Raw genomic sequence first — 115,343 nt, forward strand, 5'->3', positions numbered from 1 at the left:
ACGAAGAAACGATCGTGCAAAAAAATCCGGACGTCATTTTGTTCACGCTCGGCGTGACCGACAGCGAGTCGGGCAAGACGCTGGAGGAGATGATCAAGGGCCGCAGCGGCTGGGATCAAATAACGGCGATCGCCGAAAATCGCGTCGTCGGCCTCGACCAGGACGTGCTGTCGCGCCCGGGGCCGCGCATCACGCAAGGGCTCGTTGAAGTCGCCAAAGCGGTATATCCCGATCTGGTGAAGGAATGAAGCGAAAAAGCGCGATTGGAGGAGGAGCTGCGCTGGCGCTCCTTCTCTTTACGGTCGTTTTCAGCCTTTCCATGGGATCGGCGCGTCTGCCCCTGGCGGACGTATGGGGCATTTTGCTGCACAGTCTGCCCGGCGGAGACTCGCTCGTCGCGCCCCACTGGGAGTCTTCGACCGAGCAGATCGTTCTGAAAATCCGCTTGCCCCGCATTGCGCTGGCGATTTTGATCGGCGCCATGCTGTCGGTAGCGGGGGCTGGTTTTCAGGGCGTACTGCGCAATCCGCTCGCCGACCCGTACACGCTCGGAGTCGCGTCCGGCTCGGCGGTAGGCGCGGCGTTTCTTATCCTGATGGGGTACAGCTACAGCTTGTTCGCGCAATGGACGATTCCGGTCGTCGCGTTTGCGACCGGATTGATCAGCCTGGCGCTCGTGCTTCGGCTCGCCCGCGACCAGGGGAAAATCCGGATGGAGACGCTGCTGCTGTCGGGCGTCGTTTTGCAGGCGTTTTTCGGCTCGCTCGTCTCGTTCATGGTTTCGAGATCGGATAAGGTCATCAACGAAATCGTCTTCTGGATGCTCGGCAGCCTGTCATTGCGCGGCTGGTCGTACTCGGCCGTGCTGCTGCCCTATTTGGCGGCGGGGCTCGTCATCATGATCGGCTACAGCCGGACGATGAATTTGTTCGCCTTGGGGGAAAGGCAGGCCGCGCATCTGGGCGTCAACGTCGAGCGGACGAAGGTGACGATTCTCGTCGTGTGCACGCTGATGACGGCGGCGGCCGTTTCCGTGGCCGGGGTTATCGGCTTCGTCGGCATGGTGGTGCCGCATTTGATCCGCCTGCTGACCGGTCCCGATTACCGGCTCCTCGTGCCGCTGTCGGCGGTCGGCGGCGCCATCTACATGCTGCTGGCGGACACGGCCGCGCGAACGCTGCTGTCGCCGACGGAAATTCCGATCGGCGTCGTGACGGCTTTTATCGGGGCGCCGTTTTTCGCCTATTTGCTCCGGCGCAACCGGAGCCGGGCCAGGGGGTAGAAGCATGATTCTAGCGAACCGTCTTGGGAAAACGTATGACGGACGCCGGGTGCTGTCGGATATCGGCTTCTCCGTTTACGAAGGGGAAATTTTCGGCATCATCGGCCCGAACGGCAGCGGCAAATCGACGCTGCTCAAGCTCCTGTCCGGCGTGGAAAAGGCGGACGAAGGCGAGGTTGCGCTCGGAGGCGCTACGGAATCCGCGCCCGGCGGCCTGCGCGAGGTTCGCGGCGGCCGGACGGTCGGAAGCTTCACCCGCAAGGAGCTGGCCCGTTTCGTCGCCGTGCTGGAACAGGAGGCGCTGCCGAAGGTCGGGTTCACGGTGCGGGAAGTGACCGAAATGGGGAGGTTTCCCTATCAGAACTGGCTGGGCGAAGAGCCGGAAAGCGCGGACGAGAGGATCGACGCGATTCTTGCGGATTTGGGGCTGACCGAGCTTGCGGAGCGGACGCTGGAGTTTCTGAGCGGGGGCGAACGGCAGCGCGTCGCCCTGGCGAAGGTCATGGCGCAGGAGCCGCGCCTGCTGATGCTGGACGAGCCGACGACGTATCTGGACATCGGCCGGCAAATTCAGCTGATGGACAGCATTCGCTTGTGGCAGCGGAGGGCCGCGGGGCTGACGGTCGTCGCGGTGCTGCACGATCTGAATCTGGCGGCGCTTTATTGCGACCGGCTGCTCCTGATCGACAAAGGGAAGGCGGTCGGCATCGGAACGCCGGAGGAGCTGCTGACCGAGGAGCGAATTCGCTCCGTTTACGGCGTCGGAACGGTCGTCACGAAGCATCCGGCAACCGGAGCGCCGCAAATTTTGCTGCAGCCGGAGGCTGCAGGGCATAGAAGGGACGGATAAAACCGATGTCAACGGAAGCGACAGATATGGCATTTATACGCTCGGCGGCCGAAAAAATCGTTCCCGCAGCCAAAGCGGCGCAGATGGCCGCAGAAGACCGGCTGAACCAGCTGACGAAGCCGCCGGGAAGCCTCGGCAGGCTGGAGGCGGTGGCCGTGCAGCTGGCGGGCGCGATGGGCACGCCCGAGCTGCCGGGGCGGCTGCGCAAGGCGGTCGTCGTGATGGCGGCGGATCATGGCGTATGCGAGGAAGGCGTCAGCGCTTTTCCCCAGGAAGTGACGCGCCAGATGGTGGCGAATTTCCTGAACGGGGGAGCGGCGATCAACGTGCTGGCGCGCCAAGCCGGCGCGGACGTCGTTTGCGTCGATATGGGGGTCAAAGGGCCTGAAATCGTCCATGAAAAGCTGCTCTCGCGCAGGGTGAGAGAGGGCGGCACCGCAAATCTGGCGCGCGGGCCGGCGATGACCCGCGAGGAAGCGGTGCGGGCGATTCGCGCCGGAATGGACGTGGCTAACGATTTGTCGATGAAGGGCTATAACGTGCTGGCCACCGGCGAAATGGGGATCGGCAATACGACGGCCAGTTCGGCGCTCCTTGCCGCCCTGACCGGGCTTGACGCGGAGGAGGTCGTCGGACGCGGCACCGGCATCGGCGACGAAGGGCTGCGCCTGAAGAGGGAGACGGTGGCACGGGCGCTCGAGCTGAACCGTCCCGATCCGCAGGACCCGGTGGACGCCTTGGCCAAGGTCGGGGGGCTGGAGATCGCGGGACTGGCCGGCCTCGTTGTCGGTGCGGCTTCCATGGGCATTCCGGTCGTCATCGACGGCTTTATCTCGTCGGTCGCCGCGCTCGCGGCTTGCCGGATCGCCGAAGGGGTCAAACCCTATCTGATTCCTTCCCATCTGTCGAGCGAGCGGGGTCACAAGCGAACGCTTGAGGAGCTGGGACTTGCGCCCATGCTTCAATTGGAAATGCGGCTTGGCGAAGGTACGGGAGCTGCGCTCGCCTTTCCGCTGATCGACGCGGCCTGCGGCATTTTGCGGGAAATGGCGACGTTCGACAGCGCCGGCGTTTCCAAAGGCTAGGGGGCAGGGGCATGGTAGTGCTTGTCACGGGCGGAGCGAGAAGCGGCAAAAGCTCGTTCGCCGAAAAGTACGCGGCCCGCTTGGCCGAACGCGGCGTATATGTGGCCACCTCGCAGATTTTGGACGACGAGATGGGACAACGCATCGCGCTTCACCGCGAGCGGCGGGAGCGGACCGGGTTCGCCTGGGAGACGGTCGAGGAGCCTTACGAGCTGTGCCGGGTGCTGCGGGAGCGCGAGGACGCGCCGGTCGTGCTGGTCGACTGCCTGACGCTGTGGCTGACGAATTGGCTGCTCGCGGAAGAAGAGGCGGAGGACGCCGAGCGGAGGGTGCTCGCGCGGGTCGACGAGCTGGCGCGGGTGCTCGAATCTTATTCGGGACGCGTCGTGTTGGTGACGAACGAGGTCGGCGACGGCATCGTGCCGGAATACCGGCTCGGGAGGTCGTTCCGGGATTTGGCCGGCGTCATGAACCAGCGCATCGCGGCGGCGAGCGACAGCGTGTTTCTGGTGACGGCGGGCATTCCGGTCGAGCTGAAAAGCCTTGCGTTCCGCTGGCGTGACGAGGGGACGGAAAGCGGAGCATGATGTTTTATTCGCTGCCGGAAACGCTCGGGATGCTTGTCGCGGCTATCGCGGCCGATTGGCTGATCGGCGACCCGCGCCGTCTGCCGCACCCCGTCGTCGGCATCGGCCGCTTGATCGGCCTGCTGGAGCGGCGGCTGCTTCGCGGGCCGTCCGGAAACGTTTTGCGGCTGAAAGGCTGCGTCCTGACGGTTGCTGTCGTTGCGGCCTCTTTTTTGCTCATGTGGGGCGTTTGGCTGGTTGCAGACCGGATTCACCCCTGGCTCGGCTATGCGGTCAATGTCTGGTTTATTTCGACGACGCTGGCGGTCAAAGGGCTGAAGGACGCGGCTATGCTCGTCTACCGGCCGCTGCGGCGGGGCGATCTGGCCGAGGCCCGGATCAAAGCTGGCTGGATCGTCGGGCGGGACACGGACGGCCTGGCGGAAAAGGATGTCGCGCGGGCGGCGGTGGAAACGGTGGCGGAAAATACGGTGGATGCCTTCGTTTCGCCGCTTTTTTTCGCTTTTATCGGGGGCGCGCCGCTTGCGATGCTGTACCGGGCGGCCAATACGCTCGATTCGATGGTCGGCTATAAAAACGAAAAATACCGGGATTTCGGCTGGGCGTCCGCGCGGCTGGACGACGTGCTGAACTGGCTTCCGGCGCGGGCGGCGGGAGCGCTGCTGGCGCTGACGGCAGCCTGCTCCCGCTTGGCCTCCGGGAGGAGGGCCTGGCGCTCGATCCGGGCGTTCGCGCATCTGCATCCGAGCCCGAACAGCGGCATCCCCGAAGCGGCGGTGGCCGGGGCGCTCGGGTTCGAGCTCGGCGGCACGAACCGGTACGGGGGCGTCGCGAGCGAGCGGGCCCGTCTCGGCTGGCCGCTGCGGCCGTTGGAGGCCGAAGACATCGTCCGGACGATCCGGCTTCTGTACGGAGTCAGTTTCTGGTTGGCGGGAGGGTTGTTGTGCGCATGGCTAAGTCTCGTTTGGTAAGCGCGGTCGAGCCGTTCGTCGTCGCGATGCAGTTTTTGACGCGGGTGCCGGTGCCGGTCGAGGCGGAATTCACGGAGCGAAGCTGCCGGCGCAGCGTCGCGTTTTACCCGGCCGCGGGCCTGGTCATCGGTCTGCTGCTCGCCGGAGCCGCGTGGGGGCTGGCTCGCATACTTCCGCCTCTCCCGGGGGCCGTGCTGCTGACGGCGCTCTGGATCGGTTTGTCCGGCGCGCTGCATCTCGACGGCTTGATGGACACGGCCGACGGCTTGCTCAGCCATCGCTCCCGCGAGCGAATGCTGGAGATCATGAAGGACAGCCGCGTCGGCGCGATGGGCGTCGCCGTGGGCACGCTTTCGCTGCTGCTGCGGGTTTCGCTGCTGTCCGTGCTGCTCGGGGAGGGCGAAGGGGCGTCGGCCTTTGCCTTGGCCGCGCTTGCTTTGATCCCCGTCTGGAGCCGGGCCTTCATGTCGACGGCGATCGCCGGCTGGCCGTATGCGCGATTGCCCGGCGAAGGGCTCGGCGGGCTGTTCCGCACCGTTCGGCCGCGGCATGCGGTTTATGCGTTCGCGGCCGCCTGCGCGATCGGCGCCGTCGTCCTGGCCGCGGCCGGCCGGTGGAACTGGCGGGAAGGGGCGGTCATGCTTGCGGTCATGGCGATTTTTACTTACGTTCCCGGCGCGCTGCTGGCCGCTTCCGCTTCGCGCAAGCTGGGCGGGCTGACCGGCGACGTGTACGGGGCGCTGAACGAATGCGCGGAAATCGGACTGCTGCTGTTGGCGGCGGTTTTTATCTATAACGCTTAAAAAGAAGGGAGACGGCGTCATGCTGGAACGATTCGGACACGGCGGCGACTGGGCGACGGCGGAGGAGAGCTTCGGCAAGCCGGAAGCGGGGTGGCTCGACTACAGCGCCAATATGAACCCGGCCGGGCCCCCGGCGTGCGTCGAGGCGATTTTTCGGGAGCGGTGGCGGGACATCGCGCGCTACCCCGATCCGGCGGTTCGCGGCCTGCGGCGCAAATTGGCCGAGACGCACGGGATTTCGGAGGAGAGCATCCTCGTCGGCAACGGAGCCGCGGAGCTGATCGATTTGGCCGTTCGGGGCGTTTCGCCGCGGGAAGCGGCGCTGGCCCAGCCTTCGTTCGCCGAGTACGGCGACGCCTTGCGGAAGGCGGGCGTTCGGACGAAGGAGCTGCCGCTCGCCGCCGGGAACGGCTTCGAGCTGACGGCGGAAATGCTGGCCGGTCTGAAGCTTTCGGAAGGCAGCTGCGTTTTTATCGGGCATCCCAACAATCCGACGGGCAGGCTCGTTCCGGCCGATGCGCTTGCAGCGCTTCGGACGTCCCGAGCGACGCTGCTGATCGACGAGGCGTTTATCGACTTCGTTCCGGGAGGGGAGGAGGCGTCGCTGCTGCGCGAGGCCGCAAGCTCGGAGCGGATCGTTGTTTTTCGCTCGATGACGAAATTTTACGCGATTCCGGGCATCCGGCTCGGTTTTGTCGTCGCGCATCCGAAGCTGATCGCCCGTCTCCGGGAGCTTCAGCCGCCTTGGAGCGTTAATTTTCTCGCCCAGCATATCGGCGAGGCGCTGCTCGGGGAAACGGATTATGCGGCGAAAACGATGGCCTGGCTGGCCGAAGAGCGGCCGCGGCTCGTCGCCGGGCTCGAATCGCTCGGCCTTGCCGTCGTGCCAAGCGAGGTCAACTATTTGCTCGTTTCGCTGCCGGAAGACAGCCCCTGGAACGCGAAGAAGCTTCAGCGCCGCATGGCGGGGCGCGGAATTCTGATTCGGGACGCGTCGTTGTTTGCGGGGCTCGACGGGCGTTATTTTCGCCTTGCGGTTCGGCTGCGGCACGAGAACGAGCGGCTGCTTGCCGAGCTGGCTGCGGCGCTGAAGGAAGGGGCGGGTTGCGATGGCGAGGCATGACGGCGGGAATGAGGTTGCGGGCGCGATGAGGAGCGTTCATGGGGAGGATGAGGCAGCGGGCGCGGTGCGGAACGCGGAAGGCGGGCATCGGCCGATGCCGGATTCGGCTGGCGAGATTAACGCCGCCGCGCAAACGTCGTCGGATACGGACCGCGAATTGAAATCCGCAAAAACGATCATGCTGCAGGGCACCGCTTCCGACGTCGGCAAAAGTCTGCTGACGGCCGCCCTCTGCCGGATTTTCAAGCAGGACGGCTATCGCGTCGCCCCTTTCAAATCGCAGAACATGTCCAACAATTCCTACGTGACGCCGGACGGCAAGGAGATCGGGCGGGCTCAAGGGATGCAAGCCGACGCGTGCGGGATCGCCGCCACGACGGACATGAACCCGATTTTGCTGAAGCCGAGCCGGGAAATGTCGGCGCAGGTGGTCGTTCACGGCAAGCCTTTCCGGGACCTCGGAGCAAGGGAGTATCGGGAAAGCTATTTGCCGCATGCGGAAGGGATCGTCAAGGAAGCGCTCGGACGGCTCCGGGCGGCCTATGACATCGTCGTGATCGAAGGGGCGGGCAGCCCTGCGGAAGTGAATCTGAAGGACCGGGATATCGTCAATATGCGCCTTGCCGGCTGGGCCGATGCGCCGGTGCTGCTGGTCGCGGACATCGACCGGGGGGGCGTGTTCGCCTCCGTCGTCGGCACGCTGGAGCTGCTGGAGCCGCATGAGCGGGAGCGGGTTCGGGGCGTGATCATCAACAAGTTCCGGGGCGATGCGTCCCTGCTCCGGCCGGGAATCGACTGGCTGGAGCGGCGCATCGGCAAGCCGGTCGTCGGCGTCGTCCCGTATTTGCCGGACCTGGCGCTTGAAGACGAGGATTCGGCTTCGCTCGACGGCAAGCGGCGTCTCGCCGGGGGAGCCCCTTCCGCGGATCGTAGGCTCGATATCGCGGTGCTCCGTCTGCCGCGGATTTCGAATTTTACCGATGTCGATCCTCTTTTATCGGAGCCGGATACGGTCGTGCGTTACGTGGCCTCGGTTGCCGATTGGGGCGAGCCGGACGCCGTCATTCTTCCGGGCAGCAAAAATACGGCGGAGGATTTGCGGTTTTTGCGCGCGGCCGGGCTGGAAGCGAAGCTGCTGGCGTTCGCGGAGCGCGGCGGCCGGGTCGTCGGCATTTGCGGCGGCTACCAGATGATGGGGCGGCGGCTGCTCGATCCGGAAGGCGTGGAATCCGCCGCGGCGGAAACGGCCGGTATCGGCTTGCTGCCGTTGGAAACGGTGTTCGCGGCGGACAAGCGGACCGAACGAGTGACGGGAAAGGCGGCCATGAAGTTCGGCGCGGGCGGGAAGTGAATGTCGAAGGCTACGAGATTCATATGGGCCGGACGGTCGCGCTCGAGCCGGCGGACGCGCCGTTTCGGCTGCGACCGCTTCGGCTGCCGGAAGAGCCCGGGTCCTGGCATCGGGATGGGGCGATGTCCGCGGACGGCAAGGTTTGGGGAACCTACTTGCACGACGTTTTTCATAACGATGCGCTGCGCCGGGAATGGCTGAACGAGCTGCGCGCGGACAAGGGGCTTGCGCCGCTTTTGGAAGCAACCCGGTTCGGAGAGCTGCGGAAGCAAGCGTTCGACCGGCTGGCGGAGCATGTCCGCAAGCACCTGGATGTGGGGAACATTTATCGGATGATGGAGGGATGAGAAGGTGAGCGGGACGAAACGAACGGATGGACCGGATGCGATAGAGGGAACGAGCGAGGCTGTGGGTTCGGATGTGTCGGACCGAATGGATGGAACGGGTGCGGGTGCGATAGCAGGAAAGATCGAGGCTGAAGGACCGGACGTGTTGAACCGAGCGGGTGGAACCAGTGGGATAACGGGAAAGAGCGAGACAGAGGGATCGGACGTGTTGAATCGAGCGGGTGGAACCAGTGGGATAACGGGAAAGAGAGAAATTGAGGGTACTGCCGGATTGGTCGTCGGGAACGAGGAAGAAGCGCCCGGTATGGCTGGCTCCGATGGATTGTCCGCTAAGGAAAAGCCGAGCAAGGAACGGGGACTGGTGCTTGTATATACCGGGGACGGCAAGGGGAAGACAACCGCGGCGATGGGGTTGGCCGCGAGAGCGACGGGACGCGGTCACCGCGTGCTGGCGATTCAATTCATCAAGTCCCCCCAGCGCAGCTATGGGGAACAGCTTGCCCTTCAGAAACTCGGCGTCGAAATCGTCCAGACGGGCATCGGGTTCACCTGGACCAAGACGCCGGAGGAGCATCGGGAAGCTCTGCGAAGCGGCTGGGAGTTGGCCAAGCGGCGGATTTTGCACGGCGAGGAGCGCCTGATCATTTTGGACGAGATCAACAACGCGCTGGCGATCGACCGTTTTCCGGTCGACGACGTGCTGTCGCTGCAGGAAGTGTTGGACGTCATTCGCCGCCGCCCGCAGGGCATGCATCTGGTGCTCACCGGCCGCGACGCGCATCCGGACATCATCGCCGCCGCCGATCTCGTCACCGAGATGAAGGCGATCAAGCATTATTACGACGAGGGCGTACCGGCCGTCTTGGGGATCGAGATGTGACGAAAGCGGACGATTCGTGAAAACCAACCGGATAAATGAAAGTAACCGGCCCTATAAAAATATTTTATTTTTGTGTTGACAAATGGTTATTTTCGCCATTATGATAAGCAATAACTTGAAGCGAAAGGAGGTCGACGGACGTGACCCGCATTCAACTTACGCTGTCGTTGAAGCCGCAACTGAATAATCGGGACAAAGTCCATCGGCCTCGGCGGGCGCAATTTGGCGTTACGGCAGGATAACCGGCATCGGGATTCTGCGTGCGTTTTTATCGGCATACGCAACAGCCGCGAGCGATTGGGCTCGCGGTTTTTTTTGTCGTTCGCGAAAGCGGAATGGGCGATAGAGGAGCACCCGGTGCGCTACATCGCGGCCGCGGGCCGGGAATGGGCCCGAAGAAGTGCACCCGGTGCGCTACATCGCGGCCGCGGGCCGGGAATGGGCCCGAAGAAGTGCACCCGGTGCGCTACATCGCGGCCGCGGGCCGGGAATGGGCCCGAAGAAGTGCACCCGGTGCGCTACATCGCGTCCGCGGGCCGGGGATGGGCCCGAAGAGGAGCACCCGGTGCATTACATCGCGTTCGCGGGCCGGGGATGGGCCCGAAGAGGAGCACCCGGTGCGCTACATCGCGGCCGCGGGCCGGGATGGGCCCGAAGAGGAGCACCCGGTGCGCTACATCGCGGCCGCGGGCCGGGATGGGCCCGAAGAGGAGCACCCGGTGCGCTACATCGCGGCCGCGGGCCGGGAATGGGCCCGAAGAAGTGCACCCGGTGCGCTACATCGCGGCCGCGGGCCGGGAATGGGCCCGAAGAAGTGCACCCGGTGCGCTACATCGCGGCCGCGGGTCGGGGATGGGCCCGAAGAGGAGCACCCGGTGCGCTACATCGCGGCCGCGGGCCGGGAATGGGCCGCCAATCGCTGCAAAATCACAATCCAAATAAGAACAAAAGGAGTTAAAATTTTTATATGTTCAGAGCACCAAAATTATCTTCCTACTATCGGCCCGTCCGTCTCCCGGCGGGGGACGTGCACGTATATGCCGGCGAGGAGCTGTACGGCGCCATGGGAGCCAAAGTGTTCGAAATGGCGAACAACAATTTGCAAATTCCGGCGATCCGCTATATGAGCTACACGCCGGACGTCCACGTGGGCGTCGGAACCTGCATCGGGACGACGGCGATTTGGGAGGCGGGCGAGGCGTACGTTTCCCCGTCCATCGTGGGCAGCGACATCGGCTGCGGCATGCGGGTTCACTTGACGAACCTGCACGCGGCGGAGATCAAGGAGGTCAAGCTTCGGCGGAAGCTCGTGAAAGAGATCGAGAAGCGGATGCCGGTCGAGCAGCATGCGCGCGGACATTTTTCCGATCTTCGCGTCGAGGACGTTCTGCGAAACGGTTTGCACGGACTCCCGAAAAAATACGTCCCCGACGCCTACGCGCCGCGAAAGGCGACTTCGCTCACGCATGTGGAAAACAGCCGGTTCCGTTTCGACGAAAACGCGCTGAACCGCCTCCCGGAGCCGGTCTGGCACCGTGCGCACCGTCAGCTCGGGACGCTGGGCAACGGCAATCATTTCGTGGAGCTTCAGGCGGTCGAAATCGACGAGGCGAATCGGGGAACGGCCGAAAAATGGGGACTGTTCGACGGCCAGGTCGTCGTCATGATCCATTCCGGTTCCCGCGCCTGGGGCGGTGCGGTCAACCAGTATTGCGGCACGGAAGTCGCGAAGACGATGCGCAGGCTCGGGCTTGGCACCGCCGATCCGAAGCTCGTTTTCGCGCCGACGGACAGCGAGGCGGGCCGGACGTACGTCGATCTGATGTATTCGGCTCTCAACTTCGCGACGGCGAACCGCCATCTGATCGCGTACGCCGTGCGGGAAGCGTGCCGGGACACGCTCGGCTCCGTTCGAAATGCGGACGCTGTACGATTTGATGCACAACTACGCTTGCGAAGAGGAACGCGACGGACGCGCGTGGTTCGTGCACCGCAAAGGCGCGACGCTGGCGCTGCCTCCGGGCCATCCGGCCAACCCGGAGCCGTACGCCGAAACGGGACACCCGGCGCTCATTCCGGGTTCGATGGGGACGGCTTCGTATTTGATGGTCGGCAGGCCGGAGGGGGCGCGCAACGCTTACTCCATCTGTCACGGAGCCGGGCGCATCCGGTCGCGCAGCGCCACCAAAAAGCTGGTTACCGTCGACGAATTCGCCTCCTCGCTTCTCGTCGGCCAAGAGGACGAGATCGTCGTCATTCACCGGGCCCTGGAAGCGATCGTGGACGAATCGCCGCAAGCCTACAAAAACGTAGACCAAATTATCGAAAGCGTCGTTGGCGCGGAGCTTGCCTCCGTCGCGGCCAAATGCCGCCCGCTCGCGACCGTAAAAGGAGTATAAAAGCTTATGACAAGTAACATCCAGAACCTCAAACGCGAGGGGGCCGTTTCGGATCGTTTCGTGGCCAGATGGAATCCGGAAGACTCCCCTCGCACGAAGGCCTATTTTGACTATGTTTCCGTGTTGAACCGCATCTCCGGGCTGCTGAAGGAACGGTACGGGTGCGAGCTGCAGCTCTATTACGAAAGCGACGCAAACGATGCCTGGGACGGCCTGGAGGAGGACGTTCGCGGAGGCTTCCCGGGCATGGAGCACGTCGCGAGCATTTACGACCTCGTCGAGACGAGGGAATTCAAATTCGACCAGGAACCGTACGAAAAGAAAATCGGCATCCGGCCGGCGATTCGAAACAACGTTTTCGGCTATCCCGGCCACTCCGTCGCGTTCGCCCGCATTCCGAAGCTGAACGAGTACGGTCTCGGCTACGAGGATATCCTTTTCGCCAAAGATGACGATTCCCTGCGCGCTTTTCTGGAAGATATGAAGGCAAGGCAGCTGCGGGAGCGGAAAATCGCGCTGTTCGTCGATACGCGGGACGGACTCGAGCGCAAGCACGAGCCGCTTAGCCGAGCGGTCTCCCGGGAAGATGTCGTGATGGAGGAAGCGTTGAAACGGCAAATTTTCCGTTATATCGATGAGTTTTTTTCCGAGGACAAAACGTTTTTCCAGACGTACGACATTCCGTACAAACGCGGCATTCTGCTGTACGGCAAGCCGGGCAACGGCAAGACGACGCTCGTCAAGTCGATCGCGGGCAGCGTGGAGGCCCCCGTCGCCTATTGGCAAATTACCGAGTATACGACGAGCGAATCGATACAAGAGGTGTTCGCCTCCGCGATCAAGCTGTCGCCGATGGTGCTCGTCATTGAGGATATCGATTCGATGCCGGAAGCTTGCCGCTCTTTTTTCCTGAATACGCTCGACGGCGTCGCGTCCAAAGAAGGCATTTTCCTGATCGGCACGACGAACTACCCGGAAAAAATCGACCCCGCCCTGATGAACCGGGCCGGACGCTTCGACCGGGCTCACGAGGTGAAGCTGCCGGATGAGGCGCTGCGGCTGCTTTATTTGAAAAAGCGCGGCTTCGCGCGGCTTGCGGGGGCGGATGCGGCCGTCGAGGCGGCCCGTCGCACCGAAGGCTTCTCGCTCGCCCAGCTCGGGGAGCTGTACGTGTCGGCGGCGCTGCAGAAGCATTACGACGGCGACGTCAAGCTGGACAAGCTGATCGGCGAGCTCAAAAGCGATCTGCACAAAGACCGGAAGGGCGAATGGATGAGCCGCGGCGGGGCGGATCGTCCGGCCGGTTTTTTGGGATAAGGGAGATGCGGATGGAATAAAAAGGCTGCCATCGTCCCATATTAACCGAAGCTCGATTCATTTTAGGGGAGGTTTGTGCCGTGGCGCTTACGCCTTACGAACCGTTTCAAAGCCTGGAGCATTGGAAAAGGGATCTGGACCGGTTTTTTAACGATTTTCCGGCGAGCTTGAGGCCCGGGAGCAGTTTTCCGCGAATGGACGTGTTCGAGACGGACAGGGAAGTCGTCGTGCATTGCGAAATCCCCGGCGTGGAGAAAAAAGAAGACATCCACATCGACGCGGAGGGGGACCGGCTGACCGTCGGAGGAGTCTATCATTCCGCAAACGAGTGGAAGGAAGCCCAGGCGCATCGCCGCGAGCGGTTCGAGGGGCGGTTTCAGCGTTCGGTGACGCTGCCCGCGAAAGTTAGGGAAGAGGGCATTTCCGCAAGCTATAAAAACGGCGTTCTCGAAATCCGTTTGCCGAAGCAGGAGCCCCGTTCCGGCCGAAAGATCGATATCGAGTTTCAATAAATCGAAGCGAATCGAAAAAAAAGGATCCGGCTTTTCGGCCGGATCCTTTTTTGAATTCGATTTACCCGCGAACGCGTCTAGCCCGCCAAGCAAGTCCAAGCAGGATCAAGGCGATCCCGGCGACTTGGTAAGGCAAAGGACTATTTTCTCCCGTCTTGGGCAATTCCTTCACGTCTGGGGAAGCGTTATGGTCATCGTTGCCGTCGACGCCGCCTTGCGACAGCGCTTCGACATTGATTTCAAACCAAACTTCCTCAACCGTTCCGTTTGCGCTCAGGATGGCGATGGAGAACACGTCTTTGCCGACATAGCCCGGGTTCGGCGTGTACGTCCATTTTCCGTTTGCGCTTAGCGTAACCGTTCCATGCTCCGGCTGTTGGCCGATGCTCGGAACGCTTCCTTCGGCGAGCTCGACGCTTCCGGTGATCGGAGTGTCTTGTCTGGTTGTCTCTTTCTCCGTCACAGGCTGTTGTACAGGCCCGGAAGGCGTTTCCGGAGTCGTTGGCGTCTCCGGAGCCGTCGGCGTCTCTGGGTCCGTAGGCGTTCCCGGCGTTTCCGGCGTTCCCGGCGTTTCCGGAGTCGTCGGCGTTTCAGGCGTCTCCGGTGTTCCCGGAGTTCCTGGAGTTCCCGGCGTCGGAATCGGCGGAATCACGAACTTTTTGTTGAACACGATCGTCTCCAACGGTTCGCTTCCGGTTTCCGAAATCGTAATCGAACGCTCGGTCATATCCAGTACATAGCCGTTCGGAGCGGCCAGCTCCGTCAAAACGTAATTGCCGGCAAGCAGATTGTCGAACAGCAGAACGCCGTTCGCGTCGGTCGTGCCGGTGGCAATTTGTGCACGGGTGCCGTCGGCTTCAAGGCGCTCAAGTTTAAACGTCGCTCCCGCCAGCGGGGCGTTGGAATCCTGGTCGACCTTAGAAACCTTCAAGGATTTCAAAACAGGTTCAACCCGTTCCTTGACGTTTTCCACCGTGACAACGATCGTTTCCGTCGAGTTTACCGTGAAACGACGTTCCTGTGCATCCAAAACGTATCCTGTCGGCGCTTCGATCTCCGTCAAAATGTACTCGCCGAACGGCAAACCGTCGAACGCAATCGTTCCTTCGGTATCCGTGGTGCGCGTTCCGAACGGAACGACGACACCGTCGGCGCTGACAAAATCAAGTTTGAACGTAGCTCCGGGGAGCGGCGTTTTGGAGTTTTGATCGACTTTCAGAATCTTGAGAGCGCCTGTCGTCGGGGTTCCCGGATCGACCGGCCCCGGGTTGTTTTTGGCATTCTCTACGATGATTTCGGTAATTCCGTAGGTTGCCAGAGTGACGGAACGTGCTTGCGAATCGAGCAGATAACCGCTCGGAGCGCTGGTCTCCGTCAGTTGGTACGTGCCGAACTCCAGGTCTGCAAACAAAAGTTCCCCGTTGGCGCCAGTCGTGCCCGTCCAGTAAGTGGTGCCGGCGACGCTCTCGACTCGTTCAAGTTTGAACGTAGCTCCGGGGAGCTTCGTGCCGATTCCTTGCTCGACCTTCACGATTTTGAGGCTGCTGCTTTGCGGCTCGGGAGCCGGCTCATCCGGTTTCTTGACGTTTTCAACCGCAACGGTCTTGTCCTTGTCGCTGTCGGAAAGAACGACCGTTATCGGAGAAGCGTCGAGCTTATAACCGTCCGGAGCCTGTGTCTCCGTCAGGGTGTAGGTGCCGAGCGGCAGGTCTGTAAACAAAAATTCCCCGTTGTCGCCAGTCGTGCCCGTCCAGTAAGTGGTGCCGGCGACGCTCTCGACTCGTTCAAGTAAGAACGTAGCACCGGGGAGCTTCGTGCCGGTTCCTTGCTCGACTTTCGTGACCTTGATGCTGCCGAGCGTCGGAACAACCGGCTCTTTCTCGTTTTCAACCGTAACGGTCTTGTCCTTTTCGCTGTCGGAAAGGGCAACCGTTATCGGAGAATCGTCGAGCCTATAACCGTCCGGAGCCTGTGTCTCCGTCAGGGTGTAGGTGCCGAGCGGCAGGTCTGTAAACAAAAATTCCCCGTTGTCGCCAGTCGTGCCCGTCCAGTAAGTGGTGCCGGCGACGCTCTCGACTCGTTCAAGTAAGAACGTAGCTCCGGGGAGCTTCGTGCCGGTTCCTTGCTCGACTTTCGTGACCTTGATGCTGCCGAGCGTCGGAACAACCGGCTCTTTCTCGTTTTCAACCGCAACGGTCTTGTCCTTGTCGCTGTCGGAAAGGGCAACCGTTATCGGAGAATCGTCGAGCGTATAACCGTCCGGAGCCTGTGTCTCCGTCAGGGTATAGGAGCCGAGCGGCAGGTCTTCGAACAGCAGCTCGCCGTTTGCGTCGGTCGTGCCCTCATCGGAGAACGAAGGGTCACCCGATTTGAGCTCGAACGAAGCGCCGGCCAAAGGAGTAATGCCGTCTTCATCGACTTTGACGACCTTGATGCTGCCGAGCGTCGGAACAACCGGCTCTCTCTCGTTCGAAACCGTGATCTCCTCCGGAGCCGAAGCGCCGGGTACAATCGTAATCGTATGTTCGGAAGCGTCCAGCACGAATCCGTCCGGAGCGCTTGTCTCCTTCAGGAAGTAAGTGCCGACCGGCAGGTCATCGAACAGCAGGACGCCGTTTTCATCGGTGGTGCCGGTTTTGACTACCGTACGCGTACCGCCAACGTCCGATTCGAGCTCGAACGTTGCACCTTCAAGCGGATTGTTGGAACCCTGCTCGACTTTCAGTACTTTCAGGTCGCCAATAAAGTAATCCGGATCGATGGAGTTCTCAACCGTGATCTCCTCCGGAGCCGAAGCGCCGGGTTCAATCGTAACCGTACGTTCGGTAGCGTCCAGCATATATCCGGCCGGAGCGGTTGTCTCCGTCAGGAAGTAAGTGCCGACCGGCAGGTCATCGAACAGCAGGACGCCGTTTTCATCGGTGGTGCCGGTTTTGACTACCGTACGCGTACCGCCAACGTCCGATTCGAGCTCGAACGTTGCACCTTCAAGCGGATTGTTGGAACCCTGCTCGACTTTCAGTATCCTAAGGGCACGAACTTCCTTGGCGTTCTCCACTACTTCTTCAACAGCGGCGTTGTTTGAGAACTTGGGAACGACGACCGTTCGTTGAGTAGCGTCAAGGATATAGCCGTTCGGAGCGTTTGTCTCGGTAAGGATATACGTTCCCGGAACCAGACCTCCGAACAACAATATGCCGTTCTCGCCAGTCGTGCCGACTTTGGAGACCCCGCCAGCCGAACTGAGCTCAAATGTCGCTCCTGCAAGAGTTTGACCCGAGTCTTTGTCGACTTTCACCACCCGAATGGAGCCGAGGTCCTTTCTGTTTTCGACGACTTCGGTGACGGTTACGGGATCGGGACTGCCATTCTTCGGAACAACCGTGACGGTACGCTCCGTCGTATTCGGCCAATATCCGTCCGGTGCCTTCGTTTCCGTTAAAATATAGTCGCCGAAGAACAGGTTGTCGAACCGGATCTCGCCCGAATCGTCCGTAACGCCGGTACCGACGACTACGCGTCCGCCGCCGTAAGCAATGCGTTCGAGCTTGAATTCGGCGCCCTGAAGACGAATGCCGGGATCCGTGTCGTCCACTTTTCGAATGAGCAGGTCTCCGAAGTAATCGGGATCTCTGTCATTCTCAAGCTCGACAACGAAAGGTTCCGTTCTGTTGGAGACCATCGTGATCGGATGTTCGGTCGCATCCCGCAAATAGCCTTCCGGAGCGCTTATCTCCGTCAGGACGTACTCGCCGTCGGGGAGATTGTCGAACTGCAGCACGCCGTCGGCATTAGTGGTGCCGGTAGCGACTACAATGCGGGAATCGTCGGCTGCAACGGATTCGAGTTTGAACTCTGCGTCCGCCAGCGGTTCATCCGTGACAGCATCGACCTTCAAGACTTTGATGGCCCTAACTTCCTTGATATTCTCCACCGTTACTACAACATCGGCTGTGGAGAACTTGGGTACAATTACTTCCCGTTCGGTCGGGTTATCAATGTAACCTTCTGGCGAGACAGTTTCGGTAATGTAATACGTACCCGGAACCAGCCCTTCGAACGTAAGTTCCCCGGAGTCGATTGTAGTACCCGGTGTCCCAATTGGGGTGCGAGTACCGCCAACATCCAATTCGAGCTTGAACGTCGCGCCTTCAAGGCGAGCATTCGTATCCCGATCGACTTTCACCACCCGAATGGAGCCGAGGTCTTTTTTGTTTTCGACGATTTCGGTGACGGTTATGGGATCGGGACTGCCATTCTTCGGAACGATCGTAACCGTCCGTTCCGCAGTATTCGGCCAATACCCATCCGGTGCTTCCGTCTCCGTCAAAATATAGTCGCCGAAGAACAGGTTGTCGAACCGGATCTCGCCCGAAACGTCCGTAACCTGTTCGCCAATCAAGACGCGCGTGCCATCGGAGATTCTGCGTTCCAACTTGAACTTTGCGCCCTCAAGAGGATCGCTCGATGCTTCGTCGACCTTCCGAACGAGCAAGTTTCCGAGATAATCCGGATCCTTGACGTTTTCAAACGTTTCGACGACAGGTTCCGTCACTCCGGCGGTAATCGTGATCGGACGCTCGACGGGATCCAAAAGGTAGCCTTCCGGCGCTTCCGTCTCCGTCAAAACGTAGTTGCCGAACAGCAAATCCTCATACAGCAGCTCGCCGTTTCCGTCCGTGGCGGACGTATCGTGCGAAATCAAAATCCGCGCGCCGTTGCTTGCGACGCGTTCGAGTTTGAATTTCGCGCCGGCCAGCTTGTGCGTTTGCCACTCCTGGTCGATCTTGACGACCTTCAGGCTGCCGGTCAAGCCGGTTCCGGTACCCGAACCCGACGATTTGCGAATCTGGATCGTCTTGGACGTTTGGACTTCTTCCGTCGAGATCTCGTCGCCTTGGAAAAGCACGGAGTTGCCGACGTTCGCACGGTCCGGAGCGTTGATGAACGTTTGATATTCCAGAATATACGGAACATCGATCGTATGGACAAAGCTCAGCGTGAACGATTGCGATCCATCCGCTTCGGTGTTGACTTCAAGCTCGTATACCGTGCCGTTATCGGGGATCAACTCGTTTTTCGTGACCGTACCGTTAGCGTCGACATTCGTGGTGTAAAGCTTGAAGGAATCCTCCATCAAAATCTGGTTCGGCGTCGGCGTATCGATGACCTTGGCGCCGGATACGTGAGACTGGCCGCGGTTAATGTAAACCGTCCAGTCGATCAGGCTGCCGTTTTGCGCGGCATCCTTGGCCACGTACTCGCCGCCTTGCGGCACCGTGACGGAAGCCGGAAGACTTGCGATCGTTTCCGTTCCGTCCATTAACACGGCAGTGTTAGGGATGGTTCGGACGACAAGCTGGCCTTCGAGCGTCGTCTTGAACGTAACGTAATAAGGCGTGTCGATCGAACCGATAAAGTCGACGGTCAGCATCTTTCCATCAGGGCTGTCCGTCCAATTCGCGGTATAAAGCGCGTCGTCAACTTCATCGCCGACCGTTACGCCGTTGTTCCCTCCGGTCAACGTGAGATGGCGGACTTCAAGAGAACCATCCACGTAAGCCTGATTGGACTGCAGAACGTCGGTGATCACGGCGTTATCCATGTGCTGCAGGTTATAGTTGACGCCGATATTCCACGTGATTTCCTTCGTCCGCGGGTCGTACGTGCCGTTCTTGAAGCCGTTCGCCTTCGTGTACCCGTCCGGGTTGAACTCGGAGGTCACCGTTTTGGAATGGGGAGTTTCCTCCTCATCGTAAAACTCGACCCACTCGACCTTGCCCGTATTGTTGAACCGGTCTCCGGAGGTCAAGTACGAATACGTGAACTTAGTCGTATACGTAATCGTATACTCTTCGTTCACCGTCCCCAGGAAGCGGACGACGAATCCCTGTTTGTAATCGGGAGCCGTGTTGTCCGGCAGGTAATCGACTTCATAGTCGGTTCCCGCCGCAAGCTCGCTTCCGTCTTCCCGGGTAACCTTGAGCGTCGCCGGATCAAGCTCCAGCCCCCCGGAGGAGAAGGTATCCGTGTACTTGACGTTCTTGAAGGCGTAGCCGTTCTGGTTCAGGACGACTCGCCAGTCGACCGTTTTCGCGTCATACTTCGGATTGGAGGACGCCTTGTACAGCACGACCTGGTAAATCCCGCGCTGGGCCGTCTTGGTCACGCCGTCCGCCGTTACCGAGTTATGGATCGTATCGCTTTCGTACACGTAACCGGTCGCTTGCGTCTCATATACGACTTTATACGCTTTGTCGATATTGTTGTCAAACGTGAGGTCGAAACCGTTTTTCTCGACTCCGCCTACTTCGACGCCTTCAAACTCAGTTACCGTATACAGATCCTCGTCGATCGGCTCGGCGGATACGTTCTCGCTGCCATCCGCGTTCAACGTGACTTCGTAAACCTTCAACGATTCGGTCACCAGCTCGTGAGTCGCATCGAAGCGGTCCGAAATCAGCGTGTCGCTTGCGTCAACCGCCTTCTCGCCGTAGTTGTACTTGATTTCCCACGTGATTCTTTGCAGGTCGTCATTGTAACCGACGGCGGCCTTGTCCAGCCATTCGCCTCGCGGAGCGCTGACGGAAGCGGTGGCCGGCGAATCCGGGATGTTGTCTCCGGATAGCGTGGCGGTGTTCGGGAACGTCGTGACGGCGCTGTCCGCGATTTCGGTCGAAAAGACGATCCGGAAAGCGCGGTCGATGTCGTCGAACGAGATTTCGAAGTCGTCCGTTCCGCCGATCTTGCCGACGGTGTAGTTGCTTTCCGGAACGAGATCGCCGACGGAAACGTCGCCGTTAACGCTGACATTCAGTTCATATACTTGAATAGAGCCGGCCGTCAGCGTAAGCCCGTCCGGAATCGGATCGGAAACGACGGCGTTTTCGATGCGTTCCAGCTTTTTGTTGAAGTCGACGGTCCAGTCGATGCTCCGGGCATTCGTCACCCTGTCGGGAACGCCTGCTTTGGAGATCGTTTGGGTCACCTGAGGATTGAAAACGACCGTAATGATCTGATCTCCCGTTTTGACCGGGAACCGGATCTCCTGCACGGCGTTTTCGGTGATCGTCTCTTCGCTGAATTCCGTTTCGAACGTCAGCGTGCCGTGAACGTTGGAAAGCGACGCGATGTTATCGTTGAACGTCATCACGACTTCATTCGTTTGCCAGTAGGCAATGAAGTCGCCGACATCGGTCCCGTTGATCATCAAATCTCCCGGCACATCGTTGTAAAGCTTGAATTGTTCGGGAAGCACGAACCGGAACGTGTCGCCATCCCCGTAGGAGTGGCCGTTTTCCAGTTCCCATTCGTAGCTGATATTGACGATCGATCCGATTTCGACCCGGTCGTCCGGGTTGACGTTGGCATCGATGACGTTGCCGTTTTCATCCGTCAAAGTGACATGGGTCAGGATGTTCTCCGTAATTTCAGCGGCGCTGGCCGTCTGGGCCCAGCCTGCAAAATTCGCATTGGAAAAAATCAGCAAAAAGATGAGAGCGATCAATCCTCTTTTTTTCATGCTGTGTAGGGTCCTCCTTTCTTCTGAAGTTTTAGGCGCGTTACTGCTTCGAATAGAGTTCAACTCCTTCCTTGAAAAAATATGCGCTCCCGCAATACAATAAGCGACAAAACTATACAAAAAATGTACAAGCATAAAAAAGCGCTTTCGACAAAATGCGAGCATCATCGAATAGCGCCTGACGACGGGATAGAATGTATGAAGGAGACGTTCTGATCGCGCCTTGCTGCGCCGGAAAGCGTCCCGTCCGTTCGAGCGGACGGGGCGTTTGCTTTTGCGGCCGATTGCAAGGATAATAGATTCGAACGAGAATCGGAGGAATGCAAGATGCCGCAATTGCTGATACGAGGGATCGGGCCCGAACGGGTGCGCGCCGCAAGCCGGTCCCTGATCGCGGAACTCGCCGCCGTGTGCGAGTGTCCGCCGGACCATATCATGCTGGAATGCCTGCCTACGGCGGCTTTTTTTGACGGGGAAGAGGTTCCCGTGTTTCCGTTCGTCGAAGTGGCCTGGTTCGATCGGGGAGAAGACGTTCGCGACCGCTTCGCGGAGGCGGTGGACCGCCACTTTCGGGCTGCGGGGATTCCCGAGCTGGAAATCGCCTTTCGGACGTATCGGCCGGAAGAATACTATATAAATGGAAAGCGCGCGGGCGGCAGCCGGGAGAACCCGGCGGAGCGGGCGGGCCGGGAGAGCGAGGAGGAGCGGGAGAGCGCCCTCCGGGCGGCCGAAGCCGAAAACCGCAGGCTGAAAGAGGAGCTGGCCAAGGCGCGCAAGTCGCTGCAATCGGCGGCGGGCGAGCGCATGTCCAGCCGGCTGCGGGACGCGCTGAGGGAATAGGAGGAAACGAATGGACCGGGATTTGCTGTTTTTGCTGTCCGTTTATTTCATCGCGATCAATATCTATGCGTTCAGTCTGATGGGATCCGACAAGAAGCGGGCGATCCGCAAGCGGAGAAGGGTGCCGGAAGCCCGCCTGTTCCTCGTCGCGGCCGCCCTTGGGGCTCTCGGCGTCTGGCTCGGCATGCGGACGTGGCGGCACAAGACGAAGCATGCGTCGTTCGCCGCCGGCATTCCGGCCCTTCTTGTCGTCAACGCCGCCGTCATCGCGATGCTGCTCTGGCCGTGGGCCGGGTCCTAGACGGATCTAGCCCGGCTTCGCCTGCGATTCCAGCCGCTGCATGTACTCCCTCGGCGACATGCCCTCCACTTTTTTGAACACCTTGCTGAAATAAAAAGCGCTGTCGTAGCCCAGCTTTTGCGATATTTCGTAGATCCGTCCCTCGCCGCGCTTCATCATGTCCTTGGCCGCCGCCATTTTCGTCTCCGTGATATATTCCACGTAGTTGATTTTCGCCACCTTCGAGAACAGATGGCTCAAATAATTGGGGCTGAAGTTAAACACGTCGGCCACCTGCTGCAGCGACAGCTTGCGGTCGAGATTGCGCTTGATATAGTCCTGGACGTTCCGGACGAGCTGTTCCTTGTAGCTCTGCTTGCGGGAGGACAGAAGGTTCGCGCAGCCGTCCCGGAAACGCGCGAGCCAATCGACGACCCCGTCCATGTCCTGCATTTGGTAAATGGACCGGTAGCCCTCCGGCTCGTGCTCGAAAATGTGCTCCACGAGGTTTTCGCCGTCCGAAAGCAGCGACGTGGCCATGTACAAAATGTTGCAGGCGGCGTCGATAGCGGGAACGAGCAGATCGGAGCGCCCTTCGAACGAGCCGATCATGCCGGTGATGATCTCGCGCAGGGCGAGCGTATCCATCTCTTCGAACGCGCGCCGGAGTTCCGAACGCAATTTCGAAAAATCGAACAGCGCAGGGCCCGGGTCTTCCTTTTCCCCTTGCGCATAAAAAACGAACGCCTTATCCCGCGCCGCGGCCGGCAGCGCCTTGCGGGCGGCCAGGTAGCTTTCCCGCAGCACGTACGGATCCTCGACCGCAAAGCCGACGGCCCCGAACACCGCGACGTTGAAATAATTGCGCAGCACGGCGGCCATATGCCGCAATTGTTCCCCGATTTCGGGAACCCAGGCGCGCGGGTCGGCGTCGGGCAACGGCAGCGTGACGGCGAAATTGCGCAGGTCCAGGCTAGTCACATGGCAGGGCCGGAAGGACGAAAGCGTATCCTTCGCCATCTGCACCGTGCTGGAGCACAAGGCCACCAGCTTGTCGCCCCGCGGCGGCACGGTGTCGGGGCCCGAAATCCGGCAAACGCAGACCGCGAAGGCGGCCCCGGACAACTCGACGCCCAGGTCCTCTTGCTGCAGCTCGAACTGGGTCCGGTTTTCGAACAGGTGATGGAACAGGCGGATGAACAATTTGTCCCGCTGCGCCTGCAGATTTCCCCGATGGAGGAGATTGGGGTAGCTTTCGATCGTTTTGTAGTCTTCGAGAAGCGCAATGGCCTTGACGACGGAATCGGCGAGCGCTTGCGGCGTCAGCTCCAGCTTTACCAGATAGTCGACCGCCTGCACCTCGATCGCTCCGCGGGCATATTCGAAATCTTCGTAACTGGTCAAAAGGATGAACAGCGGAATTCGCCCGTACTTTTTACGGGCCGATTCGGCTGCCGCGAGGCCGCTCTTGACCGGCATCTTGATATCGGTAATGACGAGGTCCGGGCGAAGCGCCTCGATTTTCTCCTCCAATTGGGCGCCGTTATGGGCCGTGCCGACGATTTCCACGTTGTACTGCTCCCACTTGAGCATGGACTGCAAGCCGATGCAGACGAGGGTTTCGTCGTCGGCGATCAGCAGTTTGATCACGTTTTCCCCTCCCAGCCTTTCGCCCGGCTACTCCCTGTGCCGGACGGGGATCAAAATCCGCATTCTCGTGTACGCGCCCGCCTCGCTTTCGACGGACAGGCCGTATTTGTCGCCGAAAGCGAGGCGCAGACGGTCGTTCACGCTGCGCAAGCCGACATGTTCGAACAATCCCTTCGTCCCCGGGTCTCCGCCGGCAAAAATCGCGCCGATCTGCTCCCCCGTCATGCCGACGCCGTCGTCCTCGACGGTAATCCGGACGTCGAAGTCCCCGCTTCGCTCCACCGTGACGGCGATGCGCCCTCTGCCTTTCGGCTCGATGCCGTGGAAGATCGCGTTTTCGACGAGCGGCTGCAGCGTAAAGCGGGGGATCAGACTCGCGAGCAGCCCTTCGTCCCGGACGTTCCGCTCCATCGATACCTTCGCGCCGTACCGGTACTGCTGGATGACGAAATAGTCGTCAAGCAGGCTCAATTCGTCCCGCAGCGGCACTATCCGGCGATTGTCCTTCGCGACGCAACGCAGAAGCCGGGACAGGGACGTCGTCATTTCCGCGATGCCGGTCGCATTCTGGATCGTCGCCATCCATTTGATCGAGTTCAGCGTGTTGTACAGGAAATGCGGGTTGATCTGGCTTTGCAGCATCCGGTATTCCAGCTCCTGCTTCTGCTTCGCGTCGGCGACCCGGGAGTCCATCAGCGTCAGAATGTCCTGGGACAGGCGGTTGATGCCCCGGCCCACGTCGCCGAGCTCGCTGTTCCATTCGATATTTTTGTCGATAAAAAAATGGCCCTGCGCGATTTTGTCGATCCGCTTCCTCAATTTCTCCACCGGAAGGCTGATCGTTCGGGTCAGGTAGAGGGTGATGATGCCGCTTGAGGCGATCACGAGCAGGCTGACGCCGATCAGAATCGACGTCCAGATGCTCGCCTTGGGAACGAACTGCTCGTTGGACAGCGTCTGCGTCAACACGACGCCGTCCTGCGCCGGGTACGAAACGGCGATCCGGCGCTCGCCGTCCGCCGTCCGGACGACCGACAGCTCGGTGAGCGGATCGACGGGCTCCTCCGCGGTGTAGGCGGCCGATTCGGCGGGCATCGCGGCCGGAACGATCTTGTCGCCGTCGATTCGATAGCGATGCCGGCCAAGCGCGAGCAGGAGCAGGGAGTCGTCCGGGAGCGCGTAGCCTTTCAGCTTGTCGGTAATGACGGAGGTGGCGGCCAGCAGATGGACGGTTCCGATGACCGTGCCCCTTTCGCCGTAAATCGGCATCGCCAGCGGGATGACGCTCGCGGAGGAGAAGGGGTCCGTCGCGACCCGGCTCCATTGCTCCGGTTCGTCGCCCGCAAGGCCGTTCAGCCGGCCGATATTGTGTATGGTGAGCGGCGTCGACCCGCTGACGGCATTGTCCAGCTGCAGGAACTTTCCGCCAAAGTCGGTCACGATCATCCGCCGGACATAATTGTTCGACCGGTTGACCCGGAAGTCGTCCTGCATGGAGTGGTAAGCGTCGACCGCGCCTTTGGCGTTGGCGCCCTCCGATTCGAAATAATCCGCGATCAAGGCGTTGGTCGTCGAGTTCGTGCTCCAGGTTCTCGCCAGGGAAGACAGGTTGAGCAGATCTTGCTCGATGATGCGGGAGACGAGCCGGAGATTGAACTCGGCCGCCTGAATCGTCGTTTTGCGCTGATAGTACAGGATCAGCTCGTAACTGACAAAAGAAAGCAGCGCCGCGATCAGAAGAGCGAACGCGGTCATGATCAGAATGATGCGGCTTTTGACGGTGGCCCTTCTATTCGTCGCGAACCCTCCTTCGAATGAAGCGCTTTCAACGAATGGCTATTCTTACAATAGCATATTCCCTCGGCTGTTAAAAACAGGGACAAAAGCGCAGCCAATATTTTTACAGGTTTTGCATAGAAAATTACCGGTTTCGGACCGGATTTCGGGAAAACGCGAAAGAAAGTGAAGGAACTGCGGTTGAAATTGCATGCCGCGGCCGACCGGAATCCGATACAATCGAGATGAGGTTCGGCCTACCCGAATCGCAGGTCAAATCGGACGAAAAGGGGCCATGACGATGAAATGGAAAAAAGCTTTCGGATTCACCTTGGCAACCGTGCTTTCGTTGGGACTGCTCGCCGGCTGTTCCGGCAATTCGAACAACGGCGCGAACGGCGCCGCGACGGCATCGCCCTCGGCTTCTCCTTCCGCGGAATCGTCTGCAAGCGCTTCCGCAGAAGCGGGCGACGAGCCCGTCACGTTAAAGTGGGCGCTGTGGGATTGGGAAGCGACGGCCTATTACCAGCCGCTGATCGACGCCTATAAGAAGGAGCATCCGAACGTCACGATCGAGTACGTGGACCTCGGATCGACCGACTTTATGACGATGCTGAGCACGCAGCTTTCGGGCGGCGCGGATTTGGACGTCCTGACCATCAAAGACATTCCCGGCTACGCGAACCTCGTCAAGCAAAACCACCTGGAGCCGCTGAACGGCTTCGTTCGCGAGCAGGGCATCGATACGTCGGCGTACGGCGGCACGGTCGAGCAGATTCAAATGAACGACGAAGTGTATGCGCTTCCGTTCCGCAGCGACTTCTGGATCTTGTACTACAACAAGGATCTGTTCGACGCGGCGGGCGTCGACTATCCGACGAACGACATGACGCTCGAGCAGTATGACGAGCTGGCGAGAAAGCTGACCTCCGGAAGCGGGGCGAACAAGGTATACGGCGCCCATTACCATACGTGGCGAAGCGCGGTTCAATTGTTCGGCATCCTGGACGGACAGCATACGATCATTGACGGCGAATACGATTTCCTGAAGCCGACCTATGAGCGGATTTTGAACCAGCAAAAGGACGGCATCGTCATGGACTACGCCACGCTGAAAACGTCCAGCACCCACTATTCCGGCGTGTTCTACAACAATTCCGTCGCGATGATGAACATGGGCAGCTGGTTTATTTCGACGCAGATCGACAAAGTGAAAAGCGGCGAGTCGCTCGCGAAAAACTGGGGCATCGCGAAGTATCCGCACCCGGAAGGCGTCGAACCGGGAACGACGCTGGGCACGATCACCTCGCTTGCCGTCAACCGGAAATCGGCCAACAAGGAAGCCGCCCTCGATTTCCTGAAATTCGTCACCGGCGAAGAGGGAGCCGCGGTCATCGCTCGGACCGGCGCCATTCCGGCGATCAAAAACGACGAGGTCGTCGCCTCCATCGCGTCCATCGAAGGGTTCCCGAACGACGAAAACAGCAAGGAAGCGCTGAAGACGGCGAAGACGTATCTCGAAATGCCGCTGCATGAAAAAAGCGCGGATATCGAGCTCATCCTGAACGAGGCTCACGACAACATCATGACCAGCAACGTGACGATCGACGAAGGCTTGCAGGACATGACGACCCGGGTAAAGCAAGTTCTCGGCAGCTAGGCGAAACGATCGGGAAGTCTTTCGAAGGGCGGGCGGCGGCCCGCCCTTCTCCGCGGATCGAAGAGCCGCAAAGGATCGCATTCTTTCGTTCGGATTCGGGCGATTGGAGGAGAAATCATGCCCAAGGATCATAAGCCGCGGTTATCGAAAAGCGTGCGCCATCATCTGGTCGCCTACAGCTTCATTGCGCCGAACTTCATCGGATTCGCCGTGTTTACCCTCGTCCCGATGGCGTTCGCGTTCGTGCTCGCCTTCGTCGAATGGGACGGAGCCAATCCGATGGCGTTCGTCGGGCTGCGCAACTTCGACCGGCTGCTCCATGACGCCGCGTTTCATAAAGCGCTGTGGAACACCGTCGTGTACACGATCGGCGTCGTCCCGCTGACGATGGCGTGCGCGCTGGCGCTGGCCGTGCTCCTGAACCGGAAAATCGCGGCGCGGAATTTTCTCCGAACCGTGTTCTTCTTTCCGTACGTCGCTTCGCTGGTCGCGGTGGCGGCGGTCTGGAATTTTATTTTCAGTCCGACGCTGGGGCCGGTGAACAATCTGTTGAACGCGCTGACCGGCATTCCGTTCGAGGAGCTCCCCCGCTGGGCTGCGGACAAAGACTGGGCCATGTTTACCGTCGTCCTGTTCACCGTATGGAAAAACATGGGCTACTACATGGTCATCTACCTGGCCGGCCTGCAGGGGGTCAACCCCGAATTGCACGAAGCCGCCCACCTGGACGGAGCGAACGCGTGGCAGCGGTTTTGGAACGTGACGATTCCGCAGCTCGCGCCCGCGACTTTTTTCGTGCTGATGATTCTGATCATCAACTCGTTCAAGGTATACGACATTTTCATCAATCTTTTCGCCGGCGCCGACAACCAGCTCAACGACACGACCCGCATCCTGGTGTACCAGATTTACAACACGGCGTTCCGCTCCCTGGACTTCGGCTATTCCAGCGCCATGGCGATCGTCCTGTTCCTGATCGTTCTCGGCATCACGCTCGTTCAATTCCATGGCGAGAAGAAGTACGGACAATAGGAGGCTTCGGGCATGGCGGATTCGAAAAAAGGATGGAACGCGGCCTTTATGGCGCTTGTCTATATTTCGCTGGCTTTGACCGTGTTGTGCATGCTGGTGCCGTTCGCGTGGATGCTGTCCGCTTCGCTGAAGCTGAGCAAGGACGTCTTTTCCTTCCCGATTCAGTGGATTCCCGATAGCCCGCGCTGGGAAAATTTCAAGGACATCTGGACCCGGATTCCGCTCGGGACGTTCATTTACAACACGGCCAAGCTGTCCGTGATCGTCACCGTCCTCCAGCTGCTTACTTCCAGCTTCGCGGCGTACGCGTTCTCGAAATTGAAATTCCGGGGCAAGCATGCGCTGTTTCTCGGCTACATCGCCACCATCGCGATCCCTTGGCAGGCCTACATGGTGCCGCAATTCATCCTGATGCGGTCGATGGGGCTGAACAACACGCATCTGTCCATCATCCTGCTGCAGGCTTTCTCGGCGTTCGGCGTGTTTCTGATGCGGCAATTTTATCAGGGAATTCCGGACGAACTGTGCGAGGCCGCGCGCATCGACGGGATGAACGAATACGGCATTTGGGCGAAAATCATGCTGCCGCTGTCGAAGCCGGCGCTGTCGACGCTGACGATTTTTACGTTCGTGTCCACCTGGAACGATTTCCTCGGGCCGATGATCTATTTGACCAAAACCGAATTAAAAACGATCCAGATCGGCCTCCGCATGTTCATTTCGCAATATTCGGCCGAATACGGCCTGATCATGGCCGCGAGCGTCGTTTCTATCATCCCGGTGCTGATTGTTTTTCTCGCGGTGCAAAAATATTTCGTCCAGGGGATCGCGACGTCCGGCATCAAAGGCTGATCGGACGATTCGACTCGGGCCGGGCGAGTCCGGTTGCGGCGTTTGGCGATTTCGTAGGCGGAAACAAGGAGGGATCGACGTGGCGTTCTCGAACGGGCCGGCCCGCAATCCGCTGCGGACGCGGGAGGATATGCGCCTTGCGCTGCGCGAATTGCTGGCGCCGCTGAGGCCGCATTACAGCGAGGGGGGCGCCCGCGTCCATCTCGGCGAAGGCGCGCACGGGGCCGGTTATCCCGCCGGCGTGGCGGAACTGGAGGGGTTTTCCCGCGCGCTGTGGGGGCTCGTGCCGCTGCTGGCGGGAGGCGGGGAGGATCCGCTCCTCCCGGTCGTGCTGCGGGGGATGGCGAACGGATCCGATCCCGGCCATCCGGAGTATTGGGGGAAAGCGGGCGACTACGACCAGCGGCTCGTCGAAATGGCCGCGTTCGGCTACGCGCTGGCGCTGGCGCCGGAGAAGCTGTGGACGCCGCTCGCGGCGGAAGAGAAGCGAAGGCTCGCCGAATGGCTTGGGCAGATCGGCGAACGCTCGCTGCACGATTGCAATTGGCTGTTTTTCCGCGTTCTCGCGGGTTGGGCTTTCGCAGGGTCGGCCTGCCTTACGACGCGGACGGGATGCAGCGGGACCTTGACCGCATCGAAGCGTTCGCGCTGGGCGGCGGCTGGTACGCCGACGGCCCGGGCGGGCACAGCGACTATTACGCGCCGTTCGCGATGCATTTTTTCGGGCTGCTGTACGCGAAGCTGATGGCGGAAGACGATCCGGCGCGGTGCGGCCGGTTCAAGGAACGGGCGGCGGCGTTCGCCCGCGATTTCGTTTGCTGGTTCGCGGAAGACGGGTCCGCGCTGCCCTACGGGCGGAGCCTGACGTACCGGTTCGCGCAGTCGGCGTTTTGGGGCGCGCTCGCTTACGCGGACGTCGGCGTTTATGCCCCGGGCGTCGTCAAGGGCATCGTCCTGCGCAACCTCAGGCGGTGGCTTTGCCAGCCGGCGTTCAATGCCGACGGAACGCTGGCCGTCGGCTACGCGTACCCGAACCTGGTCATGGCGGAAAACTACAACTCGCCGTGCTCGCCGTATTGGGCGCTCAAGGCGTTCCTGCCGCTGGCGCTGGCGGACGACCACCCGTTCTGGCTTGCCGACGAGGAGCCGCTTCCCGATTTGCCGAGCCGTTCGGTTCAGCGGGCTCCGCATCTCGTCGTATGCCGCCGGCGGGAGACGGACCACGTCGTCGCCTTCAACTGCGGCCACGGCGGCACGAACGAGCATACGCACGCCGCGGCCAAATATGAAAAGTTCGCGTACTCGACCGCGTTCGGGTTCAGCGTCCCGCGAGGCGAATGGGGGCTTGCCCAGGGCGCGTTCGACTCGACGCTGGCGCTGAGCGAGCGGGACAACCTGTTCCGGGTTCGCCGTCTCAGCGAAGAGACCCGGCTGTCAGGCAACGTGCCGTACAGCCGGTGGAAGCCGTGGAGCGACGTCGAGGTGCGCACGTGGCTCTTTCCCGGGCTGCCTTGGCATGTCCGGGTTCACCGCGTGCGGACGGCGCGGCCGTTGACCGCGGCCGAAGGGGGCTTCGCGCTGCCAGCCGCGGCGGATTTGCGCACGGAGAGAAGCGAGGGGGCGCCGTGCGCGGCGGATCTGCGGGCGGCGAAAATCGAGGGCGGGCCGTTCGCGGCGGATTTGCAGGCGGCGAAAAGCCGCGAAGCGCCGTGCGCGCCCGCCTCGTCAGCTTCGGCGACCTCGACTGCTTCCGGCCCGATAGCTCCGCCGGTTGCCATAGCTTTGCCGCTATCGATTGCCTTGCCCGCCTCGCCGGTTTCAGCGGCTTCGCTAGCCTCGATTGTCTCATCCGCCTCGTCCGTTGCGGCGAATTCGACCGTCTCAGCGGCAGTGAGGGGGGCGGCCGCTTCGTCGGCCGCAGCGGCGGCAACGCCGGAGCTGTCGGCGTTTGCCCGCTGCTCCTTCGGCGCGAGCGGCATACGCGGGCTGCGCGGCTACGGGCGGGCGGAGCTCGTGTTCCCGCAAGCGAACACGAACGTGCTGCATCCGCGCACGGTCATTCCGACGCTTCTGGCAGACCTCGATCCGGGCGTGCACTGGCTCGTTTGCGCCGTGATGGGCGAGCCGAACGGGTCGGGCGAGGGTCGCGCGAACGGTTCGCCCGCGGGCGCGGACGGCTAGCCGTTCGACAATCGGCTTGCGCCGTCGTCGTCGATTGCCGCCCGCGCTTAACGCTAAAAACGCCGGAAAGACCGAGGCCGTCCTTCCGGCGTTTTTTCAGAGGAAATGTTGGCTCTGCCCTCCGTTCACCGCTTCTCGCCCCGCCAAGCGCCTTCAGCCGCACGCACTTGAGTAAAATTCACTCATCTCGCCGTCTCCGCACGCACGTTAACGCTCCAGTTGAGTCGTAATTACTCATCTCGCCCCGCCAAGCGCCTTCAGCCGCACGCACTTGAGTAAAATTCACTCATCTCGCCGTCTCCGCACGCACGTTAACGCTCCAGTTGAGTCGTAATTACTCATCTCGCCCCGCCAAGCGCCAGCAGCCGCACGCACCTGAGTAATCCCCTATGACGTTACCGTCACCGCCATAGATGAAAATGTGGTCGTACGCATCCTTTTATCCTTCTTACATTCTGGACAAACAGATAATGAACAGATCAAAAGACGGAAATTTATTGGTCCCCCGTTGAGTAATCCGTCTTATTGCAGTTTGCGAGAGCCGCCCATTGTCCCTAAAGACGCGTATAAACTCTCTCCTTTAGGACTGCATGGTCTGTTTAATCTGAAACAAGAGGGTGTTGGTATGGATGCTGTACGTCAAATTTGTGCTGGTCTGGATGTCCATCAGGAAACCGTAGTTGCATGCGTCTTGTCGGGTTCGTTGGAACACAAACCCAAGTCCGAAATCCGCACGTTCGGTACCACTACCCGCGAATTGCTGGAGTTGCAGGATTGGCTCGAGGAGCGCGAGTGCCGAGAGGTAGCGATGGAGAGCACCGGTGTGCTGTGGAAGCCAATATGGAACGTCCTGGAGTCCACCTGTGAATTGACTCTCGCCAATGCACGGCAGATTCAAAAGATGCCGGGACGTAAAACCGACGTTCAAGACGCACAGTGGATCGCCCAGTTGCACCGCTGCGGGTTGGTACAACCCAGCATGGTCGCACCACAAGAAATCCGTGAGCTTCGGGACTTGACGCGGTATCGTCGCAAACTGGTGCAGCAAACGACCTCCGAGAAGAACCGTGTTCACAAAATCTTGCAGGATGCCAACATCAAGCTCACCACCTTTATGTCCGATTTGTTTGGCGTCTCCGGCCGGGCTTTATTAGACCGACTTGTCGACGGCGAGGTATTGGAGGAGGCGGAAGTTCGCCAGCTCGTCAAATCCCAGTTGAAGAAGAAAGTCAAACCACTCATGGACGCACTGAATGGTAAACTGCTGAAACATCATCGCGAAATGATCAAGTACCACCTGGAGCACCTGAAGTTTCTCGAGGATCAAATTGGGCGGTTAGAAGAGAAAGTTCAAGCGCTGATCCAACCATACGAAGAAGAGGTGAAATTGCTAGATACGATTCCCGGCATGGATCGCACAGCGGCAATCACGCTGCTGGCTGAAATTACGCCTAATGCGGCTAAGCATTTCTCGTCAGATGCCAAGCTGGCCTCTTGGGTCGGTGTAGCCCCTGGGAACAACGAAAGTGCAGGCGTAAAAAAAAAGTTAAAGCCCGTAAAGGGAACAAACATGCAAAAGGGATCTTATGCCAAGCGGCATGGGCAAACGCTAGAAGCAGCAACCGAATTGGCGACTATTTCAGGAGGGTAAGAAAGCGCCGAGGTGACCAAAAAGCAGCTGTCGCCACAGCCCATCTGATTTTGCGAATCGCCTATGCGATGCTTCGAGACCGGGTAAATTACCAGGAAATTGAATCCACCGTATTTCAGGAGTCGACCTCCAAGATGGTGGAACGTTTAACGAAACAGTTGCACCAGCTTGGATATAATGTCGATTTGAAACCTACTGGAACAACCTAAATTTTAAAAAAATTAGGGTTGAGATTTCGGGGTAGTGGGTCTTTTTTTTGCCTTCTTACGGCACTTCATTTTCGTATAAAAATTTACTCATCTCGCCGTCTCCGCACGCACGTTAACGCTCCAGTTGAGTCGTGACTACTCATCTCGACCCGCCAAGCGCCAGCAGCCGCACGCACCTGAGTAAAATTTACTCATCTCGCCGTCTCCGCACGCACGTTAACGCTCCAGTTGAGTCGTGACTACTCATCTCGACCCGCCAAGCGCCAACAGCCGCACGCACTTGAGTAAAATTTACTCATCTCGCCGTCTCCGCACGCACGTTAACGCTCCAGTTGAGTCGTAATTACTCATCTCGCCCCGCATACGCATGCTTGCTGCTGTCGATGGAGCTGGCGGTCGCTTTTGCCGGGGATGGTGGGCGGGAGGGCCGATTGGTTCGAGTCACTGCACGGAGTCCGAGGATGGATCGACGCTGACGACGTCGGCCAGCTTCAAATCGATCGCGGGCGGGAGTCCGGCTTCCGACCGGAGCGAGGTTATCGCTTCGTTCAAATCGTCTTCGTCCACGAGAATATACGGACTTTCCCAGCGCGTTTCGAGCGGAATCGATTGGATGACGTCCGGCTTCATGCTGCCGAAATTCAAAATCCAGTCGCGAAGCTCGGACTTCGGAATGTCGCTGCGCACGTTGTCGCCGACAATGTCGATAACGTCGTCCCACTGCGCCACGCCTTTGAAGGAGGCAAGCTTGCCGACGATCTGGGAAATGACCTGCTGCTGGCGGCCGTTGCGCTCAATATCGGAGGACTGCCCGGTGCCGCCGTTCGATTTGCGGTAGCGCACGAAGTCGAGCACTTCCTTGCCGCTTAGCTCCTGCACGCCCTTTTTCAGATCGATATTCGTTCCGTCCGCGTTATCCCGGTATTTCATGTCCATATCGACATCGATCGTGAGCCCGCCGAGCGCATCGACTAGTTGGCTCAGTCCTTCGAAGTTGATGACGGCCATGTAATCGATCGGCAGCTGGAACAGCTCGCTGTAAAAGTTTTTCGTATTGGCGATCGCCGTCTCTTTGTCTTTATTGTAAAAATAAGCGTAATAGTAGTTCGCCTTGTGGTCCTCCAGCGTCTTCGGTTTCAGATGCATATCGCGGGGCAGGGAAACGATTTTGGCGGTATGGGTTTGCGGGTTCAGACTTGCGAGCATCAGCACGTCCGTGTTGAGCGTCCCGCCGCTGCCCGACCGGGAATCGACTCCCGCGAGCAGAAACGTAATCGCCCGGGGCGACTCCTCCGCTTCCGGCTCGGGTTCTTCCGATGCCGCCGGAGCGGAAGCCGAAGGCGACGGATCGTTCGGCGCGGCGATTTGATTCAGGGCCGAATCCGTTTTGTACACCAGGTATCCCGCATAAGCGGCGACACCGATCACGACGATGCATAAAAAGACGCCGACGCCGAGCATCGTTCGGCGAAGTTTGGTTTTCGGAAATTTGAGTTTCATCGTAATCCTCCGGAAATAAAAATTTCATTTGATTAGACGATTCGAATCGAATATGGTTGCACTTTCAAAATTCAAAAAAAACCCGGAATCGGCCGCGAACGAACCGATGCCGGGCTCTGATTCGGTTAAGATCCGGGCAAAGCGCGAACTACCAGGCTTTAAGCACGTTTTCGCCGGTTTCCCTGGGTACGGTTTCCGGCTCCTGGATGGACTTTGCAGGCTCGGGCGGCATCGCGTCGGCGTCCTTGCTTTCCATTTTGCTCTCGCCATGAAACACGCCGCCGGGCTCGATGGCCAGTTCGACGGCCGTCAGGTTGCCGTACAGCCGGCCGCTCGCCTTGATCGTCAAATTTCCTTTGGCGTTCACGTTTCCGTGCACTTTGCCGGCGAGCACGATGTTGCGGGCGGAAACGTTGGATTTCGCGATGCCGTTCTCGCCGACGATCACGTCGCCCTCGCATTCGATATCGCCGGTGATCTCGCCCTCGAGCCGGACGCTGGCCTGAGATTTGATCTTGCCTTCGAAGGTGCTCCCTTCGCCGATCAGCGTGTCGGTCGTTCCGGGATCGATTTTAGCCTTTTTGCCGAACATTCGTCACTTTCCTTTCAAGGTGGTTTTCAAATAAGACAGCGGATCGGCATGTTCGCCGTTCGCGATCACTTCGAAATGCAAATGGGGACCGGTGCTGCGGCCGGTGTTGCCTAGCAATCCGATGACCTCGCCCTTTTCGACTTTATCTCCCTTTCGGGCGATGAGCTCGCTCAAATGCATGTACCGGGTTTGAATGCCGTTCGTATGGTCAATCGCGATGTTGAGACCTTCGGCCGAGCTTTCTTCCGAGAGCGTGACCGTGCCGTCCGCGGCCGCGTAAATCGGATCGCCGACTTGGCCGCCGATATCGATGCCGGCATGGAATCTCGCTTTTTTGGAAAACGGGTCGGTTCGCACGCCGAACAAGGACGTAAGGCGCCGGCTGTCCGTCGGCCACAGCGTCGGAACGGCGCGCAGCGCCTCCTGCTCTTCGAGAACCGCTTGCTTGGTCGATTGGAGCTGCGTTTTGAGCTCTTCGATTTGCTTTCCGATCATGCCGTAGTCCGCCCACGTATCGGATACGAGCTCGTTCATGTTTTGATCCGTGAGCTCGATTTCTTCGCCGCCGACGCCTCCGTCGGCCGGCATGCCGTCGATCGCTTCCACCGCGTTATCGCCGGACGAGATGCCGACCATCTGCTTGACCTGGGATTCCAGCTGCTTGACTTCGTTCAGGCCCTTCCGGATCGAATCGGCTTGCTCGGACAGTCCGGCTACCTGGGTTTGCAGGCTTTCGATGCTGTTGTCTTTATTCGAAATGATCGCTTCGTACTGCTGGCTGGCCGCGGAAAGGGATTGTTTCAGGTCGTCGACCTGGCGCGCGTTTTTCAAAAATAAATAGGAGGATAAAGCGGCTACGGCCACGGCCAGGACGAACAGCAGCGACAGCGAAAAAAGGATGGCTGCGGACACGTTAAAACGGCGAACCGCCCGGTTCGCATCCGGAATAAGGACCACGGTATAGGACTTCCTGCTCCACTTCATATCCTTCTTCTTTCCTCCCGATTTCCGATCAATCCGAATTTTCCTTTTCTCTTTCCTTCGACAATTTGGGACAAAAATCCTTTTTGGTTGCCAAATTATTCTTAAAAACGAGTATTTCGTAGGATACTAGGTGTCATTAATTGTTATATAATTAGAAAAAATACCGAAAAATTAGGCCTTGTGGATTAGGTTTAGGAGGAATGCGCATGATCAGAATGGCGGGGATCGATATCGGCAACGACAGCGTGAAATTGGTTGTGAACGGATTGAGCGAACCGGTCATCATCCCCAACGTCGTTTCGCCCGGATATGAGCGTCATGTGCTTCAGGAAGAAGACGCTCCGCTTAAAGCGATGGATGTGATGGTTTACAGCCCGAAGCTGAAAAGAAAGAGCGCCCGCTACTTCGTCGGCCTGCTCGCTTCGGAGGATCAGGACAACAACGAACTGGAAGAAACGGACAACAAGGCGACGAGCGACCAGGCGCTGATCGTGGCGCTTACCGCGTTGGCCTATTCCAGCGCGATTTCCGGCGCGATAACGCCGACGCCCGGCCAGACGACGGAAGAAGCGGAGTATATCATCGGCACCGGGCTTCCGGTGCGTACGTACGCCAAATTCCATAAGGCATTCGAAGAAAGGCTTGTCGGGGAGCATGAAGTCGCGTTTCTGTCCACGCCCAAGCTGAAAGGACGGACGATTCGCTTGAACATCCGGCGCGCGATTATATCGGTCGAAGGAGCGGCGGCCTTGTTCAACATGGCGACGAACGACAATTTGCAGGTCAAGGACGAAGAGCTGTACTACGGCTGCATCGGCATTTGCGAAATGGGGGCGCTGACGACCGATTTTCCGGTCGTGAAGCGGATGAGCATCGACAATCAGTTCAGCACAGGGGAGCAATTGGGACTGGCGTCGTACCTCGACGCGATCATCCGCGATGTTGAAGACGAGTACGGGTACCGGTTCCCGAGCCGCACGAAGCTGGTCCAGCGAATCCGCAATCATCAGTATGCGATTCAACGGGTCGGGGAAGGGCAAGCGGACATTCGGCCGATCGTCGACACGTATTTCCGGCGCGCCGCCCAGAAGATCGTCGATCTCATTCGCAAGCGGTGGAAGAAATACCCCGATATCCAGTGCTTTTACGTGCTCGGCGGCGGGGCGGCGGCATTGAAGCCATACATAGTGGAAGCGGCGGAATCGATCCGGCTCCGCTTCGTCGAAAACAGCGAGCTTCAGAACGTGTACGGCTATTTGAAGCTCGCCCGCAACAAAATGAACCAGTCCGAAGCCGGTTCGTTCTGATCGGACGATCGGAGGCTGTCCGGAAACGGCCATGGCGGCCGCTCGGGGACGGCCTTCATTGCTTTTTCCGAAAGGGATCTGTTCCTCTCGGGCAAACGGGAAAGCGGAGCGGCCGTTTGCTATAATGTAAGCGTATGCCAATCAAGGAGGGATCCGCAAAATGGAAAAGCGAGCGTACGGAAAAACGGATATGCAGGTCAGCGTGCTCGGCTTCGGCGGGGCGGAAATCGGATTCGAAGGCGCAACGCCGGCTCAGGTTGAAAAGCTGCTGAACGATGCTCTCGATTCGGGGCTCAACGTGATCGATACCGCGGAATGCTATGCCAATAGCGAGGAGCTGATCGGCCAAACGGTCGCGAGTCGCCGAGACGACTATTTTCTGTTCACCAAATGCGGACATGCCAGCGGATTCGATCTGCCGAACTGGGATCCGAAGCTGCTCGAACTTAGCATCGATCGCAGTCTTCGGCGTTTGCGGACGGATTACGTCGACGTCATCCACCTTCACACTTGCAGCGAGGAAACGCTTCGGCGCGGAGAGGCGATCGAGGTACTGCAGCGGGCCAAGGAAAAAGGAAAAACGAGGTATATCGGGTACAGCGGCGATCATACGGATGCGCTGTACGCCGTGCGGACGGGCGCGTTCGATTCGCTGATGACGTCCGTGAACGTCGCCGATCAGGAAGCGATCGAGCTGACGCTTCCCGAAGCCGCAGCGCGGGGGATGGGCGTCATCGTCAAGCGTCCGATCGCCAATTTCGCTTGGCGCTACGATGCAAAGCCGGACAATGCCTATCATCAGGATTATTGGCAGCGGCTGCAAAAGCTGGATTACGAAGCGCTCAGGTCCAAGGACGAGCGGTCGGTCGGTACGGCGTTAAGGTTCGCGCTGGCCGTTCCGGGCGTGCATACGGCGATCGTCGGCACGAAAAACCCCAAGCGCTGGCGGACGAATTCGGCGTTGCTGGACGAAGGCCCGCTGCCGGAAGAGACGTACCGTTCCATTCGGGAGCGGTGGAAGGAAGCGGCCGAGCCGGATTGGATCGGATTGGAATAATGCTCCTATAGAGGAATTTAGCGGCGCGTATAGCAGCCGCTATTTTTTTTGCATTTTGTAATTTCGATTACAGAAAAAGCGATGCCTGTTTTGCTAAGATACATTTCGTATCATATGTTCATTTTGAGTCGGATTGTATCGAGGAGGAGGAATTGGTTTTGGTTATGGGATTATCCCGCAGCAGTCGAAAAATCATGCTGGTCGTTGTCGCGTTACTCTTGGCTGCAGGCGCGCTTCCGCCGATGTTCGCCGAGGCCGAAACGGCCGCCAAGGGGGTCGTGGCCGGGACCGTCTATGAGAAGAACGGCCTTCCGGCGCAAAACGCCACCGTTTATGTTTACAAGGAAGGCAGCAACAATCCATCTACGACAAGCACGAACGCAAGGGGCAATTTTTGGCTGAACAACGTCGAGCCGGGCAATTATCGCGTACAGGCCAAACGCAACTATGAAACATATACGTACGACAGCGGTTATTCGGCATACGCCCAGGTGGCCGCCGGGGAAACGACGGTTTACGATTTGACGATCGATGCCGTGGACGGCGCCCTTTCGGGCAGCGTCAAGGACGGGAACGGGAATCCGTTGCCCGGCGCCAAAATGTATCTGTACAAGGGCTCTTCGACAAGTTCGAGCGTCACGGTCGAAGCGGACAGCAGGGGAATGTTTCTCTTTCCCAAAGTGGCCGCAGGGGAGTACCGGACGAAGGTTTCTATCGGCATAGGCCCGTACACTTTCGAATCCGAGTTCAGCAGCCCCGTTGCGGTATCCGCCGGAACAACGGCGCAAGCGGGCGAATTGACGGCGGTACCGACCAAGGGAGCGGTCGCCGCGGCCGTCGCCGGGCCGAACGGCGAACCGATCAATAGCGCGACCGTCAATCTTTACAGGGACGGATCGTCCGTCAGCGCCGCAAACGTGCGAACGGACAACGCCGGGGATGCCATGCTGAAAAACGTCGCCCCCGGCACTTATCAAGCAAAAGCGACCTATTCGACGTTTTTTTACAATTATGAGTCGGAGCTTTCGGAGTCCTTCGAAGTGACGCCGGGAAATTTGGCGGCGTCCGGGAGCTTGAACCTGAAAACCGGGCAGGGGCCGCCAGCGCCAACGTAACGGACGCCGACGGCAATCCCGTGGCGAACGCGCTCGTCTATTTGTACAAAGGCAGCACCAGCGTCAGCGCCGCCTCCGGGTACACCAACGTCAACGGCAACGTGTTTTTCACCAAGCTGGCGCCCGGCCCCTACCGGATGGTCGTGAATTTCCGTCCGGCAACCGTTACTTATACGGCGGAATCGCCCGTATTCGATGTCCGCGCGGGCGAAGTAGCGGCGAACTCGCTTCGACTTGCGGACTACGCAAGCGCAACGAAATTAACCGGGTTTAAAGGAACCGTAACGGACGCCGACGGAAATTTGATCTACAATGCCACGGTTTATTTATACCGGGCTTCCGGTACCGGCCACATCAATTCCACGTCGACGGATTACAGCGGAAACTACAGCTTCCGGACGCTGGAGCCCGGGGAGTACAGGGTTCAAGCAAGGTACAACAACGGGAATTACACGATGCTATCGGAGTTTTCGGACATCGTCGCCGTCAGCTCGGGACTGGAAGTCGTCGATCTGAAAATGGCTCCCACAAACGGCCAGATCGCGGGCAAAGTGACGGACGATACGGGAGCGCCGGTCGAAGCCGCCACCGTTTACCTGTACCAGGGAGACCGGACCGGCGATTCGGGGAATACGGCAACGGGGGCGGCGGGCAACTATTTGTTTTGGAATCGGGAGCCTGGCGACTATCGGGTCCAGGCGGCGTACAACACCGCGCTGTATACCTTTAAATCGGAGTTCAGTCCGAAACGGGCGGTTGTCCCCGGGGAGACGACGACGATCCATCTTACCGCTTCGCCGGTCAAGGGCGCGGCCGTCGGCACTGTTCGCGACCGGGACGGAAACCCCGTCGAGGGCGCGACGGTTTACTTGTACAAGGACGGAGCTACGAGCCACACCGCGTACAGTACGACCAACAGTCTCGGCAATTTTGCGATTTCTCGCGTGGACGCCGGTACGTATCGGGTCAAAGCCAGATACTACGATTCCAATTACACTTACGAATCGGAGCTCTCGTCGGAGCTGTACACGATCGCGAACGGCCAGGCGACTCTCGTGAAGGACTTGAGCCTGTCGCCGACGAACGGGGCTATTATCGGCGAGGTCGTAGACGAAGAAGGGAAGCCTGTCAAAGATGCGAAGATCTATCTTTACGCCGGAGATAACGGTTATCGCATCAACAGCACCGATTCGGACGGGTTGGGTCAATACCAGTTCCGGCAAATCGACGTCGGCGAATATCGGGTGAAAGCCGTTTATTCCGACGGAACCTATTCTTACGAATCGAGCGACAGCGCGCACTTTGTCGTCAACCGCGGCGACAGCGCGCCGGCAGAGCGTCTGACGCTGCGCGTCATCCGCGGAGCCGTAACCGGAACGGTCAAGAACGCTTCCGGACAACCGGTTAAGGACGCGTCGGTCTCCTTGTATAAAACGGGAAGCACCTACTCCAGCAGTTCGGCATTGACCGACGCATCCGGGAAATTCAACCTGAATGCGGTCGAGCCGGGGCAATATCAGCTCAAGGCGATCTATTCCGACGCAACGTATTCGTATGCGTCGGATCTCTCCGGGCCGTTCCGGATCGAAACCGGCCAGACCGTTCAGGCGGGGGATATCGTCATTCGCGTCATCGACGGCGCGGCGGCGGGAACGGTCGTCAAACTGGACGGCGCGCCGGTTTCGAATGTAGAGGTTACGCTGTATAAAGGAGCCGACGCGATAGCGCGGGCGTTTACGGACCAGGACGGAAAGTTCCTTCACGCCAAAAGGACGCCCGGCGATTACCGGATCAAAGCCGCATACGAGGATTCCCTTTACAAATACGCATCGGATTTCGCCTCGCTGCAAATTTCGGCGGGACAAACGACGACTCTTCCTCCGTTAACCGTCATCCCGATCGCGGGAGCGGTCGAGGGAACGATCACGGATAAAGACGGCCAGCCTCTCGGGGCGTCCGAGGTCCGGCTATTCAAGGAGGGCGGCACGTCTCCTTCGGCCAGGACGGAGACGGGAGCGGACGGATCTTACCGGTTCGCGAAGCTGGAGCCGGGGCGTTACCGGATCGAAGCGGCCGAAGTCGTCTCCGAGCCGTTCGCCGTTACCGCAGGACAGACCCGGGAGGTTGATCTGTCGGCATCCCGCGACGTGATTCCACCGGTAACCTCCTATGAATTGAAGGAGATTCGCTCCAATGACGGCCGCTATATCACAGCGTTGAACGTAACTCTTTCCGTCAATGAGGCCGGGGCAAAAACGGAATACCGGATTAACGGAGGCGCCTGGAAGGCGTACGGCGGTTCCTTCACCGTTTACCCGGAGACGACGGAGACGCTCGAGTGGAGAAGCATCGACAAGGCGGGGAACGTCGAACGCATTTGGTTTGCCGACTTCAACGCCGGCACGATCAACCAGCTGCCTTAACATAAGGACGCGGAAGAAAGGAGGTGGAGAAAATGACAACGATGCCGTCGGCAGCCGAGGGAACGATCCGGAAAAAGGAGTGGGTGGAGCCCGCCCTCGAAGTGCTGTCCGTCAAGTTCACCGAAGCGGACCATTTCTGGGAGTTCGTATGGGACGGGGATTTCTACAAGCGACAGCTGGTCATGTCCAGTTGATCGCCGAAGCGAACTAAACCGCAATCCGGTTCGACCGACAGTTCGTCCAAACGACGTTCGGCAAGAGCCTCTTCGCTTCCTTCAGAGGAAGCGGGAGGCTTTTTATCGTATCCTTGCCGGGCGGTCTGAATAAAGGAAAGCCAATGTGCAAAAGCTGAGGCGTGCACAACGGGAAATGCCGGAAGGCCCGTTTCATCGGGACGGGACCGGCCGAACCTCGAATAATCAAAGAGAAGGTGCTGCGTGATGGAGCAAATGCAAGAGCTGAAAAACACATTGTCCTACCTTCATTCCGAACTGAACCGAATCGAAACGATGGCGGGCACGCTGTCCACGATCGAGCACGATCATTTCACCAAATTGAACGGGTTCGATCATCGGGGACTGGCGGATATCGCGGTGGAAGAGCAGCAAGCGTCGCGGCAGCTCGGAACGATCAAGCATATGTGCTTGTCGATGGCGCAAAAAATCGACGGGCTTCGGCAATCCCTCGATGGCGGCGACCCGAAGGAGAGCAAGCGGCATGCGGAGACTCATTGAAGGCTGGATCCGCTCCGCGCTTAACGAAACGGTAGACAAGGCGATCCTGCGCATCGTCCGGGACCAGTATACCGAAAATTTATTCGAAATGGTGCCGGCCACGAGGAAGGTAGGGCTGACCAACCTGGCGGAAATCGCCATGCGGGCGAATCAGGGGACGCCGATTTCCCGCCCGCTCGGCTCTCCGCTGCATTTTTCCCCATGGGAGAAGCTTCTGTTCAACCCCGTGCATCTTTTCCGCTTTCCGACGCCGGAGAACGTTCGCATCCAAACGGCCGTCACGATCGGCCGCCGCGCGAGGAAGCCGCTGACGCTTTCGATGCCGGTGATGATCGCGGCCATGTCGTTCGGCGGGGCATTGAGCAAAAGCGCGAAAATCGCCCTGGCCAAGGCGGCAACCGCTGCGGGAACGGCAACCAACACCGGGGAAGCGGGCTTGATGGAGGAGGAAAGAAACGCGGCCCGGCTGCTGATCGGTCAATACAACCGCGGCGGCTGGATGAATTCGCCCGAAGCCTATATGCGGCTGAACGCGATCGAAATCCAGTTGGGCCAGGGCGCGCAGGGGTCGACTTCGCAGCGGACGTCGGCCAAAAATATCGGGAACGATTTTCGGGAAGTGTTCGGCCTTGCCGAAGGCGAAGACGCCGTCATCCATTCCCGGCTTCCCGGAGTCGATACGCAGGACGATTTTATCCGATTGGTTCGAAGGCTCCGGGACGAAACCGGCGTGCCGGTCGGATTGAAAATCGCCGCCACGCATCATTTGGAAAAAGAACTGCAAGTAGCCGTCGAGGCAGGGGTAGACTTCGTGACGGTCGACGGCGCGGAAGGCGGAACGCACGGCGGCGCGCCGTCGCTGCAGGACGACGTCGGGCTTCCGACGTTGTTTGCGGTGGCGCGGGCGGCGGCGTTTCTGGCCGAAAAGGGAGCCGCCTCGGACGTCCAACTGATCGCGACGGGGGGCCTGATTACCCCGGGGCAAATGCTGAAAGCGATCGCGCTGGGCGCCGACGCCGTCTACATCGGAACCGCGGCGCTCATGGCGCTGGCGAGCGAGCAAATGGTCGAAACCGTTCCGTTCGAGCCGCCGACAAGCCTGGTCGTCTATTCCGGGAAATTGACGAGCGAGCTGAATATCGACCAAGCGGCGGCCAATCTGGCCCGCTATTTGAACGCGTGCGCGATGGAAATGGAGCAGGTCGCCGTTTCCCTCGGCAAAACGTCGCTCGCGGATATTTCCAAGTCCGACTTGTGCGCGATCGATCCTTTCGTGGCGAAAGCGACCGGGATTGAGCTCGGCTACGTCGCTCCGACGCGGCAAAACCGCTTTTTCGAAGAGACGGCGCCGTTTTTCGCTCCCTCCGAAGACACGGCCGAACGATCGCAAGCCCCGCTGCATTAAAAAGCATGTCGAACCCTTGCACGCGAATAACGGCCTCGAGAGGCCGTTATTTTGGCTGAGCGGTTGCTATTTGCGGGTACGGCCCGAATCGGCCGATTATTCCGTTTCCGCCAAACGGGTCCCGCCGATCCAGACCCCTTTCAGGCGAAGGGCGTCGTCGAGCAGCAGCACGTCCGCGCGCTTGCCGGGCGCAAGCGACCCATGGGTTTTGTCCAGCCCCAGCTGCCGGGCCGGATTGCGGCTGGCCATGCGGCTCGCTTCCTCGACGGTTACGCCAACCTCGCGAACCATCAGGCGGAACGCATCGATCATCGTGAGCGTGCTTCCGGCCAAATTTCCCTCGGCCAATCGCGCGACGCCGTCCTTCATCGTGACGGGCAATTCGCCGAGCGTGTATTGCCCGTCCGGCATGCCGGCGGCTTCCATCGCGTCGGTGATGAGCACGACGTTGTCGACGCCTTTGGCCTTGACCAGCACGCGGATGCCGGCCGGGTGAACGTGATGTCCGTCGGCGATCACTTCGGCGGCGATCCGGTCGTCCGCCATGATCGCGCCGGCGGTGCCCGGCTCCCGGTGATGAAACGGGCGCATGCCGTTAAAGGTGTGAACCGCATGGCGCAGTCCCCGTTCCGCCGCGGCCGTCATCTGCGCGTAGGTCGCATCGGTATGGCCCGCGGACGGGACGATGCCGTTTGCCACAAGAAGATCGATATATTCGAGCGCGCCTTTGGCTTCCGGCGCGAGCGTCTGCATTTTGATGATGCCCGGATAGGCGCGCGTCCAATCTTCGAGCCATTCTTTTTGAGGCGGCAAAATGTAGTCTGCGTTCTGGGCGCCTTTCCATTTCACGCTGACGAACGGACCTTCGAAATGAACGCCGAGCACTTGCGCGTACGGCATCGGTCCGGCCATATAGCGGCTCGCCCGGTCGAGAACGGCGGTCAACTGATCGCGGGGCGACGTGAGCGAAGTGGCGAGCAGCCCCGTCGTGCCGTGCCGGGCGTGGAATTTCGCGATCGCATCGAGACCTTCCCGTTCGGCGAACATGAAGTCGTAGCCCGCTCCGCCGTGCACATGCACGTCGACGAAGCCCGGCAACACCCAGCCGCCGCGTCCGTCGATTCTCTCGGCGGAGCCGGCTTCGGACGGCACGGGGTCCGAAGACCCGCCGATGCCGGCAATGACGCCGTCGCGCAGCCAGATCCAGCCGCATTCGAGAGTCCCTTCCGGCGTGACGACGCGTCCTCCTTCCATGAGCGTATCCGTCTTGATCTTCTCCATTTCAGATTCAGCTCCCGTCATGAAAGTTTCCCCGCGGCTTCTTTGTCCAGCAGGACGACAAGGTGAGGGTGCGTTTGCAGCAGGGATGCCGGGCAATCCGTCGTTATCGGACCCGTAAGGGCGCGGTGGACGATGTCGGCCTTATCCGCTCCGCGCACGACAAGCAAAATCGTTTTCGCTTTGAGAATCGTGCCGACGCCCATCGTGATCGCCTGCTTCGGCACTTCGTCGACGCTGTCGAAAAACCTCGCGTTCGCTTTCAACGTTTCCTCGGCCAAATCCACGACGTGCGTGCCGCGAATCAACGCGTGCGCGGGCTCGTTGAACCCGATATGGCCGTTGTGCCCGATGCCGAGCAGCTGCAGGTCGATTTGTCCCGCGTCGGCGATCAGCCGGTCGTAGCGCTCGCATTCGGCTTGAGGGTCCGGCGCGTTGCCGTTCGGAATGTGGGCCCGTTCGGCGGGCAAATCGATATGATGGAATAAGTGCTCATGCATATAGGCGTAGTAGCTTTGCGGGTGTTTCTTGTCGAGGCCGACGTATTCGTCAAGATTGAACGAAGTCGCCTGGCTGAAGCTGAACAGCCCGCGCTTGAAATCGCTGACGAGCCGTTCGTAAATGCCGACCGGCGTGCCGCCGGTCGCCAGTCCCAGAACCGCCTTCGGCTGCGTTTGAACGAGTCCGGCGATAATGTTCGCGCCCGCTTCGTTCAGTTTTTCGTTGGAATCGAACGTCAAAATGTTCATGGAAGGTTAAATCTCCTTTTGGCTCGTGTATTGTTGGACCGTCCGGTACGAGCTTTCCAGGCGGGGAACGTAATCGCCGAAATGCTCGCTGACGAGTCCCGTAAACACAATGTCGATGACGTGCAGCTGCGCCATGCGCGAAGCCATGTCGCCCCGCCGCATTCCGGCTTCCGACGAGGAAGTGAACAGCTTGACCGATGCGGCGGAAGCGAGCGTGTTCGTGCCGAACTGCGTGATCGCGATGCCGATTGCGCCCCGTTCGGTCGCGCAGCGCAGGGCCCGGATCGTTTCCGGCGTTTCGCCCGAATACGAAATGGCGACCGCAACGTCCCGCTCGGTCAATGAATCGGCGGAAGTCAGCATCATATGCGGATCGGAAAACACGGAGGCGACCTTGCCGATTTGAATGAGCTTATGGTGAAAATCGTGCGCGACGATGCCGGATGTCGCGACGCCGTAAAGGTCGATGCGGGAGGCAGCATGAAGCGCCTCGATCGCCGTTTGCAGCTGGCCGCGATCGAGCAGCCGCGTCGTGTCGGTCAGCGACCGCAAGTGATTGTCCGTGATCGCCTTCACGATCTGCTCCAGCGGATTGCCGGCAACGATGTCTTGGTATTGCGACGCTGCCGTCTGTTGGGCCAATTCCGCTCCGAGCTTTAGCTTGAAGTCGGAAAAGCTGCTGAAATGTAGCGACCGGCAAAAGCGGGAAACCGTCGCGGTGCTGCTTCCGGATTCGCGCGCGAGCTCCGAAATCGTCATGCGGACGGCTTCCTGCGCATGGTCCAGCAGATAGGAGGCCAATTCGCGTTCCTTCGGATGCAGCGCATCCATCCGGTCCCGGATCGCATGGCGGATGCTCAAGGCGATACACCTCGTTCGGGAAAAATTTTTACACAATAAACGAAAATAAAAAGAAAATAATTTTCATGACACCTTAAAGATAGCCGATTTTGACAAAAAAAACAACGGCTAAATTCCTCGAAAAGCGAGAAAATGAGGGTAATCTACAACAGTTCCCTTTGCGCTCGCCCTCCATGTGAATTATGATGGTAAAAGGAAAACGGGAATAACCGAAATCGAACACTTTGGAAAGCGACGGCGATGGCAGATGAGCTCTTATCAGACACGGCAAAAAAAGCTGATTTACACCATTGCATGCAAAGCGCAGAAGCATCCGACCTTGGGTGGCGGGCTGTGGTTCCATCACGATATTAGAGACAACTTCTACTATGCTTCGTATTTGTTCGCTGCGGCTGTCGATCCGGCGATGCAGCTTCCGTTCGACAAGGAAATGGCGGCCGCGAAGGCGTCCCAGGTGCTGCTCGCGGTCATCCGGCTGCAAAATCAGGACCCGAACAGCGACATGTACGGCCATTGGCCCCTGCGGCTCGATCCCGTTCCGCAGAAGGCTCCTTTGGACCCGCTCCCGATCGAGCTGATGGGCAGTCTGATGGCGGTGTTCTGCCGGCATTACAAGCATTTGCTGAGCAAGCCGCTGCAGACGGCGTTCGAGGAAGCGCTGAAGCACGTTTACCGCAGCCGGTTTTACGCGAAGGAAAACCGCTTCAGCCACCACGACGCGAAATATACGGCGGCCAAGCTCATTTTCGGCGACATGTTCAAGGATGAGGAACTGCTTGCGGACGGCCATCGCAGCCTGCTGGATACGCTTGACCATCTGCGGGAAAACGGCATGAGCGAGTACGGCGGACTTCCGTGGTTCTGGCACTGGGTGCAGGCGTTTACCGCAGCGTGGGAGCTTGTGGAAGATGCCGACATCAACTGGGACCTGTCCGAAATGCTCGATTACTTGTGGGAGGAGCGGGCCCGCTATTATTTGAAGGGGACGTGGGTCGGACCGCATTCCCGGGCCCGTGCGCACGATGTGCCCCGCGATGCGAACGTTTTGTTCGATTACGTCCAGTTCGGCGATTTTCCCCTCCCGGAAAAATTGCCGCGCACCGAGTATGCGGGTTTCCTCTTTTATGAAGCTGCGCCCGAAGTGCGGGAAACGGCGGTCGGTCGCCGCGAGCCCGTTGTCGAAAAGCGGATTTCGGTGCTGAACGCGGGAAGCCCCGACCGGCAAACGGTACACCGTTATGTTTACATAACGGAGCGTTTCGCCGCCGGAGGCATTTGGGAGCGGGTCGAGGAATTCGCCAATGAGCAGCACCGCTGGGACGTCACCTTTCCGCTCACGGGAAGCGACAGCGTCAACCAGGCCTACTTCTTCCACCTCGATCCGTCTGCCGCGGCCGGCAGCGGACGCGGGCAAAGCGGAATCGGCGAAGTGCTGTTTCATCGCAACACGATTATTTCGCTTTACCCGATTCCGGAAGGCGCCGACGACCGGGTCATCGGCATCTTGCCGAAAGGCGAATGGCTGCAGCGTCCGCAGGCTTTGTTCGGGCGGGTCGAAGGCGTCTACCTGGCGGTTTTTCTCCATCGGGGCTACAAGCTGGAGGAGCAGGAGGACCGCTGCGTGGTCGTAAGCGAAGGCTTGCGCAACGGCGTCGTCGTCGAAGCGGTGAGCGAATCGGAAGCCGGCGAAGACGGTGTGGAGGGGCTGGAAGCTTTCGCGGAGAAGATGTCCGGACAGCCTCCGGTTTTCGAAGCAACGGCCGACGGCATGAAGGCGAGCTACCGCGGCGACCGGGGACGGGACCTTCTGGAGCTGACGGTCGGCGCCGGAGGTCTATCGCAGGCGGCCGTTAACGGCGAGACGATTGCGTTTGACGATTATACGGTGTAAATGGAATGAACGAATACCGCCGAAATGCCGGCGGTATTTTTTTATCGATCCTGGTTTTAACGAGTAAGATAAGGTTCGCATGAAGCTCGCGGAGCGCAGGCTCTGGCCGGGCAGCGGGAACGTTTCTCGGACGAAGTCTCCCCATCCGCTCCGGAAGTCGGCTTTTCACGCAGCTCCCAGTGCGCGGTGTTTCGCTCATGACGGCGGCCCTCCGGTGGATCCGGTTGAGTCGTGGCCGCCCATCTCATCCCGCCTCGAGTAAAAATGACTCATCTCGCCGCCTTCGCGCCACCGCTGCCGATCCAGTTGAGTCGTGATGACTCATTTTACCCCGCCATGCGAATAAAGCCGGACGTATTTGAGTAAAAATGACTCATCTCGCCGCTTTCGCATGCACACTGCCGATCCAGTTGAGTCGTGATGACTCATCTCAACCTGCCATGCGCATAAAGCCGGACGCAATTGAGTAAAATTGACTCATCTCGCCGCTTTCGCGCCACCGCTGCCGATCCAGTTGAGTCGTGATGACTCATCTCAACCTGCCATGCGCATAAAGCCGGACGCAATTGAGTAAAAATGACTCATCTTGCCGCTTTCGCATGCACACTGCCGATCCAGTTGAGTCGTGATGACTCATCTCAACCTGCCATGCGCATAAAGCCGGACGCAATTGAGTAAAAATGACTCATCTCGCCGCTTTCGCGCCACCGCTGCCGATCCAGTTGAGTCGTGATGACTCCTCTCATCCCGCGATACGCATGCTTGCGGCGCATATGCCGAACCGCCGATCCGGCAATCGCGGTTCAGCCAAACCAAGCGGAAGCTCGCTTAGTACATCAGCCCGTAGTCGACGATGTTGCGGGCGGGACGCCCCGAAGCCGCATAGGCCAGCAAGTTGTCGGCGAACAGCTCCGCCAGCCGGTCCTTGTACCGTTCCGACAAACCGCCCATGTGCGGAGTTATGATGACGTTGTCCATGCTCCACAGCGGATGGTCGTCAGGCAGCGGTTCCTTTTCGAACACGTCCAGGCCGGCGCCGGCGATCCGGCCCTCGGCGAGCGCCTCCGTCAAGGCGGCGGTGTCGACGGCCGACCCCCGGCCGACGTTGATGAAACAGGCGGTCGGCTTCATGCGGGCGAAACGCCCGGCGTCGAACAGGCGGACGGTCCGCTCCGTATGCGGGAGGATGTTGACGACATAATCGCTTTCGGCGAGCAGGTCATCCAGCCCTTCCGGTCCGGACATGCGATCGAAATAAGGGGCCGGCCGGCCCGAGCGCCGGAGCCCGAGCACGCGCATGCCGAACGCCTGCGCGATTCGCGCCGTCTCTTCGCCGATCGCGCCCGCGCCGACGATGCCGAGCGTTTTGCCGCGCAGCTCGCCGTAAGCGCCCAGCGGCTCCCATTTCCGCTCGGCCTGCTTCCGAACGGCCAGATGCAGCTTGCGCCCGAACGCCAGCATCATCGCGAACGCCGTTTCCGCCATCGGGACGGGATGAACGCCGCTGGCGTCCGTCACGACGGCGCCTTTTTGCTCAAGCGCCTTCAACGGCAAATAATCGACCCCGGCCGATCCCGCCTGCACCCAGCGCAGCTTGGCATCCGGCCGAAGCAGGTCCGCTTCCGCCTCTTTCGCCCAGCCGCAAATCACTTCCGCTTCCCGAAAGATTCCGGGATCGAGCTCTTTCGCTTTGCCGAAAACGACGTTCCAGCCCGGGACGGCGCTTCGGATTCGTTCCTCCTGCTCCGGCGTAAAGCCGGACAAGCCGACGAGCGTACGCATACGCGATCTTCCCTTCTGTACTAGATGAAAGAGCAAGGGGCGCTCCCGTTTATTTCCTGCTTTTTACATGCGAAAAAATGAGCAGCCACATGATGCAGCCCAGCAAAATAGGGGTTCCGCTTTCCTGCAAATCCATGCCGTCAGGGCTCAATCCGATTCCCGTGAAAAAACCGAGCGCCAGGCAAATGAGCACTTCCAGAAGCTTGGCAAGCATAACGTTCTCCTTTTCGGGCAAAAGTCATGCTTGCATCATAGACAAGTTCGCGGCCGATTGCAACCGGCTTGAAAGGCGGGGGGAAGCAGCGCGGGGCGGGAAGTATCGGAACGGACGGTCAGCAAAGGAAGGACAACAGAGAAGCCGACAGAGAAGCCAGCAGAGAAGCCGACAGAGAAGCCAGTAGAGAAGCCGACAGAGAGGCGAGCGGGCGCTTTGCAAAACAGCGGCGCACAAAAGCGACGGCAGCGGACGAATGAAAATCAGACTTTGCCCGTCTTCCGCTCGGTGGACATCAGGCTGGCCCGCAGGACGAGTTCCCGAAACGTCAGCTTGCCGAGATCCGGTTCCGCGCCGGCGTCCAGCCATCCGACCGAAGCCGATACGTGCGCCGGACCGACGGAGAAGCCGTCCGCCAGCGTCCCGACGGCATCTCGAATGAAGGAAGGAGGACGTTTGCTAAGCACCGCGAATTCGTCTCCCGCATACCGGCATAGACAATCTTCTTCGCCGAAGACGGATTTCAGTTTCCCCGCGAAGCCGCAAATAAGGTCATCCCCGACCGGATGCCCGAACCGCTTGTTGACGACGCCGAAATCGTTCAAATCGATGAACAAAAAATGAAACGGCTGGCCGCGCGCGATCAGATCCAACGCAATCGCCTCGAGATAATCGGATCTGAACAGTCCGGTCATCGGATCGGTCAGCTCCGCAATCCGGGAAGCAAGCGTCTCCCGGGTGACGATCCCGGACGGGGATCCGTCCTTCGAACGGACGAGCAGCCGCTCAATGCCGTTCTCCGCCATCAAGTTCAGAGCGTCCCAAACGAAGGCGTCCTCGACGGTTCCGATCGGATCGGCAGTCATCGCGTCGGCAACGATCCGGTTCGGATGCGTCGTTCGCACGTCGCGCGACGTCAGGATGCCCGTGACCGTTCCCGCATCGACGACGAGGAGGGAGCCGATGCGAAACCTCTCCATCAGTTCGGAGGCATGGAGCACGCTTCGACCGGACGACACGCTATGAATCGTGCGAGTCATCACTTCGCCGACCTTCATCGGATGTCGACCTCCCGTTGCACGGATACCTCCACCTTCAGCTCCGAGCGAAGCACCATCGTTTCGTTGATGAGCCCTCGGCTTCCTGAACGATGACGTCCATCAGTACGCTCTCGTCCAGCATTTGCAGAAGGGAGGTGCGGATGAGGACAGCCTCGATCTTCGGATGGTCGGTCCGGACCACGGAGAACTGGTCGGGGCTAAGCGCCTCGGCCATTCTGCGCACGGCTTCCGGACCGATCGGGGCGCGCCTGCCGATAATAAGCAAATCCTGCATGGGCGGCATTTCAAACTCGGAAATTTTTAATGACAGCATCGCTTTTCTCGAATAGTTCTTTCGGTCTTCCAATATCTACGACTCCCTTTTCCGAAGATTTAAGGGACGCCCGTTGAGTAGAGGTCCGCCAGCCGCTTCGGCTTGGACAACAGAAATCCCTGTCCCAACGCGACGCCCAACTGCTGCGCCTGCATCAGGTCTTCCGTTTCTTCAATCCCCTCCAAGATAAGCAGCGTGTTGTCCTTGCAATATTCCGCAAACAACTTCAACATTTTGCGTTTTTCCGCGTCGACCTGCAGATCCCTGCCGAAAAACCGGTCCAGCTTGATCATGTCGGGGGCGATTTCGATAATTTTCCTGAGCGTCGTCGCTCCTTCCCCCACATCGTCGAATGCGACAAGAAATCCGGATTCGCGGAGCCAACGCAAGTTGCCGATAAAGTTCGCGTCATCCCAGCTCTCCGCTTCCGTCACCGTCTCGTTGATTTCGAATACGATCCGGTCTGCCAGAACCAGATAATCCCGCAAAGCCTTTTCGATAAAATGCGGGAACGTCTCGTCCGCGAGCGAGGACGGAAAGACGTTAAGAAACAGGTACTCGCCGGACTCCTTCCGCTTCTTGTCGGCAAAGAAAGCGGCGATAGCGCTGTATACGGACAGCGTATCCAGCTCGAACAGCTTGTTTTGCTCCGCGGCCGCTTTGAAAAGCAGGTCCGGCGAGCGAACGGCGTCGCAACGGATGAGCGCCTCATAACCGAGCACGGACCGGTCGGCAAGATGCAGCACCGGCTGAAAAAGGTGATAAAAATCTTGCTGCGTAATGAGATTTTCCATCGTAGTCATGAGTTTTCCTTTCTGATGATCGACAATTTCGGTAACCCGGCTGCCTTAGATTCTGGATCCTTAGGCCCATGGGCTTTGCGCCCCTTTTTTTCAAAAGGTTTGCGATTTTCGGTTTGAACGCACCAGTCGAAAGGACCAAGTTGTCACCCTTTTTACCTATAAAGATAATGTTTCGCCATAAATCGACTAAATTCCTACGGAACATGCGTTCGATTTTCGGGGCGGCTTCTTTTGTTTGCCGGGGAAATCATGATACGATAGAGGCGGATACGGAGTTTCAGAAGGAGACAGAGAGAGGTGAGCAGCCAATGGCTCAGGTAAAAGTATACGGTATTCGCGAACGGCTTGGAGCGGTAAGGGAAACGCTGTCGGACATTATCCATATGTGTCTGACGGAAGCGTGGGGAATTCCCGAACAAAAAAGATTTCAACGCTTCATCGGGTTGGACAAGGCGGATTTCATTTTTCCCGCCGACCGTTCCGAGCATTACACGATTGTAGAGATTATGATGTTCGAAGGTCGTTCGGAGGAAGCGAAAAAAAACCTGATCCGGCTGCTGTACGAAGGAGCGGGAGCGTGCGGGCTTACCGAGAACGATCTGGAAATCGTCCTCATCGAGATGCCCAGAGGCAATTGGGGCATTCGCGGAAAATCCGGAGACGAGCTCGCGCTTTCGTACGCGGTCGATATTTGAACCGGCCGCCATCGCCGCCGCAAGCCATGCTGGAGAAGAAAGGAAGAGAAGCGATTGATCAAGGCAGTCGTGTTCGATTTTGACGGAACGATATTGGATACCGAGTCGGTGGCGTACGACGCGTTTTGCGACATCTTCTCGGACCACGGCCAGAAGCTGGAGCTCGAACGCTGGGCGCTGGGAATCGGCACGTGGGGCGCCTACGACCCTTACGAGGATTTGGAGCGGCTTTGCGGCCGACCGATCGACCGCCCGGCCGTTGAACGTCTGTTCAACGAACGGTTCGCCGCCAAGTCCAAAGAAGTCGAGCTTCGGCCGGGCGTCATCGCGACGCTGGAAGAAGCGAAGCGGCGGGATTTGCGCATCGGTCTTGCGACGAGCTCTTACCGCCGCTCGGTCGAACCGCATCTGAGGGAGCACGGGCTGCTCGCTTATTTCGATGCGATCCATACGGCGGACGAGGTGGAAAAAGTCAAGCCCGACCCGGCGCTGTACAAGCTTGCGCTCGCATCGCTAGGCGTCCGCGGAAACGAAGCGGTCGCGATCGAAGATTCCGTCAACGGGCTGAGGGCGGCGAAGGCCGCCGGCATGTACGGCATCGCCGTGCCGAACCCGCTGACGGAAGGAATGGACTTTTCCGAAGCCGATCTGAAAATCGCTTCGCTTGCCGAGCAGCCGCTGTCCGATTGGATCGGCCGGTTCGGCTGAAGCCGCGCGGCCAAGGCCGGCAGGCGCGCGCGGACGGGCGGGCGGACGCGGGCGGGGCGGGAACCGCGCCCGCCCGCCGTCAACCTTTGCGGTATTGGCCGGGCGAGATTCCTTCCAGCTTTTTGAACACTTTGCTGAAATATTTCTCGTCGGCATAGCCGACCATGTTCGCGACCTCGGCAATCCGCAAGCGGGGATTGAGCAGCAGCCGCTTCGCTTTGCCGATCCGGACCCGCCCGAGAAAATCGGACAGATTCTCCCCGAACTCCTGTTTGAATTTCCGCGAAATGTATTCCCGGCTCATGTAAAAATGGCCGGCGATCTCCTGCAGCGTCAACTCCCGGTTATAATTCGACTCGATGTATTTGGCGATTTCGCGCATCGCGTTTTTCTCTTTCGGCCGCTCGACGCCGCAAGTCGAAGAAAGAGAAAGCAGCCAATCGCCGAGCTGGCGCTCCCATGCCGGCAAGGACAGGCAGCCGGCGGCGTCGAACGGGGCGGGAAACGGAGCCGCGGCTTCCTCCTCGGCCGGCATCGTCCCGGGAACGCCCGGTTCGCTCGCCGGTCCGGCTCCCGGCAACTCGAGACAGGTTTCGCTGCCGAAGCGCCGCGCGAGCGGAACAGTAGGAAGCCCCGGCTCCTTCCGGCAAAACGGCCGTTTGCCCGATGCCGAAGTCGAACCGGCTCCCTAGCACGAGCTGCAGTCCCTCGTTCATGTTTACGAGCGTCTCGCGCAGCTTGTCCGGCCGGCTCGGTTTCGTTCAAAGGAAACGAAGTGTTCGAAAAATGGATCCGCTACGTCGATCTCGTGTTCAAGTACAGCCAGAAGGACAAGCTGACGACGGATTACGCGACGCAGGTCGCCAATTTCGCGTCCGGCAAGGCGGCGATGATTCAGCAGGGCAACTGGATTCAAGGCGACATCGACAAGGTGGCGCAACTGAACCTAGGCATGATGCCGATTCCGATCGACGACGGCGGCAAGGAGCGCATTTACACCGGTCCGGCGAATTTCTGGATCGTCAACGGCAAGTCCGAGCATCCGGAAGAAGCGAAAGCGTTCCTGAACTGGCTCGTCTCCTCCGAAACCGGCAAAACATATTTGGTTCGGGATTTCAAGTTCATCCCCGCGCTCGTCACGATTCCGGCGACGGAGGCCGACATCGGCCAGCTCGGCGCGGCGGTATCGCAGCAGGCCAAGGAAGCGGGCGGCTGGCATTGGGGGCGCTATCCGGACGGCGTCATCCAGGGCTGGGGAGCCGCGATGCAGGAATACCAGGGAGGCCGGATCGACAAGGATCAGCTGTTCGACAAGCTCGATCAGGCCGTGAAGGAAATCGTGCGGAAATAGGCGGCAACCGATCGACCGCCGAAGTCTCAACCGGCGGGGCGCCAAAGGCCGGAACGTTAATCGACCAAGCATCGACCGCCGGGGCCTCGCCCGGCGGTTGTTATCGTTCCTTTCTTGCAATGGCCCCGGGCCGGCTGACGCTGCAGGGCGCCGTCCGGACGCCCCGGGAGAGAATTCGGTGCGTGCGAGCGCAATCCTGTACGTACAAGTTTCAAGTTATGCTATAATGGAAGAAAAAGCTTTTCGAGGTGAATCGGTTTGAATTCGCAGTCTCCGAAATATATGCGGCTCAAAGAAGAGATCGTTTCCTGGATTGCCGGCGGGCGCTACCGTCCCGGAGACAAGCTGCCTTCGGAGAACGAGCTGTCCGAGCAGTTCGGGCTCAGCCGCCAAACGGTTCGCCAATCGATCGGGGAGCTTGTGCAGGAAGGCTGGCTGTCCCGCGAGCAAGGGAAAGGAACGTTCGTCGCCCGGCTGTCCGGAGAACGGAGAAACGCGGGCGCGAACCGGACGGTCGGCCTGATTACGACTTACATTTCGGATTATATCTTTCCGTCGATCGTCCGAGGGGTGGAAAGCGCCTTGAAGGATCGGGGCTACCGGCTGCTGCTGTCCAGCACGGACAACCGGAAGGACCGCGAGCGGGAAAGCCTGGAAATGATGCTCGGGCAAGGGGTGTGCGGGCTGATCGTCGAGCCGACGCGAAGCGCGGAGGGCAATCCGAATTTCGACGCCTACATGGCGCTCGAATATCACGGCATTCCTTTGCTGATGATCAACGAAAGCTATCCCGACCTCGATTTCCCTTGCGTCAAGCTCGACGACGAAGCGGGAGGAAGGCTTGCGACCGAGCATTTGCTGGAGCTCGGGCATCGCCGGGTGGCGGGATTTTTCAAAACGGACGATCTGCAGGGAAGCCGCCGGCTGAAGGGCTTTTTGCAGGCGCACCGCGAGCGCAGGCTGGCGGTCGAGCCCGGCATGCTCGTCCGTTACGAGACCGAGCGGAAGGAGGAGCGGCCGCAAGCGGCGCTGCGCGAGCTGCTGGCGATGCCGAACCGGCCGACGGCCATCGTTTGCTACAACGATCAGCTGGCCGTGGCGCTGCTCGACGCGGTGCGGGAAGCCGGCTTGCGCGTCCCCGAAGATTTGTCGATCGTCGGATTCGACGATTCGTTTTTGGCGACGGCGACGGAAATCAAGCTGACGACGGTGGCGCACCCGAAGGCGGAAATGGGGAAGACGGCGGCAGGCATGCTCATCTCGATGCTCGAAGGCGAATCGCCGCCCGGGGGAGCGGCGAACGTTTTTCCGCCCCGTCTCGTCGTCCGGCAGTCGACGGCCGCCGTTCCGGCCGAAACGTGACCGAAGCCGTTTTGGCTTTCCCTCTCGACACACATGTACGTACAAGTGTATAATGAAGGCATCAACCATAGGAGCACTTATCGTACAACTTTAACAGTCGGACGGAGATGGCCGGAGAAAGGCTCCGGCAAAGGCTCCGTCGGCCGGAAAGGGTGAAACCGCTTGCTGGAACCGTTGAAAGAAAGCGTTTGCAAAGCGAACAAGGCGCTGCCGGGGTACGGGCTTGTCACGTTTACATGGGGCAATGTCAGCGGCTTCGACCGCGACAGCGGCCTGATGGTCATCAAGCCGAGCGGGGTGGCTTACGAGGATCTGACGCCGGAGCAAATGGTCGTCGTCGATCCGGACGGCAACGTCGTGGAGGGCAATCTCCGCCCGTCCTCGGATACGCCGACGCACCTGGTGCTGTATCGAGAGTTTCCGGGGATCGGAGGCATCGTGCACACCCATTCGTCCTGGGCGACGATCTGGTCGCAGGCGGGCCAGGGCATTCCGGCGCTCGGGACGACGCACGGCGATTATTTTCACGGGACGATTCCCTGCACCCGGCCGATGACGGCGGAAGAAATCAAGGGCGAGTACGAGCGCGAGACGGGCAACGTCATCGTCGAGACGTTCCGGGGCCTCGATCCGAAAGCGGTTCCCGGCGTGCTCGTGTACAGCCACGCGCCGTTCGCGTGGGGCAAACATCCGATGGACGCGCTGCGCAACGCCGTCGTGCTGGAGGAAGTGGCCAAGATGGCCTACCATACCCGGCAGTTGAACGGCGGCATTCCCTCGATGCAGCAGGAGCTGCTCGACAAGCACTATTTGCGCAAGCACGGGGCGTCCGCTTATTACGGGCAGCCGGGCAAGGAGGACGGACGATGAGCAAAAAATACGCGATAGGCGTCGATTACGGGACGCAGTCGGGACGCGCGGTGCTGGTGGATTTGAGCAACGGCCATGAGGTGGCCGACCATGTGACGCCGTATCCGCACGGCGTCATCGACGAAAAGCTGCCGGGAACGGGCAAGGCGCTCGGGCACGACTGGGCGCTGCAGCATCCGGACGATTATATGGAAGTGCTGCGGCAATCGGTTCCGGCCGTGCTGCGGCAATCCGGCGTCGCGGCGGACGACGTGATCGGCCTCGGCATCGATTTTACGGCGTGCACGATGCTGCCGATCGACGAGGCGGGCGTGCCGCTGTGTCTGAAGCCCGAGTGGCAAGACAATCCCCACGGCTGGGTCAAGCTGTGGAAGCACCATGCGGCGCAGGACGAGGCGGACCGGCTGAACGCGATCGCGGCGGAGCGCGGGGAAAAGTTTCTGCCCCGGTACGGCGGCAAAATTTCGTCCGAGTGGATGATTGCGAAAGTTTGGCAGATTTTGAACGAGGCGCCCGCCGTTTACGAAGCGGCCGACCGGTTCGCGGAAGCGACCGACTGGGTAATCTCGCAGCTGACCGGGAAGTTCGTTCGCAACAGCTGCACCGCCGGATACAAGTCGATCTGGCATAAGCGGGACGGCTACCCGAGCCGCGAGTTTTTCAAGGCGCTCGACCCGCGGCTCGAGCTGTTGACGGAAACGAAGCTGCGCGGGGAAATCGTGCCGCTCGGCACGAAGGCGGGCGAAATTACGCCGGCGATGGCGGAGCTGACGGGACTCAGGGCGGGAACGGCGGTCGCCGTCGGCAACGTCGACGCGCATGCCGCCGTGCCGGGGGTCGGCGTCACGGACGAAGGCAAGCTGGTGATGGCGATGGGGACGTCGATCTGCCATATGCTGCTCGGCACGAAGGAAGTCGAAGTGGAAGGCATGTGCGGCGTCGTCGAGGACGGCATCATCCCGGGGTATATGGGCTACGAAGCCGGACAGTCCGCGGTGGGCGATATTTTCGAATGGTTCGTCGAGGAAGCGGTGCCGGCGTACGTGAAGGAAGCGGCGGACAAGGAAGGCGTCGGCGTGCATCAATGGCTGACGGAACGGGCGGCCGCTTACAAGCCGGGCCAATCGGGCCTTGTGGCGCTCGACTGGTGGAACGGCAACCGGTCGGTGCTGGTCGACACAAACCTGACGGGCGTCATGGTCGGCTATACGCTGCTGACGAAGCCGGAGGAGGTTTACCGCGCGCTGCTGGAGGCGACGGCATACGGAACGCGGGCGATCATCGACGCGTTCCACGGGAGCGGCGTGCCGGTGCGCGAGGTGTACGCGTGCGGCGGCCTGCCGCAGAAAAACCGCCTCCTGATGCAAATTTACGCGGACGTGACGAACCGCGAGATCAAGATCGCGGACTCGAAGCAGACGCCGGCGGTCGGGGCGGCGATGTTCGGCGCGGTGGCGGCCGGCAGCGCGAAGGGCGGCTACGACAGCATCGTGGACGCGGCGAAAGCGATGGCGCGGGTACGGGAAGAGACGTTCAAGCCGATTCCGGAGAACGTCGCGGTGTACGAGCGGCTGTATCGGGAATACCGCAAGCTGCACGACTATTTCGGCCGCGGGGAAAACGACGTGATGAAGCGGCTGAAGGCGCTGAAGGACGAGGTTACGCCGTCGGCGCATTAAAAGCCTGCGCCGGGACAACTCGCGGCGCAAGCAATAAGGCGGGACGAAGCGGGCAATCGGCTCGCTTCGTCCTTTTTATCGATCCAACCGCACGGCGCGGGCGGCGGCGGAACCGCCCTTCCTTCCGAGCACGGAATCGAGGATGATCCGCGAAGCGATGGCGCTGTATACGGTGCCGTTTCCGCCGTATCCGAGCGCGCAGTAGCGGCCCGGGCGCAGCGGATCCTCGCCCAGCCAGGGCAGGCCGTCCTCGGATTCCCCGAACGTGCCGCACCACTCGTAGGCGACCGCGAGCTCCTTCTCCCAACCGGGAAACAGCCGTTTCAGCTCGGCCAGCAAGCGCCGGGATCGCTGCCCGAGCTCGCTTTTCGTCATAACCGGCCTGCGAATCGGCTCGTCCAGTCCGCCGGCGATAATCCGATTGTCCGGCGTCGTTCGAATGTACAAATAAGGCCGCGCCGTCTCCCACAGCAGATAGCGCCCGTGCCAGCCGGCGAGGGAAGGCAGCGGCTCGGTCGCGATGACGTAGGATCGGGTCAGCTTCGCTTTGACCCACTCGTTGCCGGCTTCTTCGGGAGTATACCCGACCGCGTAGATCAGATGCTCCGTCTCGATCGTGCCCGAGCCCGTTTCGACGACGAACTTTCCTTTCTCCCCGGCAACGGACAGCATCGGCGTATGCTCGTGAATGACCAGCCCATGGGCGGCGGCGTCTTCGGCCAAGGCGGTGACGAAAAAGTACGGGTTGATTTCCCCGTCGCCGTGCGTGACGATCGCGGCGGGTTTGCGGAACGGGAATTCGCGTTCGATGCGGTTTCCGTCCCACCATTCGACTCCGAAATCGTGGCGGTCGAGCAGCTCGTATTCGTCCCGGAGCTTTTGAACGTCGGCTTCGACGCTGGCGAAATACAGGCTCGATCTCCGTTTGAACCCGACATCCCGGGGAGGGCTTCCGCCGTAAGGCACAGCCGCTCCACCGCCTGTTTGCATTCCCGGTAAAAAGCGACCGCCTCCCTCTCCCCGATTTGCCTCGAAAGCTCCGTCAGCGGCGTGTCGTTGGCGTATTGGAGCAGCCCGGTATTGGCCGAAGAGCTGCCGGATGCGATTTTTCCCCGGTCGATGACGATGGCGTCGATCCCGTTTCTCGCGAGCAGATGCCCGCACAAAATGCCGGTCATGCCGCCGCCGACGATAAGCGCCTTGCATGCCGCGGAACCTTCCAATGCCGGATAAGCCGGAGTATTCGGCCGGGTCGCCGGCCAATACAGCGAGCCGTAATGCAGCGTCAATTGGGTCCCCTCCATCGGATTCGCGTAGATTAAAGTATGCTCCAATCCGTTGTCGGGCTTTCTCTCGTCCCGGCTTTCGTCTACAATAAAGGACAGACTATGGAGAGAGGCGAGAGCAGACATGGATGGGAGAATGCTTGGCGATTCGTCGCCGTTTGGCTGGGGCGGCTACGGCGCTTCCCGGGAACGGAACGATCGCCGGTGGAAGCGGCTCGATTTTCTTTTAATTGCCATTTTAACTCTTTTTGCCGCTTTGACTTCATTAATCGATCTCGGCAACCGCTCGGCGGCCCAAACGTTTTGGAAGCCCGGCTCGGCCGGCGAAGGCTTTATCGTCGATTTCGGAGACGTTCGGAAGGTAGACCGCATCAATTTGTACGAAGGACCCGGAGCGACCGGGGAGAGCAAAATCGAATCCTCGGCCGACGGGACGAACTGGGAACCGTACTTAACCGTCGAGCATAAAACGAACCGCGTGTTCACGTGGAAGCACGAGGACAAATCGGTCGAAGCCCGCTACATGCGATTTACGACGGTGAGGACGGGGTTCCGGCTGTACGAAGCCGGCTTTTTCGCGAAAGAGAACGAAACCCCTCTCGCGATCGCCGGAATCACGCCGCTCGAAAGCGCAAACCCGGATGCCGAGGGCAGCGGCGATCTCGTGTTCGACGAGCAGTCCGAGGTGCCTTACCGTCCCGACTACCGCAACGGCATGTACTTCGACGAAATTTATCACGGGCGGACGGCTTATGAATTTATCGAGCAAATGGAACCCTATGAAAATACGCACCCTCCGCTCGGAAAATGGCTTCTTTCGTGGGGGGTCGAATGGTTCGGCATGACCCCGTACGGCTGGCGGTTTATGGCCGCGATTTGCGGAACCGCCATGGTGCCGTTGTTTTATGCCGTCGCCAAGGGCATGTTCGGACGGACGCGTTACGCTTTTTTGGCTACGCTGCTGCTTGTGCTGGAAGGATTTCGCCTCGTCCACTCGCGGATGGCCAACGTCGATATTTTCGGCGTCACGTTCACCATCGCCATGTATTATGCCATGTACCGGTTCGGCCAATCGGCCTGGCGGGGCGGACGCATCGCGCCTTCGGTCGGCTGGCTGGCCTTGTCCGGCTTCTTCTTCGGCTGCGCCGCGTCGGTCAAATGGAACTATCTGTACGGGGGAGCCGGGCTTGCCATTTTGTTCGCATTCGCGCTTTACCGGCGCTGGCGGGAACACCGTCTGCAACGGGAGCGGGGCTACTTCAAGCGGCTTATGGCCGTCCTGCTCGCGGCGGTGCTGTTTTTCGTCGTCGTTCCGGTCGGCGTTTACGCGGTCTCTTACATCCCGTTCGTGAAGGCGACGAAGGCGGACGACGCGGTAAACGCGAAGGATCTGTGGCAATTCCAGAAAAACATGTACCACTACCACGAAGGGGTCAAGGAGGAGCATCCTTACTCGTCGAAGTGGTACACATGGCCGGAAATGCTGCGGCCCGTCTGGTATTACGGAGGCAAGGATCTGCCGGCCGGACAGGCCCAAAGCATCGCCGCGATCGGCAATCCGCTGATCTGGTGGATCGGACTGCTCGCCATGCTGGCCTCGTGGGCGATCGGCTTGGCGCGGCGGGACAAGGTCGTGCTGACGATCGCGGTCATGTATTTGTCTTTTTACGTGCCGTGGATGGTCGCTCCGCGAAGCATCACGTTCCTGTATCATTATTTCCCGATGGTGCCGCTGCTCATCTTGTCCATCGTCTGGATGCTCCGGTGGCTGGAGGACAATTTCGCGTTCGGGCGGAAAGCGACGGCGCTGACGGTCGGAGGAGCCGCCGTTTTGTTCGTCTGGTTTTACCCGGTGTTCACCGGCATGACGATCAGCAGGGAATGGATGAACATCGCGCTTCGCTGGCTGCCGAGCTGGGGATTTTAGGGTTAGGGGTGTAATTATGGGCCGTGCCGTTTTTCTATCGGTCGTCGTGCCGATGTACAACGAGGAAGAAGTCATTGAAACGACGTATCGGCGGATGACGCAGGCGTTGGAAAATTTGGGCGAAACGTACGAGCTGGTGTTCGTCAACGACGGGAGCCGGGACCGTACGGCGAACATCGTGCGCGACTTGGGGAAAAGCGACGACCGCGTGAAGCTGGTCGATTTCTCTCGCAATTTCGGACACCAGATCGCGGTTACGGCCGGCATGGACTATGCTTCGGGCCGGGTCGTCGTCCTGATCGACGCCGATTTGCAGGACCCGCCGGAGCTGATTCCGGACATGGTCGCCCTTTGGCGGCAGGGCTATGACGTCGTCTATGGAAAAAGAACCGTCCGCAAAGGCGAGTCATGGTTCAAAAAAACGACCGCGTCGCTGTTTTACCGGACGCTGCACGCGATGACTTCGGTCAGCATTCCGCTCGACACGGGAGACTTCCGCCTGATGGACCGGAAAGTGTGCGACGCGATCGGCAGCATGCGGGAGCGCAGCCGGTTCATTCGCGGAATGGTGAGCTGGGCCGGGTTTCGCCAGACGGCGCTGGAATACGTGCGCGAGGAGCGGTTCGCCGGCGAGACGAAATATCCGCTGAGGAAAATGATCCGCCTGTCGCTGGACGCGATTACGTCGTTCTCGACGAAGCCGCTGAAATTCGCCGGCATTCTCGGCTTCGTCATGTCCGCGGCAGGGTTCGTTTATCTGATCGTCGTGCTTTGCCAGCGCATTTTTACGGATACGACGATTCAGGGCTGGACGTCGACGATCGTCATCAGCCTGCTGTTTCACGGCATTACGCTTTCGCTCTTGGGCGTGCTGGGCGAGTATATCGGCCGAACGTACGAAGAAGCGAAGCGGCGGCCGCTTTATTTGGTGGCGGATACGTTCAATCTGGAACGCGGAGAAGAGGAGAGCGACTCCGGCCGCGAACGGCGGCGGGAGGAAGAACCGGTCGGCCGCGGCATGCGGGATTAGCCTAAGATCAGGAGGAGAACGGCGATGTGCGAATGGTGCGGGCACGATCATGAAGACGAATTTCCCGCCGACGTCCCCCTTGTCGTAACGACGAGAGGCGGCCGGCCCGAAAACAGGCACCGGGGCCGAATCAGCGTCGTCCGGACGGACAGCGGCGAAGAGCTGGAGGCGTTCGGGGACACGAAGGCGAGAGCTTTTATCCGTTCGACGGGCAAGCCGATGCAGGCGATCGAACCGCTGCTGGGCGGCGTCGCGGAAGCTTTCGGCTGGGAGGACCGGCATTTGGCGATGCTGGCCGCCTCGCACCGGGGCCATCCGGCGCAGATGGCGGCGCTGGATGACATGCTGGCCAAGTCGGGCGTGCCCGAGGAGGCCTACGTATTCGGGGCGGGAGCGCCGATCAACGTCCGGTCCCGCGACGAATGGGCGCGCGGCGGCGGCGCTCCGCGCAAAGCGTTTCACACGTGCGCCGGCAAGCATCTCGGCATGCTGGCCTGGTGCAAGCTGCAGGGCTGGCCGCTTGCCGGCTACGAGCGGCCGGAGCATCCCGCGCAGCGGCGGATCCTTCGCCGCGTGCGCGATTGGCTGGGCGCCGGCGAAGCGGAGACGGCGACAGGCAAGGACGGCTGCGGCCTGCCCGTCGTCGCCGTGCCGCTGTGGCGGGTGGCGCTCGGGTACGGGCGCCTCGCCTGCCCGGACGCGGCGCCGGACCGGGAGGCCGCCGAAGCCGTCGCAAAGGTGACGGCGGCGATGAACCGCTGTCCGGAGCTCGTGGAGGGAAGCGGCCGACTGGCCAGCCTGCTGCTCGCCGATCCGAACGTCGTCGCCAAAAGCGGCGCCCAGGGTTTGTTCGCCTTCGGGCTGCGCAAGGAGCGGATCGGCGTGGCGATCCACCTGTCCGACGGCTCGGAAGCGTCTTGGGGGCCGATCGTCATTTCCCTGCTCGAACGGCTGGGCGGCGTTTCGGAAGCGACGATGGAGACGCTCCGCGAGCGGTTCCCCCGTTCGTTCGAGAACGATGCCGGAGCGGTTGCCGGAACGCGGGACGTCGTTTTTTAGACGCTCTGCCGGGGTCGTCCATCGATTCGGCCGCACGCATAGGGCATCGTTCGTCCGGTACCGCCAGCACCGCGCGCACCTTTCCGGCGCGCGGTGTTTCGCGTCATGGGCACGGTCGGGCGCCATAAAGGCGGAAAATTCGGGCACATTCGGCATTTCGAGCGGTTTTCGGCGTCATGAAGGCGGAGAATTCGGACACATTCGGCGCGCGAGACCGGTCACCGGACCTGCGTCCGGTAATCGCTCGGCGACTGCCCGTATTGCCGCCGGAACTGCTTGGAGAAATAAAGCGCATCGGCGAATCCGACGGAAGAGGCGATTTGCTCGATCGTCAGCTCCGGCCGCTCCCGGAGCAGCCTGCGGCCGTGATCCACTCTCGTTCGCGTAAGAAACGCGATCGGCGTCAGCCCCGTGCTCCGGCGGAAGATTCGGGAAAGATACGCCCGGTTGTACCCGAGCGCCTCGGCCATCGCTTCGATCGTCACCGGCTCCGCGTATTGGGTGGACAAATATCCCGCGATCTGGCGCACCAGCTCCTCGGCATGGGAATCGGGCCTCAGCCGCGCCGGCCGCAAGCCCTCGGAGGCCGCCTGCAGCCCGGCAAGCATGAGGTGCAGATGACCGGCCGCTTCAAGCGAAGCGGAAGACCTCCTGGAACGGAAAGCCTCGTATATTTTTTTGCAGCGTTCCCCCGCTTTTTTGTCGCCGCGCGAATCGACGATCGGAACATCCGGGCCGAGCCCGGCTTCCGCGACGAGATTCGCCGCGTTTTTTCCCGAAAACGCGACCCAGCGATAATGCCAAGGTTCCTGCTCGTCGGATACGTAACTGACCAGCTGCCCGGGCCGAATGAGAAAGCTGTGTCCGCCCCGCAGCTCCGCGCTCTTATCTTCGGTAACAAATGTCCCGCGCCCCGAGATGACATCATGGAACAAATAGTAATCGACGATTTTCGGTCCGACCCGATGGCTCGGACGGGTTTGGCTTTCGCCCGCGAACAGGACGGCAAGCTCCGGCTCGTAACCGGGATCTAAGAGCACGGGATTCGATGCCACATGGTATGTCGGCGATTTCGGCATGTCGCGGCCTCCTTGTCTGCGCATTTATTTTACCATGCCAAGGCGCGATTTCGGGAGACCGAAGTCACATTTCTCCATATGAAGCGCACATCCCGCCATTTTGCGCGGGCAGAGGATTCTATATACTGATAGTAACCAATCTGTTTCAAACAAGGAGAGAGGAAAGGCATATGCCGCAAATTTCGGAACTGAAACGGGAGTTTACGCAGCGCTTCGGCGGGAGCGAAGACGAGATTCGCGTTTTTCACGCCCCGGGTCGCGTCAATCTGATCGGGGAGCATACGGATTACAACGGCGGCGCGGTGTTCCCGGCCGCGCTCACGTTCGGGACGACGCTGCTCATTCGCAAGCGCGGCGACCGGCAGCTGGGTCTGGCTTCGACCAACTTTCCGCTTTCGCATGCGATACCGGTCGACGGGATCGTTTTCAAAGAAGAAGACGATTGGATGAACTACCCGAAAGGGATCGTATGGGAATTGGCGTTTCGCGGCATCGGGCTGTCGACGGGCTACGATCTGCTTTTTCACGGGGAAATTCCGAACGGCGCCGGATTGTCCTCCTCCGCGTCGATCGAGGTCGTAACCGCCTACGCGCTTCTGATCATGGAAGGACGCAAGGCCGACACCGTCGAAATCGCCGTCTGGTCGCAGCATGCGGAAAACGAATTCGTCGGCGTCAAATGCGGCATTATGGACCAGTTCGCCGTCGCCAACGGGAAAAAGGAGCACGCGATCCATCTGAACTGCGACACGCTCGACTACGAGCTTGTCCCGTTCCGCTCGGGCGACTGCAAGCTGATTATCGGCAACACGAACAAACGCCGCGGCCTCGTCGATTCCAAATACAACGAGCGCCGCTCCCAGTGCGAGCAGGCGGTCAAGGACCTTCGCTCCGTTTTCCCGGAGCTGCAACTGCTCGGACAGCTGACGCTCGAAGAATACCGGGCGAACGAATCCCGCATCGAAGACGAGACCGTCCGCCGGAGAGCGCGGCACGTCGCGGAAGAAATCGACCGCGTGAAGCGGTCGATCGAGGTGCTGACGCGGGGCGACCTGGCCGCCTTCGGGACGCTGATGAACGCTTCGCACGATTCGCTGCGCGATCTGTACGAAGTCACGGGAGCCGAACTCGACGCGATGGTCGATGCCGCGCGCGAAGTGCCGGGCGTGCTCGGTTCCCGCATGACGGGCGCCGGATTCGGCGGGTGCACGATTTCGCTCGTGCGCGATTCTTCGGTCAACCGGTTCATTGAAGAGGTAGGCGCCAAATACGAGGCGGCAACCGGATTGAAGCCGGACTTTTACGTGTGCGATATCGGCGACGGAGTCCGCGAATGGAAAGGGGAAGCTTAAAATGGCGGTATTGGTAACCGGCGGGGCCGGCTATATCGGATCGCACGCCGTTGCGGCGCTGCTGGAAAAGGGCGAGGAAGTCGTCGTCGTCGACAATTTGTATCAGGGACACCGGGAAGCGGTTCTCGGCGGCAAGCTGTACGTGGGCGATATTCGAGACGAAGCGTTTCTGGACGGCGTTTTCAAGGAAAACGAAATCGACGGCGTCATTCATTTCGCGGCCAACTCGCTGGTCGGCGAAAGCATGCAGAATCCCGGGAAATATTATCACAACAACGTGTACGGCACGCTCTGCCTGCTCGAAGCGATGAAAAACGCGGACGTGAAGCGCATCGTCTTTTCCTCGACGGCCGCCGCTTACGGCGAACCGGAGCGGGTGCCGATCGACGAGTACGACCGGACGCTGCCGACGAACGCGTACGGCGAAACGAAGCTGGCGATGGAGAAAATGATCCGCTGGTTCGATACGGCGCACGGCGTCAAATCGGTTTCGCTTCGCTACTTCAACGCGGCCGGCGCGCACGACAGCGGCAAAATCGGGGAGGACCACAATCCGGAGTCCCATCTCATTCCGCTCATTTTGCAAGTGGCGCTGGGCCAGCGCGAAGCGATTTCCGTGTTCGGCGACGATTATCCGACCGAAGACGGCACGTGCATCCGCGACTATATTCACGTCGGCGATTTGGCGGACGCGCACGTTCTGGCGCTGGACCGGCTTCGCCGGGGGGGCGAAAGCGGCGTCTTTAACCTGGGGGTTGGAACCGGCTTTTCGGTGAAGCAGGTGGTGGAAACGGTGCGGCAGGTGACCGGCCACCCGATCCCGGTGCAAATTCAGGCCCGCCGGGCCGGCGATCCCGCCGTTCTGATCGCGTCGTCCGCGCGCGCCCGCACGGAACTGGGATGGCAGCCGAAGCGGGAGAAATTGGAGCAAATCGTTTCCAGCGCCTGGGAATGGCATCGGCTTCATCCGAACGGTTACGGAAAGGAATAGGGGAGGCTTGCGAAAATGAATGCTGGGACGACGACGTCCGCCGTGCCCGAGTCCGTCGGACCGTTAATCGAACGCCTCGTCGCGTTCGCTTTGCACAATCGCCTGCTGGAGCCGCTTGACGTCGAGGCCGCGCGCAACGCGCTGCTCGATCTGTTCGGCCTTTCCGAGCCGGCCGGCGCCGCCGGGGAGGCTTTCGACTCCGAAGCTGAGCTTCCGGATGATCCCGTTGCGATCCTGGAGCCGCTGCTCGATGCGGCTGCCGCAAGCGGGCTTATTCCCGACGATACGACGACCTATCGCGACCTGTTCGACGCCCGGATCATGGGGCTGCTTATGCCGAGACCGTCGGAAACGGTTCGCCTCTTTCGCGCGCTTGCGAAGGAGCAGGGCATTCAGGCCGCCACCGATTGGTTTTACAAGCTGAACATCGACTCGAACTACATCCGGATGGACCGCATTCGCAAAAACGGCTACTGGCTCCAAGCGACGGAATACGGCGAATTGGAAATCACGGTCAATCTGTCCAAGCCGGAAAAGGATCCGAAGGAAATCGCGCTGCTGAAGACGCTGCCCCCAGCCCATTATCCGAAATGTCTGCTCTGCCGGGAAAACGTCGGCTACGCGGGCCGTCCCGACCACCCGGCGCGGCAAAATTTGCGGGTGCTGCCGCTTGAGCTGCAAGGGCAGCCCTGGTTTTTCCAGTATTCGCCGTACGTGTACTACAATGAGCACAGCATCGTGTTCAACGGCGAGCACGTTCCGATGCGGATTACGCCGGAGACGTTCCGGCGGCTGCTTGATTTTATCGAGCGGATGCCGCACTACTTTATCGGTTCGAACGCGGACCTGCCGATCGTGGGCGGTTCGATTCTGAACCACGATCACTTCCAGGCCGGACGCCATACGTTCCCGATGGAAAAAGCCTCCGTCCGCGACTGGGTCGGGCATTCCGTCGAAACGGGCGTCGCCGGGGGCATCGTGAAGTGGCCGATGTCGGTCCTGCGGCTTCGCTCGGACGAACGCGAACCGCTGCTGCGCGTCGCGGACCGCGTGCTTCAAGCCTGGCGCGAGTACAGCGATCCGCAGGCGGACATCTACGCGTTTACGGGGGAGACGCCGCACAACACGATCACCCCGATCGCCCGCCTGAAAGACGGAGCCTACGAGCTGGACCTGGTGCTTCGCAACAATCGCGCGAGCGAAGAGCATCCCGACGGCATTTTCCATCCGCATCGGGAGCTCCACCACATCAAAAAAGAAAACATCGGCCTCATCGAAGTGATGGGCTTGGCCGTCCTTCCGGGCCGGCTGAAGCAGGAGTTGTCGGCGATCGCGGACATTCTGACCGGAGCCGCGTCCTACGATCAGGCGGTCGTTGCCGATTCCGGCCATCCGCTCGCGGGGCACGCCGGCTGGATCGCGGAGCTCGTCCGGGAACACGGCACGTCGCTTGCGCCGGAAGCGGCCGAAACGCTGCTGCGATCGGCGGTCGGACACAAGTTCCGCGACGTGCTGCGCGACGCGGGCGTGTACAAGGACGACGCTCCCGGTCTGGAAGCCTTCGCGAGGTTCCTTCGGACCGTCGGGTTCGAGCTGTAACCGGCGAGGGGGCAATGCAAGCGAGTGTTGTTAAAATGAAACGGGGAAGGCGCAGAAGGGGTCTGCGTCCTCCCCGTTTATTTTGGCTTGCGCCGCCGGAGGAGCTGCATGCAAGGCGCAGTCCAGCCCAGCCGATCGGATGGGAAGGCATCGATATCTATTTTACGACATTTGTGGCATAGCATTTCCATATGAATCTGGGGAGTGAACGAATCACGCGCGAGGCCACAAGGTCTAGGAAACCGCGCACGGGGTGCACCACATGGCCGCAAACCGAGCCGCCGGCGCCCTATGTAGCGCACGGGGTGCGCTACATGGCCGCAAACCGAGCCGCCGGCGCCTCATGTAGCGCATGGGGTGCGCTGCATGGCCGCAAACCGCGACGCCGGCGCCTCAAGTAGCGCATGGGGTGCACCACATGGCCGCAAACCGAGCCGCCGGCGCCCCATGTAGCGCATGGGGTGCGCTACATGGCCGCAAACCGAGCCGCCGGCGCCCTATGTAGCGCACGGGGTGCGCTACATGGCCGCAAACCGAGCCGCCGGCGCCTCATGTAGCGCACGGGGTGCGCTACATGGCCGCAAACCGAGCCGCCGGCGCCTCAAGTAGCGCACGGGGTGCACCACATGGCCGCAAACCTCGCTGCCGGCGCCTCAAGTAGCGCATGGGGTGCGCTACATGGCCGCAAACCGAGCCGCCGGCGCCTCATGTAGCGCATGGCGTGCACCACATGGCCGCAAACCTCGCTGCCGGCACCTCAAGTAGCGCATGGGGTGCGCTACATGGCCGCAAACCGAGCCGACTGCGCCCCGACGCCCTATGTAGTGCACTGAGTGCGCTACATGGCCGCAAACCGAGCCGCCGGCGCCTCAAGTAGCGCATGGGGTGCGCTACATGACCGCAAACCGCGCCGCCGATGCCCTATGTAGCGCACGGGGTGCGCTACATGGCCACAAACCGAGCCGCCGGCGCCTCAAGTAGCGCACGGGGTGCGCTGCATGGCCGCAAACCGAGCCACCGGTGCCTCATGTAGCGCATGGGGTGCGCCACATGACCGCAAACCGAGTCGCCGGCGCCTCAAGTAGCGCACGGGGTGCGCTACATGGCCGCACAAACCTCATGGTACCGACCGGGCCCACCCGGCCGCATTCAGCGCCCGCCGCGAGCTTTCCGCCTAGCCCCGCAATTTGCCGAGCTCGGACACCAACGCCTCGACCTCGCTAATGCTGAAGCGGTCTTTGGACTCGACCATATCGTAGATGTCTTTGATGTCCTCATAGCGATCGACCTGAAAGTGACTCGCCTGCATCGCCGCTCCGGAAGCCATGCGCAGCTTCGTCTTGATCGCTTCAATCATGTATTCGATATTTTCCTTGGTGGGTTGAGACAAATCCATCCAATCCTCTTCCTCTCTACGGTCGTTCCAGCCGATAGCCGATTATTTTCATTGTACCATCAACGCAGAAACGGAGCCAGAAAGGAATAAGGGCGACGGTTCACCGCGGAAGCGGAGTTGGCAAAAGGCGCCGCGGCTCGGGGGAACGACGCCGCTCGCCCCGTTCAGGTCTAGGAAGCGAGTTCGCGAGGGGACTTCACGGCTCGGGGAACGACGCCGCTCGCCCCGTCCAGGTCTAGGAAGTGAGTTCGCGAGGGGACTTCACGGCTCGGGGGAACGACGCCGCTCGCCCGTCCAGGTCTAGGGAGCGGGTTCGCAAAGGGCGCCGCGGCTCAGGCAAAAGACGCGCCGCCCCGTCCCGGCCGCGAAAACCGCGTTCGCGAGAAGCCTTTCCGGCTCGCGGGAACGTTCACGCCGCCCCGCCCCGGCAAGGCCGCCCATGCCGTCTCCGGGAGGTCAAATCCGCCGCAGGCAGCCGAAGTGGCATTAGCCGACGGATCGTGATAACCTTGAGACTGAGAAAGCACAGATCGACAAGTTCAAGGAGCTTCGAAACTCGCATGTCCGATTCCGTCAAGCATTCAACCGAAATCGCGGGCGCGGCCGGATTGGATTCCTTCTTCGCCCGACTGGCCGCGCGGCATCCAAAGGAAAGCGTCGTTTTTATTTGCATCGGCACCGACCGCTCCACGGGAGACAGCCTGGGGCCGCTGACCGGCTCCATGCTCATGGAAAAAGGGTTTCCCCGCGTGATCGGAACGTTGGCCGATCCTTGCGACGCCGACCGGTTCGAAGGAATGCTCGCCGCCGTACCGCCGGACCTGACGATCGTGGCGATCGACGCCTGCCTCGGCAAGCCGCTTCATGTCGGGCGTTTCCTGCTCGCGGACGGGCCGCTGCAGCCGGCGCGTTCGATCGGCAAGCCGCTGCCCCCGGTCGGCGCCTACAGCATCGCGGCGATCGTGAACGAGACGGGACCGAAGCCTTATTGGACGCTGCAAACGACTTCGCTGTACAGGGTCATCGGAATGGCGAAGGAAATTTCGGCGGCGGCGGCCCGTCATTGGGATTAAAACGTCGGGAAGGCCCGGATGGACGCCATGCGCCACGGGTTCGACCGACCCCGCCGGCATGCGGCGCCCAAGCGCATCGGGAGCTACGCCACGGGTTCGACCGACCCCGCCGGCATGCGGCGCCCAAGCGCATCGGGAGCTACGCCCCGAGAGTTGCCGGCCGGCTTTTCGCATCAACTAACGGACGAGGAGCGTGGAACAAACCTATGAAAAGACAGCAGCTTAAAAACGGACTTAACGTCGCCTACGCCGATGAAGGACAGGGCACCCCTGTCGTCCTGCTTCACGGTTTTTGCGGCAGCAGCCGATATTGGGACGATGCGGCCGCTCTTTTGAAAACGGAAATGCGGGTGATCGCCCCGGATGCGAGAGGCCATGGCGAATCGGACGCCTCCGAAGGGCCCTATGCGATGGAACTGCTCGCCGAGGACGTGGCCGGGCTGCTGGACGAGCTGCGCATTCCGCGCGTCGTCTTGCTCGGTCATTCCATGGGCGGGTACGCGGCCCTCGCATTTGCGGAAACCTATCCGGAGCGCTTGATCGGCCTCGGCCTCGTCCATTCGACGACGTTTCCGGACGACGAAGCCGGGAAGGCCGGCCGCCTCAAAGTCGCCGATCGCGTGGCGAAAGAAGGCGTGCGCCCGTTCGTCGACGAGCTCGCGCCGAAGCTGTTCGCGCCCGGGCATCGGACGTCGATGCCGGAGGCGGTCGAACGCGCCAAAACGATCGGCTACGGAACGTCGCCCGAAGGCGTCATCGGAGGCGCCCTCGGCATGCGCGAGCGCCCCGACCGGCTGCGCACGCTGGAGCGGATCGGCGTGCCCGTGCTGCTGCTGGCCGGCGAAGAAGACACCGTCGTCCCCCCTGAAAAAAGATTCCCGCTCGCAAAGCCGAACGTGGTCCGCACGGAGCTGAAAGCGACGGGCCACATGAGCATGATGGAAAATCCGGAAGCGTTCGCCCGCGCGGTCGCAGACTTTGTCCGGCTGGCGGAGGGGGCTGCAAGCGATGTATGACCGGGATTACCTGATGCGGCTCATCAACCAGACGTCCGTCATGCTGGCCCGGATTATGGGGTTGAAAGAACAGCAAAAACCGGAACAGGCGCTGGAGGAGATCGACGAGTTTTTGGGCAAGGAGCTGCGGATGCGGGCCCGGCTCGCCCTCGGGCTGTCCGATTCCGATCTGATCGGAATGCTGTCCGTCGGCGGCGTTCCGAATCCGGAGATGATCGGAACATTGGCGGCCTTTTTGCACGAGGAAGGCGATTTGCTGCGCGAATCGGGACGGGCGAACGACAGCTTGCCCCGTTATGAAAAATCGTTCAGGCTGATCGTGCACGTGCTCGCAACGAACGGCCCGATCGACGGGCTCAAGCTCGAGGAACGGGCGGAAACGCTATTGGCGAAGCTCGCCCCGTACGAAGCGGCTTCCACGACGAAGCGGGCGGCATGGAGCTGGCTGGAGCTCTCGGGGAAGTACGCGGACGCCGAAAATGCGCTCTACGAGCTATTCGAGCTGAAAGCCGTCACTTCCGAGGAAGGAAACGCGTTTTACGACCGGCTGTCGGAGCTTGCGGACGAGACGCTCGCGGCGGGCGGACTGCCGAGGGCGGAGCTGGACGACGGCCGGGAACAATGGAATCTGCTTGCGGGAGAGACGGCGTCATGAATGAAAACACGTTAAACGATAAAACGGAGCCGCGCGCGGAATTAAGCGCGTTCCTGCGCTCGGCGGCCTTGGACCGGCTGCTGCTTCAGGCGACGTTCAGCCAGCCAAGACGCAAGGATGAAGCGGGGCCGCGGAAAGTGACCGTCCGCCCCGTCCGGCTGAAAGACGGCCTGCGCTATCAATTCGAGCGGCAAATCGCCAATCAGGCGCATCACGACAACCTGCTGCCGGAGGCGGCGGCGGAAGAGATGGAACGCCTGATCGCGGAACAGTTTCGCCAGGCGCTCGTGAAGACGTCCGAGGCGGACGTGCAAATATTGGTCAGCAAAAAAGGAAAGCCGGCGCTGCTGCGCAAAGCCCCGACCGCGAAAGCGAGCCGCCCGCCGGAACATAACCGGACGAAGTCGTACTTGCTTCCGGAAGGGACTCCCGTGCCCTTTTTGGAAGAGCTCGGAGTCATGACGTCCGACGGCCGCGTCGTCAAAGCGAAATACGACAAGTTCCGGCAAATCAACCGCTTCCTTGAAATGGTGGCGGACGTATCGGAACATTTGCCGAAGGATCGGGAAGTTCGCATCGTCGATTTCGGCTGCGGAAAATCGTATTTGACGTTTGCGATGTACCACTTGCTTGCCGTCCAACAAGGGCTTGACGTGCGCGTATTCGGCCTGGATCTGAAAGAAGAGGTCATTGAAACCTGCTCGCGCCTCGCCGCGAAGCTCGGTTGGGACAAGCTTGCGTTTGCCGTCGGGGATATCGCCCGGTACGAGGGAGGAAGCAGCGTCGATATGGTCGTCACTTTGCACGCCTGCGACACCGCCACCGATGCCGCGCTGCTGAAGGCGATCGAATGGGACGCCCAAGTGATTTTGTCGGTCCCCTGCTGCCAGCACGAGCTGTTCGGACAGCTCTCCCAGCCGGTTTTAAAAGTCCGGTGATAAAGTCCGCGTAAGCAGGCTTTTATCACGGTTTTGTCGAATTAATATCGTAACACGACTATCGAAAGAGTGATTAGGTATGAAAGCCCGCAAGTCATCGGCTATCCAGCCTCAGATGTTCCAATTCGTGGATATGGATGAACTCGTGCCGAAAAAGCACATCCTGCGCCAACTGAACGAAGCGCTTGATTTTTCCATCGTTCATGATTGGGTGGCGCCTCTATATACGGAACGTACCGGCCGCCCGGCGGCTGACCCGGAGCGGATGGTTCGACTGATGCTGCTTTCGTATTTGTTCAACCATTCCGAACGGGAATTGTATCAACTGTTGCCCATGCATGCGGGCTATTTGTGGTTTTGCGGACTGGATTTCGAATCCGTCGTGCGCCCGGACTCATCGCGGCCGTCCCTGCCGGATCGGACGACCTTGGTGAAGACCCGGAAATTGTGGCGAACGCACGGTGTTTTTGAGAAGCTGATGAAACATGTCGTCGATCAGTGCATCGCCGCGGGACTGGTCCAACCCGATGTGCATGTCGGCGTCGACGGCACCCAGGTACGGGCCAACGCATCCATTCACAGCTTGAAAGAAATCACCCTGGCCCCGGTGGAGTCGATTGAAGACTATTTGGCTCGCATGGCCCGGCAAGATGAAGAGACCGGTGGTGTCGCCCATGATTCCGATGATGACCGACAGCCGCCCGCACCGCCCGCGCAAAAAGAGCGGCTGCTGGAAGACGAAGCGACGCATGAAGATTTTCATGGCAAAACGTTCTCGAACAAGACCCACCGCAGCGTAACGGATCCGGATGCCCGCTTGTACAAAAAGAGCAACGGTCAGGAAGCGCATTTGCGGTATTTGGTGCATGATGTGACGGATATCAAATCCGGCGTCATTCTGTCTACGCAAGCGAGCATCGCGTCCGGAACGGCTGAGCGTGAAACGAGCTTGCGGCAGCTCTTCGCGATCCGTTTTGCCCATCCGCAAATCCGGATTCGGACGCTTTCTGCCGATAAAGCCTACGGTACGACAGATTATCTGCAAGCGTTGTTCGAGCAAGGGATTGTTCCCCTGGTTTCGCTTCGCAACCTGACACTGGAAGATGTACCTGCTTGGAAACGTCAAACGAACGATCCGGAGAAACAACGCAAACGGCTGGCCAAAATCCGGGAAATCCAAATTCGAAACAAAGCCAAACGAATTCAGCTTATGGGTTCTTACCGTCATCTGCAAAAGTTGCGGACGCGGTGCGAGCATGTGTTTGCCGAAAGCAAAGTCGCGCATGGCCTGGGCCGCGCACGGAGCCGTGGATTGGACTGCATGCAAGAGCAGGCGGTGCTCACGGCCATCGTTCAAAATCTGAAAAGACTGTGCCGGTTTAAGAAAAAGCGACCACAAACCGGTGTTTTGGCATGTCCAAAACCGAAATCCGTGATGATGGAGGCAGTGTCGGACCTGCTCATTTCGGCGCTGGTTGGGTTGTTTTCCTCTTTTTTTATGCCGAAGAGACGGTTACAACTGACCTAAATCACCGGACTTTTAAAGCCGCTGCTGAAGCACGGGCTGTTGAAGGAGCGGTTTGCCGCGCTCGCGACCGATGCGGTACGCGCGCAGTTGCTGGAGCTGTCCGGGTATCGGACGCAGCTGCTCGAATTTATCGATCTGGAGCATACGCCGAAAAACGTGCTCATCCGCGCCGTACGGACAGGAGCCGCGCCCGATCCCGAAGCTTTGCGGGAATACGAGGCGTTCCGGGATTTTCTTGGCATTTCGCCCTATATAGAAAAAATGGGTTCCCTCCTTCGATAATAATTATTCGTAAATTGAAAGGAGGTTATTGTTGGAAAAAACTAGACTATGGTAGAATGAAGGAATAAAGTCCCATAGTTTTGGGGGCAGAAAAGGTGAAAAGGTGAGCCGAATTGGGACTCCTGCGGCCTGACTTTGTACTTTTTGTCTGTTTGTTCGCCATGTTGGCGGGCGTTATCGCGTTTAATCGCATCACCCGGACGCACAAAGCGTATTTGGCGTTTCAATTCGTATTGATGCTCTGGCCTTTTGGACAGTTCAGCGCCAAGACGACTGAACTGCTTGAATTCAAGCTGTTTTATCTGAAGCTGTCTTTTGCCGCCATCGGGTTGCTGGGGCCGGGATGGCTGTTTTTCGTGCTCGTTTTGACGCAGCTGTCCGCGCAGTTGAATGCGAGAAAGGCGGTTCTCTATTTGATTCCGGCCGCGGTCACGGTCGCCGCCATGATCTGGAACCCCGGAAACGAATTTTTGAATTTGGCCCCGAATTCGGACGAAGTCCGGTACGGTTATTTATTCTGGATGCTCGTGCTCGTTCAATTATGCTATTTGTCGATTACGCTGATTTTGATGTTCCATGCTTTTCGCCAGGTCCGTTCCGTCCATCAGCGCAAGCAGCTGGGGCTCGCGCTGATCGGGATGTTCGTCATGTCGGGCTTTACCGTCATGGATTTGCTCGTAAACGTTCTCTTGAACAAGTGGCTGCCCGTCGTGCCCGGACTTACGTCGGCCGGCATTTTGCTATCGTGCTGCTGCTTTACCGTCGCCGTTTACCGTTACGGGTTGTCGGATACGCTTTCTTTGGCCCAACGCGATATCATCGAGCATATGCCCATCGGCATTTTGATCGTCGACGAGCATGGGAAGGTGCTTGCCGCCAACAAGGCTGCAAGCCCTTTCGTGCAGACGAGAAAGGGCGACGTCTTCTCGATGGAAAGCTTCCTGGCTCCTCTTCAGCCGCAAGGGGAGGTCAAGGAATTTTTGTACCGGTACCGTTACCATCCCGAAGAAAGAATCCAGACCGAACTGTCGCTGCCCGATGCGGCGGGACGGTATATTTCGATGCAAATTTCGCCGGTCGCCGGCCCGATGAAAAGCGTGCTCGGGCGGGTCGTCACGTTCCACGAGGTGACCGAGCTCCGGAAGCTGATCGACGAGATGAACCGGAAAAACGAGGCGCTGCACGAGCGGAATCTGGAATTGATCACCGTGCAGGAGGAGCTGTTTCGCGTCAATCAGAAGCTGGAGCAAATGGCGATCACCGACGGCCTTACCGGCTGCTACAACCGGCGGTTTTTGATGCAGCAGCTGGAGCACGAGGTTTTGCTCAATATCCGTTACCGGATCCCGTTCTCCATTTTCCTGTTCGATATCGATCATTTCAAGCAGATTAACGACACTTACGGCCACCTCGTCGGCGACGAGGTGATCTGCAGGACGGCCGACGCCGTCCGTTCCGTGCTGCGGCGGTCCGATATTTTGGCGCGGTACGGCGGGGAGGAATTTACGGTTTATTTGCCGCATACGAACGCGGAACAGGCGGAAACGCTGGCTGCGAGAATCATGCAGACGATCGCGGACAACGCCGTCGACGCGGGAGACCGGCAGGTGAAAATTACCGTCAGCATGGGCGTCGTCACCGAGGAGCCGTCGGAAGGCAGAGAAGATATCAAGGAGTATTTGCGGGAGTTGTTTTACCGGGCGGATAAAGCGCTGTACGAGGCCAAGCATCAGGGGCGCAATCGGGTCGTCGCCAGTTCCTCTCTCTAGCGGGTTTATTTTAAACCTTTCTCCGAATGTGATATGATGGTGGAAAAGCGGGCGGACGAAGACCGCACCACGTTTGGACTTGGGAGAGGTGGCTGCAACCGTATGTTTCGGGACGGCGGATTAACGAAAAACGACCCGGCCAATCAAGAGAAGGAGCGGCTGCCTTTGAAAGTGCTCCTGCATTGCCGAACCGTCGTTGAGAAACAAAATTTCGTCTCCACCGGCGTAATGACTCAAGTCGAAGGCGAGCTGTTCGAAGTCGAATTGCATGAATTCGAGCTGTTCGAACTCGGGGAAACCGTCAAGCTGACGGTATACTCTCCGGCGGGCATTCATACGTTTGCTTCGATCGTTTTTGCCAAGTACGAAGGCGCGATCGCCATTATTCAGCCGCCCAACCTGCATTTGCGTTTCCAGGAGAAACGCGAGTTTTACCGGGTGGAAGCGGAAGGAAAGGCGCAGATTTTGCGCGTGGTGGATACGGACGGGGAGGTCAAGCTGCTCCCGGCCCCGTTGGAGGCGTCGCTTCGCGATATAAGCCTGGGCGGAATCGGCTTGACGATCGGGGATCATCCGGAATTGACGAAGGCGTCCCGCTTCGGGGCGGTCGTCGATCTCGGCTTTACGTTCGCTTGCGATCTGGAAATCATGCGGCGCGAGCGGGCGGAAGGGAAATGGCACCTCGGCTTGCGAATGAACGTAGTGGACAACGAGATGCTGCGGCCGCTTCGAGCGTTCGTTCTCCGGCAGCAGGTGGATAAGCACGTGAAAAGCCGGGCGAAGGAAAACGGCAGACGGAGCTTCGGCTCTTCGCAATCGACGAACTAAAGGATCGGAATCCGCGGAAGAGTGAGATGGCATGAGCAGGTTGGGAGCATGGACGGCCAGAACGGCGGGAGGGCTGGCGCTGGGCGCGGCGCTCGGATGGTCCGCCTGGCGGAGCGGAATGTTTTTCGATTCCGATTTTTATTTTTTGGAAATCGCGTTGATCGCGGCGGCGGCGGCCGTCGTCCTCGCGGGTTTCGTTTGGCCCCGGCACGTCCGGACGCCGCTTTGGGCGTTCGCGCCGCTCGGATTGGCGCTTGCATTCGCGCTGCTGCTGGCCTCGGGTCCGGAATCGGCCAAAGGGACGGCCGACGTTTTTATCCGCTGGACGGCCTACGCCTCCTGGCTGGTGCTGCTGGCAAGCTTTCTGCTTCCATACGAAAACCGGAAAACCGGCTGGCGTGCATGGCATGCCGTCGGTTTATTTGTCATCGGCGGGAGCTGGGCGGGCTGGTTCGGATGGATCGACAAGCCCGGCGCTGTGTTCCGCTCGGGGGACGCCGAGCTTGCGTCTACCGGAGCGAGGCTGGCCGGATTTTTGGAATATCCGAATGCGTTCGGAGCGGTGGCGGCGGCCTGGGCTCTGGCGCAATGGCAGCTGCTGCTGCACGGAAGCCGGGCGGAAAAGCGGGTCGCCGCGTGGACGATCGTGCCGTATTTGGGCGCCGTGCTGCTGACGGAATCGCGGGGATCGATGCTCGCGCTCCTGTTCGGCTTCGCGCTTTCGATATTGCTGCAGCCGCGCCGGCGCCGGGGACCGGGGCTTGCCGCCGCGGGCGCGGCGATCGGCTTGTCCGCGACGGCAGCGCATTTCGCGTTCGAAGCGATGAAAACGGGCGATCCGGGGAACGCGGCATGGCCGCTGGGGATCGCAACGGGCGCCTGCGCCCTGGCGGTGCTTCCGCTATGCGGCGGAGCGCGGGCGCGAACGGAAATCGGCAAACGGGTTTCCGCCCGGCTGACGACCGTCCCCGGCGGCGCTCTCGTGCTGGCGGCGGGGATCGCGCTGGCGTATTCCCTGCTCGTCGGCGGAAGCTCGGACGGCGCCCGCGTCGGCGGGCAATTCGAAACGGCGTCGGCGAGGCAGCTGTACTATGCGGACGCGCTTCGCATTTTTGCCGATTATCCGCTGCTGGGCGCCGGGGGAAGGAGCTGGCGGACGCTCGTCGGGCTGTACCGGCAGGAGCCTTACATCGGCAATGAAGTCCACAGCGGCTATTTGGACGTGCTCATCGACGCCGGGCTCGTCGGCTTGCTGCTGCTGCTCGGCATGCTCATCTGGTTCGCTGTACGGCTGCGGAAAAAAGCGGACAGGGCGTGGGGACCGGCGGCGGTGCTGCTCGCCCATTCGGCGATCGATTTCGATTGGTCGTACGGCTTCGCTTGGCTGCTTCTGCTGACCTGGATCGCGCTGCATTCGGCGGCGGAGGACGACCCGGCACGCGAGGGGCCGTCCGGCGCCGGCCGGAGCGAGAGCTTCGCGCGGGCGGCGGCCGTTCCCCGGCGGCGCCCGGCGCGCCGGGGTATCGCGGGCGGCCTGGCGGGGCTGATCCCCGCCGCCCTGCTGCTCGGCTGCGCCGCGGCGGCCGTGCCCGCCGCCTGGCACAGCCTGGCCGCGGCCCGCGCGTACGCCGACGCGCCCGCCGCGGCCGGACCCGCGCGCGAAGCGAAGCTGCGCGCGGCGCTCGAGGCGAATCCGGAATGGACCCGGATTCGCCTCGAGTTGGCCTCTCTCCTGCCGGCGCGGGAGAGAGCGGAGCTGCTGACGGCGGGGCTGCGGCATGAGCCGCATTCGCCGTCGCTGGCCCTTGCGCTCGGCATGGCTTACGCCGAGCTGGGAGACGCGGCCCGCGCGCGCGAGCATTTGCGCGAGGGGCTGCGTCTCGACCGCTTCAATCGCGACGCGCAAAACGCCGCGATTGCCCGCATGACCCGGCTCGCCGAGAGGCTGAGCGACGCCGGGGAACCGTCCGCCGCCCATGAAGCCGCCGGGGCCGCGGTCGAGTTTTTCGAGCGGTACCGGGAACTGTACCGGCTCCAATACGAGGGCGAAGACAACCCGTGGTTCGCGAAGCGGGACAACCTGTTCTCCGGCGCCAAGGTCAACGCAGCCAAGTCGCTGCTGCTGCTCGATCGCGAAACGGAGGCGGCGGCCATGCTGCAAGAAGTTGCGGGAGAAGAAGAAGGAGACTGGAAGGAAGAGGCGGAGGCCCTGCTGCGGGAACGGAACGAACGGTAACGGAACAAGCGAAAATGTGCCTTCGCCGTTGGGTTTCTGGGAGATTGACGTGAGCATGTCCGCCGGCTTCGCATACATTGGATTCAGACCTTTAAGGAAGGTGATCCATCCAATGGCCAATCGACCGGTGCCTCCGAAGGCCGATCGGAAACGCTCCAAAGTGCTGAAAGCCCTCCCCGCGGGCAAAGTTCGAAAACAGTCGACAAGCCTGCCGACGTTTAACCGCCTGACGGTCGAGTGGGTTCAGGGCAACGGAGTTCCGTTCAACACGACGGAGTTCTTTGCCCGCCTGACCCGGAACAACGTGCTCGTCAGCACCGCTTTTTTCGACAGCTTCGGGGTTGTCCGCTTCAACAACATCGGCACGCTGACCAACGTCAGCTACACGCTTCGGACGTTCAACAGAAACGGCGTCCTGTTTCGCACCCGATTTATTCCGGCCGGCGTGCAGACGTTCGTCATTATCGGCTAAAACCGCATATCGCAAGCCCTTTCGGACCGGCGGGGGTTCGGAGGGGCTTTTTTGCTTACCGGAATGTCGAGTTTTTCGCCTTGCTAAAGAGTTTTGCGGAAGCTTAGGGGACATCGGACGGGGAACGTTTAAGCAGGGGGGGCCTATGTTGGATTTTGTCCAATCAAGGAAACGTAAAAAGGGGAAATCGTTGTCCAGAGTGGATTTTATCCAACGAGCAACCTGGAATTTGGGCAAAAACGCCGGAAAGGCCTCGCCAGATTGGACAAAATCCAACGAAGCCGAAAAGTTTCGCGAAAAAGCCGATTTTGGTTGGATAAATTCCAACCAGGCTTCGTCGAACCCTCGTCATTCCACGTAATCCCTGCAGTCCCGCGCAATCCCCTTCCAAACCGGAAGTCGGCGGGCCATCCGCGGATCCGGTTGAGTCGTGACGACTCACTTCAACCCGCCAACCGCATCTAGCCGCACGCAGTCGAGTCAAAATGACGCATCTCGTCCCCTTCGCGCACACGCAAACGATCCGGTTGAGTCGTGACGACTCATCTCAACCCGCCAACCGCATCCAGCCGCACGCAGTTGAGTCAAAATGACTCATCTCGTCCCCATCGCGCCCACGCAAACGATCAAGTTGAGTCGTGACGACTCATTTCAACCCGCCAACCGCATCCAGCCGCACGCAGTTGAGTCAAAATGACGCATCCCGCCCCCTTCGCGCCCACGCAAACGATCCGGTTGAGTCGTGACGACTCAATTCAAATCCTGCCAACCGCACGTTGACGAAATCCAACGAATACGGCGAGACCTTGAAAGGCGAGGCCGGCGAATAGGGGGGGAGGGGGGCTCCCGAGGCGGGTTGCCTTCCCTTGCTTCCGCGGCCCGGTCCGCTTGCAACAACGGGCACGGCGCTTCCGGGGCGGAATTTCGGTCTTCCGTTCGGACGGGCATCCCGCTTATACTTAAACTCGTGACGACAACTTGGGGAAAAGGTGAAACGAAATGAGCGACATGCTGGTTCCTTTGTACAAATTGCCCGAACACCATGTCTTGCTGCGGACGCTGGCCGAAAGCGGCATCGAAATCCGCCGGGGGCTGGTGCCCGAAAAACATAAAGTGACCGCCTGGGTTCGCGAGAACTTTCGGCCGAGCTGGGTCGACGAATGCGAGGCTGCGTTCGCCCGCGTTCCCGTCAGCTGCTGGATCGCCGTAGAGAAGGGCGAGCTGATCGGATTCGGCTGCTACGACGCGACCTGCCGCGGATTTTTCGGGCCGACCGGCGTGTCGGAGGCGGCGCGGGGCAAAGGCGTCGGAAAAGCGATCCTTCTGGCCTGCTTGCATGCGATGCAAGCGGAAGGGTACGGCTATGCCGCGATCGGCGGAGTCGGGCCGAAGGAATTTTACGCCAAAGCGGCCGGCGCCATCGAGATTCCGGATTCGACGCCCGGCATTTATAAAGGCATGCTTTCCGCGTTGCGCAACCCTAACGGATAAGCGATAATCGGAAGTCCCGCGACCCGCGGCGGCGGGCGGAGAGGCGAAATGACGAATCCAAACCATGGAAAAAAGGCCGGCCCGAACGGCAGACGAAAATCTGCGGCTCGGGCCGGCCTCTCGTTTTTCACCCGCCGAAAGCGTCGCGGAAGGCCGCGGCGAGCCGGGCGCGGTCGACGTTCCATATCGCCGCGATTTCCGCGCTCAGCTCCTGTTCCCACCAGTCGGCGAGCTTTTTGCGGTCGCTTCGGTTTTCGTGCACCCAAAGCAAATTTTCGACGACCCGCTTCGCATACAATTGCTCCGACTGCTCAAGCTGCGCGGGAGGCACGTAAAGCTTCAATCGTTTGGCCGTCCGGTAGAGCTCCTTGGAGCAGGCGCGGCGAATGCTGCGCGCGGTCGGCAGCGAGGCGGCATGCTTTTCCCGACCGGTTTTCAAACGGCATCCTCTCCCCAATTGCAGCCTATGCCGGAGAGGAACAGGAAGTTACTGTACGATCAGGTAGCCGACCATCGGCACGCCGGTCGCCGGATCGTTGTGCGTCGTGCAGATGATCGGGTAGATGCCGGCTTTTTCCGGCGTAAAGCGGACGACGGCCGTTTTTCCTTTTTGGACTTCGCCGGAAATGTTCAGCCCTTCGATCACGAACGGGTGGGATTGCCCGTTGATGCCGGTAATGCGCAGTTCGACGGGAACGCCTTTGTTGACGATGACGTTGCCGGGGCTCCATACGTACGACTCCAGTTCTTTCCCGTTCGCGGACGTCGACTTGAACTCCCCCGTCACGACATGCCGCACCTGCGTATTTTCGGATACCGGCGCCGTCGCGGCCTTCGTTTGCTGCCACCCTACGTAAGCTCCAGCCATGATGACGACCGCCGCCAGCAGGATGTACCACTGAATTCTCTTTTTGCTGATGAACACGATTTTGCTCATATCCCGCTCTCTCCTCTTCAACTTGATTCGTTGATGAATCTCGTCCTACCGAAAGTGTATGCGCCTGTCCGCCCCGGCATGACAAGCCGGCACGAAGCTCTCCAAGGCCTGCCGGATCCGGTCCGCGCGCCGCGAGAGTTGAGGGACGTTCTCCGCATTTGCTACAATGGAACGAGAATTTCAAATTGGAAGAAGAGGCGAGGGAAGGCTGATGAGCGCATTGCTGGCCGAGAAATGGAATAAAGGATTGTCGCCGAGCCGGTTTATGGACGGCATGACGAAAAACAAGGAGGCGTTCGCGGAAAACTACGAAAAGTTCGAGTGGCCGGACGAGGAAACCCGGGAATTTTTCGAATCTCTTAATAACCGCGACGATCTCCGCTGCATGATCATTACCGCGGACTGGTGCGGCGACGCGCTGCGCAGCGTTCCGATCGCGTTTCGCGCGGCGGAAGCGGGCGGAATTCCGACGCAGGTTTATATTATCGAGGAGCATACCGATCTCATCGATCAATATTTGACGCTGGGCGGACGGTCGATTCCGATCGTGCTCATCACGGACACGGGAGGCCACCTTCTCGGAAAATGGGGACCGCGCCCGCAGCAGGTGCAGGAAGTGATGATCGCGTTCAAGCAGGACAATCCGGACCGGGAAGCGGCGGATTACCAGGACAACCTGGCGGCCGCCCGCCGGGAAATCGGCAAGCGCTACGGAGAACGGACGGACTACACGCCGGTCATCTTGCGGGAGCTGCAGGATATTTTGTCCGCCGTCTGAAGGAGCTGAGCCCATGTTCACGTTTCAGAAGTTCACGTTGGGACCGCTGCAGACGAACGCCTACGTGCTGATTGACGAAACCCGCACGCGCGCGGCCGTCATCGACCCGGGGATGCCGGACGCCGCGCTGCTGCGGCGGCTCGAGGGTTTGACGGTGGAGGCCGTGCTGCTTACCCACGCCCACTTCGACCATATCGGCGGCGTCGAGGAAGTGCGCAAGCGCTTCGGCTGTCCGGTCTATCTGCACGAAGCGGAGCGGAAGTGGCTGGCCGATCCCGGGCTTAACGGCTCGCTCCGCTGGACCGACGTCACGGCCCCCGTGTCGACGGCCCCGCCCGACCGCTCCTGGAAGGACGGGGACAAGCTGGAGCTGCTCGGCGAGACGTTCGAGATTTACCACACGCCGGGCCATTCGCCCGGAAGCGTCAGCTTGCGCTGCGGCGATTTGCTGTTCGCCGGGGACGCGCTGTTCCGGCGCTCCATCGGCCGGACGGATTTGCCTTACGGCGACTCCGAAGCGCTAATCCGGTCGGTTCGCGACAAGCTGTACGCCCTGCCGGATTCGGTCATCGTCCTGCCCGGGCACGGGCCGGAAACGACGATCGGCGAAGAACGAACAGGAAATCCTTATGTAAGATTAGAAAAATAATCCTTTACTTACAGCGGTTCATCTGCTATATTGGCCTTAACAAGCACTATATCACGTGGCCTGCGAAGAACGCAGACGTTGGAGAGCGAAAGCTCTCTTCGTCGGCGTTCTTTTTTGTTTCGGCAGGAGAAGGAGGTTTGAGGTGAACCGCAGACGGCAAATCGCGCTCAGTCTGTCCGCCGCCTTGTTGTCGGGAATCGTGGTGTACGGCGTCTACGTGCTGCAGCTGCGGCAAATTCAAGCGGAGGAAACCGTGACGGTGATCGCGCCGAAGCGGTTTATTCCGGCCGGCTCGACGCTCGACGTGGACATGCTGACCGAAATTTCGCTGCCCCGCAGCGCCGTCACCGATTCGATGATTTCCCATGCTTCCGACGTCGCGGGCATGCAGACGCATGCTCCGCTCGGAACGGAGGAGCCGATTTTGGACTGGAAGATCGACCGCTACCCGCTGCTGCCGGGACCGGGCGAGGCGACGTTCCAGATTCCCCGGGAATACGTCATTTCGGTATCGAACGGCATTCGCGCGGGGGACCGGGCATTGGTGTACGTTTCGTCCAAGGACGCGGATTCCCGGAGAATGTTCGAAGAACCCGTCGTCGTCGCGTCGGTCAAGACGTCGGCCAATGCGGAAATCGACGATCCGGACAACTCGAACCTGATGTCGCTCGCGGAAGGCGACAAGGCGCGGATGTACGCTTCCCGGCGCGACGCGAACGGGAGCATCGATTCGGTCAACCTGAATTTGACGGAAGAGCAGTGGCTCGCCCTCGACGAGGCGTGCAAGGACGGAAACGCCAAGCTGATCATCGCTTTCGACGCTTCGACGTTCGGGGCGCTAGGAGAGGAGGTGTTAGGATGATCGAAAAGGCGGGGCATATCGCGGCGTTCGCAGGCTCGACGCCGAACATCGGCACAACGCTGGCGGCTTTCGGTACGGCGTTTCGGATCGCTTCGGTTTCGGGCAAGCGCGTCGGCTTTTTATGCCTGAATTTGAAAAGCGCCAAGACGCATCTTTATCTCGGCATCGACAAGCCCGAAGTGACGCTGGACGGCTTGAGGCCGGAGCTGAAGGCGGGCACGCTGACCGGGACGAAGCTTCGCCAATACGCGTTCGCGCCTTCGCGCCTGAACGGCGTGCACGTCCTGTTCGGCAATATGGCCAGGGACCAGGCGGAGTATTACGAGCCGGAGCAGATCGAGCGCCTGCTCGGGGCGGCAAGGGAAGCGTTCGATTTGACGATAGCCGACGTGAGCGCCTACTGGGATAATGCCGCCACCGTATGCGCCATGCGCGAAGCGGATCAACGGTTTCTCGTCACGACGTCCAGCCTGACGCATTTTCAGGAAGACGTTCGCAGATGGACCGAGCAGGTCGGCGCGTTATTCGGACTTTCAAAGGAGGGATTCCGATTGGTTGTAATGGGAGGACAACCGAATTCGGGGGTTACGGGATGAAGGAGATCCGCAAGGAAACGGGAGCCGTCGAGTTTTCCGAGCTTCGGCTCAAGGAGAGCGTCCATTTGCAGCTCGACAGCGGACGGCTGGACGAGTGGCTGGCCGCGGAGGAGAGAAACGCGTCGGCGTTCGATGCGGTGGCGGACCCGCTGCTGAAGAAGCTGAACTGGGCGGAACGGCTGCGGCGAACGGAGCGTCCGTGGGTGCGGCGGCTGTTGATGCACAGGAGAGGAAGCCGATGAATCCGCAGCCCGATACGTTGGACGAAAAGCGATTTTCCGTTTCGGCTTACGCGGCGGAGCTGAAGGCGGAGGGCGGCGGAATTCCGGGGCCGGCGGGGGAACCGACCGGCGGACGGTCGGAATTGCTCGCCTTGACGGAGGAGGTGCGCCATATGCTGGCGCTGCCCCGGGGGTGGAGCGAAGAAGAGCGCAAGCAATACGCGGAAAAGCTAAACCGGGCGGTGCTCGGCTTTCCTCGGGAACGGTCCGAGATGCTAGCGATCATATCGGACTGGATTATCAAAAAGCGGCTGCAGCACGTTCCGGTGGCGCAACTGCCGTACGGGACGCTTGCGGAGGCGCTGTTCGCCGAAGTGATCGGGCTGAACGTCCTCGAGCTTGTCCTTCGCGACCGGAACGGCCTGGAGGAGGTTCAAGTCGTCGGCACCCGCATTTTCGAGGTGAGGGACGGTCGGGCCGTCGCTTCTCCGTATCGGTTCGATCATGTCAGCCAGGTGGAACGCATTCAGCAGAACCTCGTGCTGTACAACAACGACCGCATCAGTCCGCGCAAGCGGTGGGCCGAAGTGCTGCTGCTCGACGGATCGCGGGTCACGATGACGGGTTTTGGCTTTACGGCGCAGCCGACGCTGACGATTCGTTTTTACAATGTGCGGAAATTCGATTTGGCGACGCTCAGCCTTCCCGAGTACGGCACGATAGACGACCGCATCGCCAGACTTTTGCGCGCGTTGATCGTTTCCCGGTTCAATATGGTCGTCATCGGCGCCACGAATACGGGCAAGACGCACTTCATCAAAGCGCTCATCGCGGCGATGCCCGACGAGGAGCGGATCGTGACGATCGAGGGGCGGTTCGAGCTGAGGCTGCAGCGGGATTTTCCCGACAAGAACGTCGTCGAGTACGAGGCCGAAGAAGACGATCCGGCGCACGGGCCGCGGCAAGCGTTCAAGCTGGCCCTTCGGCAGTCGCCGCAGCGAATATGCCACGCCGAAATTCGCGACGAGGACGCCAACATTTATGTGCGGGCCTGCACGCGGGGGCACGAAGGCAGCATTACTTCGGTTCACGCGAACAGCCTGGAGGACGTGCCGGAGGCGATTACCGACATGTGCATGCTGGACGGTCGGGGCATGAATCCGGTCCGTCTGACGAAGCGGATCGCCGAATACGTCACCCAGATCGGCTTCGAGATGCGCATCGTCGGCGGGAAAAGAAGGCTTACGCGCATCGGGGAATTCGGCATGTCCGGGGGAGAAGTCGCCGTAAGGGAGCTTGTTCGCTTTGACGAGGAAGCTAGCGAGTGGCGGTTTCCGCTCGATTTTTCCGCCAAAGGCTGGGAGCGGATCCGGCGCGCGGACGCGGAAGCTTATGCCTGGCTTCGGCAATCGGGAGGCCAGCGCGAATGATCGCGGCCGGCACCGCCTTGCTTGTTTTCGTTCTCTTCGTCGCTTTGTTCGCGGCCATTCGCGGCGGACTCGAGCTTGGCGCGGATCGCGCGGCGCGAAAGCGGAGGCTGTCGTTCAAGCGCGAGCCGGTCCGGGCTCGGGAGGGCCATTCCGAACGCGCCCGTTTCCGCAAGCTGAACGCCCATATCGGCGACCGGCTGGCCGCCGTCGGGTGGTCGATCGGGCCGGATACGTTCGCGTTCGTTTCGCTGCTGCTCGGACTTTCGGGCGCCGCCGCCGGCTTGCTGCTTTTCCGTACGTTTTTATCCGTGCTGCTGCTCGCCGCGATGCTCGCATTGTTGCCGTATTGCTGGCTTCTCCTGCGATTGACGAATCGGCAGATGGCGGCGCGGCTGGAGTTTTTGCCCGCCATGGAATTGTTTTATCAGTGCTACCTGGTTACCGGACGGCGCCATGTCCGCACTGCCCTGCAAAAAACGGTGGAAGAGCGGCGGATGCCAGGCGAGATTCAGGCGGTATTCGAGCAGCTCTACCGGAATTTGAGCGTGATCGGGGACGACGAAGGCAGCCTGCGAAGGTTTTCGCTGTCCGTCGGGCATGTGTGGGCGGAGTACTTTTGCAGCATTATCAAGGTCGCGCTGCTCGAAGGCAACGACATTTCCGACAACCTGCGGGAATTGGTCGACGATATGCGGCGGACTCGTCTGGACGACCAGGTCGAACGCCACAAGCTGCTGGAAATCCGCATCGCGAATTTCACCCCGGCGTTGTTTCTTCTGCTGTTCGTCGGCATCAACTTCCGCATGAACCCGGAAAGCAGCTACCTGTATTACGTGCTGGATCCGACCGGCAGATCGATGCTGCTGCAGGCCGTCGTCCTGATCTTCGGTTCGTTCCTGATGGGACTGTATTTGTCGCGGAGAAAGCTGTAAGGCCGCCAACCGGTTCAATGGAGGGACAAGTTCGAAAAAAGGAGGGAGAAAGCTGACCTACGGTGAAGGCTTGTTCGGGATTGTCGGCTGGGGCGTTCAATTTGTGCTCGTCGCCGTCGCGTTCGGCATGCTGCTCCGGCTCGTCTTTTGGCGGCGTCCGAGGTGGCGGGTATCGTGGCGGACGTGGAAAAGCCGGAAGCCGCCGAAGTCGTGGCTCAAGCTGACCGGCTGCGACCGGGACAGCGCGGCGCTTCAGGAAAGAAGAGTGCTGCTGCTCGGCTGCGGCATTCGCTGGGATCCGGCCGTCTATTTGGCCGCGAGACGAAGCTTGATGGGCGTTTTGCCGGTCGCGCTTGCCGGAATGTGGATCATGGCGGACTTGACGCCGATGCCCGACCGAATCGCATGGAACGCCACGCTTCCGCTCGGCCTTTTGTTTTTGCTGACGGCATCCGATCGGCCGATGCTGTCTTCGGCGAGGCGGTACCGCACGGATCGCATCCGGCACGAGCTGGTCGCCGTCAGCAGCCAGCTGTTGTACTATTCGGGCTCCCGGCTGCATTTGCACGGCAAGCTGACGAGGTGTTTGCCTTACGCGCGCGTCATTCGCCACGATTTGCATTTGCTTCTCAACGAGTGGTACCACGACGCGGACGGCGCGCTCGTCCGTTTCAAAAACCGGCTCGGCACGAGCGAATCCTACGGCTTTGCCGAAACGATCCGGTCGCTGAGGCTCGGCGAAAGCGAGGAAGTCTACCATTTGCTCCGCGAAATGGTCAAGGAGTATAAAGCGAAAATCGAAATCGAAAAAGCCGGACGCAAGGAGACGGCATCCTACGGGCTGTTCGTGCTGGCGGGAATTCCGATTCTTTACACGTTTCAAATCTTTTTGTATCCGTGGATTCAAGAGTCGCAAAAGCTGTTCGACGCTTTGAACTCGTAGCGGCCATGAAAAAAAGATCGAAGGGAGACAGGCGGATGAGAAATATTTTGATAACCGTAATGATGCTGATCGTTGTGGCGCTGATGTTCACCAATGTCATCGCCCAGGACGGCACGGGGACGAGGGATCGGATCGAGACGCAAGGCACGACGACCAACACGACGCTCGGATCGCTGGCTCCTTAAGCGGGCCCGCTCGCGGGCAGGATCAAGAAAGGAGGGTCGCGGGATGCGGCAGATGCTGATGACGATGCTGCTTATTTTGACGGTGGTTGTCCTTTATTTAAACGCGGTGGACGGGGACGAGGGAACGGGCGAGCATATCCGGAATTCCGGCAGTTCGATGGCGGGCGCCATTTCCCGCATCAGCCCGTGAAGCAGCTGCTCGTGTTCATTTTGTTTGCGGCGATGTTTTGCTGGCTGATGTTTTCTCCGGTATACAAGCATGTATTGGTCGTCCGGCACGCCCTGCTGCAGCAGGAGGTGGACTACTTGCTGGAAGTGGGGGCAAGCGGCGCTTACGGCTACATCGGCCCGGCGATGCTGGCCGAATCCCGGGCCCGGCTTTCCGAATTCGGTTTCCGGCCGGGAGGGCTCGAATACGAAGTCGCGTCTTCCACCGGCGCGGAGGCCGGGAATGCGGCGGCGCCGCTTCCGCGCGGCGTCGGGCTAAAGCTTACGATTCGCTACCCGTACGAGCAGCTTCTCGACATCGATCGGCTGATCGGAGTCGAGCCTCCCGATGCCGACGCCAAAATCGCCGCTTCGGGAATGCAGATGAGCGAATATGTGCCGTAGGAGGCGAAGACAGGCGAACGATAATTGCCAAGGCGTTGCGGAGGGAGCCCATGCACAAGCTCGTTTTTAGCGTGCTGATGATCGTCGTATGGTGGATGCTGCACGCAATGCAGCTCGACGAGGAAATGGCGATCGGCATGCTGTACGAAGGAAAGAGAGCCGTCAATCGGGCCGCGCATGCCGCCGCCCAGCAATTGGACCGGGACAAGCTCGAGCAGGGGATCGTTTCGATCGATGCGGAAGCGGCCTCGGCGGAGGCTCTTTCCTATTTGCGGACGAATCTTCGGCTTCTCGGCGACTTGTCCCCGCAGCCCGGCAGCATGCTTCGGGAGCCGGTCGAAATCCGGGAGTTCCGCGTCATCAATGAAGACGTCGATTTTCCGTACACTTACGTCAACGCGGAGTACGGCTTCGAAGTGACGCTGCGGCGGCCGGGGGTCGTGCTGATCGCCCATGTGGCCTACCCGAGGCTGTTCGGCGTGCTCGCGCCGATCGAATGGGAGTTGAAAGGATCGGCCGAGCTCGTTTATTGAGTTCGCGCGTTCGGTCCAAGCCGGCGGTGCAGGAGACGGTTCCTGTCCCGCTTTTTTGAATTTGGCGGCAAATCTCGTTCCGCCGACTGAGCCCGTTCCGGCGGTCATAGGCTATACTACGGGATGAAAGTCATTCGGAACAGACAAACGGTCGGGAGGGCTCTATATTGGACGAACAGCTCGTTCGAGCAGCGGCGGTCATCGGCGCGGTCGTGTTTCTGGTCATTTTCGCGATTCAAATCCTGCTTGCGCTCGGGTTGGCTTCGGGAGAACTGACGATGGGGGATATCGCAAAGGGATTTTGCCGAAACCATTCCGTTTGCTCAGTTTTCTGTCCGCCTGCGTCATCCTCTTTTTCGGACTGGTCGTTTTGCAGCGGGCGGCCATCATTCCCGAATGGCTGAACGCAAAGTGGTCCCGCGGTTTGCTATGGTTTTTTACGGTTTATTTAGGGTTGAATACGATAGCCAATTCCCTATCCAAAAGCAAGAAAGAAAAACGGATCATGACGCCGCTGGCCGGAATCGCTTTTTTATCCTGCTTGATCGTCGCGATCTTTGGCTGAGCCGAAAAACGCCCGATGACGGCCCTCCCCCTCGATGGCCGCGGGCATTCGCATCCGTTTCGAATCGCATCTTGACAGCGCAACTTAATAAGTATATATTGTGCTTACTTAAAGTTAGTTAGTGCTCCATGCGGACGGCGCGAATATATATGAAAGCAAGAGGCGAAGAAGAACGAACGAAGCGGGAAATTTGCAAATGCTCCCCGTTATCTAGTAGGATAGAAGCATCAGCGCTTTCATCAGGGGGAGGGGAACGACATGATGAAGCTGGGGGAAAAAATCGTCATCCTAAGCGACAGTTTCGAACAGAATCTTCCCGTGGGAGATTACGGATACATCATCGCGTACGACCGAAACAACGACAGCGTGTTTGATTATATTATCCGGGTACCGAAAGCAAACCGCCAATTTTACGTTTCGGCCCGGGACATCGAGCGGGAAGAAAAGCTGCTGGAGCTGGAAGCGGAGCGAATCGAGCGGGAGGCGCTCATCGACTTCGCGCTGGCGACGCGCAACGAGGAACTGTTCAGGCGCGTCATGAACGGCGACGCAACGTCCGCGGAAGACGATGGAGAAGACAAAGAAGTGATGAGCCGCGACGAATTTATTCGTCAGGTCAATTTGAAAGCGTGGATATGATCAGCGCGCAGGGGCGAATCGCGCCGCCGGGACGGCGGACGGTTCGCCCCTGTTTTTATTTAAACGCCGACGAGGGCGGGAATCGGAACGGGAGAAGGTTTTCCGAAAAAATAGCCTTGCAGCAGCGCGATGCCGCTATCGCGCAAATAGCGCCAATCCCGCTCGTCGTCGACTCCCTCCGCAAGCACGATCCCGCCAAACCGGGAGGCGCGTTCGAGCGTTCGGTCGATTTGCTCTTGTTTGAAGCCGCTCGCATGACAGCCCTGAACCCGGCTTCGGTCGAGCTTGACGTACTCGGGTCTTAAGATTTCCAGCGTTTCGCTTGCGGCATCTTCCTCCCCGAAATCGTCCATCGCGAGCCGAATGCCTTGTTCGCGGTAAGCGTCGAAAATGCCGGAAAGATGGCGAATGTCGCTCAGCTCCTCGGTTTCGACGATTTCAAACACGAAATCGGCGGGATCCAGCCCGTATTCGCGGATCAGGCCGATCGTAGGCTTCAAGTAAGCCGACGGGTGCTCGAGCGACGAAGGAAGGAAGTTGACGAATTTTTTGACTCCGTTCGGCGCATGGCGGGCGGCGACCCGAATGGCCGAGTTGCGGGCTTCCCGGTCCAGGAACGAATGCAGGCCCGCTTCCCGGGCGATCGAAAACAATTCCGCCGGCCGGAACGGGGGATGCTCGGGCAGCGGCCTCAGCAAAAATTCATAGCCGAAAAGGTCGCCGTCCGGGCGTACGATCGGCTGCATGAAACTCGTGAAGCGGCGATGCAAAATCAAATCGGAAATTCGGTCGTTCCCGATTCGCGAAAATAAAAATTCGACCGACTCCCAGCCTTCTCCGTCCTCGTACGAGGCAAGGCGATCCTTATCCGCGGAATGCAACGGTTCGGGTTCTCCGTCCTCGTACGTAATTCTGCAGCGCAGATGGCGGTACTGCTCCGGCGCGAGCCGGCGCTGCAGGTCGGTGACGAGGCGGAGCAAGGGCGCGGGCTCCTCGTACGTCGCCGCCCAGACTTTTTCGTTCGAGCCGCCGTTTGTCTGCGTCGCGAGCTCGTCCAATACGGCGCATACTTCGGGATCGTCCGAAGCGAACTCGAGCATGCCGGCTTCGCGCAGCGGCAACCGCCGGTTGCAGACATGGTGTTTTCGCATGAAACTCCCTCCGTCCGTATCATCCGAATTCAAGTCACCCTATTATTACCCGATTCATCCGAAATGAAACCGGAGCGTCCCCGGGCGAACCGGAGGACGGCGCAAATCGCTTTCGGAGCAACGATTCATTGAGTTCGAACCGGTTGTCCGATATAATAATGAGAATGATCGGAGCCCCACGCGAGGAGGAACAAGAAAGATGAGCATTAGCGCCAAAGACGTCGAACACGTCGCCAATCTGGCCCGGCTGACGCTGACCGACGAGGAGAAGGAACAGTTCGCCGGCCAGTTGAGCGCCATTTTGAAATATGCGGAAAAGCTGAACGAACTGGACACGGACGGAATCGAACCGACCAGCCACGTGCTGCCGCTTTACAACGTCATGCGCGAGGACGAGGTCGCGCCTTCGCTTCCGATTGAGAAGGTCATGGCCAACGCCCCCGAAGAAGAAGACGGACAATTCAAGGTTCCGTCCGTTTTGGAATAGTCAAACAGCGAGGTTAAGGAGGAACTTATTTTGTCGTTGTTGAATCAGCGCTTGCATGAAGTCCGTCAGCTCCTCAGCAAAAAGGAGCTCTCGGTATCCGAGCTCGTCGACGCTTCGTTCAAACGGATCGCCGAGACGGAGGAGCGGGTCGGCGCCTTTTTGGCGTTGAACGAAGAGAACGCCCGCCGCGAAGCCCGTCGGCTGGACGAATCCGGCTCCGCCGATTCGGGCTTGCTGTACGGCTTGCCGATCGGAATCAAGGACAACATCGTGACCGAAGGGCTGCGCACGACGTGCGCCAGCCGGTTTTTGTCCAACTACGATCCGATTTACGACGCGACGGTCGTCACGAAGCTCAAAGGAGCGCAAACGGTGACGGTCGGCAAGCTGAATATGGACGAGTTCGCGATGGGCGGCTCCACCGAAAATTCCGCCTTCAAGCCGACCCGCAATCCGTGGGACACGGAACGGGTTCCGGGCGGCTCCAGCGGCGGCTCCGCAGCGGCCGTCGCGGCGGGCCAGGTCTACTTTACGCTCGGCTCCGACACCGGCGGTTCGATCCGCCAGCCGGCCGCGTATTGCGGCGTCGTCGGCCTGAAGCCGACGTACGGGCTCGTGTCCCGCTTCGGGCTCGTGGCGTTCGCGTCCTCGCTCGACCAAATCGGGCCGATCGCGAAAAACGTCGAAGACGCCGCTTACGCGCTGCAGGCGATCGCCGGGCACGATTCGCGCGATTCGACTTCCGCCAACGTCGAAATTCCGGATTACGCGGCAGCGCTGACCGGCGACGTCAAGGGCTTGCGCATCGGCGTGGCGAAGGAATATCTCGGCGAGGGCATCGATCCCGCCGTCAAGCAGCGCGTCATGGAAGCGCTGAAAACGTTCGAGTCGCTCGGCGCCGCATGGGAGGAAGTGTCGCTTCCCCATACCGAATACGCCGTCGCCGCTTATTATTTGCTCGCTTCCTCGGAAGCATCCTCCAACCTGGCGCGGTTCGACGGTGTCCGCTACGGCGTCAGGGCGGACGATCCGGACAATCTGATGGAGCTTTACCGCCGCTCGCGCAGCGAGGGGTTCGGCAACGAAGTGAAGCGGCGCATCATGCTCGGCACGTACGCGCTCAGCTCCGGCTATTACGACGCCTATTACAAAAAGGCCCAGCAAGCGCGCACGCTGATCAAGCGCGATTTCGACCGGGTGTTCGAGAAATTCGATCTGATTATCGGACCTACGGCTCCGACGACGGCTTTCAAAATCGGCGAGCAGGTCGGCGATCCGCTCACGATGTATTTGAACGACATCTGCACGATTCCGGTCAGCCTGGCCGGCGTGCCCGCGATCAGCGTTCCGTGCGGACTTGCGGACGGACTGCCCGTCGGGCTGCAAATCATCGGCAAGCCGTTCGACGAGGCGGCGGTGCTGCGCGCGGCGCACGCCTTCGAGAGCCACACGGATCACCACAAGCTGCGCCCAGCGCTGTAATCGAATTTAGGAGGAGCAACGAATGTCCATCCTTTCCCCATACGAAACGGTAGTCGGGCTAGAAGTCCACGTCGAGCTGCATACGAAGTCGAAAATTTTTTGCGGCTGCTCGACGTCCTTCGGCGCCCCGCCGAATACGCATACGTGTCCCGTCTGTCTCGGCCATCCCGGCGTTCTGCCGGTGCTGAACCGCCAGGCGGTGGAATACGCCATGAAGGCGGCGATGGCGATCAACTGCGAAATCGCCGAATGGTGCAAGTTCGACCGCAAAAACTATTTTTACCCGGATTCGCCGAAAGCGTACCAGATTTCGCAATACGATCAGCCGATCGGAAGCAACGGCTGGATCGATATCGAAGTGGACGGCAAAACGAAACGCATCGGCATTACCCGGCTTCATCTCGAAGAGGATGCGGGCAAGCTGACGCATATCGACGGCGGCTTCGGCTCGCTCGCCGACTTCAACCGCGTGGGCACGCCGCTCGTCGAAATCGTGTCCGAGCCGGACATCCGTTCGCCCGAAGAAGCGAAAGCATATTTGGAAAAGCTGAAAGCGATCATGCTGTACTGCGAAGTTTCCGACGTGAAAATGGAGGAAGGCTCGCTTCGCTGCGACGCGAACATCAGCCTTCGTCCGCGCGGCCAGCAGGAATTCGGCACGAAAACCGAGCTCAAAAACATGAACTCGTTCCGCGGCGTGCAGCGCGGGCTCGAATACGAGCAAATGCGGCAAGCCGAAGTGCTCGAATCCGGCGGGCGCATCGTCCAGGAAACGCGCCGCTGGGACGAGGCTCAAGGCAAAACGCTCAGCATGCGGAGCAAGGAAGACGCGCATGACTATCGCTATTTTCCGGATCCGGATCTGGTGCGCCTGCATATCGACGACGAGTGGAAGGCCCGCGTGCGGGCGTCCATTCCGGAGCTTCCGGATGCCCGCCAGGCCCGCTATACGCAGCAGTACGGATTGCCGTCCTACGATGCCGGCGTCCTGACCGCCTCGAAAAAGCTGGCCGACTTCTTCGAAGAAAGCCTGAAATACACGAGCGACGCGAAAGCTTCCGCGAACTGGATCATGGGCGACCTGCTCGGCTATTTGAACGCGAACGGCCTGGAGCTCGACGACGTGAAAATCACCGGCCAAGGGCTCGGCGAAATGATCGGCCTGATCGAAAAAGGGACGATCAGCAGCAAAATCGCCAAAACCGTGTTCAAGACGATGCTTGAAACCGGCGGCTCCCCGCAAAAAATCGTCGAGGAGCAGGGTCTTGTGCAAATCAGCGACGAGGGCGCTATCGTGGCAATCGTCGACGCCGTCATCGCCCGCAACCCGCAATCGGTGGAGGACTACCGCGGCGGCAAGGACAAGGCGATCGGATTCCTCGTCGGCCAAATCATGAAAGAAACGAAGGGCAAGGCCAATCCGGGCCTTGTCAACAAGCTTCTATTGGAACGGCTTAAAGGTTGATCAAACCGCAAACGGCAATAAAACGGCAACTCGGATTCCGGTTCGGGCTTGCCGTTTTTTGCGATTTCAGGGAGGCTGAGGGCGAGTGAACGTCGAGCGATTGCATTTGCGGGATTACGAAACCGCCGAGGAGCTGTGGAGCTTGCAGCTTGCCGCATACCGAGTGGAAGCCGCGGCGATCGGAGTTGCCGATCTGCCGCCGCTGCTGGATACGATCGCCTCCCTGCGGGGGAGCGGGGAAACGTTCTGGGGCTGCCGGAACGAGGAAGGGGAACTGGTCGGCGCCGTTTCGACGAAAGAAGCGGAAGGCGTCGTCACGATTTGCCGGGTGATGGTCCAGCCGGAATATTTTCGCCAGGGCATCGGAAAACGGCTTTTGGAGCATGTTCTGAACCTTTACGCCGATGCCGGGAGATTCGAGCTTTCCGTCGAAAGGAGAAACGGTCCCGCGATCGGGCTGTACCGGAAGCTCGGCTTCGTTCCGTACGGAAAAATCGAACCCCTTCCCGATATCTCGCTTGTTCGGATGGTCAAAGAACGCGGAAAGCAACCTTAGACTTTAGTCGGGTTTCAAGCCCCGTCAACAAGCCGTTGCCGGTCGCGATTCCAGCGTTGTACACTAGGAAAAGCGCAGGAAGGCGGAAAAATATAGCGCCGGCGTCGAAACCGCGGCGATCATAATCAGGAGGTTTCAAAGATGAACGAGTCCGTCCCTTACCGGAAAAAGAAAAAATGGCTGGCCGGCCTGCTGGCGATGTTCGTCCCGGGCATCGGGCATATGTACCTTGGGCTTATGCAGAAGGGCGTGGCGATCATGATGCTGCTGGCGCTCGATATTTGCGGCATCGTTTTCGTTTCCATGGAATTCGGCGACAACGTGCTGTCGATCGTGCTGCTGAGCTTGCTGATTCCGATTATTTATTTTTACAATTTGTTCGATGCCCTGCAAAGCGCCGAAATGGTCAACGACCGATCGGCCGCTGGACCGGCAGGCTACGGCTGGCCGGGCGAAAACGGCTGGAACGGCCTTCCGCCCGCCGCTGCCGAAGCAAAACAGGCTTACCAGGCGCCCAAAGCGACGGCCGGCGGGACGGGGCTCATTTTGCTTGCCGCAGGCGGACTTGTGCTGCTCGCTTCGATCGGTTTCGAATGGCCTCGCAAGCTCATGACCGAGGGAGGCTCGCTGATGGGCGGCGCGATTTTGATCGGATGCGGCGTTTACTTGTGGTTTCGGGAACGGCGGGTGCGCGCGGACGGCCGCGACTGAAGCTTCTTCCATTGACAATCCGGAAAATTTACACGTACAATAAGTTTAACTTATTGAAAGGCTGTGAAGAGCATGGATTCCAGGGTTCATCACGCCGTGGACCAGCTCAAATCCGGAGGGGTTCGGATGACGCCGCAGCGGTATGCCATTCTTCAGTTTCTGATGGAGTCGCGTGAGCATCCCACCGCGGATGATATTTTCCAGTCGTTATCGCCCCAATACCCGAGCTTGAGCGTGGCGACGGTCTACAACAACTTGAAATTGTTCGTGGATGCCGGCCTTGTCAGGGAGCTGACGTATGGGGACGATTCCAGTCGGTTCGATGCCGATCTGTCCGACCATTATCACGCCATTTGCACGAGCTGCGGAGTGATCGTCGATTTCGAGCATCCGCCGTTTCGGGAAGTGGAGCAAGCCGCGGCCCAGCGCACGGGGTTTCATATTCATGGGCACCGCATGGAAGTTTACGGGCTTTGTCCGACCTGTGCGGCAATGCGGGCTTAACGAAGACTAAAGCGATTATTCGCATAGACGCGCGGAGGGTGGAGCCTACGCGCGTTTTTGATTGCAACCGGACAGCCGTTTCGTTCGTCCAAACGTAGAGAGAACCTAACAATGCGTAGAAATGGGAGAGTGAACTTTTGAATATGACAGTGATGACCGGACGCCGCAAGCGGAAGAGACGGGGGCCGGTTTTTCTGTTTTTGCTGCTTGTTTTGGCAGCATCCGCCGCCGTCGTCTGGTGGGGGGTCAACCAACCGAACAAAAGCCGCGCAACGCTCGAATACATGGACAAGCCCGGCCCGATCATGATGAACGGACAATGGCTGGACGCTTACGCGCAAGGAGAAGGAGACGGATTGCTGATCCCTATGAAGATAGCCGATCAGCTGCTCGGGGACGGCGTTCATTACGAGGAAGAAAGCGGATCCATCATCCTGACGACCGAGTCGAAAGTGCTTCATTTCAAGACCGGGGAGCTGGACGCGACGTTAAACCGCCAGCCGTTCCCGTTAACGTTCGCCGCGCAAACGATAGAAGACGAGTTGTATTTGCCCTTCGCTCCGCTGGAGCAGCTGTTCGGAATCCGGGCGGAGACGGGGGCGTCAAGCGGAATCGTCACCCTCGCGATGCCGAATTCGTCTTTGCAGCATGCGCTGGTTCCCGATAAAAAATCCGGGGCTAAGCTGCGCAGCGGCCCCAGCAAAAAGGAACCGATCGTCGAGGATTTGCAGCCCGGCTCGACCCTTGTCATTTGGGGCGAGGAGGAAGGCTGGTACAGAGCCCAATCCGCCGAAGGACATATCGGTTACGTGGACAAGCGCGACGCCAATCTGGCGGACATCGAGCAGATTGCGCCCGCGGCCGAAGAGGAACCGTTCGTCGCCTGGAAGCTGGCCGGCAAACGCATCAATTTGACGTGGGAGGCCGTTTATTCCGCGAACCCCGATACATCCGAGATCGGCGAGCTGACCGGCGTCAATGTCGTCAGCCCGACCTGGTTCGAATTGCAGGACGGCGCCGGAACGATCAAAAGCATCGCCGACGCGGGGTATTCCGAGTGGGCCCGAAACAGGGGCATGCAGGTGTGGGGATTGTTCAGCAACGGTTTCGAACCGGATCGCACGACCGAGGCGCTCGCTTCATATGAAACGAGAACGAAAATGATTCAGCAATTGCTTGCTTATGCCAAGACGTTCCGTCTGCAGGGCATCAATATCGATTTCGAAAATGTGTACACGGAAGACAAAGACAATCTCGTTCAATTCATGCGGGAACTGACGCCGCTGCTTCACGAGCAGGGCCTCGTTTCCTCCATCGACGTCACGCCGAAGTCGAACAGCGAAATGTGGTCGGCGTTTCTCGATCGTAAACGGTTGGCCGAAAGCACGGACTATTTGATCGTGATGGCGTACGACGAGCATTGGGCGTCGAGCCCGACGGCCGGATCGGTCTCCTCCTTGCCATGGGCGGAAGCGTCCGTCAAACGGATTCTGGAGGAGGATTCGGTTCCGAAGAGCAAGCTTATCTTGGGCATGCCGCTGTATACCCGGTTATGGACGGTCGCGGCGGACGGGAGCGTCTCGTCCAAAACGATGAGCATGAACGCGGTCAACGAACTGCTGCAGGAGAAAAAGCTGACGCCGACGTTCTCGTCGGAGACGGGGCAGCATTACGTGGAATATAAGGAAGACGGCGAAACGAAAAAAATCTGGATCGAGGATGCGACTTCCATCAAGGCGCGGGCGGAGCTGGTCAAAAAATACGACTTGGCCGGCGCGGCCACCTGGCGGAGAGGCTTCGAATCGTCCGACATTTGGAAAGCGCTGGATGAGACGCTGCAAAGCCATCCGTAAAAAGAAAAAAGAGCGGGCCGGAAATTCGATTTCCTGTCCGCTCTTTGTCGGTTAGGCCTGGGAGGCCGGCTGTTCCCGGGCTTCGACGCCGCTTGTCGCCTGCGCCGGGTCCCAGGTCAAAATCGTATGGCAGTACATGCAACGGTCCGTTTGTCCGAGCACTTTCGTCCGTTTGCCGCATTCGGGGCATTCGATGACCGGCGCGTTGGTGGACAGCATGCCGACCCAGAAATAAACGATCATGCTGGCCATGCAGGCGATCAAACCGAAAACCATGAAGATGCCCGCGATAATTTTGCCGACTTGCCCGAACATCAGAATGCCGCTCGTGCCGAACACCATTAGCCCTAAGCCAATGAACACGGCGAGAAGCGCCCATGTTCTCAGGGTCGTAATTTTGCTTGCTTTCATTTTCATTTTCGTCTGCTCCCGTCATCTTTAATGAAGCTTCGGCAGGAAACCGAAGCCGTTATGTAGAAGAAAGAATGCATTCGCCCTCTCATTATAGCTTACATTTAGCGTACGGGCCACTTGTCCTCGAATACAAGCGGTTTGGCGCGCACAAAGGCGGTGCCGGTCGTGAGTCGTTTGGATGCAAGCGGTTTATTCTATACGGATTTGTTCGCTCGTGAGAAAGGGTTGACCGGTCTTGTTCTGGTGTCGGACCCATCCGCTCATCACACTCTCATGGACGGCATGGACCGTCTCGTTCTCGCCGTATACGAGGAACTCGCGGACAAACGGGATACGGAGCATTGGATGTGGGGAGGGACGCGAATTCTCGTCCGCAGATTGACGAAGGACGCGCTGGAAGACGAAATCCGTCACGGGGAAATAACTGGAATTATCCAGTGGCTGGCCGGCGGCGAAGTGCTGCTTGACCAGGACGGCGACCTCGAGCGGATGAGGGAATCGATCCGAATATGGCCGGCCTCGATCAAGGAACGCAAGCTGCTTTGCGAATTTTCGTGCTTTGCGAAAACGTATTCGCTGACGAAGCGGTATTTGCAGGACGGATCGGTGATGGACGCGTACGGGCATGTCCTGCTGTGCTTGCAGCACTGGGCGAATCTCGTCCTCATCGAGGAAAGAAAAGGTCCCGAACCGGACGTTTGGCAGCATGTCAAACGGATTAATCCGGGGGTGTACAAGCTGTACGAGGAATTGACGGCCAACGAGGAAACCGAGGAGCAGCGCGTGCGGCTCGCGATGCTGGCTTGCGAATTTTCGCTGCTGACGAAGATGAAATCCTCGTGCATCTTGCTGCTGCGTCTGCTCGGCAGCCGTTCGGATGGCTGGAGCGCCGCGGATTTGATGCATCATCCGGAGCTTTCGGGGCTGCCGATCGATCTTGAGCTTTTGCTGTTCAAGCTTGTGAAGCGCGGATATGCCCGGGAAGTCGTCAAATCGGTTCGCGAGCCTGTCAGCGGCTTGTGCGAAATCCGGTATACCGCGGAGCGCGTGGGATAGGAAAAGCAACCGTCAGACTCGGTCTGGCGGTTTTTTCTTGAATAAGAGGGAAAGTCGAATTATAATAACTGATAACGATTCTCATTATCGTGAGGATACATCATTTTCTCCGTTGGAGTTGACTATAAGATGAAGGGCAATGAGCCGTTAAAGGAAGAACTGTTGTTTCATCAATCGTCGGTAAAAGTTCTTAAAGATCGAACAATCGTGACCGCACCCGCCGGGAGAGGGATCTGGAAAGCGGCGCAGGGCGGGGAATGGGCGTCCATGGCGATAGGTCTGCCTACGCAGACGCATGTGAACCGGCTTCAACTGTCGGGCGAAACCCTGTTTGCCTGCACGAATCAGGGGATGTTCAAGCTGGAGCGGGAAAGCTGGAGGCCGATGGAGATGCCGATGACGTGTTATCAGTACCGGGATGTAGGCCATTCCGCTTTCGCGGCTACTTCGCACGGATTATGGTTTCTCACCGAAAAGGGCTGGAAAAGCGCGGCTTTTTCCTATTCCCCGGTTTATGACTTTTTGTACACGCCCCACTATCTGTTTCTTGCGATGGAGTGGGGAATCGCGATGTACGACCGCCTGACGTGCGCTTGGCAGGAATATACGTTGGGTACCAGAATAACAGGCCTCGGCGTATTCGGCGGACGCTTGTTCGGCGTGACCGAGCACGGGGAGTGGATGCTGGGCAACAAAAAAGGCGGCTTCGATAAAATTAAGTTTCCCGGCATCTTCATCTTCAATACGGTGATGTGCGATCGTTCCGTTTACGTTTGCGCCGATCGGGGATTATATCGAATGGATATTTTGCGGGGGCAGCCCTCTCTTCTGTCGGTGAACCTGGGCGGGCCGGTAACGGATTTGCATATCCGCGACGGGAGTCTTTATCTGGCCACGTTGAGCGAAGGCGTGCAAACGATCGATATGAGGTAAAGCGGCAAAAAGCAATCGACTCCGGAAGCTGCAAAAGACTGAAAAATAAGATCTTTTATTTTGTCGAATTTGGCGTTGACGAACCTATAGAAGATGTGTTAAATTAGTTTTCGCCGCTGAGAGACGGCAACGCGCAAGCGGTGCTTGAAAAGCAAGAACAAAATTTTTTAAAAAAAGTTCTTGCAATCAGATAGGCGAATGTGATATATTAATCAAGTCGCCGTTACGACAGCGACGCGAAAGCGAAGGCCTTCGGGCTAACGCGATTGCTCCTTGAAAACTGAACATCGAGCGTAATTGGAAACAAGTCGAATGCAGGCTTTGAGCCTGTGCGAGACAAACCAGCAATAACTTTTTGAGCCTAAGGGCTCTTCAATAAAGTAGTTGGACATTTTGACTCTCAGGATTTCCTTCGGAAACCCTGCCGTCAAAAGTCCCTTTATGGAGAGTTTGATCCTGGCTCAGGACGAACGCTGGCGGCGTGCCTAATACATGCAAGTCGAGCGGATCTTTTTAGGTAGCTTGCTACTTAAGAAGGTTAGCGGCGGACGGGTGAGTAACACGTAGGCAACCTGCCCTTTAGCCTGGGATAACATTCGGAAACGAATGCTAAGACCGGATACGCAGCTTGGTCGCATGAGCGAGCTGGGAAAGACGGAGCAATCTGTCGCTAAGGGATGGGCCTGCGGCGCATTAGCTAGTTGGTGGGGTAACGGCTCACCAAGGCGACGATGCGTAGCCGACCTGAGAGGGTGAACGGCCACACTGGGACTGAGACACGGCCCAGACTCCTACGGGAGGCAGCAGTAGGGAATCTTCCACAATGGGCGAAAGCCTGATGGAGCAACGCCGCGTGAGTGAGGAAGGCCTTCGGGTCGTAAAGCTCTGTTGCCAGGGAAGAATAAGGGCTAGTTAACTGCTAGCTCGATGACGGTACCTGAGAAGAAAGCCCCGGCTAACTACGTGCCAGCAGCCGCGGTAATACGTAGGGGGCAAGCGTTGTCCGGAATTATTGGGCGTAAAGCGCGCGCAGGCGGTTCTTTAAGTCTGGTGTTTAAGTGCGGGGCTCAACCCCGTGACGCACTGGAAACTGGGGGACTTGAGTGCAGAAGAGGAGAGCGGAATTCCACGTGTAGCGGTGAAATGCGTAGAGATGTGGAGGAACACCAGTGGCGAAGGCGGCTCTCTGGACTGTAACTGACGCTGAGGCGCGAAAGCGTGGGGAGCAAACAGGATTAGATACCCTGGTAGTCCACGCCGTAAACGATGAGTGCTAGGTGTTGGGGGGTCCACCCCTCGGTGCCGAAGTTAACACATTAAGCACTCCGCCTGGGGAGTACGGTCGCAAGACTGAAACTCAAAGGAATTGACGGGGACCCGCACAAGCAGTGGAGTATGTGGTTTAATTCGAAGCAACGCGAAGAACCTTACCAGGTCTTGACATCCCTCTGACCGGTCTAGAGATAGGCCTTTCCTTCGGGACAGAGGAGACAGGTGGTGCATGGTTGTCGTCAGCTCGTGTCGTGAGATGTTGGGTTAAGTCCCGCAACGAGCGCAACCCTTGATCTTAGTTGCCAGCACTTCGGGTGGGCACTCTAAGGTGACTGCCGGTGACAAACCGGAGGAAGGCGGGGATGACGTCAAATCATCATGCCCCTTATGACCTGGGCTACACACGTACTACAATGGCCGGTACAACGGGAAGCGAAAGGGCGACCTGGAGCCAATCCTAAAAAGCCGGTCTCAGTTCGGATTGCAGGCTGCAACTCGCCTGCATGAAGTCGGAATTGCTAGTAATCGCGGATCAGCATGCCGCGGTGAATACGTTCCCGGGTCTTGTACACACCGCCCGTCACACCACGAGAGTTTACAACACCCGAAGCCGGTGGGGTAACCGCAAGGAGCCAGCCGTCGAAGGTGGGGTAGATGATTGGGGTGAAGTCGTAACAAGGTAGCCGTATCGGAAGGTGCGGCTGGATCACCTCCTTTCTAAGGAACCCTTCGGGGGATAAAGTCCAATTACGCTCGAGTTCAGTTTTGAAGGAGGAATCCTTCAATCCTATCGCTTGCCTCGCTGGAAAGATTTGCGTCTTGAGAGCGGAAGGACAATGTGATAAGATGATATTCTGTCGCCGATTGGCGATGGGGATTTGCTGACAACCGACACGCGGCGAACGCCGCAGGGTAACGGTTGCAGCTTGCACCTTGACAACTGGATACGAAACGAAAGCAACGAACCGACACGCAGCGAACGCTGCTGGGTAGCGGTTAGTTGTAGCGCAAAAGAAGATCATCTAATGACCTTATGTGTTGTGGAGCGGAGAGTACGAAGGTACTTGAAGTGAAAATGGCAAGCTAACCGAGAGGTTAAGCTAATAAGGGCGTACGGAGGATGCCTAGGCGCCAGGAGCTGACGAAGGACGCGGCGAACAGCGAAATTTCCTCGGGGAGCCGTAAGCAGGCTTTGATCCGGGGGTGTCCGAATGGGGAAACCCGGCTGTGGTAATGCACAGTCACCCATGAGTGAATTCATAGCTCATGAGGGAGCATACCAGGGGAACTGAAACATCTAAGTACCCTGAGGAGAAGAAAACAAAACAGTGATTCCGTCAGTAGCGGCGAGCGAACGCGGATTAGCCCAAACCAGGGAGCTTGCTCCCTGGGGTTGTGGGACGTCTTATACGGAGTTACAAAAGAGCAGGTTAGGCGAAGAGGTCTGGAAAGGCCCGGCAAAGAAGGTAAAAGCCCTGTAGCCGAAAGTCTGCTCTCTCCAAGACGGATCCCGAGTACCGCGGGACACGAGAAACCCCGTGGGAATCCGGCAGGACCATCTGCCAAGGCTAAATACTCCCTGGCGACCGATAGCGAAGCAGTACCGTGAGGGAAAGGTGAAAAGCACCGCGGGAGCGGAGTGAAAAAGAACCTGAAACCGTACGCTTACAAGAAGTCAGAGCCCGATTTAGGGGTGATGGCATGCCTTTTGTAGAATGAACCGGCGAGTTACGTTTACGTGCGAGGTTAAGCTGGAGAAGCGGAGCCGAAGCGAAAGCGAGTCTGAATAGGGCGATTGAGTACGTAGGCGTAGACCCGAAACCGTGTGATCTACCCCTGTGCAGGGTGAAGGTGAGGTAACACTTACTGGAGGCCCGAACTCATGAACGTTGAAAAGTTCTGGGATGACGTGGGGGTAGGGGAGAAATTCCAATCGAACTCGGAGATAGCTGGTTCTCCCCGAAATAGCTTTAGGGCTAGCCTCGAGGTTGAGCATCGTGGAGGTAGAGCACTGATTGGGTGCGGGGCCCGCCAAGGGTTACCAAGTTCAGTCAAACTCCGAATGCCACAGATGTATACTCGGGAGTCAGACGGCGAGTGCTAAGATCCGTCGTCAAGAGGGAAAGAGCCCAGATCATCAGCTAAGGTCCCCAAGTGTGTGTTAAGTGGGAAAGGATGTGGAGTTGCGAAGACAACCAGGATGTTGGCTTAGAAGCAGCCACCATTTAAAGAGTGCGTAATAGCTCACTGGTCGAGTGACTCTGCGCCGAAAATGTAACGGGGCTAAACACACCACCGAAGCTATGGCAGGTCGTCGTCTTCACTTTGTTCTGGTAGAACCGGGACATTTGGTCAGAATCAACCGTAAAGGTTGTTCAAAGATTCTGACCCAAATGCCCCAGCTAAACACACCAGGGTGAAGTGAAGACGACGAACTGGGTAGGGGAGCGTTGAATGCGGGTTGAAGTCGGACCGGAAGGACCGGTGGACTGCATTCAAGTGAGAATGCCGGTATGAGTAACGAAAAGACAGGTGAGAATCCTGTCCGCCGAAAGCCTAAGGGTTCCTGAGGAAGGTTCGTCCGCTCAGGGTAAGTCGGGACCTAAGGCGAGGCCGAAAGGCGTAGTCGAAGGACAACAGGTTGAAATTCCTGTACCACCGTAAGCCGTTACGAGCGATGGGGGGACGCAGGAGGGCAAGAACGCGAGCTGATGGATATGCTCGTCCAAGCAGCGAGGCTGATGCGTAGGCAAATCCGCGCATCGAAAAGGCTGAGCTGTGATGGGGAGGGAAAATCACAGTACCGAAGGTTCCGTGCTCACGCTGCCGAGAAAAGCCTCTAGCCAGGCGAAGGTGCCCGTACCGCAAACCGACACAGGTAGGCAAGATGAGTATTCTAAGGCGCGCGGAAGAACTCTCGTTAAGGAACTCGGCAAAATGACCCCGTAACTTCGGGAGAAGGGGTGCCTCGGTAGGGTGAATAGCCCGAGGGGGCCGCAGTGAAGAGGCCCAAGCGACTGTTTAGCAAAAACACAGGTCTGTGCGAAGCCGCAAGGCGAAGTATACGGGCTGACGCCTGCCCGGTGCTGGAAGGTTAAGGGGAGCGGTTAGGAGCAATCCGAAGCTGTGAACCGAAGCCCCAGTAAACGGCGGCCGTAACTATAACGGTCCTAAGGTAGCGAAATTCCTTGTCAGGTAAATTCTGACCCGCACGAATGGCGTAACGACTTGGGCGCTGTCTCAACGAGAGATCCGGTGAAATTTTAGTACCTGTGAAGATGCAGGTTACCCGCGACGTGACGGAAAGACCCCATGGAGCTTTACTGTAGCTTGATATTGGACTTTGGTACGGTCTGTACAGGATAGGTGGGAGCCTGAGAAGTCGGTGCGCAAGCATCGATGGAGGCGCCGTTGGGATACCACCCTGATCGTATCGGAGTTCTAACCTGTCACCGTGAATCCGGTGAAGGGACCGTGTCAGGCGGACAGTTTGACTGGGGCGGTCGCCTCCCAAAATGTAACGGAGGCGCCCCAAGGTTCCCTCAGAATGGTTGGAAATCATTCGAAGAGTGCAAAGGCATAAGGGAGCTTGACTGCGAGACCTACAAGTCGAGCAGGGACGAAAGTCGGGCTTAGTGATCCGGTGGTACCGAATGGAAGGGCCATCGCTCAACGGATAAAAGCTACCCTGGGGATAACAGGCTTATCTCCCCCAAGAGTCCACATCGACGGGGAGGTTTGGCACCTCGATGTCGGCTCATCGCATCCTGGGGCTGAAGTAGGTCCCAAGGGTTGGGCTGTTCGCCCATTAAAGCGGTACGCGAGCTGGGTTCAGAACGTCGTGAGACAGTTCGGTCCCTATCTGTCGCGGGCGTAGGAAATTTGAGAGGGGCTGTCCTTAGTACGAGAGGACCGGGATGGACGCACCGCTGGTGTACCAGTTGTTCCGCCAGGAGCATGGCTGGGTAGCCAAGTGCGGGAGGGATAAGCGCTGAAAGCATCTAAGCGCGAAGCCCGCCTCAAGATGAGATTTCCCAATTCGTAAGACCCCTGGAAGAACACCAGGTTGATAGGCTCGGGGTGGAAGCGCGGCAACGTGTGGAGCTGACGAGTACTAATCGGTCGAGGGCTTATCCTAAAGCGAAGCGCCTGCGGGCATGGAGCAGACGGGAAGCAAGCCAGCAAACAACAATGCGCAATCGTTTCGTATCCGGTTATCAAGGCGCAAGCTTTGATTTCCTTTACATTCCCCGATAGCTCAGTCGGTAGAGCACTCGACTGTTAATCGAGTTGTCACAGGTTCGAGTCCTGTTCGGGGAGCCATTTGGAGAGATGTCCGAGTTTGGTCGAAGGAGCACGATTGGAAATCGTGTAGGCGTCACAAGCGTCTCGAGGGTTCGAATCCCTCTCTCTCCGCCAGCACATGGCCCGTTGGTCAAGGGGTTAAGACACCTCCCTTTCACGGAGGTAACAGGGGTTCGAATCCCCTACGGGTCACCACTTTCTTTTTGGCTAACATCGCATAAAAGAAAAGGGTTGCAAAACGGTGGGCGATTGGTTATGATATATAAGTCGCCTTTAAAGGAAATGTTTAACGACGCGGGGTGGAGCAGTCCGGTAGCTCGTCGGGCTCATAACCCGAAGGCCGCAGGTTCAAATCCTGCCCCCGCAACCAAATGATCTACCTTCGGAGCCATCCGAGAATATGTGGAGCTGTGGTGTAGAGGCCTAACATGCCTGCCTGTCACGCAGGAGACCGCGGGTTCGAATCCCGTCAGCTCCGCCATTGCAACTAAGGCTCGGTAGCTCAGTTGGTAGAGCAGAGGACTGAAAATCCTCGTGTCGGCGGTTCGATTCCGTCCCGAGCCACCATTTACTGGTTCATTAAGACATGCCGGTGTAGCTCAATTGGTAGAGCAACTGACTTGTAATCAGTAGGTTGGGGGTTCAAGTCCTCTCGCCGGCACCATGTTTTGCGATAGGAACATGGAGGGTTAGCGAAGTGGCCAAACGCGGCAGACTGTAAATCTGTTCCTTCGGGTTCGGTGGTTCGAATCCATCACCCTCCACCACTTACCTTTTTAGGGGCATAGTTTAAAGGTAGAACAGCGGTCTCCAAAACCGTTAGTGTGGGTTCAATTCCTGCTGCCCCTGCCAAAATTGGATATGCTTAAATTATGGCGATCGTGGCGAAGGGGTTAACGCACCGGATTGTGGATCCGGCATTCGTGGGTTCAAGTCCCATCGGTCGCCCCAGTTATTCAAATGAAAACGCGTTGGGGATTAGCCAAGCGGTAAGGCAACGGACTTTGACTCCGTCATTCCTAGGTTCGAATCCTAGATCCCCAGCCATTTTGCGGACGTGGCTCAGTGGTAGAGCATCGCCTTGCCAAGGCGAGGGTCGAGGGTTCGAATCCCTTCGTCCGCTCCATTTACAAAGCCGATCCGTATGCGATCGGACGTCGAACTTCTAGGTTCAATCCTAGATCCCACCCGTTTTTGCGGACGTGGCTCAGTGGTAGAGCATCGCCTTGCCAAGGCGAGGGTCGAGGGTTCGAATCCCTTCGTCCGCTCCATTAGTTTGATCTCGGCGCCATAGCCAAGTGGTAAGGCAGAGCTCTGCAAAAGCTTTACCCCCAGTTCGAATCTGGGTGGCGCCTCCATACAATTTCATACGCGCGCCCTTAGCTCAGCTGGATAGAGCGTTAGACTACGAATCTAAAGGCCAGGAGTTCGAATCTCTTAGGGCGCGCCACCTATATGCTGGTGTGGCGGAATGGCAGACGCGGCGGACTCAAAATCCGCTTCCGGCGACGGAGTGGGGGTTCAAGTCCCTTCACCAGCACCATACATAACGACAAAACCCTTGAAGATCAATGGAAATTGATTTCAGGGTTTTTTATATTTTTGCGAGCAATATATCATTAGAAACGCATTTCCATTGGAGATCGGCTTGACATACTGCGAAAACCGGCTTGGTGCTGAATAGCGGCGCTGGTTCACGTCAATATTAAATTAAAGATGTCCTTTACGGGTTCACGGCAGTGAGGCCTGCAATGAGGACATCCCCTTCCATTATGAAGTGTGACTTTGTCCGCTTGACGTCGCAGCGGAAAACCGGGATATGCGGAACGGCGAGATGTCCCAAGAGGTGTCCCCGTTCAGGGCCAAATCCGCCAATATTTCGCCCACCGCGCTTGAAAATTTATATCCGTGACCCGAAAAGCCTCCGGCTACGACCACGTTTGGGTAAAGCGGATGACTGTCGATGATAAAGTGTTCGTCCGGCGTCAATTCGTATTTGCACACCGCGCTACGCAGCAGCTTACCCGCAGCTTTGGGCAAGAACGTTTCCAGCGCTTTCCGCAAGTCTCCTTCATCCTCCGGATAAGATCCGAACGGGTGCAGATCTTTTCCCGGCTCCCACGGTACGCCGCCGTCGTGGCGACCGATCTTGACGCCGGCTCCGCCGATGCTCGGAAAACCATAGTAACTGCCTCTTTTCGTGCCGATTGTAAAGCCCGGGAAGACGCCCTCATTCAGCGACAATCCGGAAGTTTCGAACCACCCTACGACTTTGCGGACCGGACGGATCGGCAAAGAAAGGAAAGGCTGCAGCGTTCTGAACCATGCACCCGCGCTTAGGATGACGCGTTCGGCGTTATAGCTTCCATCCTTCGTCAGTATCGTAACGCTGCCGTCCTTTTCTACGCGAAGATCCAGGACGAATGTGTTCGCAGCCAGCTTCGCTCCGGCGCGCAGCGCCAGTTCCTTGTATGCTGAAATGCACCGTTCGCTGTACAGGTATCCGGCATTAGGCTCGTACATACCGCCAAATTCGTCCGGTACGTTCACTTCGGGCCATCGCCTGCGGATTTCTTCGCCTGTCAGCCATTCCGCCTTAACGCCTTGGCTTTCGGCGTCTGCTCGGCGCACCCGAAAGTCGTACACGGAGACATCCGCCATGTTGAGGACGCCGGATCTCTCCAGAAGCTTGTGTCCCGATACTTCCTCCAACTGCCGCCATTTATCGTCCGCTCTGAGCGCAAGGCTAACGTATGCTGGACCGCCATCGTACGCATGACGAATGAGACGCGGCTCGCCGTGATGGCTCCCTTCTCCGTGCGGCGGGTCAAAGGCGTCGATCAGCAGCGTATCGGCGCCCCTTTTGGCCAGTTCATAGCCTGCGCTCATCCCCATCGAACCGGCGCCGACAACGATTGCGTCATGTTTTTTCGAAATAGGGCCCACTTCCTTTGCTTGGTTAAATTCTTCAGCAGGTCGTACACTTCTCCCCTGTCTTCACTTCATCCCGCTTAGTGCAATTCCTTGAATGATTCGTTTCTGGAAAATCAAAAAGACGACAATGAGAGGAATCACGGAAACGGTGGCTGCAGTCATGATCAGAATCCACCCGCTGTTGTCCTTCATCTCGCTGGAGAAGAAGACCATCCCGACCGGGAGCGTATACTTGTTCTCCGTCTGCAGCACGATGAACGGCCAGATGAACTGGTTCCAGCTCGAAATGAAACTCAGGATCGCGAGCGTCGCCAGAGCGGGTTTCACGAGCGGAACCGCGATGGAGGAGAACACTCTCCACTCGTTCAATCCGTCGATGCGGGCCGCATCGAGCAGCTCTGAAGGCAAAGACTCCATGAATTGGCGCATGAGGAATATGCCGAATGCGGAAATCAAACCGGGCAGCAGCAAGCCGGTGTACGTATCCGATAACCCGAGCTTAGATGCCAGCAAGTACCAGGGAATGATGAGCATCTCGGTGGGCACCATCAGCGTGCTGATGATGAACAAGAAGATGGCGGTCCGCCCGGGAAATGAAAATTTAGCCAGCACGTAACCCACGATCGTATCGAAGAACAGTACCGACGCCGTCGTTACGACCGCTACGGCCGCCGTATTCGCGATCCATCGCCCGAAGGGGCCTTTACGAACAGGTCCGCGTAGTTGGTCCATGTGGCCGGCGACGGGATTAAGCCAAGATCGAACAAGTCCTTGGGCTCCTTGAACGAGGAAACGGCCATCCACAAAAACGGAAACAGCGTCACGGCGACCCCCCGAAAAGGAGCAGATAGCCGATGAGCGACCAGGTGCCGTACGGGATAGATCGCCTTCTAGTCCGGTATGCGGAAAAGCGGCCTTGATCCGGGTTCATACGGGTTCCTCCTTGTCAGTATTCGACCTTGCGATTTAAAATTTTGAGCTGCAGCAGCGTGAACGCCAGAATGAGAACAAACAGAACGACGGTGGCTGCCGAAGCGCTCCCCATATCAAAGTTTTTGAAAGCCAGCTTGTAGATATGATAGACGAGCGTACGAGTCGAGTTGAGCGGGCCTCCGTCCTGGGTCATGCTAACAATATGGGAGAACGCTTGAAGGTACGAGATGCCGGCGATAACGGCCGAGAACAGAATGACCGGATTGAGCAGCGGCACCGTAATGTGGCGGAATCGCCGCCAGGCGTTTGCGCCGTCGATATGCGCAGCTTCATGATACATCTTCGGGATGCCCTCCAGACCCGTCAAAAAGATTAGCATTTGGAACCCGACGCTTTGCCAAATCATGGACAAGGCGACGACGAACGGAGCCTGATCCGGGGATTGAAGAAACGGCTGCGCGGGCAGGCCGAGGTTAAGAAGCTGACCGTTAACCCATCCGTTTGGCATAAGCAGCCAGCGGAATACCCAACTGACCGCGACGATGTTCGTGACGTACGGGATGAAGTAGACCGTTCGGAAAAAGCCGCGCAGCCGGTTCGCGTTATGCAGCAGAAGAGCGACGACGAGCCCGGCTGCGAGTTGGCCAGGGATGCCTACCGCAACGAACAGGAACGTATTCGCCAGCGACTTGCGGAACGCTTCGTCCGCGAACAGGCCGGAGAAGTTGGCCCATCCGACATAGGGCTTCTCCGGTGAGAGCACATCCCATTCCCGTAAGCTGATATTGAAAGAGTACAGGATGGGGATCAGCCGGGTTAGGAGAAAATAGAGCAGCGGAACGCCCAGCATCAGATAGATGAAAATGTAGCGCTGCGCGCGGTAGTTCAGACGAATCGTCAGCGGCCTGCGCTCTCTGGACGCGCGGGACCGGGTCGCGTTCGAGATCATTCGGTCTTCCGTCCTCCTTCATGGGCAAGCGGGCGCCGGGCATAAACCGGCGCCCGTCGACCCGATTACTTCTTGTCGGCCTTTGCCCAGTAATCGTCGTAAAGCTTCTGCGTCTTGGCGACGAGGTCCTTGAACGCCGTTTCGACGGGCACGTTATTGAGCCGCACCTCGTTCGTCGCGTCGACGAACAGCGTTCGCTCTCCCGTCTCGTCGATGAAAAAGTGGGCCTTGCTGTAGTCCAACTGGCTGATGAACGGTCCGAGCTTCTCGTCCTTTAAATATTTGTCCTGCGCGGCAACCTCCTTCTGAGCGGGCAGCTCGCCGACCCTCTCCACCCATTGTTCCTGGACTTCCTTGCTCGTCAGGAACTGCAGGAATTTGACCGCGGCTTCCAGCTTCGCGCCGGTGACGTCTGCTGGAATCGCGTTCGCCCAGAACGAGGACGGGGCGGACTTGCTCTTGTACGATGGCAGCGGGGCAATGTCGTAATTCAGGTCCGGAGCGTCCGCCTTCAAGGAGCCGAGCCGGAAAGAGCCGTCTATATTGATGGCCGCA

Annotated in this window: 100 protein-coding genes, 16 tRNA genes, 2 rRNA genes, 4 pseudogenes and 1 riboswitch (2 of these 123 only partly in view); of the genes and pseudogenes, 95 read left to right on the forward strand and 27 right to left on the reverse strand. The window is 59.3% G+C overall.

Features of this window, described 5'->3' with window-relative positions; all coding sequences use genetic code 11:
• The 14 genes and pseudogenes from JW799_RS15110 to JW799_RS15170 all read left to right on the forward strand — a co-directional run.
• Positions 1-248 carry the end of an ABC transporter substrate-binding protein gene (locus JW799_RS15110; RefSeq protein ID WP_205430523.1) on the forward strand. 784 nt of this gene lie to the left of the window's left edge, so only the last 248 of its 1,032 coding nucleotides appear in the window; its start codon lies off the left edge, out of view; it ends in the stop codon at positions 246-248.
• Positions 245-1,282, forward strand: a complete 1,038-nt coding sequence (locus tag JW799_RS15115; protein WP_080834637.1) for a FecCD family ABC transporter permease — start codon at positions 245-247, stop codon at positions 1,280-1,282. Before JW799_RS15110 ends, JW799_RS15115 begins: the two co-directional genes overlap by 4 nt.
• A 4-nt stretch (positions 1,283-1,286) precedes the next feature.
• On the forward strand, positions 1,287-2,132 hold the full coding sequence (locus JW799_RS15120) for an ABC transporter ATP-binding protein (protein WP_205430524.1): 846 nt from the start codon (positions 1,287-1,289) through the stop codon (positions 2,130-2,132).
• Positions 2,133-2,158: 26 nt separating this feature from the next.
• The gene (cobT, locus tag JW799_RS15125; protein ID WP_205430525.1) at positions 2,159-3,217 is read left to right on the forward strand and encodes a nicotinate-nucleotide--dimethylbenzimidazole phosphoribosyltransferase; all 1,059 of its coding nucleotides are present in this window, start codon (positions 2,159-2,161) and stop codon (positions 3,215-3,217) included.
• An 11-nt stretch (positions 3,218-3,228) separates the two neighbouring features.
• Positions 3,229-3,804, forward strand: a complete 576-nt coding sequence (cobU, locus tag JW799_RS15130; protein WP_205430526.1) for a bifunctional adenosylcobinamide kinase/adenosylcobinamide-phosphate guanylyltransferase — start codon at positions 3,229-3,231, stop codon at positions 3,802-3,804.
• Complete coding sequence (gene cbiB, locus JW799_RS15135; protein WP_205430527.1) at positions 3,801-4,775, forward strand: adenosylcobinamide-phosphate synthase CbiB; 975 nt, start codon at positions 3,801-3,803, stop codon at positions 4,773-4,775. Before cobU ends, cbiB begins: the two co-directional genes overlap by 4 nt.
• A complete protein-coding gene (cobS, locus tag JW799_RS15140) occupies positions 4,754-5,578 on the forward strand; it encodes an adenosylcobinamide-GDP ribazoletransferase (protein ID WP_205430528.1) in 825 nt (274 codons plus the stop codon). The genes cbiB and cobS overlap by 22 nt, the downstream gene beginning before the upstream one ends.
• 19 nt (positions 5,579-5,597) lie before the next feature.
• Complete coding sequence (cobD, locus tag JW799_RS15145; protein ID WP_205430530.1) at positions 5,598-6,701, forward strand: threonine-phosphate decarboxylase CobD; 1,104 nt, start codon at positions 5,598-5,600, stop codon at positions 6,699-6,701.
• A complete protein-coding gene (locus JW799_RS15150) occupies positions 6,688-8,052 on the forward strand; it encodes a cobyric acid synthase (protein ID WP_338026272.1) in 1,365 nt (454 codons plus the stop codon). Before cobD ends, JW799_RS15150 begins: the two co-directional genes overlap by 14 nt.
• Positions 8,049-8,399 (forward strand): hypothetical protein, encoded by a 351-nt coding sequence (locus tag JW799_RS29660; RefSeq protein WP_338026273.1) that lies wholly within the window; start codon positions 8,049-8,051, stop codon positions 8,397-8,399. The genes JW799_RS15150 and JW799_RS29660 overlap by 4 nt, the downstream gene beginning before the upstream one ends.
• Before the next feature lie 304 nt (positions 8,400-8,703).
• Positions 8,704-9,279, forward strand: coding sequence for a cob(I)yrinic acid a,c-diamide adenosyltransferase (gene cobO / locus JW799_RS15155; protein ID WP_080834624.1), 576 nt, complete (start codon positions 8,704-8,706; stop codon positions 9,277-9,279).
• A 967-nt stretch (positions 9,280-10,246) separates the two neighbouring features.
• Positions 10,247-11,678 (forward strand): annotated as a pseudogene (locus JW799_RS15160) (RtcB family protein).
• A 6-nt stretch (positions 11,679-11,684) separates the two neighbouring features.
• Complete coding sequence (locus tag JW799_RS15165) at positions 11,685-12,995, forward strand: AAA family ATPase (RefSeq protein WP_205430531.1); 1,311 nt, start codon at positions 11,685-11,687, stop codon at positions 12,993-12,995.
• 80 nt (positions 12,996-13,075) lie between these two features.
• Positions 13,076-13,507 (forward strand): Hsp20 family protein, encoded by a 432-nt coding sequence (locus JW799_RS15170; protein WP_205430532.1) that lies wholly within the window; start codon positions 13,076-13,078, stop codon positions 13,505-13,507.
• Between the two features lie 61 nt (positions 13,508-13,568).
• Here JW799_RS15170 and JW799_RS15175 read toward each other — a convergent pair whose 3' ends face one another.
• Positions 13,569-21,029, reverse strand: coding sequence for a SpaA isopeptide-forming pilin-related protein (locus JW799_RS15175; protein ID WP_205430533.1), 7,461 nt, complete (start codon positions 21,027-21,029; stop codon positions 13,569-13,571).
• Positions 21,030-21,356: 327 nt separating this feature from the next.
• Between JW799_RS15175 and JW799_RS15180 the strand changes: the two genes are divergently transcribed.
• Complete coding sequence (locus JW799_RS15180) at positions 21,357-21,869, forward strand: DUF1904 family protein (protein ID WP_205430534.1); 513 nt, start codon at positions 21,357-21,359, stop codon at positions 21,867-21,869.
• Positions 21,870-21,879: 10 nt separating this feature from the next.
• The gene (locus JW799_RS15185) at positions 21,880-22,170 is read left to right on the forward strand and encodes a DUF1294 domain-containing protein (protein WP_205430535.1); all 291 of its coding nucleotides are present in this window, start codon (positions 21,880-21,882) and stop codon (positions 22,168-22,170) included.
• A gap of 6 nt (positions 22,171-22,176) precedes the next feature.
• Here the strand turns inward: JW799_RS15185 and JW799_RS15190 are convergent, their stop codons facing one another.
• Both JW799_RS15190 and JW799_RS15195 read right to left on the reverse strand, forming a co-directional pair.
• Positions 22,177-23,799, reverse strand: coding sequence for a response regulator (locus JW799_RS15190; protein WP_205430536.1), 1,623 nt, complete (start codon positions 23,797-23,799; stop codon positions 22,177-22,179).
• A 27-nt stretch (positions 23,800-23,826) separates the two neighbouring features.
• Positions 23,827-25,554 (reverse strand): cache domain-containing sensor histidine kinase, encoded by a 1,728-nt coding sequence (locus tag JW799_RS15195; protein ID WP_080834612.1) that lies wholly within the window; start codon positions 25,552-25,554, stop codon positions 23,827-23,829.
• A 322-nt stretch (positions 25,555-25,876) separates the two neighbouring features.
• On the opposite strand from JW799_RS15195, the gene JW799_RS15200 reads away from it, so the two are divergent.
• From JW799_RS15200 to JW799_RS15220, 6 genes and pseudogenes are all read left to right on the forward strand, one after another.
• On the forward strand, positions 25,877-27,235 hold the full coding sequence (locus JW799_RS15200; protein ID WP_080835503.1) for an ABC transporter substrate-binding protein: 1,359 nt from the start codon (positions 25,877-25,879) through the stop codon (positions 27,233-27,235).
• Positions 27,236-27,352: 117 nt separating this feature from the next.
• Positions 27,353-28,267, forward strand: coding sequence for a carbohydrate ABC transporter permease (locus JW799_RS15205; protein WP_205430538.1), 915 nt, complete (start codon positions 27,353-27,355; stop codon positions 28,265-28,267).
• Between the two features lie 12 nt (positions 28,268-28,279).
• Entirely contained in the window at positions 28,280-29,119 is an 840-nt protein-coding gene (locus JW799_RS15210) for a carbohydrate ABC transporter permease (protein WP_080834608.1), read from the forward strand.
• Positions 29,120-29,249: 130 nt separating this feature from the next.
• A pseudogene (locus tag JW799_RS15215) lies at positions 29,250-30,796 on the forward strand (DUF2264 domain-containing protein); the annotation flags it as partial.
• Positions 30,797-31,009: 213 nt separating this feature from the next.
• A complete protein-coding gene (locus JW799_RS29665) occupies positions 31,010-31,300 on the forward strand; it encodes a DUF2264 C-terminal domain-containing protein (RefSeq protein ID WP_338026358.1) in 291 nt (96 codons plus the stop codon).
• 625 nt (positions 31,301-31,925) lie between these two features.
• A complete protein-coding gene (locus JW799_RS15220; protein WP_205430539.1) occupies positions 31,926-32,951 on the forward strand; it encodes an IS110 family RNA-guided transposase in 1,026 nt (341 codons plus the stop codon).
• A gap of 650 nt (positions 32,952-33,601) precedes the next feature.
• On the opposite strand, the gene JW799_RS15225 is transcribed toward JW799_RS15220, so the two are convergent.
• The 3 genes from JW799_RS15225 to JW799_RS15235 form a co-directional block, all read right to left on the reverse strand.
• Entirely contained in the window at positions 33,602-34,660 is a 1,059-nt protein-coding gene (locus tag JW799_RS15225) for an LCP family protein (RefSeq protein ID WP_205430541.1), read from the reverse strand.
• A 148-nt stretch (positions 34,661-34,808) separates the two neighbouring features.
• On the reverse strand, positions 34,809-35,252 hold the full coding sequence (locus JW799_RS15230; RefSeq protein WP_080834603.1) for a bactofilin family protein: 444 nt from the start codon (positions 35,250-35,252) through the stop codon (positions 34,809-34,811).
• Between the two features lie 3 nt (positions 35,253-35,255).
• Positions 35,256-36,236 carry a M23 family metallopeptidase gene (locus JW799_RS15235; RefSeq protein ID WP_205430543.1) on the reverse strand — a complete coding sequence of 327 codons (981 nt, stop codon included), beginning with the start codon at positions 36,234-36,236 and terminating at the stop codon, positions 35,256-35,258.
• 206 nt (positions 36,237-36,442) lie between these two features.
• Between JW799_RS15235 and JW799_RS15240 the strand changes: the two genes are divergently transcribed.
• The 7 genes from JW799_RS15240 to JW799_RS15270 all read left to right on the forward strand — a co-directional run bounded on the left by JW799_RS15240 (position 36,443) and on the right by JW799_RS15270 (position 44,277).
• A complete protein-coding gene (locus JW799_RS15240) occupies positions 36,443-37,543 on the forward strand; it encodes a ParM/StbA family protein (protein ID WP_205430545.1) in 1,101 nt (366 codons plus the stop codon).
• Between the two features lie 160 nt (positions 37,544-37,703).
• On the forward strand, positions 37,704-38,600 hold the full coding sequence (locus JW799_RS15245; protein ID WP_205430547.1) for an aldo/keto reductase: 897 nt from the start codon (positions 37,704-37,706) through the stop codon (positions 38,598-38,600).
• A gap of 164 nt (positions 38,601-38,764) precedes the next feature.
• Positions 38,765-39,715 carry a carboxypeptidase-like regulatory domain-containing protein gene (locus tag JW799_RS15250; RefSeq protein ID WP_240353682.1) on the forward strand — a complete coding sequence of 317 codons (951 nt, stop codon included), beginning with the start codon at positions 38,765-38,767 and terminating at the stop codon, positions 39,713-39,715.
• A 20-nt stretch (positions 39,716-39,735) separates the two neighbouring features.
• Positions 39,736-42,138 (forward strand): carboxypeptidase regulatory-like domain-containing protein, encoded by a 2,403-nt coding sequence (locus JW799_RS15255; RefSeq protein ID WP_205430551.1) that lies wholly within the window; start codon positions 39,736-39,738, stop codon positions 42,136-42,138.
• A gap of 32 nt (positions 42,139-42,170) precedes the next feature.
• On the forward strand, positions 42,171-42,332 hold the full coding sequence (locus JW799_RS15260) for a hypothetical protein (protein ID WP_176220706.1): 162 nt from the start codon (positions 42,171-42,173) through the stop codon (positions 42,330-42,332).
• 246 nt (positions 42,333-42,578) lie between these two features.
• Complete coding sequence (locus JW799_RS15265; protein ID WP_080834595.1) at positions 42,579-42,872, forward strand: hypothetical protein; 294 nt, start codon at positions 42,579-42,581, stop codon at positions 42,870-42,872.
• A complete protein-coding gene (locus JW799_RS15270) occupies positions 42,856-44,277 on the forward strand; it encodes an FMN-binding glutamate synthase family protein (RefSeq protein WP_205430552.1) in 1,422 nt (473 codons plus the stop codon). The genes JW799_RS15265 and JW799_RS15270 overlap by 17 nt, the downstream gene beginning before the upstream one ends.
• A gap of 96 nt (positions 44,278-44,373) precedes the next feature.
• On the opposite strand, the gene nagA is transcribed toward JW799_RS15270, so the two are convergent.
• The 3 genes from nagA to JW799_RS15285 are packed head-to-tail and all read right to left on the reverse strand — an operon-like array spanning position 44,374 to position 47,165.
• Positions 44,374-45,558: an N-acetylglucosamine-6-phosphate deacetylase gene (gene nagA / locus JW799_RS15275; RefSeq protein WP_240353297.1), complete on the reverse strand. Its 1,185-nt coding sequence runs from the start codon at positions 45,556-45,558 to the stop codon at positions 44,374-44,376.
• 17 nt (positions 45,559-45,575) lie between these two features.
• Positions 45,576-46,304 carry a glucosamine-6-phosphate deaminase gene (nagB, locus tag JW799_RS15280; protein WP_205430554.1) on the reverse strand — a complete coding sequence of 243 codons (729 nt, stop codon included), beginning with the start codon at positions 46,302-46,304 and terminating at the stop codon, positions 45,576-45,578.
• Between the two features lie 6 nt (positions 46,305-46,310).
• Positions 46,311-47,165 carry a MurR/RpiR family transcriptional regulator gene (locus JW799_RS15285; protein WP_205430555.1) on the reverse strand — a complete coding sequence of 285 codons (855 nt, stop codon included), beginning with the start codon at positions 47,163-47,165 and terminating at the stop codon, positions 46,311-46,313.
• 247 nt (positions 47,166-47,412) lie between these two features.
• Between JW799_RS15285 and JW799_RS15290 the strand changes: the two genes are divergently transcribed.
• A complete protein-coding gene (locus tag JW799_RS15290; protein ID WP_205430556.1) occupies positions 47,413-49,056 on the forward strand; it encodes a hypothetical protein in 1,644 nt (547 codons plus the stop codon).
• A gap of 828 nt (positions 49,057-49,884) precedes the next feature.
• Here the strand turns inward: JW799_RS15290 and JW799_RS15295 are convergent.
• The 5 genes from JW799_RS15295 to JW799_RS15315 all read right to left on the reverse strand — a co-directional run bounded on the left by JW799_RS15295 (position 49,885) and on the right by JW799_RS15315 (position 53,229).
• Positions 49,885-50,838 carry a D-2-hydroxyacid dehydrogenase gene (locus JW799_RS15295; protein ID WP_205430557.1) on the reverse strand — a complete coding sequence of 318 codons (954 nt, stop codon included), beginning with the start codon at positions 50,836-50,838 and terminating at the stop codon, positions 49,885-49,887.
• A 49-nt stretch (positions 50,839-50,887) separates the two neighbouring features.
• Positions 50,888-51,052: a hypothetical protein gene (locus tag JW799_RS15300; protein ID WP_205430559.1), complete on the reverse strand. Its 165-nt coding sequence runs from the start codon at positions 51,050-51,052 to the stop codon at positions 50,888-50,890.
• A 263-nt stretch (positions 51,053-51,315) separates the two neighbouring features.
• Positions 51,316-52,110: a GGDEF domain-containing protein gene (locus JW799_RS15305; protein ID WP_080834581.1), complete on the reverse strand. Its 795-nt coding sequence runs from the start codon at positions 52,108-52,110 to the stop codon at positions 51,316-51,318.
• Between the two features lie 37 nt (positions 52,111-52,147).
• Positions 52,148-52,459, reverse strand: a complete 312-nt coding sequence (locus tag JW799_RS15310; protein ID WP_240353298.1) for a hypothetical protein — start codon at positions 52,457-52,459, stop codon at positions 52,148-52,150.
• 26 nt (positions 52,460-52,485) lie between these two features.
• Entirely contained in the window at positions 52,486-53,229 is a 744-nt protein-coding gene (locus tag JW799_RS15315) for an EAL domain-containing protein (protein ID WP_205430560.1), read from the reverse strand.
• Positions 53,230-53,256: 27 nt separating this feature from the next.
• Positions 53,257-53,343: riboswitch (cyclic di-GMP riboswitch) on the reverse strand.
• Between the two features lie 194 nt (positions 53,344-53,537).
• Here JW799_RS15315 and JW799_RS15320 point away from each other — a divergent pair.
• Both JW799_RS15320 and JW799_RS15325 read left to right on the forward strand, forming a co-directional pair.
• Positions 53,538-53,924 (forward strand): tautomerase family protein, encoded by a 387-nt coding sequence (locus JW799_RS15320; RefSeq protein ID WP_080834579.1) that lies wholly within the window; start codon positions 53,538-53,540, stop codon positions 53,922-53,924.
• A gap of 54 nt (positions 53,925-53,978) precedes the next feature.
• The gene (locus tag JW799_RS15325) at positions 53,979-54,632 is read left to right on the forward strand and encodes an HAD family hydrolase (RefSeq protein WP_080834577.1); all 654 of its coding nucleotides are present in this window, start codon (positions 53,979-53,981) and stop codon (positions 54,630-54,632) included.
• Positions 54,633-54,711: 79 nt separating this feature from the next.
• On the opposite strand, the gene JW799_RS15330 is transcribed toward JW799_RS15325, so the two are convergent.
• Positions 54,712-55,167, reverse strand: a complete 456-nt coding sequence (locus tag JW799_RS15330; protein WP_205430561.1) for a helix-turn-helix transcriptional regulator — start codon at positions 55,165-55,167, stop codon at positions 54,712-54,714.
• Between the two features lie 240 nt (positions 55,168-55,407).
• Here JW799_RS15330 and JW799_RS30165 point away from each other — a divergent pair, with 240 nt between their 5' ends.
• The 4 genes from JW799_RS30165 (at position 55,408) to JW799_RS15350 (ending at position 59,894) form a co-directional block, all read left to right on the forward strand.
• Positions 55,408-55,983, forward strand: coding sequence for an extracellular solute-binding protein (locus tag JW799_RS30165; RefSeq protein WP_245809687.1), 576 nt, complete (start codon positions 55,408-55,410; stop codon positions 55,981-55,983).
• A 258-nt stretch (positions 55,984-56,241) separates the two neighbouring features.
• The gene (locus tag JW799_RS15340) at positions 56,242-57,345 is read left to right on the forward strand and encodes a GntR family transcriptional regulator (protein ID WP_275901463.1); all 1,104 of its coding nucleotides are present in this window, start codon (positions 56,242-56,244) and stop codon (positions 57,343-57,345) included.
• A 162-nt stretch (positions 57,346-57,507) separates the two neighbouring features.
• Positions 57,508-58,215 (forward strand): L-ribulose-5-phosphate 4-epimerase, encoded by a 708-nt coding sequence (gene araD, locus JW799_RS15345; protein WP_275901464.1) that lies wholly within the window; start codon positions 57,508-57,510, stop codon positions 58,213-58,215.
• The gene (locus tag JW799_RS15350) at positions 58,212-59,894 is read left to right on the forward strand and encodes a ribulokinase (RefSeq protein ID WP_205430562.1); all 1,683 of its coding nucleotides are present in this window, start codon (positions 58,212-58,214) and stop codon (positions 59,892-59,894) included. The genes araD and JW799_RS15350 overlap by 4 nt, the downstream gene beginning before the upstream one ends.
• Before the next feature lie 75 nt (positions 59,895-59,969).
• On the opposite strand, the gene JW799_RS15355 is transcribed toward JW799_RS15350, so the two are convergent.
• Entirely contained in the window at positions 59,970-60,860 is an 891-nt protein-coding gene (locus JW799_RS15355) for an FAD-dependent oxidoreductase (RefSeq protein ID WP_205430563.1), read from the reverse strand.
• A gap of 56 nt (positions 60,861-60,916) precedes the next feature.
• Positions 60,917-61,306: pseudogene (locus JW799_RS30170) on the reverse strand (FAD-dependent oxidoreductase); the annotation flags it as partial.
• On the opposite strand from JW799_RS30170, the gene JW799_RS15365 reads away from it, so the two are divergent.
• Genes JW799_RS15365 through JW799_RS15375 form a run of 3 tightly spaced genes read left to right on the forward strand, consistent with a single transcriptional unit; the run spans position 61,305 to position 65,196 of the window.
• Complete coding sequence (locus JW799_RS15365) at positions 61,305-63,107, forward strand: phospholipid carrier-dependent glycosyltransferase (protein WP_080834570.1); 1,803 nt, start codon at positions 61,305-61,307, stop codon at positions 63,105-63,107. The pseudogene JW799_RS30170 and the gene JW799_RS15365 sit on opposite strands and share 2 nt — an antisense overlap.
• A 16-nt stretch (positions 63,108-63,123) precedes the next feature.
• Entirely contained in the window at positions 63,124-64,137 is a 1,014-nt protein-coding gene (locus tag JW799_RS15370; RefSeq protein WP_205430564.1) for a glycosyltransferase family 2 protein, read from the forward strand.
• 24 nt (positions 64,138-64,161) lie between these two features.
• A complete protein-coding gene (locus tag JW799_RS15375; protein ID WP_205430565.1) occupies positions 64,162-65,196 on the forward strand; it encodes an asparaginase in 1,035 nt (344 codons plus the stop codon).
• A gap of 218 nt (positions 65,197-65,414) precedes the next feature.
• Here JW799_RS15375 and JW799_RS15380 read toward each other — a convergent pair whose 3' ends face one another.
• Positions 65,415-66,275, reverse strand: coding sequence for an AraC family transcriptional regulator (locus JW799_RS15380; RefSeq protein ID WP_205430566.1), 861 nt, complete (start codon positions 66,273-66,275; stop codon positions 65,415-65,417).
• A 170-nt stretch (positions 66,276-66,445) separates the two neighbouring features.
• On the opposite strand from JW799_RS15380, the gene JW799_RS15385 reads away from it, so the two are divergent.
• From JW799_RS15385 to JW799_RS15395, 3 genes are read left to right on the forward strand one after another with little or no spacing between them, the layout of a single operon-like run.
• Positions 66,446-67,627, forward strand: coding sequence for a galactokinase (locus JW799_RS15385; protein WP_205430568.1), 1,182 nt, complete (start codon positions 66,446-66,448; stop codon positions 67,625-67,627).
• Position 67,628: 1 nt separating this feature from the next.
• The gene (galE, locus tag JW799_RS15390; RefSeq protein ID WP_205430569.1) at positions 67,629-68,618 is read left to right on the forward strand and encodes a UDP-glucose 4-epimerase GalE; all 990 of its coding nucleotides are present in this window, start codon (positions 67,629-67,631) and stop codon (positions 68,616-68,618) included.
• Positions 68,619-68,633: 15 nt separating this feature from the next.
• Positions 68,634-70,217: a UDP-glucose--hexose-1-phosphate uridylyltransferase gene (locus JW799_RS15395; RefSeq protein ID WP_205430570.1), complete on the forward strand. Its 1,584-nt coding sequence runs from the start codon at positions 68,634-68,636 to the stop codon at positions 70,215-70,217.
• Between the two features lie 1,174 nt (positions 70,218-71,391).
• Here the strand turns inward: JW799_RS15395 and JW799_RS15400 are convergent.
• On the reverse strand, positions 71,392-71,613 hold the full coding sequence (locus JW799_RS15400) for a DUF1128 domain-containing protein (RefSeq protein ID WP_080834556.1): 222 nt from the start codon (positions 71,611-71,613) through the stop codon (positions 71,392-71,394).
• 560 nt (positions 71,614-72,173) lie between these two features.
• Here JW799_RS15400 and yyaC point away from each other — a divergent pair.
• The 12 genes and pseudogenes from yyaC to JW799_RS15460 all read left to right on the forward strand — a co-directional run bounded on the left by yyaC (position 72,174) and on the right by JW799_RS15460 (position 83,901).
• A complete protein-coding gene (yyaC, locus tag JW799_RS15405) occupies positions 72,174-72,686 on the forward strand; it encodes a spore protease YyaC (protein WP_205430571.1) in 513 nt (170 codons plus the stop codon).
• A gap of 206 nt (positions 72,687-72,892) precedes the next feature.
• A complete protein-coding gene (locus JW799_RS15410) occupies positions 72,893-73,702 on the forward strand; it encodes an alpha/beta fold hydrolase (RefSeq protein WP_205430572.1) in 810 nt (269 codons plus the stop codon).
• Positions 73,695-74,357 carry a DUF6483 family protein gene (locus JW799_RS15415; RefSeq protein WP_205430573.1) on the forward strand — a complete coding sequence of 221 codons (663 nt, stop codon included), beginning with the start codon at positions 73,695-73,697 and terminating at the stop codon, positions 74,355-74,357. Before JW799_RS15410 ends, JW799_RS15415 begins: the two co-directional genes overlap by 8 nt.
• Complete coding sequence (locus JW799_RS15420) at positions 74,354-75,295, forward strand: methyltransferase (RefSeq protein WP_205430574.1); 942 nt, start codon at positions 74,354-74,356, stop codon at positions 75,293-75,295. Before JW799_RS15415 ends, JW799_RS15420 begins: the two co-directional genes overlap by 4 nt.
• Before the next feature lie 79 nt (positions 75,296-75,374).
• Positions 75,375-76,823 carry a transposase gene (locus JW799_RS15425; protein ID WP_205428726.1) on the forward strand — a complete coding sequence of 483 codons (1,449 nt, stop codon included), beginning with the start codon at positions 75,375-75,377 and terminating at the stop codon, positions 76,821-76,823.
• Positions 76,824-76,832: 9 nt separating this feature from the next.
• Positions 76,833-77,105: pseudogene (locus JW799_RS15430) on the forward strand (SAM-dependent methyltransferase); the annotation flags it as partial.
• 113 nt (positions 77,106-77,218) lie between these two features.
• Complete coding sequence (locus JW799_RS15435; RefSeq protein ID WP_275901466.1) at positions 77,219-78,874, forward strand: histidine kinase N-terminal 7TM domain-containing diguanylate cyclase; 1,656 nt, start codon at positions 77,219-77,221, stop codon at positions 78,872-78,874.
• Between the two features lie 102 nt (positions 78,875-78,976).
• Positions 78,977-79,702, forward strand: a complete 726-nt coding sequence (locus JW799_RS15440; protein ID WP_176220703.1) for a PilZ domain-containing protein — start codon at positions 78,977-78,979, stop codon at positions 79,700-79,702.
• A 31-nt stretch (positions 79,703-79,733) separates the two neighbouring features.
• Positions 79,734-81,938: an O-antigen ligase family protein gene (locus JW799_RS15445; RefSeq protein WP_205430577.1), complete on the forward strand. Its 2,205-nt coding sequence runs from the start codon at positions 79,734-79,736 to the stop codon at positions 81,936-81,938.
• Between the two features lie 112 nt (positions 81,939-82,050).
• The gene (locus JW799_RS15450) at positions 82,051-82,410 is read left to right on the forward strand and encodes a hypothetical protein (RefSeq protein WP_139787153.1); all 360 of its coding nucleotides are present in this window, start codon (positions 82,051-82,053) and stop codon (positions 82,408-82,410) included.
• 145 nt (positions 82,411-82,555) lie between these two features.
• The gene (locus JW799_RS15455; RefSeq protein WP_205430578.1) at positions 82,556-82,771 is read left to right on the forward strand and encodes a hypothetical protein; all 216 of its coding nucleotides are present in this window, start codon (positions 82,556-82,558) and stop codon (positions 82,769-82,771) included.
• 638 nt (positions 82,772-83,409) lie between these two features.
• Complete coding sequence (locus JW799_RS15460; RefSeq protein ID WP_205430579.1) at positions 83,410-83,901, forward strand: GNAT family N-acetyltransferase; 492 nt, start codon at positions 83,410-83,412, stop codon at positions 83,899-83,901.
• A 127-nt stretch (positions 83,902-84,028) separates the two neighbouring features.
• Here the strand turns inward: JW799_RS15460 and JW799_RS15465 are convergent, their stop codons facing one another.
• On the reverse strand, positions 84,029-84,340 hold the full coding sequence (locus JW799_RS15465; protein WP_080834539.1) for a dehydrogenase: 312 nt from the start codon (positions 84,338-84,340) through the stop codon (positions 84,029-84,031).
• 48 nt (positions 84,341-84,388) lie between these two features.
• The gene (locus tag JW799_RS15470) at positions 84,389-84,838 is read right to left on the reverse strand and encodes a cupredoxin domain-containing protein (protein ID WP_080834537.1); all 450 of its coding nucleotides are present in this window, start codon (positions 84,836-84,838) and stop codon (positions 84,389-84,391) included.
• Positions 84,839-85,049: 211 nt separating this feature from the next.
• Here JW799_RS15470 and JW799_RS15475 point away from each other — a divergent pair, with 211 nt between their 5' ends.
• The 14 genes from JW799_RS15475 to JW799_RS15540 all read left to right on the forward strand — a co-directional run bounded on the left by JW799_RS15475 (position 85,050) and on the right by JW799_RS15540 (position 93,783).
• Positions 85,050-85,616, forward strand: coding sequence for a thioredoxin family protein (locus tag JW799_RS15475; RefSeq protein WP_080834536.1), 567 nt, complete (start codon positions 85,050-85,052; stop codon positions 85,614-85,616).
• Positions 85,617-85,629: 13 nt separating this feature from the next.
• Positions 85,630-86,265 carry an MBL fold metallo-hydrolase gene (locus JW799_RS15480; RefSeq protein WP_205430580.1) on the forward strand — a complete coding sequence of 212 codons (636 nt, stop codon included), beginning with the start codon at positions 85,630-85,632 and terminating at the stop codon, positions 86,263-86,265.
• Positions 86,266-86,407: 142 nt separating this feature from the next.
• Entirely contained in the window at positions 86,408-87,127 is a 720-nt protein-coding gene (locus tag JW799_RS15485; protein ID WP_080834533.1) for an RcpC/CpaB family pilus assembly protein, read from the forward strand.
• Complete coding sequence (locus tag JW799_RS15490) at positions 87,124-87,723, forward strand: CpaE/TadZ family protein (RefSeq protein ID WP_205430581.1); 600 nt, start codon at positions 87,124-87,126, stop codon at positions 87,721-87,723. Before JW799_RS15485 ends, JW799_RS15490 begins: the two co-directional genes overlap by 4 nt.
• Positions 87,720-87,965, forward strand: a complete 246-nt coding sequence (locus JW799_RS15495) for a hypothetical protein (protein ID WP_205430582.1) — start codon at positions 87,720-87,722, stop codon at positions 87,963-87,965. Before JW799_RS15490 ends, JW799_RS15495 begins: the two co-directional genes overlap by 4 nt.
• Positions 87,962-89,374, forward strand: a complete 1,413-nt coding sequence (locus JW799_RS15500; RefSeq protein ID WP_080834530.1) for an ATPase, T2SS/T4P/T4SS family — start codon at positions 87,962-87,964, stop codon at positions 89,372-89,374. The genes JW799_RS15495 and JW799_RS15500 overlap by 4 nt, the downstream gene beginning before the upstream one ends.
• Positions 89,371-90,306 (forward strand): type II secretion system F family protein, encoded by a 936-nt coding sequence (locus JW799_RS15505; protein ID WP_240353299.1) that lies wholly within the window; start codon positions 89,371-89,373, stop codon positions 90,304-90,306. The genes JW799_RS15500 and JW799_RS15505 overlap by 4 nt, the downstream gene beginning before the upstream one ends.
• 70 nt (positions 90,307-90,376) lie before the next feature.
• Positions 90,377-91,249 carry a hypothetical protein gene (locus JW799_RS15510; protein ID WP_205430583.1) on the forward strand — a complete coding sequence of 291 codons (873 nt, stop codon included), beginning with the start codon at positions 90,377-90,379 and terminating at the stop codon, positions 91,247-91,249.
• A 35-nt stretch (positions 91,250-91,284) separates the two neighbouring features.
• Complete coding sequence (locus JW799_RS15515) at positions 91,285-91,434, forward strand: hypothetical protein (RefSeq protein WP_176220702.1); 150 nt, start codon at positions 91,285-91,287, stop codon at positions 91,432-91,434.
• A 43-nt stretch (positions 91,435-91,477) separates the two neighbouring features.
• Positions 91,478-91,624, forward strand: coding sequence for a hypothetical protein (locus JW799_RS15520; RefSeq protein WP_176220701.1), 147 nt, complete (start codon positions 91,478-91,480; stop codon positions 91,622-91,624).
• Between the two features lie 11 nt (positions 91,625-91,635).
• The gene (locus tag JW799_RS15525; protein ID WP_245809685.1) at positions 91,636-92,046 is read left to right on the forward strand and encodes a hypothetical protein; all 411 of its coding nucleotides are present in this window, start codon (positions 91,636-91,638) and stop codon (positions 92,044-92,046) included.
• Between the two features lie 50 nt (positions 92,047-92,096).
• The gene (locus JW799_RS15530) at positions 92,097-92,579 is read left to right on the forward strand and encodes a hypothetical protein (RefSeq protein ID WP_080834525.1); all 483 of its coding nucleotides are present in this window, start codon (positions 92,097-92,099) and stop codon (positions 92,577-92,579) included.
• A 301-nt stretch (positions 92,580-92,880) separates the two neighbouring features.
• Positions 92,881-93,144 carry a hypothetical protein gene (locus JW799_RS15535; protein ID WP_205430584.1) on the forward strand — a complete coding sequence of 88 codons (264 nt, stop codon included), beginning with the start codon at positions 92,881-92,883 and terminating at the stop codon, positions 93,142-93,144.
• Between the two features lie 258 nt (positions 93,145-93,402).
• Entirely contained in the window at positions 93,403-93,783 is a 381-nt protein-coding gene (locus tag JW799_RS15540) for an ATPase (RefSeq protein WP_080834519.1), read from the forward strand.
• Between the two features lie 59 nt (positions 93,784-93,842).
• On the opposite strand, the gene JW799_RS15545 is transcribed toward JW799_RS15540, so the two are convergent.
• The gene (locus JW799_RS15545; protein ID WP_205430585.1) at positions 93,843-94,934 is read right to left on the reverse strand and encodes an EAL domain-containing protein; all 1,092 of its coding nucleotides are present in this window, start codon (positions 94,932-94,934) and stop codon (positions 93,843-93,845) included.
• Between the two features lie 199 nt (positions 94,935-95,133).
• Here JW799_RS15545 and gatC point away from each other — a divergent pair, with 199 nt between their 5' ends.
• From gatC to JW799_RS15580, 7 genes are all read left to right on the forward strand, one after another.
• Positions 95,134-95,421 (forward strand): Asp-tRNA(Asn)/Glu-tRNA(Gln) amidotransferase subunit GatC, encoded by a 288-nt coding sequence (gatC, locus tag JW799_RS15550; RefSeq protein ID WP_080834515.1) that lies wholly within the window; start codon positions 95,134-95,136, stop codon positions 95,419-95,421.
• A 30-nt stretch (positions 95,422-95,451) separates the two neighbouring features.
• A complete protein-coding gene (gatA, locus tag JW799_RS15555) occupies positions 95,452-96,903 on the forward strand; it encodes an Asp-tRNA(Asn)/Glu-tRNA(Gln) amidotransferase subunit GatA (RefSeq protein ID WP_205430586.1) in 1,452 nt (483 codons plus the stop codon).
• Positions 96,904-96,925: 22 nt separating this feature from the next.
• Entirely contained in the window at positions 96,926-98,368 is a 1,443-nt protein-coding gene (gatB, locus tag JW799_RS15560) for an Asp-tRNA(Asn)/Glu-tRNA(Gln) amidotransferase subunit GatB (protein WP_080834510.1), read from the forward strand.
• Positions 98,369-98,453: 85 nt separating this feature from the next.
• Positions 98,454-98,924 (forward strand): GNAT family N-acetyltransferase, encoded by a 471-nt coding sequence (locus JW799_RS15565; RefSeq protein ID WP_205430588.1) that lies wholly within the window; start codon positions 98,454-98,456, stop codon positions 98,922-98,924.
• A 141-nt stretch (positions 98,925-99,065) separates the two neighbouring features.
• Positions 99,066-99,635, forward strand: a complete 570-nt coding sequence (locus JW799_RS15570; RefSeq protein WP_205430589.1) for a TM2 domain-containing protein — start codon at positions 99,066-99,068, stop codon at positions 99,633-99,635.
• Positions 99,636-99,707: 72 nt separating this feature from the next.
• Entirely contained in the window at positions 99,708-100,139 is a 432-nt protein-coding gene (locus JW799_RS15575) for a Fur family transcriptional regulator (RefSeq protein ID WP_080834505.1), read from the forward strand.
• A gap of 143 nt (positions 100,140-100,282) precedes the next feature.
• Positions 100,283-101,992: a glycosyl hydrolase family 18 protein gene (locus tag JW799_RS15580; protein WP_205433002.1), complete on the forward strand. Its 1,710-nt coding sequence runs from the start codon at positions 100,283-100,285 to the stop codon at positions 101,990-101,992.
• A 51-nt stretch (positions 101,993-102,043) separates the two neighbouring features.
• Here JW799_RS15580 and JW799_RS15585 read toward each other — a convergent pair whose 3' ends face one another.
• A complete protein-coding gene (locus JW799_RS15585) occupies positions 102,044-102,409 on the reverse strand; it encodes a DUF2614 family zinc ribbon-containing protein (RefSeq protein ID WP_080834500.1) in 366 nt (121 codons plus the stop codon).
• Positions 102,410-102,571: 162 nt separating this feature from the next.
• Between JW799_RS15585 and JW799_RS15590 the strand changes: the two genes are divergently transcribed.
• From JW799_RS15590 to JW799_RS15685, 20 genes are all read left to right on the forward strand, one after another.
• Positions 102,572-103,462: a nucleotidyltransferase-like protein gene (locus JW799_RS15590; protein WP_205430590.1), complete on the forward strand. Its 891-nt coding sequence runs from the start codon at positions 102,572-102,574 to the stop codon at positions 103,460-103,462.
• A gap of 129 nt (positions 103,463-103,591) precedes the next feature.
• Positions 103,592-104,395, forward strand: a complete 804-nt coding sequence (locus tag JW799_RS15595; protein ID WP_205430591.1) for a hypothetical protein — start codon at positions 103,592-103,594, stop codon at positions 104,393-104,395.
• A 438-nt stretch (positions 104,396-104,833) separates the two neighbouring features.
• Positions 104,834-106,384, forward strand: a 16S ribosomal RNA gene (locus tag JW799_RS15600).
• 376 nt (positions 106,385-106,760) lie between these two features.
• Positions 106,761-109,805, forward strand: a 23S ribosomal RNA gene (locus JW799_RS15605).
• The 16S and 23S rRNA genes sit together here with 16 tRNA genes alongside, the layout of an rRNA operon.
• A 109-nt stretch (positions 109,806-109,914) precedes the next feature.
• Positions 109,915-109,990, forward strand: a tRNA-Asn gene (locus JW799_RS15610).
• Between the two features lie 3 nt (positions 109,991-109,993).
• Positions 109,994-110,086, forward strand: a tRNA-Ser gene (locus tag JW799_RS15615).
• 6 nt (positions 110,087-110,092) lie between these two features.
• Positions 110,093-110,167: transfer RNA gene (locus JW799_RS15620), tRNA-Glu, on the forward strand.
• 98 nt (positions 110,168-110,265) lie between these two features.
• A tRNA-Met gene (locus JW799_RS15625) sits at positions 110,266-110,342 on the forward strand.
• Positions 110,343-110,376: 34 nt separating this feature from the next.
• Positions 110,377-110,453 (forward strand) — tRNA-Asp (locus JW799_RS15630).
• 10 nt (positions 110,454-110,463) lie between these two features.
• A tRNA-Phe gene (locus tag JW799_RS15635) sits at positions 110,464-110,539 on the forward strand.
• A 21-nt stretch (positions 110,540-110,560) separates the two neighbouring features.
• A tRNA-Thr gene (locus tag JW799_RS15640) sits at positions 110,561-110,636 on the forward strand.
• Positions 110,637-110,655: 19 nt separating this feature from the next.
• Positions 110,656-110,739, forward strand: a tRNA-Tyr gene (locus JW799_RS15645).
• Between the two features lie 11 nt (positions 110,740-110,750).
• A tRNA-Trp gene (locus JW799_RS15650) sits at positions 110,751-110,824 on the forward strand.
• 23 nt (positions 110,825-110,847) lie between these two features.
• Positions 110,848-110,923, forward strand: a tRNA-His gene (locus tag JW799_RS15655).
• Between the two features lie 21 nt (positions 110,924-110,944).
• Positions 110,945-111,019, forward strand: a tRNA-Gln gene (locus JW799_RS15660).
• A gap of 4 nt (positions 111,020-111,023) precedes the next feature.
• Positions 111,024-111,098, forward strand: a tRNA-Gly gene (locus JW799_RS15665).
• Positions 111,099-111,168: 70 nt separating this feature from the next.
• Positions 111,169-111,243 (forward strand) — tRNA-Gly (locus JW799_RS15670).
• Positions 111,244-111,256: 13 nt separating this feature from the next.
• A tRNA-Cys gene (locus JW799_RS15675) sits at positions 111,257-111,330 on the forward strand.
• A 15-nt stretch (positions 111,331-111,345) separates the two neighbouring features.
• Positions 111,346-111,422, forward strand: a tRNA-Arg gene (locus JW799_RS15680).
• 7 nt (positions 111,423-111,429) lie between these two features.
• Positions 111,430-111,515: transfer RNA gene (locus JW799_RS15685), tRNA-Leu, on the forward strand.
• A gap of 227 nt (positions 111,516-111,742) precedes the next feature.
• Here JW799_RS15685 and solA read toward each other — a convergent pair.
• The 4 genes from solA to JW799_RS15705 all read right to left on the reverse strand — a co-directional run.
• Positions 111,743-112,909 carry an N-methyl-L-tryptophan oxidase gene (gene solA, locus JW799_RS15690; protein WP_205433004.1) on the reverse strand — a complete coding sequence of 389 codons (1,167 nt, stop codon included), beginning with the start codon at positions 112,907-112,909 and terminating at the stop codon, positions 111,743-111,745.
• Between the two features lie 60 nt (positions 112,910-112,969).
• Complete coding sequence (locus JW799_RS15695; protein ID WP_240353301.1) at positions 112,970-113,638, reverse strand: carbohydrate ABC transporter permease; 669 nt, start codon at positions 113,636-113,638, stop codon at positions 112,970-112,972.
• A 214-nt stretch (positions 113,639-113,852) separates the two neighbouring features.
• Positions 113,853-114,788 (reverse strand): carbohydrate ABC transporter permease, encoded by a 936-nt coding sequence (locus JW799_RS15700; RefSeq protein ID WP_205430592.1) that lies wholly within the window; start codon positions 114,786-114,788, stop codon positions 113,853-113,855.
• Positions 114,789-114,853: 65 nt separating this feature from the next.
• A protein-coding gene (locus JW799_RS15705; protein ID WP_338026274.1) for an extracellular solute-binding protein crosses the window boundary here: on the reverse strand, positions 114,854-115,343 show its 3' end. Its footprint extends 713 nt past the window's final position; the window shows 490 of its 1,203 coding nt (coding positions 714-1,203); its start codon lies beyond the right edge, outside the window; its stop codon occupies positions 114,854-114,856.

Source organism: Cohnella algarum (assembly GCF_016937515.1).
GTDB lineage: Bacteria > Bacillota > Bacilli > Paenibacillales > Paenibacillaceae > Cohnella > Cohnella algarum.

Coding starts and splice junctions, on each gene's coding strand:
- JW799_RS15245 (WP_205430547.1), top strand. CDS start 37,704: ATGGAAAAGCGAGCGTACGGAAAAACGGATATGCAGGTCAGCGTGCTC.
- JW799_RS15250 (WP_240353682.1), top strand. CDS start 38,765: ATGGGATTATCCCGCAGCAGTCGAAAAATCATGCTGGTCGTTGTCGCG.
- JW799_RS15380 (WP_205430566.1), bottom strand. CDS start 66,275: ATGCCGAAATCGCCGACATACCATGTGGCATCGAATCCCGTGCTCTTA.
- JW799_RS15460 (WP_205430579.1), top strand. CDS start 83,410: ATGAGCGACATGCTGGTTCCTTTGTACAAATTGCCCGAACACCATGTC.
- JW799_RS15520 (WP_176220701.1), top strand. CDS start 91,478: ATGCGGCAGATGCTGATGACGATGCTGCTTATTTTGACGGTGGTTGTC.
- JW799_RS15375 (WP_205430565.1), top strand. CDS start 64,162: ATGTGCGAATGGTGCGGGCACGATCATGAAGACGAATTTCCCGCCGAC.
- JW799_RS15420 (WP_205430574.1), top strand. CDS start 74,354: ATGAATGAAAACACGTTAAACGATAAAACGGAGCCGCGCGCGGAATTA.
- JW799_RS15240 (WP_205430545.1), top strand. CDS start 36,443: ATGATCAGAATGGCGGGGATCGATATCGGCAACGACAGCGTGAAATTG.
- JW799_RS15410 (WP_205430572.1), top strand. CDS start 72,893: ATGAAAAGACAGCAGCTTAAAAACGGACTTAACGTCGCCTACGCCGAT.
- JW799_RS15205 (WP_205430538.1), top strand. CDS start 27,353: ATGCCCAAGGATCATAAGCCGCGGTTATCGAAAAGCGTGCGCCATCAT.
- JW799_RS15295 (WP_205430557.1), bottom strand. CDS start 50,838: ATGCGTACGCTCGTCGGCTTGTCCGGCTTTACGCCGGAGCAGGAGGAA.
- JW799_RS15455 (WP_205430578.1), top strand. CDS start 82,556: ATGTTGGATTTTGTCCAATCAAGGAAACGTAAAAAGGGGAAATCGTTG.
- cobT (WP_205430525.1), top strand. CDS start 2,159: ATGGCATTTATACGCTCGGCGGCCGAAAAAATCGTTCCCGCAGCCAAA.
- JW799_RS15480 (WP_205430580.1), top strand. CDS start 85,630: ATGTTCACGTTTCAGAAGTTCACGTTGGGACCGCTGCAGACGAACGCC.
- JW799_RS15475 (WP_080834536.1), top strand. CDS start 85,050: ATGAGCGCATTGCTGGCCGAGAAATGGAATAAAGGATTGTCGCCGAGC.
- JW799_RS15570 (WP_205430589.1), top strand. CDS start 99,066: ATGAACGAGTCCGTCCCTTACCGGAAAAAGAAAAAATGGCTGGCCGGC.
- JW799_RS15185 (WP_205430535.1), top strand. CDS start 21,880: ATGGACCGGGATTTGCTGTTTTTGCTGTCCGTTTATTTCATCGCGATC.
- JW799_RS15545 (WP_205430585.1), bottom strand. CDS start 94,934: ATGCGAAAACACCATGTCTGCAACCGGCGGTTGCCGCTGCGCGAAGCC.
- JW799_RS15395 (WP_205430570.1), top strand. CDS start 68,634: ATGAATGCTGGGACGACGACGTCCGCCGTGCCCGAGTCCGTCGGACCG.
- JW799_RS15350 (WP_205430562.1), top strand. CDS start 58,212: ATGAGCAAAAAATACGCGATAGGCGTCGATTACGGGACGCAGTCGGGA.
- JW799_RS15195 (WP_080834612.1), bottom strand. CDS start 25,554: ATGACCGCGTTCGCTCTTCTGATCGCGGCGCTGCTTTCTTTTGTCAGT.
- JW799_RS15270 (WP_205430552.1), top strand. CDS start 42,856: ATGCGGAGACTCATTGAAGGCTGGATCCGCTCCGCGCTTAACGAAACG.
- JW799_RS15115 (WP_080834637.1), top strand. CDS start 245: ATGAAGCGAAAAAGCGCGATTGGAGGAGGAGCTGCGCTGGCGCTCCTT.
- JW799_RS15150 (WP_338026272.1), top strand. CDS start 6,688: ATGGCGAGGCATGACGGCGGGAATGAGGTTGCGGGCGCGATGAGGAGC.
- cbiB (WP_205430527.1), top strand. CDS start 3,801: ATGATGTTTTATTCGCTGCCGGAAACGCTCGGGATGCTTGTCGCGGCT.
- JW799_RS15365 (WP_080834570.1), top strand. CDS start 61,305: ATGGATGGGAGAATGCTTGGCGATTCGTCGCCGTTTGGCTGGGGCGGC.
- JW799_RS15540 (WP_080834519.1), top strand. CDS start 93,403: ATGATGAAGCTGGGGGAAAAAATCGTCATCCTAAGCGACAGTTTCGAA.
- JW799_RS15595 (WP_205430591.1), top strand. CDS start 103,592: ATGAAGGGCAATGAGCCGTTAAAGGAAGAACTGTTGTTTCATCAATCG.
- JW799_RS15400 (WP_080834556.1), bottom strand. CDS start 71,613: ATGGATTTGTCTCAACCCACCAAGGAAAATATCGAATACATGATTGAA.
- JW799_RS15120 (WP_205430524.1), top strand. CDS start 1,287: ATGATTCTAGCGAACCGTCTTGGGAAAACGTATGACGGACGCCGGGTG.
- cobS (WP_205430528.1), top strand. CDS start 4,754: ATGGCTAAGTCTCGTTTGGTAAGCGCGGTCGAGCCGTTCGTCGTCGCG.
- yyaC (WP_205430571.1), top strand. CDS start 72,174: ATGTCCGATTCCGTCAAGCATTCAACCGAAATCGCGGGCGCGGCCGGA.
- JW799_RS15470 (WP_080834537.1), bottom strand. CDS start 84,838: ATGAGCAAAATCGTGTTCATCAGCAAAAAGAGAATTCAGTGGTACATC.
- JW799_RS15260 (WP_176220706.1), top strand. CDS start 42,171: ATGACAACGATGCCGTCGGCAGCCGAGGGAACGATCCGGAAAAAGGAG.
- JW799_RS15200 (WP_080835503.1), top strand. CDS start 25,877: ATGAAATGGAAAAAAGCTTTCGGATTCACCTTGGCAACCGTGCTTTCG.
- JW799_RS15315 (WP_205430560.1), bottom strand. CDS start 53,229: ATGACTACGATGGAAAATCTCATTACGCAGCAAGATTTTTATCACCTT.
- JW799_RS15505 (WP_240353299.1), top strand. CDS start 89,371: ATGATCGCGGCCGGCACCGCCTTGCTTGTTTTCGTTCTCTTCGTCGCT.
- JW799_RS15495 (WP_205430582.1), top strand. CDS start 87,720: ATGAAGGAGATCCGCAAGGAAACGGGAGCCGTCGAGTTTTCCGAGCTT.
- JW799_RS15180 (WP_205430534.1), top strand. CDS start 21,357: ATGCCGCAATTGCTGATACGAGGGATCGGGCCCGAACGGGTGCGCGCC.
- nagB (WP_205430554.1), bottom strand. CDS start 46,304: ATGAACATTTTGACGTTCGATTCCAACGAAAAACTGAACGAAGCGGGC.
- JW799_RS15500 (WP_080834530.1), top strand. CDS start 87,962: ATGAATCCGCAGCCCGATACGTTGGACGAAAAGCGATTTTCCGTTTCG.
- JW799_RS15445 (WP_205430577.1), top strand. CDS start 79,734: ATGAGCAGGTTGGGAGCATGGACGGCCAGAACGGCGGGAGGGCTGGCG.
- JW799_RS15425 (WP_205428726.1), top strand. CDS start 75,375: ATGAAAGCCCGCAAGTCATCGGCTATCCAGCCTCAGATGTTCCAATTC.
- JW799_RS15490 (WP_205430581.1), top strand. CDS start 87,124: ATGATCGAAAAGGCGGGGCATATCGCGGCGTTCGCAGGCTCGACGCCG.
- JW799_RS15370 (WP_205430564.1), top strand. CDS start 63,124: ATGGGCCGTGCCGTTTTTCTATCGGTCGTCGTGCCGATGTACAACGAG.
- cobD (WP_205430530.1), top strand. CDS start 5,598: ATGCTGGAACGATTCGGACACGGCGGCGACTGGGCGACGGCGGAGGAG.
- JW799_RS15515 (WP_176220702.1), top strand. CDS start 91,285: ATGAGAAATATTTTGATAACCGTAATGATGCTGATCGTTGTGGCGCTG.
- JW799_RS15225 (WP_205430541.1), bottom strand. CDS start 34,660: ATGAAACTCAAATTTCCGAAAACCAAACTTCGCCGAACGATGCTCGGC.
- JW799_RS15530 (WP_080834525.1), top strand. CDS start 92,097: ATGCACAAGCTCGTTTTTAGCGTGCTGATGATCGTCGTATGGTGGATG.
- JW799_RS15305 (WP_080834581.1), bottom strand. CDS start 52,110: ATGAAGGTCGGCGAAGTGATGACTCGCACGATTCATAGCGTGTCGTCC.
- JW799_RS15290 (WP_205430556.1), top strand. CDS start 47,413: ATGAGCTCTTATCAGACACGGCAAAAAAAGCTGATTTACACCATTGCA.
- cobU (WP_205430526.1), top strand. CDS start 3,229: ATGGTAGTGCTTGTCACGGGCGGAGCGAGAAGCGGCAAAAGCTCGTTC.
- JW799_RS15585 (WP_080834500.1), bottom strand. CDS start 102,409: ATGAAAATGAAAGCAAGCAAAATTACGACCCTGAGAACATGGGCGCTT.
- JW799_RS15440 (WP_176220703.1), top strand. CDS start 78,977: ATGTTTCGGGACGGCGGATTAACGAAAAACGACCCGGCCAATCAAGAG.
- galE (WP_205430569.1), top strand. CDS start 67,629: ATGGCGGTATTGGTAACCGGCGGGGCCGGCTATATCGGATCGCACGCC.
- JW799_RS15575 (WP_080834505.1), top strand. CDS start 99,708: ATGGATTCCAGGGTTCATCACGCCGTGGACCAGCTCAAATCCGGAGGG.
- JW799_RS15210 (WP_080834608.1), top strand. CDS start 28,280: ATGGCGGATTCGAAAAAAGGATGGAACGCGGCCTTTATGGCGCTTGTC.
- JW799_RS15330 (WP_205430561.1), bottom strand. CDS start 55,167: ATGCCGGCCGAGGAGGAAGCCGCGGCTCCGTTTCCCGCCCCGTTCGAC.
- JW799_RS15700 (WP_205430592.1), bottom strand. CDS start 114,788: ATGATCTCGAACGCGACCCGGTCCCGCGCGTCCAGAGAGCGCAGGCCG.
- cobO (WP_080834624.1), top strand. CDS start 8,704: ATGGCTGGCTCCGATGGATTGTCCGCTAAGGAAAAGCCGAGCAAGGAA.
- JW799_RS15300 (WP_205430559.1), bottom strand. CDS start 51,052: ATGCTTGCCAAGCTTCTGGAAGTGCTCATTTGCCTGGCGCTCGGTTTT.
- JW799_RS15695 (WP_240353301.1), bottom strand. CDS start 113,638: ATGGACCAACTACGCGGACCTGTTCGTAAAGGCCCCTTCGGGCGATGG.
- JW799_RS15320 (WP_080834579.1), top strand. CDS start 53,538: ATGGCTCAGGTAAAAGTATACGGTATTCGCGAACGGCTTGGAGCGGTA.
- gatC (WP_080834515.1), top strand. CDS start 95,134: ATGAGCATTAGCGCCAAAGACGTCGAACACGTCGCCAATCTGGCCCGG.
- JW799_RS15165 (WP_205430531.1), top strand. CDS start 11,685: ATGACAAGTAACATCCAGAACCTCAAACGCGAGGGGGCCGTTTCGGAT.
- JW799_RS15235 (WP_205430543.1), bottom strand. CDS start 36,236: ATGAAGTGGAGCAGGAAGTCCTATACCGTGGTCCTTATTCCGGATGCG.
- JW799_RS15230 (WP_080834603.1), bottom strand. CDS start 35,252: ATGTTCGGCAAAAAGGCTAAAATCGATCCCGGAACGACCGACACGCTG.
- nagA (WP_240353297.1), bottom strand. CDS start 45,558: ATGGAGAAGATCAAGACGGATACGCTCATGGAAGGAGGACGCGTCGTC.
- gatB (WP_080834510.1), top strand. CDS start 96,926: ATGTCCATCCTTTCCCCATACGAAACGGTAGTCGGGCTAGAAGTCCAC.
- JW799_RS15450 (WP_139787153.1), top strand. CDS start 82,051: ATGGCCAATCGACCGGTGCCTCCGAAGGCCGATCGGAAACGCTCCAAA.
- JW799_RS15580 (WP_205433002.1), top strand. CDS start 100,283: ATGACAGTGATGACCGGACGCCGCAAGCGGAAGAGACGGGGGCCGGTT.
- JW799_RS15385 (WP_205430568.1), top strand. CDS start 66,446: ATGCCGCAAATTTCGGAACTGAAACGGGAGTTTACGCAGCGCTTCGGC.
- JW799_RS15175 (WP_205430533.1), bottom strand. CDS start 21,029: ATGAAAAAAAGAGGATTGATCGCTCTCATCTTTTTGCTGATTTTTTCC.
- JW799_RS15265 (WP_080834595.1), top strand. CDS start 42,579: ATGGAGCAAATGCAAGAGCTGAAAAACACATTGTCCTACCTTCATTCC.
- JW799_RS15415 (WP_205430573.1), top strand. CDS start 73,695: ATGTATGACCGGGATTACCTGATGCGGCTCATCAACCAGACGTCCGTC.
- JW799_RS15220 (WP_205430539.1), top strand. CDS start 31,926: ATGGATGCTGTACGTCAAATTTGTGCTGGTCTGGATGTCCATCAGGAA.